Here is a 115,343-nt window from a genome sequence, read left to right on the forward strand (position 1 = left end):
GGGAGCAATGTCTCGCTGGCTGATTTCCGCGGGCGCAACGTCGTCGTCTATTTTTACCCTGCAGCGTCCACGCCAGGCTGCACCAAGGAAGCCTGCGATTTCCGCGACAACATCGCGTCTCTGCAGGGAGCCGGTTACGACGTGGTCGGTATCTCGCCCGATCCGCTTCCGAAACTCGTGAAGTTCGCGGAAAAGGAAGAACTGAACTTCCCGCTGCTCTCCGACGAAGACCATTCGGTTGCCGAATCCTACGGCGCTTGGGGTAAAAAGAAGAACTACGGCAAGACGTATGAGGGGCTGATCCGCTCCACTATTGTGGTGGACCCCGAGGGCAAGATTTCAGTGGCGCAGTACAACGTTCGGGCGACAGGACACGTAGCCAAACTGTGTCGGGACCTTGGGCTCGACTAACCCGGTTCGCCTGACCCCGGCGTCCGGCTTCAACAGACTTGGACCAGCATGCACAAGCCGGAGGCCGGGAGCAGGTACAATTGATGCTGGCTTGCGGCTACGCCGTAGAGCACTGCGCGAGTGGCGAAATTGGCAGACGCGCTGGATTTAGGTTCCAGTGTCTTCGGACGTGCGGGTTCAAGTCCCGCCTTGCGCACCAGGTGACGAAACGGTTCCCGTTCCAACGGGAACCGTTTCGTCGTTAAGAGGCACACCGCGTCGTCGTTCGCCTTGCCTTTGCCCAGCCCAGAGTGGACAGTCAATCCGAACCGCGTGACCAAATTGTGATGGTTTTGGCCCAAGCCAAAGTCTGAAAGCGATGCTTTCCTTTGAACTTGTGACTAGGCTCTCAACAAGCAGGCCCGTGTACAACACGGGAGGCCCGGGCGCGCAGACATCCGCGCTGTCCAGACATCACTCGTTGGCGAGGAGAAACTCATGTCATTCAGGGGCACGACGCCGGGCAGATGGCGACGCACACGCAGGCGTACGGCCGCGATTACAGCAGGGCTTGCCGCCGGCGCCCTCATACTGACCGGCTGTGCCGAAAGCGAGCGCGGAGCTACGGAAGGGACCGGGGAGGACACGGGCGTCAACTCCACGTTCATCTTCGCTGCCTCATCCGACCCCAAGTCCCTCGATCCTGCCTTCGCCAGTGACGGAGAGTCCTTCCGCGTGAGCCGCCAAATCTTCGAAGGCCTTGTGGGAGTGGAACCCGGCACCGCGGATCCTGCTCCCCTGCTGGCCGAGTCGTGGGAAAGTTCCGACGACGGCCTGTCCTACACCTTCCAGCTCAAGGAAGGCGTTAAGTTCCACGATGACACCGCCTTCAACGCCGAAGCGGTCTGCTTCAACTTTGACCGTTGGTACAACTTCGAGGGGCTGCAGCAGTCCGAATCGGTGAGCTATTACTACAACTCGCTGTTCCGGGGCTTCTCCGACAACCCCGACACTGCCGTTTATGATTCCTGCGAAGCAGTGAGCGAGACGGAAGTGACCGTCAATCTGGCACAGCCGTTCGCCGGCTTCATCGCAGCCCTGTCCCTCCCGGCCTTCGCGATGCAGAGTCCGACCGCCCTCGAAGAATTCAACGCCGATGACATCGGCGGCTCGGCCGAAGCCCCGGTCCTGAGCGAGTATGCCAAGGCCCACCCCGTGGGCACAGGGCCGTTCAAGTTCGACAGCTGAGACGTAGGCCAGCAGGTCGAGGTCTCCGCGTTCGACGGCTACTGGGGAGAACAGGGCCAGGTCCAGAAGGTCATCTTCCGGGTCCTGGACGATCCGCAGGCCCGCCGGCAGTCCCTCGAAGCCGGGACCATTGACGGCTATGACCTCGTGGCTCCTGCCGACACCAAGGCGCTGGCTGATGCCGGTTTCAAGATCATCAACCGCGACCCCTTCACGATTCTCTACCTTGGCATCAACCAGGAAGTAGAGGCGCTGGCAGATCCATTGGTCCGTCAGGCACTGTCGCATGCCATCGACAAGGAAGCCTTGGTGCGGCAGACCCTGCCGGAAGGGACGCAGGTTGCCAGCCAGTTCATCCCCCCGATCGTCAACGGTTACAACGAAGACGTGCCCACGTACGAATACGACCCGGAACGGGCCAAGGAGCTGTTGGCAGAAGCAGGCTATGGCGACGGCTTGACCTTGGAGTTCAACTACCCCACCGGTGTCTCCCGGCCGTACATGCCCACTCCGGAACAGGTCTTCACCAACCTCAGTGCCCAGCTTGAAGAAGTAGGAATCACCATCGAGGCGGCGCCGGATAAGTGGTCTCCCGATTATCTCGACCGGGTCCAGGGCAGTTCCGACCACGGCATCCATCTGCTGGGCTGGACCGGGGACTACAACGACACGGACAACTTTGTGGGTGTCTTCTTCGGCCGGGAGAAGCCGGAATTCGGTTTCAACAATCCAGACCTCTTCAATGCCTTGGACGAAGCGCGTCAGGTCAGCAAGTTGGAAGAGCAGACGCCGCTGTACGAAGAGATCAATGCGGACATCGCGGAGTACATCCCGGCGATCCCGCTGGCACACCCTGCCCCGTCCCTGGGCTTCGCTCCACGCGTGGAGTCCTACCCGGCCAGCCCCGTCAACGACGAGGTCTTCAACATGATCAAGCTCAGCGAATAGCGCCGGCCTAACCAGCCAGAACCCTGCTGCTCCGCGCTCGTCCGGCCCGGCATTATTGCCCGGGCCGGACTAGCGGGGCCCGTTCAGAGTCCACACCGTAGACAGCCGGGCGAAAGGACACAGTGTTAAGAGTCATCGGCAAACGTCTGGCGTTGCTCGTTCCGACCCTGCTCGGGTTATCGATCCTGTTGTTTCTCTGGGTGCGGAGCCTCCCTGGCGGACCGGCCACCGCCCTGCTCGGGGACCGTGCAACACCGGAGGCGGTCGAAAGAATCAACGAGCTCTACGGCTTCAACCGCCCGCTCATCGAGCAGTACTTCATTTACATGGGCAAGCTCCTCCAGGGAGATTTCGGTACGTCGCTGCTGACCGGCCGCCCGGTCCTGGAAGAATTCGCCACGCGTTTTCCCGCGACTTTGGAACTGACGATCGTAGCGCTCATCTTCGCCATCGGGATCGGCATTCCGCTCGGCTACCTAGCGGCGAAGCATTACGGCCGCTGGCCGGACCACGGCTCCGTTGTCCTGAGCCTGGTCGGCATCACGATCCCCGTCTTCTTCCTGGCCTTCATCCTCAAATGGCTCTTCGCCATCAAGATCCCGATCTTCCCGACAGATGGCCGGCAGAACCCCCGGATCAACGCCACCCATGTGACGGACTTCTACGTTCTCGACGGTCTCCTAACCCGGGAATGGGATGCCTCTTGGGACGCCTTCATGCACCTGGTCCTGCCCGGCATTGCTTTGGGAACCATCCCGCTGGCCATCATCGTGCGGATCACCCGCGCTTCCGTTCTGGAGGTCCAGAACGCCGATTATGTGAGAACTGCAAAGGCCAAAGGATTGCTCGAAAGAACCATCCGCAACCGGTTCATTCTGCGCAACGCGATGCTGCCGGTCACTACGACCATCGGCCTGCAGCTGGGTCTGCTGATATCCGGTGCCGTTCTGACCGAGACGGTCTTTGCTTTCAGCGGCATCGGCCGTTTCCTGCGCGATGCGATCTTCAATCTCGATTATCCGGTCCTCCAGGGGTTCATCATCTTTATCGCCATCCTCTATTCCCTGATCAACCTCATCGTCGACATTTCCTATAGCGTCATTGACCCGAGGGTGCGTGTCCAATGAGCACAACTCTTCCCCCCGCTCCGGGCGGGAACGATGCCGCCAGCAAAGATCCGGCATTACCTGACTCCGGCGGGACCAGCCTCTGGAAGGACTCGTTCTACCGGCTGCGCCGCAATCCCCAGGCCATTGCCGGGGCCATCATCGTCATGGCGTTCCTGCTCGTCGCTGCGCTGGCGCCGGTGCTGGCTCCCTACGGCGGCGAGGATTTACCGGGGCGTACCCACATCACACCGACCCATATCCCGGGGCCGGGTGAAGTGCCCGGATTTGTGCTCGGCTTGGACCGCTTCGGCGGAGACCTGCTCAGCAAGCTCATTTGGGGTGCGCAGTCGTCGTTGCTGATCGGCGTCGTTTCCACGGCCCTGGGCCTCGCCGGGGGCATGCTGCTGGGAGTGCTCGGTATTGCACCTCAGCTGGCGTTCCTGCCGGGTCTCTGCATAGCCATCACGGCCTTGGGCTTTACTCTCCTCGGCGAATCTTTGCGGGAAGCATTGGATCCCAAGTCACGCCAGAAATAAACGGCGACCGTTCAGTCGGGGCGCGGCCGGTGGCGTTGCCTGGCCATGTGCAGCATCGCCACAAATCCGGCGATGAACAACAGCTCCAAGACCGCCAGTCCGAGTACGAATCCCCACTGCCCTTCCCCGGCAAAAATCACGGCGCCGATGGCTAGCAGGACCGTGCCGAGGGCGAGGACGAAGACCGCACACCCGACTGCTACAGCCTCGCTGCGGACTCCGGTCCTGAAACCAAAACCCTCCGGACGGTGTTCGTCGTCAGGAGGCAATGCCGGCGTCGTCATCGTAGATCTCCAACTCATTGCCCGGGATGGAGGCAAGCAGCTGTCGGGTGTAAGGATGGCGCGGATTCGTAAAGACCTCCTCCGACGTGTCGGACTCGACGATCTCGCCATCCTTCATCACACAGACATAGTCCGAGATCAAGCGGACCACGGCCAGATCGTGAGAAATGAAGAGGTAGCTGAGGCCCATTTCGGCTTGCAGGTCGCCCAGCAGCTTCAGGATCTGTGCCTGAACCAGAACGTCAAGGGCCGAGACGGGTTCATCGCAAATCAACAGTTCCGGCTTCAGTGCCAAGGCACGGGCGATAGCCACACGCTGGCGTTGGCCGCCGGACAGTTCGGAGGGGTAGCGGCGAAGCATGCTGTGGGGCAGAGCTACCTGATCCATCAGCTCACGCACACGCGCCGCACGCTGTTGGGCGTTGCCTCTTTTATAGGTGCTTAAGGGCTCCTCGATGATGCGTCCAACGGTGAACATCGGGTTCAGCGAAGAATATGGGTCCTGGAACACGGGCTGCACGCGCTGCCGAAAATCACGTAGCTGCACCTTGGTTAGCCGGGCCACGTCCATCCCGTCGAACATCATGGTGCCGCTGGAGGGCTCGATCAGTTTCAGCAGCATCCGTGCCGTGGTGGTCTTCCCGGATCCCGACTCCCCCACGATGGCCACAGTCCGTCCCCGCGGCACATCCAGGGTGACGTTCCTGGCGGCGTAAAAGTCTTCCGACTTGCCCCTGATCTTGTAGATCTTAGTGAGGTCCCGCAACTGCACGATGTTGTCGGTCCGTTGCGGCTCGGCGGCGGTTCCCGCATGCTCGGAGAAAGTTTCTTCCGCATGCCGGATCCGTTCGTCGGCGCTTGCCGTGTAGGCTCCCGGCTGCAGCCGCACAGCCGCCACACTCGGTGCGGCTCGGACCAGGGACTGGGTGTACGGGTGCTGCGGGTCATTGAGCAACTGTTCCGCGGGCCCCGTCTCCACAACCCTGCCGCGGTGCATCACCACCAGATCCGAGGCCCGTTCCGCCGCCAGGCCTAAGTCGTGGGTGATCAGCAGGACGGATGTATCCAGTTCCTCGGTCATCCGGTCGATCTGGTCCAAGATGGTCCGTTGCACCGTGACATCCAGCGCCGAGGTAGGCTCGTCGGCGATCAGCAGACGCGGCCGGCAGGCCAGCCCGATGGCGATCAGGGCCCGCTGCCGCATGCCGCCGGAGAACTCGTGCGGATACTGTTTGGCGCGTTCAGCCGCGTCCGGCAAGCCGGCGGCCTGAAGCACTTCCACCACCCGGGCATCGACATTCCTGGCCGTGGCCATGCCGTGAACCAGCAGGGTTTCCGCCACCTGGGTGCCGATTTTCGTGACCGGATTAAGGTTGGACATCGGATCCTGCGGCACCAATCCGATCTGGCGGCCCCTGATCCTGCGCATTTTATCCTCGGGCAGATCCACAAGTTCCTGGCCGTCGAAGACGATGCTGCCCGCGGTGATGCGTCCGTTTTTCGGCAACAGCCCGATGACGGCCATCGCCGTGGTCGATTTACCGGAACCGGACTCGCCGACAATGGCCAGCGTCCTGCCCGCATGCAAGCGCAGACTGGCATCCTGCACGGCGGACACATCGCCATAGGTGGTCCGGAAATTGACGGCCAGATTTCTTACTTCGAGCAGCGGCGCGGCGTCGGCAGATTCGCTCATTGCTCTATCGTGCCCCATCTACGCTGGATGTGGCCTGCCTCTCGCTAAGGTTTTACGGCTTCTTTATCTCCCCTGATGTCAATTAGACTGGAAATTCCGTAAATTCGGCCCACGAGGAGCTCACGAGTGTCACACCTGCCCGCGCGCCGCAGCTTTCTAAAGGCTGGCGCGGCAGCAGCTGTTGTCATCCTCACCGGATGCACGAGCGAGCCCGGTTCGCCATCGACGGGCACGGCGACACCCACGGGAACGTCCGTACCTGCCACTAACCTGACTTTCACCATGGGTACGGCGGCCAATCCCGCCGGCCTCGATCCTGCCCTGCTCCTGGACTCCGAGTCGTTCCGGGTTACGCGGCAGATCATGGAAACGCTCATCGGCGTCGATCCCGACACGGGAGTCCCCAAGCCCCTGCTCGCTACCGAGTGGGAAGAGCTCGACGACGGCCGCGCCTACCGCTTCACGCTGCGCGAGGGCGTCGTCTTCCACGACGGCACGCCGTTCGACGCCGAAGCCGTGAAAGCCAACTTTGAACGCTGGTACAGGCTGCCCCGGGACGCCCGGCCGGCTGAAGGCGCCTTGTCCTTCGCTTCGGTGTTCGAGGCCTTCGCCGATGAAGATGAGACCTCTTTGTACAGGGACTGCGAGGTCCTGGCACCGAACGAACTGCGGCTGAACCTCAACCGCAGGTTCTCCGGGCTGGTTGCAGCCTTGTCCATGCCGGCCTTCGCCATCGCGTCGCCGGCTGCTCTCGCAGAGGGAAATGCCGACGAGCTGGATCAGGACCGCGGAGGAATCAAGCTCTCCACGTTCGCGCAGCACCCCGTTGGAACCGGCCCGTTCCGGTTCGAGGCCTGGTCCGAGGAGCGGGTCAACCTCACCACCTTCGAAAACTACTGGGGCCCGGCGGCGCAGGTCGGCTCGGTTGTGTTCCAGACATTGCCGCATCCGGCTGCCCGGCTGCGGGCGTTGCAGTCCGGCAGGATTGACGGCTATGACCTGGTCACTCCGGAAACTTATGCGGGGCTGGCACGCAGCGGGATGCAGATCCTGCAGCGGGATCCCTTCTCCGTGTCCTATCTGGGCATGAACCAGGAATTCGGCCTGCTCGCGGATCTGCGGATGCGCCAGGCGATTGCCCATGCCATTGACCGCTCCGTGCTAATCGAGGACTTCTTCCTGCAGGGGACTACCGAGGCAAAGCAGTTTGTACCTCGCAGCCTGGGCGTGACCAGCGAAGACATCCCTTACTTCGAGTACAGCCCTGAGCGTGCCAGGGAACTGTTGGAAGAAGCCGGGTACGACGGCGAGGAGATCCCTTTCTACTACCCGTTGAACGTAACGCGGGCCTATCTGCCCACGCCGGAGAAAATCTATGCCGAGCTCAGCCGCCAGCTGACCGCCGTCGGCATCAATATCCAGCCCAAGCCTCTGGCATGGGAGGACGGCTATCTGGACCGGGTGCAGACATCCTCGGACCACGCTCTCCATCTCGGCGGGTGGAGCGGCAGTTACCGGGATCCGGATAACTTCCTGGGCCCATTGTTCGGCGCGCCGAGCCCCGAGTTCGGTTTCAAGAATGCGCAGCTGTTCAACCGGATTGCCCGTGCCCGGACCCTGCCCGCCGGTGAGGAACGCAACCAGGCGTACCTGACCATCAATAACCAGGTGGCCCGGCTGGTACCGGCTGTCCCGCTGGCATTCCCGGTTTCCGCCCTTGCCATGGGGCCCAGGGTCGTCAGCTATCCGGCCAGTCCCATGCTGGACGAGGTCTACAATCTGGTCAGGCTGCGGACGGACACCTAAGAGCGGTGCGGCGCATATTAACGGTACTGCGCCGAAACGTCTGTCTAATGGGTCACAATGAGCTCGGGTAATTTTAGTCTCACCACAGGGGCGCGGTAGTCTTCTAAGCGCTGGCAAAGCTGCTATGGGAGATGGAAGTTGACTGCTAATACCCCTTCGGGATCATCCAAGAACATCGACGTTGCCCTGATCGGCGGCGGCATTATGAGCACCACGCTCGGCTCCTTGATCAAGCAGCTGCAGCCCGAGTGGAGCATCAATCTTTACGAGAACCTGGCGCAGGCCGGACTGGAGAGCTCCGACCCGTGGAACAACGCGGGAACAGGTCACGCTGCGCTCTGCGAGTTGAACTACACGCCGGCCGCTGCGGACGGCTCCGTGGCTACGGCCAAAGCGGTGGGCATCAACGAGCAGTTCCACGTTTCGCGCCAGTTCTGGTCGCACATGGTTTCCCAGGGACATATCGGCTCCCCGAAGGGATTCATCAACCCCCTGCCCCACATGAGCTTTGTTTGGGGCAACGACCACGCGGACTACCTCAAGCGCCGCTACGAAGCGCTCCGCGCCGAGCCCCTATTCCAGGAGATTGAGTTCTCCGAAGACCATGCCGAACTGGAAAAGTGGGTGCCGCTGGTCATGCAGGGCCGCGACCCGCAGCAGCGAGTGGCAGGCTCCCGCGTAGCCGGCGGCACTGACGTCGACTTCGGCGCGCTGACCCGCGAACTGGCCGGCTTCATGGACGCCCAGGGCGCTGAACTGCACTACGGACACAAGGTGCTCGATGTCTCCCGGGCCACCGACGGCCGCTGGGACGTGAAGGTCAAGAACAACTCCACCGGCGAGGTCTCCACGGTCTCCGCCCGTTTCGTCTTCGTCGGCGCCGGCGGCGGAGCGCTGCACCTGCTGCAGCGCTCCGGCATTCCCGAGGCCAAGGGCTTCGGCGGCTTCCCCGTTTCCGGGCAGTTCCTGCGCTCCACGGATGACGCCGTGATCGCCCAGCACAATGCCAAGGTCTACGGCCAGGCCTCCGTGGGTGCCCCGCCCATGTCGGTGCCGCACCTGGACACCCGCTTCGTCAACGGCAAGCGCTCCCTGTTGTTCGGCCCGTACGGCGGTTTCTCCCCGAACTTCCTGAAGTCGGGCTCGTTCCTGGACCTGCCGCTGTCCGTGCGGATGCACAACCTGATCCCCATGCTGGCCGTCGGCAAGGACAACCTGGGCCTGGTCAAGTACCTGATCACCGAGGTCCTCAAGAGCCGGCCCAAGAAGGTCGCCGCGCTGCGCGACTTCTACCCCGAGGCCAACGGCGATTCCTGGGAGCTCATCACGGCCGGCCAGCGCGTTCAGGTCATCAAGAAGGACCCCAAGAAGGGCGGCGTCCTGCAGTTCGGCACGGAAGTCATCACTTCCGCCGACGGCAGCATCAGCGGCCTGCTCGGCGCTTCGCCCGGTGCGTCCACAGCGGCACCGATCATGATCCAGGTTCTCCAGCGCTGCTTCCCCGGCGAGTTCAAGGGCTGGGAGCCGAAGCTTAAGGAAATGATTCCGGGCTACGGCGCCAAGCTGAACGAGAACCCGTCCCTGCTGGCGGATATCACCGCGGATACCAACCGGATCCTCGAACTCGGTTAAGCTTCAGCCATGCATAAGCTGGCCACGCTGTCTCTGGCCAACAGGGCCCTGATCGCTCTGATCACGGTGTTTGTGGCCGTCTTCGGTGTCATCACCATGGGTTCGCTCAAACAAGAGCTGATCCCGTCGCTGGAGTTCCCCCGGGTTACGGTAGTCACCGCCATGCCCGGGGCGTCTCCGGAGGTAGTGGACAAGCAGGTCAGCGAACCGCTGGAAAACGCGCTGAATGCGGTCGAGGGGCTTGAATCCTCGACCGCAACATCGCGCACCGGGCTCTCCACCGTGAACCTAACGTTCGTCTACGGCACCAACCTGGACCGGGCGCGCAGCCAAGTGGACCGGGCCATCTCCAACGCACAGCAGCTGCTGCCTGAGGACGTTTCCCCGCAATCCGTGGCCGGCAGCATCAACGACTTCCCGATCGTCTTTATGGCGGTCTCCTCCGACCTGCCGCTGAGCGAACTCAATACCGAACTGCAGCGGCTCACGGTCCCCCGGCTGCAGAAACTGGAGGGCGTCCGCAGCGCCGAAGTCACCGGCGGCGCCGGCCAGCACATCGCCATTCTTCCTGACGATGACGCCTTGGCCGAACGCAACATCAGCGTGTCATCGATCGTCGACAGCCTGCAGAACAGCGGTGGCCTCGTGCCCGCCGGTACGGTACAGCAAGACGAGAAGACCCTTTCCGTCCAGATCGGCAGCCCGCTGGACAGCCTGGAAACCATCGAGAACCTGCCGCTGGCGCCCGGTCAAACAACGACGGCGGAACCCGCACCGCCGTCGTCGTCTTCCGAAAACCCGGGTCGGGTTCCCGGCCAGTTCCCCGGCGAATCCCAGCCCGCCCCGCCCACACCGGTGAATCCGGCTCCGGCAGATCCGGCTCCGGCAGATCCGGCTCCGGCAGACGCCGGCCCTGAAGGCTTCGGCGCCCAGGAGCCCGGTGCCGAGGCTGCAACCGGGGATCCGGTGACCATTGGCGAGGTGGCGACGGTCCGGATTGTCGACGACGAGCGGACCTCGATTACCCGCACGAACGGCGAAGAAACCCTTGCCCTGGCCGTGACGAAGACGCCGGACGGGGACACGGTGGCCATTTCCCATGCCATCAACGACCTGCTTCCCGAGCTTGAGGCGCAGCTGGGCAGCGGGGCCGCTTTCACCACCATCTTCGACCAGGCGCCGTTCATCGAGGAGTCCATCAAGGACCTGACCACCGAGGGGCTGCTGGGACTCGGCTTCGCCGTGTTGGTCATCCTGGTCTTCCTGCTCTCGGCCCGCTCCACCCTGATCACGGCCATCTCCATTCCGCTGTCCCTGCTGGTCACGTTCATCGGCCTCAGCGCACTGGGCTATTCGCTGAACATCCTGACACTGGGCGCACTGACCATCGCCATCGGCCGCGTCGTCGACGACTCGATCGTCGTCGTCGAAAACATCAAGCGGCATCTGGGCTACGGCGAGGATAAGCGCACCGCCATCGTGACGGCCGTGCGGGAGGTGGCCGGTGCCGTGACCGCCTCCACCCTCACTACCGTCGCGGTGTTCCTGCCGATCGCGTTTGTCGCCGACCTGGCCGGCGAGCTGTTCCGGCCCTTCGCCATCACCACAGCCCTGGCCCTGCTGGCGTCCCTGGCGGTGTCGCTGACCATCGTCCCGGTGCTGGCCTACTGGTTCGTCAAGTCCCCCTCGCAGCGGCAGGATCCGGCCGAGGTGCGTGCTGCCGCGGATGCTAGGGAACGCGCCTCGCGGCTCCAGCGCGGGTACCTGCCGGTGCTCTCCTCCACGCAGCGGCACCCCGTCATCACGCTGGGTGCGGCGGCCCTGGTCTTGCTGGGCACGGTGGCGATGGTGCCGCTGATGCAGACCAACCTGCTCGGCGATACCGGTCAGAACAGCTTCAGCCTGCGGCAGGAACTGCCCGCGGGCACCAGCCTGGAAGTCACCGACGAGGCAGCGTCCCAGGTGGAGGAGCTGCTGGCCGGCACCGAAGGTATCGACGACGTCCAGGTCACCATGGGCAATTCCACCTCGGGGCTGGGCACGTTCCTTTCCGCCGGTGCCTCCGTCGCCCAGTTCACGGTCATTACCGAAGAGGGCGCCGACCAAGTGGCCTTGCGCGAACGGGTACGCAACGACGTCGAGAAGCTGCCGGATGCCGGGACCATCACGCTCAGCACGCAGGGCGGCGGCTTCGGCACCTCCAGTTCGGTGGACATCGACATCTCCGCCAGCAACTCCGGGGAACTGCAGTCGGCTTCCGACACGCTGGTGGCGGAGCTGCAGGAGCTGCCGGGATCGGCCGAGGTTTCGAGCAATCTTGCTGCCGCCGAACCGGTGGTCCAGGTTTCCATCGACCGGGCCAAGGCCGTGGCGGCCGGGCTCAACGAGGAAGAAATTGCCGGCCTGCTGGCCTCCACCATCAGCCCGCTCCCCGGCGGCACGGTCCGGATCGACACCACGGACTATCCGGTGTTCATCGGCGAAGGAACAAACTTCGCCAGCGTGGATGAACTGCGTGAAGTCGAAGTGCCCACCGCTTCCGGCCCGGTGCCGCTGACCGACGTGGCGACGGTGGAGGAAACCGAGATCCCGACGTCGATCACCAGCTCCGGCGGTGAGCGGACCGCCGTCGTCTCTATTACTCCTGCCGGGGACAATCTCGGCGCACTGAGCAGCGAGGTCCAGACGGTGCTGGACTCCGTCGAACTGCCGGCTGGCGTCACGGCATCCCTGGGCGGCGCGGCGACCCAGCAGGCCGAGTCCTTCGAGCAGCTCGGCCTGGCGCTGCTCGCCGCGGTGGCGATCGTGTACGTCATCATGGTGGCCACGTTCAAGAGCCTCATCCAGCCGCTGATTCTGCTGGTGTCCATCCCCTTCGCCGCCACCGGCGCCATCGCCCTGCTGGTCATCACCGGGATTCCGCTGGGGCTGCCCTCCCTGATCGGCATGCTAATGCTGGTGGGCATCGTCGTCACCAACGCGATTGTCCTGATAGACCTGATCAACCAGTACCGGCGGCCCCGCGGCGGCCACCCCGGCATGAACGTTGCGGATGCCATCCGGCATGGTGCACGCCAGCGGCTCCGGCCCATCCTGATGACTGCGTTGGCGACAGTCTTCGCGCTGACGCCGATGGCGCTGGGACTCACGGGTGAAGGCGGCTTCATCTCGCAGCCGCTCGCCGTCGTCGTTGTTGGCGGTCTGATTTCTTCGACCGCGCTGACGCTGGTTCTCGTGCCCGTGCTGTACCGGCTGGTGGAAGGCCGCCGCGAACGACGCGCCCTGGCCAAAGCCGAACAGCTCCAGATCCGTGAGCCGGCCGCAGTTGGGAGCTAGCGCCTCGGTCCTGCCTGCGTGTGGTGGGCCCCACGCGGACGCCGCGGAATGATTCCTGCCCGCCGGAGGTTGTGTCAGTAGATGCAAAAGCATGTAAACTGGTTCAAGACTTTGCAGCAGAGAAAGAGGCACAGCATGGAAATCGGCGTATTCAGCGTTTCTGATATCACCCAGGATCCCACCACCGGACGGACCCCGACCGAGCACGACCGGATCAAGGCGGCCGTCGCGATCGCGAAGAAGGTTGAAGAGATCGGCATGGATGTCTTCGCCATCGGCGAGCACCACAACGAGCCATTCTTTTCCAGCTCCCCCACCACCCTGCTTAGCTACATCGCAGCCCAGACGGAGCGGATCACCCTTTCCACAACGACCACGCTGATCACCACGAACGATCCGGTCAAGATCGCCGAAGACTTTGCCATGCTCCAGCAGCTGTCGGACGGCCGCGTGGACCTGGTGCTGGGCCGCGGCAACACCGCTCCGGTCTACCCGTGGTTCGGGCGCAACATCCAGGATTCGCTGGAGCTGACGGTCGAGAACTACGCGCTGCTGCGCAAGCTCTGGGACGAGGACGTGGTGAACTGGCAGGGCAAGCACCGCACCCCGCTGCAGAACTTCACCGCCACGCCTCGCCCGCTGGACGGCGTCGCGCCCTTCGTCTGGCACGGCTCCATCCGCACCCCGCAGATTGCCGAGCTGGCCGCATACTACGGTGACGGGTTCTTTGCCAACAACATTTTCTGGCCCAAGGAGCACTACATGCAGCTCATCGGCCTTTACCGTGAGCGCTACGAGCACTACGGCCACGGCACCCCAGATCAGGCGATCGTAGGCCTCGGCGGACAGTTCTTCATGCGCAAGAACTCGCAGGACGCGGTGAACGAGTTCCGCCCCTACTTCGACAATGCCCCGGTCTACGGCCACGGCCCGTCGATGGAGGACTTCACGGCGCAGACCCCGCTGACCGTGGGCAGCCCGCAGGAGGTCATCGAGAAGACCCTCAGTTTCGCCGACGCCTTCGGCGACTACCAGCGCCAGCTGTTCCTGATCGACCACGCCGGCCTGCCGCTGAAGACCGTGCTCGAACAGTTGGACCTTTTCGGTGAAGAGGTACTGCCCGTGCTCAAGCGCGAGTTCGCTGCCCGCAAGCCGGCCCATGTTCCGGACGCGCCCACGCACGCCAGCCGCAAGGCAGCACGGGATGGGGCCTTGGCACAGGAGACGGTGTCCAATGGCTGACGAGGAATCGCAGCCGCAGATCAGGACGACGTCGGAATCCTGGGAGTCGCTTTTCCGCACCCAGGTGGCGGTGATGCGCCGGATGCAGCAGCTGCCGGAGTTCAAGAAGCTGGCCATGCGCGAATACGATGTGCTGTTCAACCTCAGCCACTGCCCCACCGGGTGGACCAGGCTCAATGAGCTCAACGAGGCCCTGCTGATCAGCCAGCCGAGCCTGAGCCGGATGGTCGAGCGGCTGGAAGCCAAAGGCCTGGTGCAGCGCCGAACGGCTGAGCGGGACCAGCGTGGCATCGAGATTGCCCTGACCGAGGAAGGCCGCGCGCTGCAGCAGGAGATCGGCCGCGTGCATGTGCGCCATCTGCACGAGATGCTCGCGCCGGCCCTCAGCGAGGAGGAGTTCAAGCAGCTCCAGTTCCTCACGGACAAGCTCCGCACCGGTCTCAAAGACCGCTGATCCCGGTGGCGGCCGGCTCTCAGCGCAGCTGCACGGCCGCCGCGGGGTCCGTTTCCGGCACGAAGTCATCCACCACGGCGGTCACTTTCAGCTCCTTCAGGGACAGGCTCCCGCCCACGGTGGAGAGGAAGGCCGTGTCCGAGGCATCCCGCCCGGTGGCAATGCGCAGCAGCGTCTGCCGCGGGGCCATGCCGGTGGCGTCCACCACGTGCCAGGCGCCCTCGATATAGGCTTCGGCAACGGCGTGGAAGTCCATCGGATCCAGCCCCGGGGCGTACACCGCGGCGAGCCGCGCCGGCACATCCTTGGCCCGCAGCAGCGATACCACCAGATGGGCGAAGTCGCGGCAGACCCCGCGGCGTTCCAACAGGGTTTCCACTGCTCCGTCCGTGGGCCGGGAGGAGCCGCTGACGTAGCGCAGCTCCCGCCCTACCCAGGTGCGCACGGCGTTGAGCAGCTCCTTCCCGTGCAGCGACCCGAATTCGGCGTACGACGTCGGCAGCAGCTTGTCCGACTCGCAGTAGCGGCTGGGGCGCACGTACCGGATCAGTTCGGTCCGGTCGATGCGTTCCGGCTCCGCCAGCCCTTCCACCGCAACCGAGTAGTCCACTTCAACCGTGGACGGTTCATCCACGTGCAGGGCGTGCAGCCGCCCGGAGTGGTTATCGGCCAGTTCCTCCAGCTGTACCTCGGCGCCGTCGACCGTCACGGTGAAGGTCTCCTCGAAGGCGGTGTAGCCGGGGTTCCGGGCGGCGGCAATGGCAAACACCATGGATGTGTTGGCGGTGGTCCTGGCGACGAGACGGGCCGAGGCGGCTCGTTTCATGAACGCTCCCTTTGGCTGGATATTGCGGCGGCCTGCTCTGCGATCCGCAGGGAGGTGATCATCTCCCGCAGCTGCGCAAAGCGGTCCGTTTCCAAATACTCCAGTGCTTCCTGCACACTGTTGTAGTTCTTCAGCTCCCCGGCCGGCTCGTCGGCCGACGGAAGCCCGTGCACTGGGGTATCCGAAAATGAGTAAAGGCCCACACTATCCGGCCCCGCCACCACGTTTTGAATCGCACAGGCCTTATTGTCCACGCTGCCAACCTTATTCGTGATGCCCATCGAGGCAAAGAACTTATAGCCGCGCAGCATCCGGAACACGAACCGCGGTTCAATGTTGCCGGTTCCCTCCGCCGAGGCGACATCGAGGGGCTCGCTGGCCAGCACCACGTAGTCGGTCACGTTACCCGGGGTGCAGTGCACGTCCTCCAGGATAAGCCGGGTATGCAGCTGGGCCGCTGCCCTGCCCTCGCCGTCGCGGATGTCCAGATGAATCCCACCGTCGGATGGCTGCGTCGGTTCGGGCTGCTGCTGCACGGTCCAGTCTGCGGGCAGGTCGAAGCTGAGGGCGCCGGCGGGGTCAGTGTAGGTTTTCCAGCCTTCCCTGGCCGTTCCGGAAGGTTCGGCAGAAGGGCGCGGCATGGTCATTGACGACGGCGGCGCGGCCTGCACCGGTGGAACTGCAGCTCCTCCGGCGGCTCCGGCGTCCGGGGCAAGGTCCAGCAGGCCGCAGCCGGAGAGTGCTACGCCGGCGACGGCCAGGGCGGCAACTGACCGCAGGCGCCGGGTGGATCGTGCTGCAGGCAAGGGATCACGCTCCTTCGGTCGCGGCAAGGGGATTTCCTTCCACGGTACCGATCCCGCACCGCCAAACCGCCGTACCAGGTGGCGTGTCTGCGAACTCCGGCAGGCCGGCTAGGGCGCCAGCTTCCGGACGTCTTTCACTGCGCTGACCACCGCCCGTACGGCCAAAGCGATCTCGGCCTCCTTGACCGCTGCAGTGAAGGTCAGCCGCACCGCGGTCTGGGCCACCGCGGGATCGATTCCAATGGCCAGCAGCACCGCGGACGGTTCATCCGAACCGGCCGCGCAGGCCGAGCCGCTGGAACACACTACGCCCCGCCGCTCGAGCTCGAGGAGAACTGCTTCTCCCGAGGTGCCCGGGAAACAGAAGGAGGCGCTGGCCGGTAGCCGCCCCGTCCGGTGCCCGGTCAGCTGGGCCTCCGGCAGCGCCTTCAGCACCTGCTCGATCAGGTAGTCGCGGTACCCGGTGACCCGCGGCACCGTCTCGGCGCGCTCCTTCTCCGCCAGGGATAAGGCAGTGGCCACGGCTACAGCACCGGCGACGTTTTCCGTGCCGGACCGGCGCCCGTTTTCCTGGCCGCCGCCATGGACCAGCGGCTCCAGCGGCCGCCGGCCCGAGACATACAGCAGGCCGCAGCCCTTGGGCGCACCGAGTTTGTGCCCCGAAATACTCAGCGCGTCGACGCCAAGGCGGCTAACGTCGAGATCCAGCCAGCCGGCGGCCTGCACCGCATCCGTATGGAACGGAACCTTCGCCTCCCGGCACAGCCTGGCAATCTCTTCGACCGGCTGGATTGTGCCCACCTCATTGTTGGCGTACATCACCGTGCACAAGGTGGTCTCCGGCGTGAGCTCGGCGGCCAGGACTTCCAGATCGACGACGCCGTCCGGGTCCACCGGGACGCGGACGAGCGTAAAGCCGTGCAGCCGTTCCAGGTACTCCACGGCCTCCAGAACAGAGGGATGCTCCACGGCACTGGCCACGATGCGCTTGCCGCGCGGCGAGGCCAGCGCCAGCCCCTTGATGGCGAGGTTGTTTGCTTCGGTGCCCCCGGAGGTGAAGACGATCTCCCCGGGCCGGCAGCCGAGCACCTGCGCCGCGGTCCTGCGTGCATATTCCAGGGCCCGCCCGGCTGCTTCACCGACCGTGTGGTGGCTGGAGGGGTTGCCGAAGTCCTGCGTCAAGGCCGGCCACATCGCTTCCAGCACCTCCTGGCGCACGGGAGCAGTGGCGGCGGCATCCAGGTAAATCATGGGATCAGGTACTGCTTTCGTCAGTGGGAGATACGGATGTCCAGCCCCAGATCCAGGGACCTGACGCTGTGGGTGAGGGCACCGGACGAGATCACGTCCACGCCGGTGCGGGCAATGTCCCCCACCGTTTCCAGCCGGACATTGCCGCTGGCTTCCACCAGGGCACGTCCCGCCACCTGGGTCACGCCGGCGCGGAGCCCCTCCAGCGAGAAGTTGTCCAGCATGATCGTATCCACCCCGGCTGCCAGCACGGGTTCGATCTGCTCGGCCCGGTCCACTTCGACCTCAAAATGGACCGTGTGCGGCAGCCGCGACTTCGCTTCCCGCAGCGCCTCTGTCAGATCCTTGCGGCCGCCGTCGGTAATCACGGCGAGATGGTTGTCTTTGGCCATCATGGCATCGGAGAGCGAATAGCGGTGGTTGTGCCCGCCGCCGCACCTCACGGCGTAGCGCTCCAGCGCGCGCAGCCCGGGGGTCGTCTTTCGGGTATCGACCACCCGGGCCGCCGTTCCGGCCACCGCTGCGACGAAGGCAGCCGTCTGGGTGGCGATACCGCTCAGGCGCTGCAGCATGTTCAGTCCCACGCGTTCGGCCAGCAGGATGGAGCGGGCGTTGCCGCTGATCACCGCCAGCACCTGGCCGGCGTCGAACGTGGCCCCGTCCTGGACCTTGAACCCTACGGAAACGGACGCGTCGACCTGCCGCAGGACGGTTTCCAGCACCGGAACGCCGGCGAACACGCCCGGCTCGCGCGCGGCCAGTTCGGCGGTCGCGGTGGCCTCTGCCGGGATGAGGGCGTTCGAGGTGATGTCGCCCCACGGGGCGTCTTCGGCGAGCGCGGCGGCGACAATGCGCTCGAGCGTCGGCTGGTCGGGCGGAAGAATATGGTTCATGGCTGCTCCTGGCTGGCGCTGTGGCCGGGGACACCGGCACGAGGATTAACAAAACTGAGGCGGCCGCTGCCCGCCGGACGGTTTTCAAAATCGGTGCGGTAATGGGCTCCGATGGAGTTCTCGCGTGCACGGGCCGCGGCAACCACCAGGCGGGCGGTGGTGAGCAGGTTCGCGTCTTCGGCCCCCGCCTGGTCCGTTGGCTCCACGGCCCACTCGCCAAGCTGCTTGGCGGCGAGCTCCAGGCTTGCGCCGTCCCGTGCCACGCCCGCTGCCGAGGACATCAGGCGCTGCAGGTCGGCACGGGTGCAGGGCACGGTGCCTTCCGGAAGCTCCAGCGGGAGCGCCTCGACCACCGGGGTCCGCTCCCCGACGGCGAGCGCCCGGACAGCCCGGCGGGCGAAGACGAGCCCTTCCAGCAGCGAGTTCGATGCCAGCCGGTTGGCGCCGTGCACTCCGGTGCAGGCGGCCTCCCCCACGGCGAACAGGCCCGGCACCGAGGTCCGTCCGGCGAGGTCCGTACGGATCCCGCCCATCCAGTAATGCGAGGCGGGCACTACCGGCAGCGGCTGCGCGTTCCAGTCCAGGCCCAGCGCGGACACGGTGGTGTGGATGGTGGGGAAACGCCGGGCCAGGAAGTCCGTCCCCTTGGCCCGGCTGATACCGGTGGCGTCCAGGTAGACCTGGGGCGCTTCGCCGCGGGACTCCAGCAGCAGCCGCTGCCGGCAGATCGCGCGCGAGACAACGTCCCGGGGTGCCAGCTCGGCATCCGGGTGGTAATCCGGCATAAAGCGGTGCCCGGTGGAATCCACCAGCAGGGCGCCCTCCCCGCGGACCGCCTCGGAGATCATGAAGGCCGTTCCGTTGGCCGCGGCCGGATCCAGCAACGTGGGATGGAACTGGATGAATTCCAGGTCCGTCAGGACCGCCCCGGCCGCCCAGGCGAGCGCCACACCGTCACCGGTGGCGGTGTCCGGATTGGTGGTTGCTTCGTAGAGCTGCCCGGCCCCGCCGGTAGCGAGAACAACGACGTCGGCCGGCAGCTGCGTGCGCACCTCGCCGTCGGGTGCGCCGAAGAGTTCGACGCCGGTGACCCGGCTGGCGGTTTCCAGCAGGCGGGTCACGAAGCTGTGCTCGCGGAGCTCCAGCCGTCCGGCGCCGGCCAGGGATACTACCCGGCGGATCAGCACCTCGGCAATGGCGGCACCGGTGCGGTCCCCGCCGGCATGCAGGATCCGCGCCGCCGAATGGGCGCCCTCGAGTCCCAGCGCCAGCCGTGTCCCCTTCCGGTCGAAGGGGACTCCCCACCGGAGCAGGGTGTCGATCTCGGCGCCGGCCGCTTCGCACAGAAGCCGCACCGCGGCGTCGTCGTTCATTTCCGCACCTGCGCGGAGCGTGTCCGCCACGTGTGCGTCGATGGAATCGCCCGCGGCCTCGCCCTGTCCGGTCACGGCGGTGATCCCGCCCTGCGCGAACCAGGTGTTGCTCTGCGCAAGTGCCCCCTTGGTCACCAGCGTCACCTGGTGCCCGTCGGATTCCTCGGCGGCGAGCGCCGCCGCATAGAGGCCCGCTATGCCGGAACCGACGACGACGATCCGCCGGCTGCCTGTGCGACGCCGCGTGTTCACGGCTTGGCTGCCAGCATCCGCTCGAGGGCCACGCGCGCCGGTACCGCCACATTGTCCTCAACGGTGATCTGGTTCAGGACTTCGCCGCGCTCGGCGTAGGCCTCCAGGACCCAGGCCAGGTAGCCGGGGTGGATCCGGTACATGGTGGAGCACGGGCAGACCACCGGATCCAGGCAGAAGATGGTGTGCTGCGGGTACTCCGCGGCCAGCCGGTTCACCATGTTGATCTCGGTGCCGATGGCGAAAACGGTGGGCTCGGTAGCGGCGTCGATGGCCTTGCGGATGTAGTCGGTCGATCCGGCCTCGTCCGCTGCATCAACGACCGGCATCGGGCACTCGGGGTGCACAATCACCCGCACGCCGGGGTAGTCCGAGCGTGCCTTCTCGATCTGGTCCACCGTGAAGCGCTTGTGGACCGAGCAGAAGCCGTGCCAGAGAATGACGCGCGAATCCTGCAGGGCCTGCTCGTCGTTGCCGCCCAGCGGTTTGCGCGGGTTCCACATCGGCATCTGCTCCAGCGGCACGCCCATGGCCTTGGCGGTGTTGCGGCCCAGGTGCTGGTCCGGGAAGAACAGCACGCGCTGGCCCCGCTCGAAGGCCCATTCCAGTACGGTCGCGGCGTTCGATGAGGTGCAGACGATGCCGCCGTTTTCGCCGCAGAAGCCCTTCAGCGCGGCGGAGGAGTTCATGTAGGTGACCGGGATGACGGGCAGCCTGCCGTCTTCATCCGGCTCCGAGCCGAGCACGTCCGTGAGCTGGTCCCAGCAGGCCTGTACGGAGTCGATGTCCGCCATGTCCGCCATGGAGCAGCCGGCGGCCAGGTTCGGCAGGATAACGGACTGGTCCGCACCGGAGAGCAGGTCCGCGGTTTCGGCCATGAAGTGCACGCCGCAGAAGACGATGATTTCCGCCTCCGGCTTTTCCTTGGCGGCCCGGGCCAGCTGGAACGAATCGCCCACGAAATCCGCATACCTGACGACTTCGTCCCGCTGGTAGAAGTGGCCCAGCACCACCAGCTTTTCGCCCAGCTTTTCTTTGACGGCCATGATCTTGGCGTGCAGCTCGTCGTCGCCGGCCAGCCTGTATTCCTCGGGGATCTGGCCCTGCCGCGGGGTTGCGGCCGGGGCGATATCGGCCATGGAGGCACCCGGGCCGTACGCAGGCGTGGCGCCGCCGTCGAAATTCCACGGCGCCTTGACCAGGTCCGGACTGCAGCTGCCGGCGGCCGCCGGGCGCGTCTGGGCTTCCTCGCGGGTGATGAGCTCGATGGTGTTGGTTGATGCCATGGTCTTCTCCGATTTCTGGCGGTTGGCAAAAGTTCCGGCTGGTTAGCCGAGGGGTCCGTTGCCGGGGCTGGTGCTCCCGGTATAGCGGTAGAGCCGGGGCGGCCGGTGCCGGCCGCCCTGCAGGTATTCGTCGGTGGCCTCGATGTCCGTGGCGGCACGCAGCTGGCGGCGAAAGTTGGCCGGGTCCAGTTCCTTGCCCAGAACGGCCTCGTAGACCTCGCGGACCTGGGCAAGGGTGAACTTTTCGCCCAGGAAGGCGTAGGCAATGGAGCTGTACTCCACCTTGTTCCGCAGCCGCCACAGCGCATAGTCCACAATTTGGTTGTGGTCGAAGGCGAGCTGGCCAAGATGGTCGGCGCGGAACCACCTCACGTTTTCGGTTTCGCGCGCCAGCGCCGCGACGTCCGGCTTCACCAGCGCCCAATAGACGATGGAGACGACACGTTGGACCGGCGACCGATCCAGGCCGCCGAAGGCGTACAGCTGTTCCAGATAGCTCGGCTGCAGCGATGTGGTGTCCTGCAGATTCCGCCGGGCAGCGTCCTGCAACGACTCCTCCTGACTGAGCGGTCCGCCAGGCAGGGCCCAGAGATCACGGTAGGGCTGCCGCGTGCGGCGGACCAGCGGGAGCCAGATGGTGGGGCGCGCCGAATCCGCATCCGGGCGCAGCGCGAAGATGACGGTGGAAATGGCAAGCTCGGGCGGCTGCTGCCTGCGCTCCGAAACGTTCGCCGAGTAGACCGCCACTTCCACACCTCCTTGCCCTCATCAGTAATAGTCATTATGACCAGAACACATTCTAGCCTGTTAAAGTCGATGTGACACAATCACTTTTTGGTGACGGCAGTTTTGTGAAGCTCGCCGGAGGCCCGGGCCGGCCGCGGGCTATGCGGAAGCTGGCGGCTCCGCGGCAGCGCCTGCCGCTTGCACCAGCGGCAAAGTGCGGCCCTCGAAATGGCTGTTCAGGACAATGACCGATGACGACCGCAGCACGGTATTGGTGGCGGTCATCTCGTCGAGCACGCGTTGCAGATCGGCATTGGACCTCGCCACCACGCAGGCGAGCAGGTCGCTCTCCCCCGATACGGTGTGCAGTTCCAGCACCTCGGGAATCCTGGACAAGGCTTCGGCAACCGCGTCATGCCCGGATTCCTGCCGGATAACCAGCGAACAATACGCCTTCACCACGTAGCCCAGCTCGGCCGGCGAAAGCCGCGGGCCCCAGCCGGCGATGACCCCGTGGCGTTGCATTTTATCCAGCCGCGCCTGTATTGTGGCACGGGCCACTTTTAGCACCCGCGATGCCTCCAGCACGGACATCCGGGGGTCCTCCGTGAAGAGCGTGACGATCCGGGAATCCAGTGAGTCAATATTCACGGCGCTGCTAACCCTTCCAATCTGAGGCACCTACGGCTGCAGGAGTATACAAATTGTCAGCCGAGGCGGCGCATTGACCAAATGCTTCCACCGCTGGTCCTTGGATCCACAGTTATAAGGCCACAGCCGATGACAGGAATCCGCATGACGCGCACGAGCCCCCACCCCTCCGACGGCGGACAGATGCAGTCCAGCACTGATGAAGCAGGGACACCCCGCCAGGGTCTTGGCCAGTCCATGACCTCGCGCCAGCTGACCATGATGGGGCTCGGCAGTGCAATCGGCGCCGGCCTCTTCCTCGGCTCCGGCGCAGGCATCCAGGCCGCGGGACCGGCGGTACTGGTCTCCTACCTGCTCGCCGGAACGCTGGTCATCATCGTGATGTGGGCGCTGGGCGAAATGGCCGCGGCACACCCCAGCAGCGGCGCATTCTCCACCTATGCCGAAAAAGCCATGGGCCGCACGGCCGGGGCAACCATCGGCTGGCTGTGGTGGCTCCAGCTGGTGACCGTCATTGCGGCCGAGGCCGTGGGCGCCGCGGCACTGCTCGCCTCGGTCTGGCCCGTGCTGCCGTCATGGCTGCTGGCCTTGGTATTTATGGTCGTTTTCACCGCCATCAACCTCATGGGCGTCAAGAATTACGGTGAATTCGAGTTCTGGTTTGCCATCATCAAGGTCGCCGCCATCGTGGCGTTCCTGGCCCTCGGCGCAGCACTGATCTTCGGCTGGCTACCCCATGCCCCCTCGCCCGGACTGTCCAACCTGTTCGGCGGCGACGGTTTTGCTCCCGCCGGTCTGGGCGGCATTGCTGCAGGCCTGCTGGTAGTGATTTTTGCCTTTGGCGGTACCGAAATCGTCGCGGTGGCCGCGGCGGAAACGAAGGATCCGCAGCACAGTGTCTCCCGGGCCATCAAGACGGTGGTGTGGCGGATCCTGGTCTTCTACTTCGGCTCGGTTCTGGTCATCGCCACCGTGGTCCCGTGGGATTCGGAAGCCCTCGCCTCCCCCTTCGCCGCGGTGCTCTCCGTCGCCGCCATTCCGGGCGCGGACGTGGCCATCACGATCATCGCCGCCTTTGCCCTGCTCTCGGCCCTGAACGCCAACCTGTACGGCGCCTCCCGGATGATCTTCTCCCTCTCCCAGCGCGGTGAGGCCCCGGCCCTGCTCCAGCGGATAGGCCTGCATCGCGTGCCCATCGCGGCGGTCCTGTCCTCGGTGGCCTTCGGCTTCGTGGCGACGGTCATGGAACTCCTGTTCCCGGAGAAGGTCCTGCCCGTGCTGCTGAGCTTTGTCGGGTCGACCTGCCTGGTTGTCTGGGGCATGGTCCTGACATCGCAGCTGATCCTCCGCCGCCGCGCCGACCGCGAGGGCCAGGACCTGCCAATGAGAATGCGGGGCTTCCCTGCCATCACCTGCCTGGGCCTGGGCCTGCTGGCCGCAATCCTGGCCGTCGGGTTCTTTTCCCCCGGCACCAGCGCGCAACTGGTTTCTACCGCAGTGCTCATCGCCGGCATCGCCGTTCTGAACAAGCTCTTCGCCCGCCGACGGTCGGCAGTCCGCTAACCACCACCCGGCTATCGCCTAGCAAATTGCCAGGTCATGGCCCTGCACACCCGCATTAACTGTGCACGCTGCACGGTGTTTTTCTCCCATATTGCACACCCAGCTTGTCCGTGACTATGGTCACTTACAGGACGGCCGCCGGGCCGCCTGCGGTTCTCGGCCGCGGGCAGGGCACCGCGGCCACGCAGACGATATGGAGGAAACAGCATGGCTGATGTTCTTGCTCTGGATGGGACAGGCCGGGCCGCGCTGGCCGGTGAGGAGCTCAGGGAGCTGTACCGGCTGATGGTGGCGGTCCGCCACCTGGACGAATCGGCGATCCGCTGGCAGCGCCAGGGCCTGATCCCCGGTTACGCTCCGCAGCTGGGCCAGGAAGCGGCGCAGGTCGGCAGCGGCTACGCACTGGACATGAGCCGCGACTTTGTCTTCCCCACCTACCGCGAAATGGGCGTCGCCCGCACCGTCGGGGTGGACATGGTGGAATACATGTCCACTCATAAGGCCACCTGGCACGGCGGCCTGTACGATCCCAAGGCCTCCCGCTTCGCCCCAATCCAGGCTGTAGTGGGCGGCTCCGTGCTGCACGCAGTCGGCTGGGCGCACGGCCAGACCCTTGACAGGACCCCGGCGGGAGAACTCGGCGTGGCGATCACCTACTTTGGCGACGGCGCCAGCTCGCAGGGCGACGTCCACGAGGCCATGAACTTTGCCGCCGTCATGAAGGCACCGGTCGTCTTCTTCATCCAGAACAACGGCTGGGCCATCTCGGTCCCGACCGAGCGTCAGGTAGCCGGCGGCTCGGTGGCCGGCCGGGCCGCGGGATACGGCATGCCCTCCATCCAGGTGGACGGGAACGACGTCGTTGCCGTCACCCAGGCGACTGCCGCAGCGCTGGCGCACGCCCGTGCAGGCAAGGGACCGGCGGTAGTCGAGGCCATGACCTACCGCCGCGGGCCGCACTCCACCAGCGATGATCCGGGCCGCTACCGCACCCTCGAAGAAGAACGTACCGACGGCGGCGAAGACCCCTTGGCGCGGATGCGCGCCCGGCTGCTGGCCGACGGGATCGCCGACGAAGCCTTCTTCGACGAAGCTCTGGCTGCGGCCAAGGCCGAGGAAGAGCAGATCCGCGCAGGCATCAACGCGCTCGGCCCGCGGCCCGGCACGGAGATGTTCGACTTTGTCTACCAGGAACCCACACAAGCACTGAAGGCACAGGCCAGCGCCTGGCGGGAGGAATCGGAACATGTCTGAGCACACCACCCTGAGCGACCTCGAAGCCGCCCAGGACAACACCGCCGCCGCCGATGTCCAGCAGGAATCCGTGCAGAACTTCCCGGAGCCCGCTGACGCCAGAGCCACCGAAACCATGTCCATGCAGCAGGCCCTGAACCGGGCCCTGGCCGAAGTCATGACGGAGAATCCGCGCGCCCTCATCCTGGGCGAGGACGTCGGCCAGCTCGGCGGCGTCTTCCGCATCACCGACGGCCTGCAGAAGAAGTTCGGCGAGGCGCGGGTTTTCGACACCCCGCTGGCCGAGTCCGGCATCCTGGGCATGTCCGTGGGGCTGGCCATGGCCGGCTACCACCCCATCCCGGAAGTACAGTTCGATGGTTTTGCCTACCCTGCGGTGAACCAGATCATCTGCCAGGTCGGCCGGATGAACTACCGCAGCCGCGGCAAACTGCCGATGCCCATTACCCTGCGCGTGCCAAGCTTCGGCGGCATCCGGGCACCCGAACACCACGGCGAATCGCTGGAAGCAATGTTCGCCCACGTTCCCGGGCTGAAGGTTGTTTCCCCGTCGGGACCGAACGAGGCGTACCACCTGCTCAAGTACGCGGCCACGCGCCAGGATCCGGTCATCTTCATGGAGCCGAAGTCCCGGTACTGGCAGAAGGGCCCGGTCAACACCGGCGCCGACGCAGCAGGCTACAGCCCGACCGGTTCCCGCGTGGTCCGCGAGGGCAAGCACCTGACCCTGGTGGCCTGGGGCGCTATGGTGGCCCGCTGCCTGCAGGTTGCCGAGCTGGCGGCCGAGGACGGCATCGAGATCGAGGTCCTGGACCTGCGCTGGCTCAAGCCCATCGACGCCGAAGGCCTGGCGGCTTCCGTGGCCAAGACGCGCCGCGCCGTCGTCGTTCATGAAGCGCCCCGGACCTCCGGTCTGGGCGCCGAAGTCGCCTCGATCATTACCGAGCGTTGCTTCGGAACCTTGAAGGCACCCGTTGAGCGGGTGACCGGTTTCGACGTACCGTATCCCTCAGGAGACCTCGAGGACGAGTACATCCCCAACATTGACCGCATCCTGTACGGGATCCAGCGAGTATTGGAGTATCGCCGTGGCTGAAATTTCCTTCCCCCTCCCGGACCTGGGCGAGGGCCTGATCGAGGCCACCGTGCTTGAATGGCTGGTCACCGAGGGCGAAATGATCGAACGCAACCACCCGCTGGTGGAAGTGGAGACCACCAAATCGGCGGTGGAGCTGCCCTCGCCGCAGGCCGGCAAGGTGGTCAGGACCTACGGTGAACCCGGCGAGACCATCAAGGTGGGCGACCCGCTGATCGTCTTCGAGGTTCCAGACGACACGGCAGGCATCGTCGGCACCGTGCCGAAGGAGGAGGCGCCCAAGCGCCGCGTCCGCCTCAGCGCCAACCTGGACGAGGACTAATCCGGTGGGCAGGCACCGGGAACAGACAGTCGAGGGGGTGGATCCGCACCTGAACGTGCGGATCCACGAGGCCGCCGAGGGCACCACCGGTCCGCATCGGCCGGTGATTCTGCTGCACGGTTTCGCGTCCTCCGCCAAGCTCAACTGGGAGGACGCGGGCTGGATCACCGCCTTGACACAGGCCGGACGGCGGGTGGTCACGGTGGACCTGCCCGGCCACGGCGGCAGCCCTTCCCCGGAGGAAATGGATGCCTACTCCCCCAGCCGGATCCGCGCGGATCTGCTGCAGCTGATCTACAACGCCCATGTCCGGCCATTGAAGGACGACGACGATTCCACCGGCGTGGATCTCATCGGCTACTCGTTGGGCGCACGTCTGGCTTGGGAGTTCGGCGCCACGCAGCCGGAAATGGTGCGCCGGATGGTCCTGGGCGGACCAGGCGTCGGGGATCCGCTGGCGGACTTCGACCTGCGCGCGGCCCAGCAGTACCTGGCCGACGGGACGGAAATCGCCGACCCGACCACGGCCGAACTGCTCCGGATGGCCACACTGGTGCCCAGCAACAACGTCTTCGCGCTGCTGACCATGATCGAGGCCATCAAGATAGAGCCCTTTGTCCCGGCCGAGGCGGTGCCCCGGATGCCGGTGCTGCTGGTGGCAGGCGAGAAAGACGAACTGGCCACTACGGCACCGGAGCTGGCCAAGCTCAGCGGCAACGCGGAGCTGCTATGGCTGCCGGCCCGGACCCATGCCAACGCAGTCACCAGCCGCGCGTTCAAGAATGCTGCCATCGAGTTCCTCGCCGGCTGAACCGGCCCGTTCCGGTAAGGCTAAAACGGAAGGCACAGCCATTGTGGTGTGCCTTCCGTTTCGCGTTATGGTGCCTACTGCTCCCCCCGGGAAGGTAGACTACTTACTAGATAAAAACCTTTCATACCCGGCCCTGGAGGCTTAGTGGACTTATTCCTCGGGGGACGCTACAGGACCGGTGACCTTATCGGTACCGGTGGTGCGGCCTCGGTATACCGCGCGACGGATGAATCACTTGGACGTGAAGTTGCCGTCAAAATGTTCGCCCCCACCACCCCGGACGACGACGAATACCGGCGCCAGCACACTGAGACGCTGCTGCTGGCCACGCTGAGCCATCCTGTGCTCGTCACGCTTTTCGACGCCGGCCTCTACCAGTCGGACGACGGAGCCACCACAAGCTATCTGGTGATGGAGCTGATCGACGGTCGGGATCTGCGCAAGACGCTGGCAGCAGTCGGACGGCTGGATCCAACGACGACGGCGAACATTGGTGCTGATCTGGCGGATGCGTTGAACTACATCCACGAGAACGGCGTAGTCCACCGGGACGTCAAGCCGGCGAACATCCTGATCGCCGATACCGGCAGCCAGGATACGCGCCTGCATCCAAAACTCTCCGACTTCGGCATCGCACGCGTAGTTGACGCTTCCGTCTCCACGGTTCACGGCGCCACGATCGGAACCGCAAATTACCTGAGCCCGGAACAGGCACTGAGCCATCCGGTGACGCCCGCTTCCGACATCTACTCGCTCGGCCTGGTCTTGCTCGAATGCCTCACCGGCGAGAAAGCCTTTCCCGGGCCGATCGTCGAAGCCGCGGTCGCCCGATTGCTGCGCGATCCCGAAATCCCTGAGGATCTCGGAGCGGCCTGGGGCCAACTGCTGCGTGACATGACTGCCAGGAATCCGCAGGACCGCCCCACCGCGCACGATGTCGCCTTGACCTTGCGGTCCTGGACGGAAACGTCGCTGCCGTCCCACCTTGCTCCTGAGCTAGCCCCGTCACCGACCGCCCAGAGCGGCGTCGACACGGGCAATGTCACCACGGGCAACGTCATCATTCCGGCTCCGCCGAACCGGGCTCCCAGCGTCGGTTAGCCGGCTCGGCTACGCGGAGGTTTTCAGCGAGTCATCCCGAGAGGCTACGCCCGCCGGGTCAGACGGCGTAGAATCCGGGTAGAACCCACGACGGGCAACAGTTGGGCACGGCAATGAGTCGAGCTTTAATGCACTGCACAATGTTGGCTACTGCCATTTCCCTTGCGCTCTGTGCCAGCGGGGCGGCCGGCTTCACAGAAGGGCTCCCGGTAGCCCCGACGGCACTCCAGGTCAGCGACGCCCCGTCGGACGGCTACCCTCCCCGCGGGATTACTACGGGACGTGCCCTGCTCAACACCTTGGTCAAACGGGCACCTGAAGGTCCGGAATTCCGGGAAGCCGCCTTCGACTACCCGGTAGTCGGACCGCACGGCTGTACTACTGAGGAACACGTCCTGATTGCCAGCGCCAGTGACCCAACGATGTCCTCCCCCTGCACTGTAGTTAAGGCGCAATGGCCCGCTGTCTGGGACATGCATGTCTTCGAAGATCCGGCTGAGGTGGATGTAGCGCACCTTGTTCCGCTGGAAGAGGCCTGGCACTCCGGCGCCTGGGCTTGGACGCCTGAGCAGCGCCGCGACTTCGCCAACGATCTGACCAACAGCCTGACCCTGACCATCCTGTCAACCGGCAGCAACGAGGAGCGTGGTTCCTCCGATCCTACGCACTGGTGGCCGCCCTACTTCGGCGTGCACTGCAAATACGCCCAGGAGTGGGTGAGGATCAAGGCACGCTGGAACCTGAGTGTTGATCCTGCTGAATACGACGCGCTCATGATCCAGCTGGACGAGGCGGAGACCAACATGTGCCGGAACATCCCGATCGGTGTCCCTCCGCTCGGCCTGGACCCGGGTGTCGGACCGGCCGCGATCGTTGGGGCCGTAGTCGCAGGGCCGCCGGGCGTCCCCTTCAAGGGAATGACTGTGCAGGCGTACGACGCGGACCAGTCGCTGGTGCGGGAAACGCCGATTCTACTGGAAGGCGACTTTGAGCTGACGGGCCTGCCGCCCGGCGACTACACGGTCAAGTTCCTCGGCGGCACCACGGGCGCGGCGGACCAGTGGTACAGCGCGGCGGGTCCGGGTGGACCGGCTACGGTCATACCGCTGTCGGCCGGCCGTGTTGCCAGCGGAATCAAGGCGGGGATGACCGCCGTCGTAACTCCCTAGCCGCCGACGATTCCACATTCAGTGAACAAGCGCGGGAAAACTTCGGCCAGGGGTTGACGTGACAATCGGCACAGGCCATGATGGATCGTATACGATTTCATACATAAGCAGGAGGATGTCTTGTCTGAAGCACATGTCGCTCAGGAAACCGAAGCGGTCACGCTGCAGCCCGTCGATTCTGCCACGCTGAAAAGCACCGGCAAGGTGCTCGCAGTGCACCTCTCTTACTCTTCCCGGGCAGCCCAGCGCGGACGCGTTCCGGCCAACCCGTCCTACTTCATGAAGGCTTCGTCCTCGTTGAGCCTCAGCGGCGGCACGGTGGAACGCCCTGCTGGCACCGAGCTGCTCGCGTTCGAAGGCGAAGTGGCGCTGGTCATCGGCAAGCCCGCCCGCCGCGTCAGCGTCGAGGATGCCTGGAGCTACGTCGGCGCCGTTACCGCCAGCAACGACCTCGGTGTCTACGACATCAAGTATGCGGACAAGGGCTCCAATATCCGGTCCAAGTCCGGCGATGGCTTCACCCCGGTGGGCCCGGCCCTCATTCCGGCCGACAAGGTAGATCCGGCGGCGCTGCGCGTCCGCACCTGGGTTAACGGCGAACTGGTCCAGGATGACACCACCGAAGCACTGATCTTCCCGTTTGCCCAGATCGTGGCCGACCTGTCCCAGCTGATGACGCTGGAACCGGGCGACATGATTCTCACCGGCACCCCGGCCGGTTCCTCGGTCATCGTCCCGGGCGACGTCGTCGAGGTTGAGGTCGATTCACCCTCCACATCGCTGAGCAGCGGCCGTCTCGTAACCACCGTTACCCAGGGCGAGGTACCGTTCGCGGAATTCGGCAACACCCCCAAGGTCACCGACAAGGACCGCGAGGATGCCTTCGGTTCGGCCGAAGCCGCCGGACTGGCAGCCAAGAAGCCGGTTTTGACCGAGGATCTGAAGGCCAAACTGGCGTCCGTCGCCACCGCCACCATCTCCGCCGCGCTGCGCAAGCGCGGGCTGAACAATGTCAGCATCGATGGTCTGCAGCCGACCAAAACGGACCGCAAGGTCATCGGTACTGCCCGCACGCTGCGGTACGTGCCCAACCGCGAGGATCTGTTCAAGAGCCACGGCGGCGGTTTCAACGCCCAGAAGCGCATTATCGATGATCTGAACGAGGGCGATGTCCTGGTTATGGAGGCCCGCGGTGAAAAGGGCGCCGGCACGCTCGGCGACATCCTGGCCCTGCGCGCCCACAAGCGCGGCGCCGCCGGTGTGATTACCGACGGCGGAGTACGCGACCTCACCGCCGTCGCCGGCCTGGACATCCCGGCCTTCTACGCCTCGGCGCACCCGGCCGTGCTCGGACGCAAGCACGTTCCGTGGGACACGGACATTACCGTGGCCTGCGGCGGAACCACCGTGCAGCCGGGCGACATCATCGTGGCTGACGCCGACGGCATCCTGGTCCTGCCGCCGTCGCTTGCCGAGGAAGTCGCCGACGAGGCCGTCGAGCAGGAGCGCCGTGATGCCTTTGTCTTCCAGATGGTTCAGGAGGGTCACAAGGTTGATGGACTGTTCCCGATGAATGAGGACTGGGTGGCCAAGTACCACGAATGGGTCGCCGCCGGCGGCGGGCAGTAACGGCAAGACAATGTCCACCACCGCCATCCCCGCGCGCACCGACACCCGATCGAAGTCGGAACAGGCCTATGAGGTGCTCAAAGACCGGATCACCGGCGGCGCCCTCGTGGCCGGCTACCGCCTGGTGCTGAGCAGCATCGCCGAAGAACTCGGCTTCAGCGTGGTGCCGGTGCGCGAGGCCATCCGCCGGCTGGAGGCCGAGGGACTGGTCAAGTTCGAACGCAATGTCGGGGCCACGGTCGCCGGCGTCGATGCCACGCTCTACCTGCACACCATGCAGACCCTGAGCGTCATCGAAGGAGCCGCGACCGCCCTGGCAGCACCGCTGATCACTGCGGCGGACATCGACAACGCCCGCCGGCTCAATGCCGAACTGCGCCGGTGCCTGGAAGATTTTGAACCGCAACGCTTCACGCGGATCAACAACGAACTCCATGCCATCCTCTACGGCCATTGCCCCAACCCGCACATCCTGGACCTGGTCCACCGCGGCTGGAACCGGCTGAACGCCATGCGTGCCTCCAGCTTCGATCTGGTACCGGGACGGGCACGCAAGTCAGTTGAAGAACACGACCAGCTCATCGCCCTGATCGAATCCCGGGCCGACGTCCACGAGATCGAGATGGCCGCCCGGGCACACCGGACGGGCACGCTGAACGCCTACATGGCTCAGCACAACCAGCCAGCGTCAGCCATCTAGCCGAGCAAACGCAAGAACAACCCAGGAAAGAAAGGTACATCGTGGCTGAACACTACGTTCCCGAGGACCTGCCCACCCACATCCAGCACTTCATCAACGGCAAGTTCGTCGACTCCGTCGGCGGCCAGACGTTCGACGTGCTGGACCCGGTGACAAACAAGACCTACGCCACCGCGGCAGCCGGCCAGAAGGAAGACATCAACGCCGCTGTCGCCGCCGCGCGCGAGGCTTTCGTCAACGGCCCCTGGCCGAAGATGAAGCCGCGCGAACGCGCCCGGGTCCTGAACAAGATCGCCGACGCCGTCGAGGCCCAGGAAGCACGCCTGGCCGAAATGGAAACCTTCGACACCGGCCTGCCGATCACCCAGGCCAAGGGCCAGGCTTTGCGTGCTGCCGAAAACTTCCGCTTCTTCGCAGACCTGATTGTCGCCCAGTTCGACGATGCCATGAAGGTCCCCGGCTCGCAGATCAACTATGTCAACCGCAAGCCGATCGGCGTCGCGGGCTTGATCACGCCGTGGAACACCCCGTTCATGCTTGAGTCGTGGAAGCTTGCCCCGGCACTGGCCACGGGCAACACCGTGGTGCTCAAGCCGGCCGAGTTCACTCCCTTGTCCGCTTCGCTCTGGGCCGATATCTTCTCCGCGGCCGGCGTGCCGGCCGGCGTCTTCAACCTGGTCAACGGCCTGGGCGAAGAAGCAGGCGACGCCTTGGTCAAGCACCCGGAGGTCCCGCTGATCTCGTTCACCGGCGAGACCACTACCGGACAGACTATCTTCCGCAACGCGGCCGAGAATCTTAAGGGCTTGTCCATGGAACTAGGCGGCAAGAGCCCCTGCGTCGTCTTCGCCGACGCGGACATCGATGCCGCCATCGATTCGGCGCTGTTCGGCGTCTTCTCGCTCAACGGCGAACGTTGCACCGCCGGTTCGCGCATTCTCGTGGAGCGCCCGGTCTACGACGAGTTCCTCGAGAAGTATGCCGCCCGGGCAAAGAACATTGTGGTGGGCGACCCGCATGACCCGAAGACCCAGGTAGGTGCCTTGGTCCACCCCGAGCACTACAAAAAGGTCATGAGCTACGTGGAGATCGGCAAGTCCGAAGGCCGCCTCATCGCCGGCGGCGGCCGTCCCGAAGGCCTGGAGGAAGGCAACTACGTCTCCCCCACCGTCTTCGCCGACGTCAAGCCGGATGCCCGGATCTTCCAGGAAGAGATCTTCGGCCCGGTTGTTGCCATCACGCCGTTCGACAGCGACGAGGAAGCCCTGGAACTGGCCAACGGCGTCAAGTACGGGCTGGCCGCCTACATCTGGACGCAGAACCTGACCCGTGCGCACAACTTCTCCCAGAACGTTGAAGCCGGCATGGTCTGGCTGAACAGCCACAACGTCCGCGACCTGCGCACGCCGTTCGGCGGGGTGAAGTCATCCGGTCTCGGCCACGAGGGCGGCTACCGCTCCATCGATTTCTACACCGACCAGCAGGCCGTGCACATCACGCTCGGCAGCGTCCACACCCCGAAGTTCGGCGCCCAGGCGGCGTCCGAAATCGACTACTAAACCGCTTCAGCGACGAAGGAATGAACACCATGAGCAACGAAATTCCCAAGCCCAGCGTCCCTGCTCCGGACATTGTCCGCTGCGCGTACATGGATTTGGTCGTCACGGACCTGGCCAAGTCCCGCGAGTTCTACGTGGATGTCCTCGGCCTGCACGTGACCGAAGAGGACGAGAACACCATCTACCTGCGCTCCTTCGAGGAGTTCATCCACCACAACCTGGTGCTGCGCAAGGGCCCGGTCGCCGCCGTGGCCTCGTTTGCCTACCGGGTGAAGTCCCCGGCCGAAGTGGACGCCGCCGAGGCGTACTACAAGGAACTCGGGTGCCGCACCGAGCGCCGCAAGGACGGCTTCTCCAAGGGCATCGGCGACTCCGTCCGCGTGGAGGACCCGCTGGGCTTCCCATACGAGTTCTTCTACGACGTCGAGCACGTCGAGCGCCTCACCCAGCGCTACGACCTCTACAGCGCCGGCGAACTGGTCCGCCTGGACCACTTCAACCAGGTCACCCCGGACGTCCCGCGCGGCCGCAAGTACCTGGAGGACCTGGGCTTCCGCGTCTCCGAAGACATCAAGGACTCCGACGGCGTGACCTACGCGGCCTGGATGCACCGCAAGCAGACCGTCCACGACACCGCCCTCACCGGCGGCGACGGCCCGCGCATGCACCACGTTGCCTTCGCCACGCACGAAAAGCACAACATCATCCAGATCTGCGACAAGATGGGCGCCCTGCGCATCTCCGACCGGATCGAACGCGGCCCCGGCCGCCACGGCGTCTCCAACGCGTTCTACCTGTACATCCTGGATCCGGACGGCCACCGCATCGAGATCTACACCCAGGACTACTACACCGGCGACCCGGACAACCCCACCGTCACCTGGGACGTCCACGACAACCAGCGCCGCGACTGGTGGGGCAACCCGGTAGTCCCGTCCTGGTACACCGAGGCCTCCCTGGTCCTGGACCTGGACGGCAACCCCCAGGAAGTCATCAAGCGCACCGACGCCTCCGAAATGGCCGTGACCATCGGAGCCGACGGCTTCTCCTACACCCGCGAACCGGGCGAAGAGCGCGGCTTCAAGGTCGGCGCCCAGCTCTAACAAAGCTCTCGCAAAGATCGACGGTGGGGCGCGGCACAATGCCGCACCCCGCCGTCGTACATCTAACCGCCTAAACTGCCTTGCGTACCGGCTGGCGTTCAAGACACCACGAGGTGGCTCTTCTGGGCGATACCCGCATCTACGCGGTGCCGGCTACTTCGACCAGCCGGCGCCGGTGGTCCTTGACCGCTACGGCCAGCGCTACCAGGACCACGCAGGCGATCGCACCGAATCCCACGGTAATGGCCGTTTGCCAATCCGTTTGGGCCAGGGTAGCAAACGCGATGGCCGTCATCATCGCGATCCCCACGGAGGTTCCGATCCGTTGCCCGGTCTGCTGCACTCCCCCGGCGCTGCCCGCATAATCCAGGGGAACGTCGGCAAGTGTCAACGTCTGGTTCGGGCTGATCACTAGCCCCTGCGCAGTGCCCACGAAGGACAGCGTAAACAGCAGCCACCAAAAGTTCAGGCCGAACGCCGTCTGCCAGTGGATGACCAGCACGCTCGAACCCAGTCCGAAGAGGGCGCACAGGATGCCCCAGATCACTACCCGCCGCCCGTACTCCATCACTTTCCCGCCGGACCAGTGGGATCCGAAGGCCGCCATCACGGCTGCGGGCAAACTGATGAGGCCGGCCTCCAACGCCGTACGGCCCAGCCCGTTTTGGACATAGAGCGCAACGAGAACCCAGACGCTGGTCATGCCGAGCATGTAGAGCCCGGAAATGATGGTGCCATTGGTGAAGCCTGCGCCGCGGAACAAGTGCAGATCCACCATCGGACTGCGGCCACGGAGCTTGTAACGGTGCTCCCACCACGCCCACAGAGCCAGCACCGCCAGGCCGGCGGGCAGCATCGTCCAGGTCCAGGCCGAGCCGCGCGACTCGACGAAGGGCAGCAGCACCATAAGGACGGCAATGCCCAGCAGGAAGGCGCCGATAGGGTCCAGGTCCCGCGGTTGATAGCCGGCCGGCCGTGTTTTGGTAAACGGCAACCATGACCGGCCCAGAGGGATGGACTCGGGGTCGGCGACCTCCACGGGTGCGGCGCGTGCCGGAGGTGAACCGTTCAGCATGGGCTTCGGGAACCAGCGGAAGGCCAGAACCAAGGCCAGGATGCCCACGGGAACGTTGACCAGGAACGTCCAGCGCCAACCGTGCTCCACGCCGAAAATCTGGACCAGCGAACCTCCCAGCAAGGGCCCGATGGCAACGGAGACACCGATCACCGTGCCCATCAGACCGAAAGACCGGGCCCGCTCGCCGTCCCGGAAGTACTGCTGGATCATTCCGATTGCCTGTGGGTTGAGCAGGCCTGAGCCTAAGCCCTGGATGAACCGGGCGATGTTCAGGGTGGACGCATCGGGGGCCAAGCCGGCCGCGATGGATGAGAGGGTAAAGATCACCAACCCGGCTATGAAAATCGGCCCCCGACCGAAGATATCGCCGGCGCGTCCGGCGGCTACGAGCACAATGCCGAAGGTCAGCGCATACCCGGAGAGTACCCACTGGATATCGGATTGGCTGGCCCCCAGCCCGGTCTGGATCGAGGGCAACACGACATTGACAATGCTGACGCCCACCAGCGCCATGAAGACGGTGACCAGCAGGACCCCGAGAATGCGCCAACGGGCAGGATCCGGAACATAGTCCGGATCCTGCGACGGATTCAGCGGTGGGGTCACCCTCCATTCATACGCCCGCACCTGTCCGGGTCAAAACTTCCGCTGTTATGTCGGCGAGGCGCCGCACCGGTCTACCATTGGAGCTTCGGCCCGGCTATAGTTGAGCGTTTCCCTTCGGCGCCGGAGCCAGGTTGCCGCCAGCATCCCGGTTACGATTTCCCAGCTGATCAGCACCAGCATTCCGCCAGTTCCGGCGCCGGCTGCCGTAGCGGCGGGAGCCAAGGCCGCTGCTCCGGCATGATGTCCGTGGCTTACCCCGCCGTTCGGCGCCAGCAGGAGCACGGCGTGGAACGCCGCCATTGTCAGGGCTGCGAGCATCATCATCTTCGCCGGCCTTACGCCGGCCGCACGCCACAGGACGAGGGCGCAGGGCAGGCAGGCAACGGCCATCGCCAGCATCACCCCGGCCTGCCACCAACTGTCCCGGTGGGCCCATGCCATCCAAAAGTGGGCCGCAATCGCGACGAAGGCGGCGAGGGAGCAAAGACGGGCGTGCCATCCGGTTTCAGCCACAGCCTTCGGCCTGATCAGAGGCAACACCATGGCCCGCTACCGGTGGCAGTGCCCGCCGGCGGGCTTGCTCGGCGGCACGTCCAGGACGGGGCTGCGGTCGAAGAAACCGTCGGGGCGGAGCTTGAAGCCCGCCGTGTCGACCGGCATGATCGGCCAGTCCTCAACCCGGGGGTAGTGCGTCAAGCCGAAAGTATGCCAGACCACGATGTCCTCGCCGTCGATATTCCGGTCCTGGGCAAGATAGGCCGGCAGGCCCGCCCCGCCCGCATGCTGGTTGACGAAGTCTCCGGTGGGGTACCGCTCGGCCTCGTCGTGGCGCGTGACCCAAAGGTCCTTCGTAGCGAAAGCCGCGCGCCTGGCTACCGACGAACCTGGATCAGCTAGCAGGGTCGGCTGTCCCTCCGGGTACAGCTTGTAGGCCACCGGCTCGCCGAGCCGGTTCAGCGATTCCGGGTTGGAAATGTGCCAGGTACGACCTGCCGCCATGTTGGCTTCCCTGGCTGCCTCCGACTCCCTGGCCAGCAGCGTACGACGCCGGGTGAAGGCATTGCCGCGTTCGTTGCCTTCGCCGGTGTGCACCCTTACCGCTTCTTCTTCCTCCACCCGATTGGTAAAACCGTCCAGAGCCATGTCCAGCCGTGCGCTGAAGAGATGCTGGTGGAATGGCGCACCGAGTCCTGGCGCCATCTCGGACGCGTACTCGTACCCCTTACCTGGGTAGGCGCTGGTGAACACGATGCCGGTGGCCTTGGCCTCGAACTCGATGGTTCCATCCAAGTACAGGTACCAGTAGAAGCCGTAGTCGTAATTGCCGATGGTGGTGAAGAAGGAGACCACCATGCGGCGGTTGCGGCGGGTGTAGTTGATACCCGTCCACAGGTCGGAGTGCTTGGCGAGAATGCCTGAGTCCTCTTCATGCATGCAGATGCCGTTGCGGATCTCGCGGGGGTTGCCGAAGCCGTCGGCAATGACCGGCGAGAGGTACGTGATGTCGCCCAGACAGTCGCAGCCCAGTTCCAGCGAGTTGGCGTACTGACCCACCTGGTATTCGCCCGTATCGAAATAGTTCTGCCAGGAGCGCACAGGTGACGGATCACCGTAGGGAACGACCATCTCGGCGATGGAAGCGCGCTTGATGATGGAGCGATGGCGATCGCCGTCCTGGAACCCGATGTTGTGCAGCACCACGCCTTCGCGGGCGTCGAAACCGACATCAAAGCTCCACTTCTCCCATTCGATGTGGTTGCCGCCGGTCACGGTGAAGCTCGGCCCCTCCGGCTGGGTGATCTCGATTGGCTTCTGGGTGGTGCGCAGTTCCCCGGTCAGTTCCGGGTCCGTGTAGTTGCCGTGCTCGGCGGGGACCGGCACGGCGCCGAAGTCCAGCACCTGGTCCACGCTCTTATTGACTACGTCAACGTAGGCCACCAGCCCATCGATCGGGTGGGCCCAGGCGCTGTCCTCCGGAAACTCCTGGTAGAAGGCCAGGCCACGCAGGATCCGGCGGCCCTTCTCCTCCGGATACTCGAACACCCCCGCGGATAGCGGGGCCACGCGCACCTTGTCGACGGCGAGCCCCCGCTCCGCGAGCGCTTTTAGCCAGCGTCCGTCCTGGGCAAGAATCTGCTCAACAACTTCGAATTCTTCCTCCAGCACGGGCAGTTCACCGGTGAGCGACGTATCCAGTTCAGCCACGGACAGCACCCTGTTCTCAGTAACCGAGACAGTGACGTCCCGGGGCGCGGCACCCGAAACATCATGCAGAAAGGCGCGGAAGCGCCGGTCCTCCGCGCCCTGGGACCCGCGTGGAGGATCAGTCAACCCGAGGTAGGCGAATCTCGTCGCGTCGCCTACAAACCCGTGGTCGGCAAGGATTTCGCGGACCCGGATGATTTCATCGGCCGTAGCCAAAGCGTAGGCAGTGTTGGTGACTCCCGCTGTGGTGGTCATGGCTACCCTTTCAAGTAAGAATTTGCTGGCCGCACCGACGCCTTTATGACGGCCGCGGCTACGATTTTGTTTTTCTATGTCTGTAGAGAATAACGGCCAGTAAGATGCATCACAAGGGGTGAGACCCAAAAATTTCCGAGGGAGCAAGAAGTGCCGAAGATCGTCGACCACGACCAACGCCGGTTGGAACTGGTGAGCGCCACCTGGCGAATCATCGCCCGCCTTGGCATGGATGCTGCCACCATGCGTGAGATCGCAGCCGAAGCTGGCTTTGCCAATGGTGCACTCAAGCCCTACTTCCCCACGAAAGACGATTTGCTCGCGTTTGCGTTTGAGCACGTCTTCAATCAGACCAACCGGCGCATGGCCGCTGCCACTACAGGCAAGACCGGCCTGGCCGCGCTTCGCGCGTACTGTCAGGAAATTCTTCCGCTGGACGAAGACCGGCTCAACGAGGCCCGCATCGTGATTCCGTTTTGGCAAAAAGCCTTGACCGATCAATCCAAGGCGGAGCTGCACGATTTATCAATGGAACAGTGGCGGACGAGCCTGGTCGAGCAGTTGCAGCAGGCGCGCTCCGAAGGCGAGGTTTCAACCTCAGTCAGCGATGAGGCAATCGCCGGGCATGTCATGAATATGGTGTTGGGCGCCCAGATTACTGCGGTGCTGGATCCGGACCACTACTCCCCTAGCCAGCTGGCGGCCCAGCTGGATGGCTATCTGGAGCTGCTGGCGGCCCATCCCTGACCGTCATGTTTTTCGCCCGCTGTCGAAAAAAACATGGCGGCGGCAGATAAAAGCCGCTAGATTAGACGGAGTGTGCTTAACCACACACCCCGTAGCAAAGGGCGGGGAGGAGCAAAGGGGACGTTGTGCTAGGAACTACAGTGCGCAGCATGCGGGGAAAGCAGTCCGGTGACGTGCAGACTGCCGTCGCCGATAACTTCAGCCAGTGGCACCACCTGGTGTCCGAATCCTTCGTGCCCCTGGAAGTCCGCTCGGATAAACTCCAGGATTTCAGTGGCGTGCTGCGTTCGCGGGTGCTGGACGAACTCTCCATCGTAGAAGTGACTGCAAAAGGCCATCAGGTACTGCGCACTCCGGCGCTAATCGAGCGGTCCGACCGGCTGTTCTTCAAGTTGAACCTGCAGCTCTCCGGCCACGGCATCCTCATCCAGGACAATCGAGAAGCTGCGCTGCGTCCTGGTGACATTGCCGTCTACGACACCCACCGGCCTTACACCTTGGCGTTTGAGGAGGACTTCCGGACGCTGGTGGTCATGTTTCCCCACGAAATCCTGGACCTCTCCCCCGACGACGTGGGTCAGCTGACTGCCGTGCGGATGGCTGGAGACCAAGGTCTGGGTCGCATGATCAGCCCATTCATGATGCAACTGGCGGAAAACCTGGAAGTACTCACCGGACCGAGCGGCCATCGCCTGGCGCACAACGCCGTCGACCTGATCGCCACCATGTTCGACAACGAACTCAGCACCAGACGAAGCACCGAGGAAGGACGACATAGCGAACTGCTGGTCCGGATCAGGAAGTACATCGAAGCCAACCTCGGCGATCCGGACCTCGCTCCGGCGAACATTGCGGCTGCCCATTACATTTCCACCCGCCAGTTGCACAACATCTTCCACCAGGCCGATGCCACTGTCGCCACCTGGATCAGGGCACGGAGACTCGAACACTGCCGGCGGGATCTGCGCGATCCTATTCTTGCCGACCGGCCCGTCGGAACCATTGCCAACCGGTGGGGTTTTGTCGATGCAGCGCACTTCAGCCGCATCTTCCGCAGTGCCTACGGACAAACGCCCAGCGCCTATCGGCTGGGCTGAATAACGGGCGTCCGACCATTCCGACCCCCAACATCAGCCAGAGCCCGCCCATCACGGCAATCAGCACCTCACCGCAAGCTGTGCACGCTTAGACAAGACCGTTGCCCGCGACGACAACCCCTTGCCGAGTGATCGATGCCACAATCGGAACATCTTTTATTCTCCCGTTGGAGGTTTTAATGACACAGCAACGAGCACTGCCAACTCCACCCAGCACAGAGACCCAAGGCTTAAGCCGCCGGACTCTGGGCGTCCCTGCCCTTGTTTTCATGATCATTGCCGCGTCGGCGCCGTTGACTGTTATCGCCGGCGGCACACCCAGCAACTTCGCCGTTACCGGTGTGGTAGGAATTCCTGCGTCCTTTCTGGTCCTGGGGATCTGCTTGGCAGTGTTTGCGGTGGGCTACTCGGCAATGAGCGCCCACATCCGCAATGCCGGTGCCTTCTACGCATACATCGCCCAGGGGTTGGGGCGGGCGGCCGGGGTCGGCGCCGCGTGGGTGGCGCTGGTCGCCTACAACGCCATGCAGATCGGCATTTACGGCCTGTTCGGCTTCGCGTCCGCTTCGTTCATCGGCAGCAAGATCGGCGCCGAAGTTCCATGGTGGCTGACCGCCGCCGTCGGATTTTTGATAGTCGGCTGGCTCGGCATCAACAAGGTGGATTTGTCGGTCAAAGTGATCGCCGTTCTGGTGGGCCTGGAATTCCTTGCTGTCATTGTGTTCGACGTTGTCGCCTTGGCCGTGCAGCCGGAGGGTGTCTCGGCAGCGGGCCTGGCCCCATCGAACCTGTTCACTGCAGGAGTGGGGGCAGCTTTGGCGTTCAGCATTGCCGGATTCATGGGCTTCGAGTCGGCCGCCATCTACAGCGAGGAGGCCAAGGATCCCAAACGTTCGATCGGGCGGGCTACGTTCATCGCCATTGCCGTCATCTCACTCTTCTACGCGTTTTCGGCCTGGGCAACAACGATCGCGACAGGGCCTAGCCAGGTAGTCGCTCAATCCCAGGAATTTGGCCCCGACCTGCTCTTCGTCTTTCTGAGCGCGCATGCGGGTACTGTCGCAGCGGACATCACGCAGGTCCTGTTCATTACGAGTCTTCTAGCCGCGCTCATTGCCTTTCACAACGCCGTAGCTCGGTATGTCTTCTCGCTGGGACGGGAAGGAGTCCTCCCGAAGCGGCTGGGTTACGTCAGTCCGCAAAGCCATGCTCCCGTTGCCGGCTCGCTCGTCCAATCCGCGCTTGCCCTGGTGATGCTGTTCATTTTCGCCATCGCCGGCATCGGGTCCGAGCTCGGTCCGCTCTATCCTGTCCTGACCTTCTTTACATGGCTGACGAACACCGGCGCATTCGGTCTTGTCCTGCTGCTTGTCCTGATTTCACTGGCCGTCATCGGATACTTCCGCAGGCACGGTGACGGACACTCTGTCTGGACGCGTATCGTGGCCCCGGCACTCGCTGCAGCGCTCCTGGGCGCCGTATTCATTATGATCGTCGTCAACTTCGATGTACTCATCGGCACCGAGGGAACGTCACCGCTTTCATGGATCTTGCCCGCGGTCGCGTTGGTGCCCGGCGTACTCGGAGTGCTCTGGGGACTGTACCTGAAAAGTGCCAGGCCCCAGGTCTACAGCGGCATTGGCAGCGGCGGGAGCGGGAATGACTAGGCCGGCAACTCCCAGCCATAGCGCAAGATATTCACGGCGTTAAACAGAAGAACCGGGGCTGCAGAGGTTGGGGGGCTGTGCAGCGCCGGTTTTTCCGTCTCAGGCCTCTCGTTCAAAGACCCGGGATCAGACGAAGCGGGCTTCTTCCCAAGCCCGGCTTCCTCCCCTAGCCTATGCACTGGCACAGAAAGCCGCGATGGGGAGAACTACCCATCGCGTCGGCTTGACCTCTGGCAGGAATGCTGGCAAGACAAAGACACTGCCAGATCCAGCACCCGAGCAAGGAGTCTCCATGCCGGCTCACCAGCGACCCGGGCAGCCACGGCGCCAGACGACCGTGCTGCGCATCGCCACGATGAACGTGCTTTCCCCCTCCCACGCTCATTGGCCGGTCCGGCGTCCGCTGCTCAAGGAATGCTTATCACGACTTGAAGCCGACGTATACGCCCTGCAGGAAATCGATGCCGCCGGAACCCATGACGCAGCCGCCGAACTCATCGGCCCCGGGTACCACATCGTGCGGCATACCAGGACGGCTCCTGACGGCACAGGTGCTGTGATTGCTTCCCGCTGGCCCATCGTCGTGCTCCAGGAGCTGGACCTGGACGTTTCGTCACGAACCTCTGCTGACAGTTGGTACTCGACCGTGATTGCCGAAATCCACGCACCGGCACCTTGGGGCACGTTTCTCATGGTCCATCACAAGCCCGTTTGGCAGCTCGGCTACGAACGTGAACGTGAGCTACAGGCAGTGGCGACAGCAGGCGCGGTGGAAAGACTGCTGGACAGCGCAAACCGCCATGTCATAATCGCCGGAGACTTCGACGCCGCACCGGACTCCGCCAGCATCAGGTTCTGGACCGGTCTGCAGTCTCTGGAAGGAATCAGCGTCGCTTACCAGGACTCCTGGACCGTTAAGCATCAAGACGAACCCGGCCACACCTTCAGCCCGCACAACATTCTGGTCCGCAACGGGGATATGCCGTTGGACTCCGGCCGGCGGATCGATTACATCATGAACCGGTGCGGCATCCATGGCCCGTCCCTGGCCGTAGCCCAGTGCAGGCGGATAGCGGAACCTGACGCCGCAAGGCAGCCAAGTGACCACTACGGCCTGTGCACGGATTACCAGATTCCTGCGCGGCCCGTTGGCACTCCACCTATCTAGCAGGTTGACTCAGGTCTGCACCCGTACCGTCAGGGATGTAACACCCGCGGTGCCAGACTATAAAGGCGGGCCGGCCGCTGCGTGGAGATCCGCAACAGCCCGCCCGCCTTCATGACCCGAGGACTTCGAGTTCTAGCGAGCCTCAGGATGCTTCTGCAGGTACTCCCGGTGCGCTTCTTCCACGCGCAGATTGGTACCCCGCGTTTCCTTGACCACGGACACCGCGACCAGGGAAATCACACACAGCACGGCGATGTAGATTCCGATGGAAATGGTGGTGCCGGTCCAACCCAGCAACAGCTCAGCGATCATCGGAGCGAAAGCGCCACCCAAAATCGCGCCGATGGCGTAACCGATCGAGACACCGGAGTAGCGAACGTTGGCAGGGAACATCTCCGCATACAGTGCCGACTGGGGGCCGTAGGAGAGGCCAAGCCCGATGGTCAGCACAAAGGCGGCGACAGTGAACCAGATGATGCTGGCGGTGTCGATCAGCAGGAACATCGGAACCGCCCACAGCAGAACCCAAACGTAGCCGATCTGGAAGGTGCGGATCCGTCCGATCTTGTCGGAAAGGATGCCGCCATACATGGTGAAGGCCAGCCAGCCGAACGCAGCCAAGGTGCTCGCCAGCAGCACGGCGGAGCGGTCCATGCCCAGACCGCCATCTGCGATTTCTTTGGTTGCGTAGGAAGCGAAGAAAGCGATCAGCAGGTAGCCGGCAGCGTTGTTGGCAATGAAGATCAATGCCGTCAGAATGACTTCTTTCCAGTTGTGCTTGAACAACTGGCCTAGAGGGGCAGCAGATTCCTTCTTGCGCTCCTGCATCTCCTTGAAGACAGGGCTCTCGTCGACGGTCCGCCGGATCAGATAGCCGACAACAATCAGCACCACGGAGAACAGGAACGGAATACGCCAGCCCCAAGTCAGGAAGGCTTCCTCGGTCATGAACGTGGTCAAGAGCCACATGACACCGGTAGCAAGGATCATGCCGCAGGGAACACCGATCTGAGGGAAGGCGCCGAAGAAGCCACGCTTGTTGCGTGGAGCATGCTCCACGGACATCAGAGCGGCACCGCCCCATTCGCCACCCGCAGAGAAGCCCTGCAGGATCCGGAGGAAGACCAGGAGAATCGGAGCCCAGATACCGATCTCCGCGTAGGTCGGCAGGACACCGATGAGGGTGGTAGCCAGACCCATCAGCAGCAGGGTAAAGACCAGCATCAGCTTGCGGCCCAGCCGATCGCCCAAATGGCCGGCAACGATGGCGCCCAGCGGCCGGAAGAGGAAGCTGATGCCCAGCGAAGCCCAGGCCACAATCTGGGCCAGGCCCGCACTCTCCTGCGACAGCGGCGCGAAGTACAGGCCGGCGAGCACCATGCCAGCCGCCTGGGCATAGATAAAGAAGTCGTACCACTCGATGGTGGTGCCGACCAGCGTTCCGGCTAGAACCTTCCGCTCCTCGTGCCGTGTAGCGGGAGGAAGGTTGTCTGCCAGTTCTTCTGACGTTGACATGAGAAACTCCGATTGTCCGAACGGGAACATTACTTACAGAACGGTCGGTAATGTGACTCTGGCAATATTACACGATGGTGACATGGGGCACAGTTCGAAGCCTAACGATTAGGCAACGGTGCTTCACTGCCAGCAGTGCCGACGGGAGCTGGCAGCATCCCATGCAACGGAGCCACCGGCCTCCGAACAAAAGCGGAGGCTCAGTCCGAGGAAGAAGGCGCTCTTGGCGATCGCGTTGGCGGCAACCTGATGCGCCACTAGTCCACGGCACTGGCTTACGCCATGCCGGGCATTGCATGGCTACGGCGGGCAGGACGATGCGCTCGATCGACACAAAGAGGCCCTCGAAGACACGACACTGTCCATCTCATCGAAGCGCCCGGCCATTCATCATGGTGTCTGACGCGCAGCGACCCACTGCACCGCAATGCCCGCACACCCTGCCTTGCGTTCTATATTTGAACATCACGTCCCGATATAGAACAATGGAGGAATGTGAGTGGAGACACAATTCACTGTGTGCTGCTTCTCCCCGACGGAAAATAGGATGGTCTGATGAGTGAGGCTCGTATTTCGGCTCCAGCGGTTCCCGCTGGCGCCCCGACGCGCGCGGAGGGATCAGTCAAAGCGCCCGCCCACTCGCAGACTTTGTCCCGCGGGATTCGAGCTCTTGAGATATTGGCCGAGGCACGGTCGCCGATGACGATCGCGGAACTCTCGGAGGCTCTCGGCGTCCACCGGTCGATCGCCTACCGGATTCTACGTACGCTGGAGGACCATTCGCTGGTGCTGCGTGATTCGGCCGGGCGAGTTCAGGCCGGACCGGGTCTGGCTGCACTGGCCCGCGGAGTCTCACGTGATCTTCAATCGGCAGCGCTTCCGGAGCTGACTGCCCTGGCTAATGGACTGGCCATGACGGCGTTCCTCGCCGTATGGGACCAGCGAGACTGCGTCACGCTTATCACGGTGGAACCGCGCCATGCTTCAGCCACCTTGGCCCAGCGGCCGGGCACGCGACACTCCTTCAGCGCAGGCGGTCCAGGTATCGCCATCCAGTCCGCCCTAACCGAAGAGCAATGGGAACAACTGGCCTCGGGACAGGCGTACCGTCCCGAGGCCAGGAAAGCCCGCGAAGTCGGCTACAGCGTCAGCCACGAGGAGGTCATACCGGGAACCTCCTCGGTGGCGGCGCCTATCCGCATTCCGGGACAGTTGCCAGCTGCGGTCGCCGTCGTTTACGTCCGAACTGACAAGCCGGAGGCTGAGTTGGGTGCAGAATTGATCCGGGCAGCGGCCGCAATAGAGGACGAACTCAGCTGACTACCTCCGGCGGACCAGCATGGCACCGAGCATGCTTACCGCCAGCATGGCCACGGATGCCCCGACGGCGACCAGGAACGCACCTTGGTAGCCGTAGGTTTCGGCGATTGCCCCGGCTACTCCGGAGCCAAGGGCCGAGCCGAGCACTACTCCGCTTGCCAGCAGGGTCATGACCGTGCCCAGCCGCTCGTCCGGAGCGACCTTACCTCCGATGGTGAAGATGGTGACCATGGTGGGTCCGACGGGCAGACCCACGAGCAGCAGGACCACCAGCATCGGCACTACTTCAGTGGGCAGGAGTAACAGCAGGCTCAGGACGGCCATCGCTGCGGCACTGGCGATCCAGCGCGAGGCATGGGAAAACGTCTCCGACCAGTACGCGACAGACAACGCCGTCACAGCGGAACTCAGTCCGAGCACGGCATAGAGCAGACCTGCCGTGTCCGCCGCGCCAAAGCTACCGCCGAACGCATTCAAAGCATTCTGTGTGGCCCCGAAGAACGTCCCCATGGCAATCATCCCGGCCACAGGAATAATGACAACTCCCCAGTTCACCGGGGTCTTCCGCGCCGCGGCCGCTGCCTGCGGGTGCCGTTCAACCAGCTTCGGGGTCACTGGTTGGACGCTGCGGTAGGTCGGGTGGACGGCGAAAGCCGAAACCATCACGATGGTCAGGGTTGCTGCCAGCGCAAACGGCAGCCAGGGTGCTACCAATGCCGCCAGCAGCCCCACCAGTGCCGGTCCCAGGACGAAGGTCAGCTCGTCGGCGGTACTTTCGTAGGACAGGGCCGTATCGAGTTCCTGCTTATTGTTCCTCGTCATGGCCATCCATCGCACGCGCGCCAGCGGACCCACTTGCGGGCAAGTGGCTCCCATGAGCAGCGCAGCGCCGAGGGCGAAAAAGATTTCCGGCCCGTCGAAATCGGCGGTGAGGTAGGCGGCGGCAAGGACGAGGCCAATGCTCAGTGTGTGGGCAACAGCCGAAATCAGCAGGACCGGGCGTTGGCCTGCCCTGTCGGCGAAATAGCCGATTGCCGGGGCGCCGATGGCGGATCCGATGCCGACTGCGCCGGCGGCGAAGCCACCGATTGCGTAGGAACCGCTAACGGCGGTGAGCAGAGTCAGCGCTCCTACCGTGAGCATGGCCAAGGGAAGCCGAGCGAGGAAGGCAATAGGGAGGAAGCTTGGCCCCGCCAGGGCTGGCAGGCGGGCGTAGCGGCCGAAAATGCTGCCTGACGCTGATGCTTCCGGCACGTCGCCCGTGGCCTCAGCCGTTGGGGCGTTGGGAGTTGGAGTAGAGTCCGCACTTCGTGTCATGTCATTTTCCGATAGCAAGAACCGCGCATCGTCCCGCCTCCCGATGCGCCCAACCCGGATAACGGCACAATCCTACACCGGCTGCAGGATGGGTGATTCCGTCGTCATCCGCACGGTGGAGCCATCGCGGCCCTTGCTGATCTGCAGCTGCGCTCCGATGCGCTGCTTCATTTCGGCCACATGGCTGACCAGTCCTACGACCCTGCCGCCGTCGCGGAGGCTTTCGAGGGCGTCCATCACCTGTTCAAGCGCCTGTTCGTCGAGGCTGCCGAATCCTTCGTCCACAAAGAGGGTTTCGATATCGACTCCGCCTGCCTCAGCCTGGACCACATCTGCCAGCCCCAGGGCAAGAGCAAGCGATGCCATGAAGGATTCACCGCCGGAGAGCGTCGAGGTATCGCGGCGTTGTCCGGTCCATTCGTCACTGACGTGGAGCCCGAGACCCGACTTCTTGTTGCCCGACTTCGAGTCGTCATGGACGAGCCGGTAACGTCCGTCCGTCATGGCATTCAGGCGTTCCGAGGCCGCCGCGGCGATCTGCTCGAGCCGGGCAGCAAGGACATAGGTGGTGAGCGTCATTTTCCGTTCATTTTCGCCCAGGCCACGGACCGTGTCGGCAACGGACTGCACCAGTTCGAAGCGTGCCCGGACCGGCTCCAACGATGCGGCTGCTGCTTCCAGCCGCCGGCAATAGCCAAGCAGCTGTTCCGCGGACTCCTGCAGCACCCCATGCCGCACGGCCACGGCCTGCAGCTCTGTTTCCATAGCCCGCGCCTTGCGCCGTAGCTCCTCCAGCTGCGCTTCGTCCGGCAGCGGTTCCCCCTCAGTTTGGGCTTGCCGAGCACGCGCGACGCGGTCCGAAGCCTGCAGCAGCTCAATCCGCTGGCCAAGCGAGGCATACGCACGGTCCTGCAGCTGGGCCTGTTCCAGCTCGCGGGCAGAGAGGAGGGCGGCCAGGACATCCGCTTCCGAGCCAAATTCCGAACCGGCTATGGCGTCCTCAAGCTCACTGCTGCACCGTTCCAGGGTTGCCAGCGCGTACGTGTACTCCCCCAGTGACTGACGGCATTGCTTGAGCAGGCTGTCCATTGCGGTCAAGCCTTCCGCCAGCTCCTGCAGTGTGCCGCCCGGCGGGAGAACCGTTGCAATCTTCTGCTCCAGTTGGTCGGCCTGCCGCGCCGCCGCCTCGGCATCGGAGCGGGCACCGGCAGCAGCGACAGCCAGTTCCGATCCCTGGCTCAACAGCGCCGCGAGCTCGTCCCGGCTCTTTTCGATCAGGCCGCGTAAACGCGCACGGTTTTGTGCGGCCTCCTGTGCCTGGCCAAGGAGATCCTGCAGGTCGCGGACAGCGGTAGCAGCCGCTTCCGGTTCAGTTTCCCCGCCTTGGGCCGCCAGACCCGCCAGTTTATTCTCGAGGACAGCAAAACTTTCCTGCGATTTCGCGTAGGCGGTCTCGGCCTGTGCATGCTCCCGACGGGCAGCGGCTTCTTCCTCGCGGCTGACCATGCTGTCGCCGTCTGCTGTTGCCAGCCGCGGATGTTCGTCTGATCCGCAGACCGGGCACATTTCACCCTGTTCGAGTGTGTGGGCGAGCTCAGCGGCTGACTGCTCCAGGCGCCGCTCCAGAAGATCCAGCCAGTGCTGTTTCAACTGCAGTTGGAGTGCGTTGGCCTCATCGCGCACCCGCCTGGCGGAGTCAACGCGGGCTCGGCAGGCGCCGTAGGCGGACACCGTTTCCGCGACCGCCTCTGCCTCTTTCAGCTGCTGCCCGAGCCGCTCGACGTCCGAGTCCGTACCGTCGGCGGCCGCCAGGTCGACAGCGAATTGTTCGCCGGCAGCGCGGGTAGCTTCTGCCTCCGCATCTACCTTTTCGTAGCGGCGGTCAAACTGATCCGCAGTTTGCAGCAGCCTCTCCGCCTGGGCCCGTGCTTCTTTCAGACGGGCTTCCTCAGGTAAGAGGGCGCGTATTCTGCCCAGTTCGTGGCCGGTGCTGCCTGCAGCGGTTTCGATCAACTCCTGGGCCCGCTCGGCTCCCATAGCCGGCAGTTCCAGCTTCCCCGATGCGAAATCCGGCGCGTAAGTGCCGCAGAGCGGATGGCGCGCCACGCGTTCGAATGCTGTCTGTGCCGTTTGGAGGCTTTCCTCGGTTCTCGACGATGCCTGGTCACGGTGCCGGATGCTGGATTGCAGCAGCTCCGCGGCCCGGTGGGCGGTAAGTACCTGGGCGCGCCGCCTGGAGTCATTTGCCCCTGCCGCCTGCTCCGCTTCAAGCCCCTGCAGGAGGAGCCAGTCCGCGTGGTCGGCCAAGCGCATTTCCTGGCGCGCAATGCCGCTCTTGAGTTCTTCGAGTGTCCTCCGGCCGCTCCCGACGGCGTCCCCTGCCTCCTGCGCAAGCCGCTCGACGGACGAGTGCAGTTGCTGCAGCTTCTCGGTAGCCGGGGCGCCGTCCTCCGGCAGTTGTTCCGGCGCCAGGTGACGGTTCGCTTCTTCCTCCGCACGACGCAGCAGGTGTCCCAGCTCCGTTTCGGCGGTTGAGAAAGCAGCCCGTGCCGTGGCAGCGTCGGCCGCCAGGGAGTCCTCGATCAGCTCATAGCGGTCCGTGTCGAACAGACGCTGCAGCAGCGGACGTCGCTCTTTGGCATCCGCCCTGAGGAAAGCCGCGAATTCGCCCTGCGGCAGCATCACCACTTTGGTGAATTGGTCGAGGCTCATGCCCAGCACGTCGCCAAGTTCGACGGCGGCCTCGTCATTCCTGGCCGATTTCTCGACCCAACTGCCGTCGACGAATTCGCGCAGGAGGGTGCGCGCCTGCTCGGTAACACTGCCCTTGCTTGACCTCGTAGAGGGCCGGTCCCATTGCGGCGAGCGCGTCACTTCAAAGCGCCGGCCCCGGGCGCTGAACTCACAAACTACTTCCGGTGCCAAGGCCGGGTCCGCGTGGTCGCTGCGCAACCGTTTGCCGCCCTGCCGGGCACCGGGAACGGATCCGTACAGCGCGAAGCATACCGCGTCCAATATGCTGGTCTTGCCTGCGCCGGTCTTGCCGTTGAGCAGAAACAGACCGTGGGCACTGAGCTCATCAAAGTCCACGCTCTGGCGTTGCGCAAACGGGCCGAAGGCCTGGATCTCCAGCCGGTGCAGCCTCATGCCGACACCTCCGCGGCTTGTACTTTGGCAAGGGTTTCCATCAGCAACCCTCGTTCCGCGTCGCCCGCCGACCGGGACCGTACATGGTCAAGAAAACCGCAGCAGACGTCCAGGTCATCCTGCGCTTTGGCGATACGTTCGCTGTACGTCAGGCGGTCCGTCCGTGGGCCTCCTTCCGGCTCGAAAGCGAGGACAAGCGTATGGGCGAAACGGGCGCGAAGCCTTTCCATCGCTTTCAGCGGCCGCTCGGCATCCGTAACGGTGATCTGGCAGTAGGAGTCTTCTGCCGCGGCATGCTTCTCGGATTCCAGCAGGTCCGCCATGGTGCCCCGCAGCACGGCGAGCCGGCGCCCGGTGTCCCAACTGACGTTCTCCGCGCCCACGAGGCCGTCCCGGTCAAATTCAAGCAGGATCCCGCCCTTGTGGTGGCCGGATTCCGAAAACGAATACGGCAGGGGCGAACCGGAATAGCGCACCGATGCGCTCAGCTCCTGGCGCCCATGCAGGTGGCCCAGCGCCACATAGTCGAGGCCGTCGAAGAGGTCCAGCGGGACTGCCCCTACTCCGCCGATGCTCAGGTCCCGCTCGCTGTCCGAGGTCAATCCGCCGCTGGCGAAGGTGTGGGCCATGACCAGCGAGCGGACAGGCCCGTGTGCTCTGCGGCTCTCCAGATCCTGGTGGATGCGTTCCAGTGCCGCACGCATCACGGCGGTATGGGTAGGCGCCGCTGCCTCCAGTTCCTCCGCAGTCAGCCGCGGCTCCAAGTACGGAATGCCGTAGACGGCCAGGGTGGCGCCGTCCAGCTCAAGTTGCACCGGGGTGGCCAGTTCGGCAATCCGGGTCCTCAGGTGGACGCCGCCGTGGGCCAGGATGGCGCTGCCGAAGCCCAGGCGCGAGGCTGAGTCATGGTTGCCGCTGGTCAGGATGATCCGGGCGCCAGCCGACCGGATCCTGGACAACGCGTCCGAAAACATCGTCACGACGTCCACCCCAGGCAGGGCGCGGTCATACACATCCCCGGCGATGAGCACGACATCCACGCTGTGTACCCGGACTGTATCCACCAGCTGGTCGATGAAGTGCTGTTGTGCTCCGAGCATGCCGACGCCGTGGAACGACCGGCCGAGGTGCCAGTCCGATGTGTGCAAAAGCTTCATGGCTTCAAAGCTACCTGCCGGCTCTGACAGTTTTTCGCAGACCTGCCGTTATCCACAGGTGTCCTTTTACACAGCTGTGTCCCGCCCCTGCGGCAGGGACGGGACACAGCTGCTCAAAGCCGGCGGCGGGACGCCTTACTCGGCGGAGTCCTTACGGCCGGCGTCCTTGGGAGCCGGTTTCTGGTCGAAGAAGTCGCGGGCCTCGGCGGCACCGAGATCGTCCCGGACAGGCTTGCCGTCGGCAGTGTTCTTGTCGTCTTCGACGGTATCTACCACCGCATTGCCCCCGGCGACGCCGTCGCCGGCCGCGGTGCCCGTAGCTGTACCGGTAACGGAACCGGCAGCGGAGGTATCGGCGGCTGCCGAAGCCTGCCGTCCGGCGTCGTCCGCATTTTTGGTCTTGGCAGCAGGCACGGTTTCAGCACTGCGGTACAGCAGCCCGGCAATCACGGCGCCCAGCACCGGAGCGGCCCAGAAGAGCCACAGCTCGCCCAGGGCGGCGGGCTCGGCGAAGTAGACCGCGGCGGTGGAGCGTGCCGGGTTCATGCCTGCGTTGGAGATCGGCAGCAGGGCGGCAGTCAGCACGGCGAAGGCCAGGCCTACGGCGTAGGGGGCGCTGCGCAGCCGGTCACGCGAAGAGGTGGCACCGAGGTAAATGGCCACGAGCATCGCGGTGCCGATGGTCTCCGCGAGGAAGACGCCGGCCATCGTGAAGCCGAGGTCTTCGCCGGAAGCATACCCATTGGCAACGGAGGAGAATACCTGGGCGGCCTGGGATCCGACCGGGTGGCTGCGCATGATCACCCACAGCACGACGGCGGCCAGCGATGTCCCGACCAGCTGGGCGATGATGTACGGCAGGACGTTCTTCCAGCTGGTCCTGCCCGCGAGCGCGCTGCCCAGTGTGATCGCCGGGTTGAACTGTCCGCCGGAGATGTGGCCGAATGCCAGCATGCCGGCGATCACGGCCAGGCCGAAACCGAACGGTACGGCGAATCCGCCCTGCGGGTTGAACATACCGATGCCCAGGGCACCGAAGAACAACAGAAAGGCACCCGCAATCTCGGCGGCGATCCGCGCCGACATCCCATAGCCCTCCCCGAGCCGGGGAGGCAGCTCCCTCACAGCCGGCGGTGCGGGACGTGGCTGGGGGTTCTCAGCCTGCTCTGTCGACATCTGGTTATTACCTCCTTGGGCCGGTGCTGGACCGGCGTCCGATCACAAAACGACTACAGCGTTTCACCTGATGCTGGGAAAAAGCTGAACGTTTGCTGAACAGCCTGAACGACGCTTGCCGGGGATCGGTCGGGCCCGGCCTGCGGGCGTGGGACGCGGATAAGCTGGAGGCGTGACTACTGACTTCGCTTCCCGCGTCCGCGGCTGCCTGCTGGGCGGTGCCCTCGGCGACCAATTGGGCTATGCCGTTGAGTTTTCCCGCTGGGACCAGATCCAGGAACGTTTCGGACCGGACGGGCTGCGGGATTTCTCCCAGCTGGATTCCCCGGGCCACATCTCGGACGACACGCAGCTCACCCTTTATACAGTAGACGCTCTGGTGGAAGCGCTGGAATGGGCCAACGGCGGCACTGCCGCCGACGAGACGGCGCTCCTCTGGCTGGCCTATCTACGCTGGTACGCCGGCCAGGAAGGCGCTTTTCCCGAGTCGGCCCCGGAACCGGCCCCGCGCTGGATCGACGCCCAGCCGGTCCTCAAGCAGCGCCGCGCTCCCGGCAAAGCGTGTCTGTCGGCGCTGGCCACGGGCGACATGGGGACGCTGGCCCGGCCGCTGAATCCACAGTCCAAGGGCTGCGGATCCGTGATGCGCTCCGCTCCGTTCGGGCTGCTGCCCTTCGTCACGCCGGAGACCGTGTACACGTTTGCGGTCAATGGCTCGGCCCTGACCCACGGGCACCCGGCAGCACACCACGGCGCCGCGGCCTTCGCCTCCCTCATCCGGCTCTTGGTCCACGAGAATGCCGACCTCGCGGGCGCCGCGTCTGCCGTGCTCTCCCGCGCCGAGCAGGAAACCTCCGCCCCTGAGCTTGCCGCCAGGCTCCGCGCGGCGATCGACCTTGCCGGGCAAGGTGCGGTGGCACCGGCGGAACTCACCGCAGCACTGGGTGAGGGCTGGGTCGCCGAGGAGGCACTCGCCGTCGCGCTTTATGCGGTCCTGGTTACCGAAGGGAGTACGACGCCGGAAGAGCACTTCCGCAGCGCCCTCGCCATAGCAATTAATCACGACGGCGACAGCGACTCCACCGGGAGCATCGCGGGGAATATCCTCGGGGCGTTTTATGGGGAGGCGGCACTGCCCCCGTCCTGGATGGATGCGGCAGAAGCGCGGGAGGTGGTCCTCGGCATGGCGGCCCGCTTCCTGGCCCAGACCGAGGCCCCGGTGTAAGCAGCCGGAGCGGCCGATACGCTGGTTTCATGACTCAGGACTGGATCCCCAACGCATTGCCGCCCCTGCATGGAAAAACGGTGGTCGTCACCGGCGGAAACGCGGGCCTGGGCTATTTCACCTCGGAGCAGCTGGCCGAAGCAGGCGCCAAGGTGGTCATTGCCGCCCGGAATCCGCAGAAGGCCAAAGCCGCCATCACCGCGATCAAGGCCCGCTTCCCGGAAGCCGCCGTGACCTACCAGCATCTGGACCTGGCGAGCCTGGCCTCGGTACGGCACGCGGCCGCGCGGCTTTCGGAGCTGGAGCATATCGACAGTCTTGTGGCCAATGCCGGCGTCATCGGGTCCCCGCTGCGGCAGAACACTGCGGATGGCTTCGAGCTTCAGTTCGGCACGAACCACCTGGGCCATTTCGCGCTGGTCGCCGAGCTCATGCCCGCGCTGGCCGCCCATGGCAGCCGGATTGTTCACGTGGGCAGCGTCAGCCACCGCTGGGTGAGGCCGGACTTCACCACGGCGGCGCACCCCCGCAAATACTCGAGCTACCACTCCTATGCCCTGTCCAAACTGGCGGTCATGAGTTTCGGCTTCGAACTGGCGCACCGGCTGGAAATAGTGGGCTCCCCGGCTACGTCGGTAGTGGCCCATCCCGGCTACTCACGCAGCATGTTCACCCCGCGCCGGCCCGGCGTGGCTACCCATCGGCCCGCCTCGGCTATCCAGCGGCGGCTCAGCCGCCCCTTTGCCCAGGGCAAAGACGCCGGAGCTTGGCCGCTGGTGCGCGCCGCCGTGGATGACGACGTCCGCAACGGTGATTATTGGGGGCCGGACGGGCCGTTCCAGCTCCGGGGACAGCCCGCGCTGGTGCGGCCGCAGTCCCATGCCCTGGAACGGAACGCGGCGTCAAGGCTGATCGATCTGTCCCAGGAACTGACCGGGTTCCGCCTGGACCTTTAGTACGCCGGTTTAGTAGTACGCGGGTTTAGGCGACCCGGGTCAGGCGCTGGTTGACGGCCACTCGCCACCGAGCATCTGCAGGAACTCCCCCTCGGAGAGGACCTCGACCTGCTGGCCGCGGCCGTGCAGCGCCAGAACCTTCTGGGCCTTGGTGGTGATCCGGCCTCGCTTGAGGTCCGCCGCGACGAAACCGTCCCCCACCACCAGGACACTGGTCTTGCGCGTTACGGTGCTGGCCGGCTGGGCGCCGAGCGCGGCCGCCCGGATTTTGGCCTGCTGGCGTTCAATCCCTAGGTTGCCGGTGAACACTATGGTTTGGCCGAACAGCGGATGCGTCTCGTCTGCCTCGGGATTGGCCGGCGGATTGGCGCCTTCCTGCGGCCAGTAGGTCCACGCGGTGCTCGGCGCCGCTCCCCCGGCTGTCACGGCCAGTTCCTGGCGGTTGCGCGCGTTGACCGTTGGTTTGGAGAGGCCGTCGCGGCCCGGGACGTATTCCTGCAGCCGCGACGCCGGCAACTGCATGGCGACCAGAAGTTCGGCAATGCTGGCCGCCGAGTTCCGGGCGGCAATGTCCACCATGATGCCGGCGCAGGCCCGGGCATCGGCGACCGCGTCGTGGTGGTTCAGCAGCGGAACGCCGGCGGCTTCCGCGACGAACGGCAAAGAATAGGACACCAGCGAGTAACTGCGCCGCGAAAGAATGACGGTGCACGCGTAATCATAGGCCGGCCCGGAGAGCTCCGAGACTTCCAGCGCCGATCGAATCACGCCCATATCGAATGCCGCGTTGTGCGCCACCAGGACATCCGCACCGATAAAGCCGGCCATCTCGGGGAAGATCTCCCCGAACCGCGGACTGCCGGCGACCATGTCGGCGGTGATGCCGTGGATCTGGACGTTGCGCGGATCGAAGTGGTCGAAGCCCTCCGGCGGACGCATCAGCCAGGAGGCTTCTTCCACCACCTGCCCGTTCCGGACTTTGGTCAGACCCACAGAGCATGGAGAGCCCCTGAACCCGTTTGCTGTCTCAAAGTCTATGGCCGTGAACTCGATTCCCACGCCCTCAAGAGTACCGGCCTGCCAGGACAGTTCCTGCCATAAACACGACGTGGCTGCCGGCACCAAGGCCGGCAGCCGCCGTCGTTATTTTGGGTGTCGTTCGAGCGTAGTCCGTTCCCTACGGCTCGGCCCGGCGCAGGGTGAGGTAGGAACCCGCGGCCAGGACGGCGCAGAAGAGCGCAACCCAGCCCGAGACGCTCAGCGGCGTCTGCGCCACGAACCACGCGCCGACCGCGGGCCACCAGCCCTGCCATGTGGTCAACGCCACCAAGCCGAGCAGCACCAAGGCAATCGCGATCCACACGATCAGCATGCCCGTGGCCCGCCAACGTTTGTAGATGGTGGCAAACCAGAAACCGATCATGAACAGGGCCAGCATGGCGATGAAGTAGAACAGGATCTGGACCATGGCGTGGCTGTCGGCAATCCAGCCCAGGGCGTAGAGCTGCCCGTTCTGGCCCCAGCCGTTGGTCGCCACCTCGACCAGACCGAGGATGTAGTACAGGACGCTGATGGCCAGGGCGACGACGGCGAACAAGCCGACGGTGCCGAGATAGAACGTCCTGCGGCTGACGCTCATGGCCTGCGAGAACGGGAAGGTGAGGGTCAGCGACTGGATCCCCAGTGCCAGAAAATACCACATGACCGCTTGGGCGGCACCGGAGTACACGGTGGACTCGCTGTCCGGAATCAGCACCCAGATGGCATAGGTGACCAGGAAGGCACCACCCATGATGACCGCCGGAATGCCCAGGAAGGTCCACTTATTGATGAGCTGCATCCTGGCGACGTTGGCAATGCGGTTCATGGTGATACCTCCAGTTCGGCAGGTGCCCCGTTCAGGGACAGGTCGACGCCAGGATCCATGGTCCGGCGGACGATGAGCTGCTGCAGGGATACCGGTGCCACTTCCAGGCCGAGCTCCGCCGCCTCCGACCGCTCGGCTTCGCTTAGCCGGCCCTGGACGGTGACCGAAGCCAGCGAGGCCAAGGATTCACGGTGCAGGATTTCGCGGCCGGCGGTAAAAGCAGCCACCCTGGTGCCCGTGCCGACTACGGTGAACGCCGAGCCGCGGATGGCCTCTGCGTCGTCGTCGATCATGATCTTGCCTCTGTCGATCACGATCACATGCTCAAGCAGGTTCGCCACCTCATCGATCAGGTGCGAGGAAAGAATGATGGTGCGCTGGTGTTCCGAATAATCCTCGACCAGCCGGTCGTAGAAAATCTGCCGGGCCACCGCGTCCAGTCCCAAGTACGGCTCATCGAAGAAGGTGAGCTCCGCGCGCGACGCCAGACCGATGATGACTCCGACGGCGGACAGCTGGCCGCGCGAGAGCTTCTTGATCCGGCGCTTGAGCGGCAGCTGGAAGTCCTGGGCCAGCCGCTGTGCAAAGGCCTTGTCCCAGTTGTGGAAGAACAGCGCGGCCGAGGCGAAGGCCTGTTCGGCGGTGAAATCATCCGGGTACTTCTGCGACTCGCGGATGAAGCAGATCCGGCTCAGCACCCTGTCGTTTTCGTAGGGATGCTCGCCGAAGACCCGGATTTCGCCGGAGGTCTGGAAGCCCTGTGCGGTCAGTACCGACATCAGGGTAGTCTTGCCGGCGCCGTTCCGGCCGAGCAGCCCGTAGATCTTGCCGCCGTCGATCTTCAAGCTGACGTCGTCGAGGGCTGTGGTGTCTTTGTAGCGCTTGGTGACATTGCGGATTTCGATGATGGTCGAGTCGCCTGGGGCCGTCACTGTGCCACGCTCCTTTCACTGGTTTCTGTGTCTGTCTCGCTGCGGCTGAGCATCTGTGCCAGCTGCTCCTTGCTGATGCCGAGCTTGCGTGCCTCCCGGGCCAGCGGCTGGACATACTGGCGGAAGAATTCTTCCCTTCGCCGGTCCATCAGCTGTGCCCGCGCGCCCGTGGCTACAAACATGCCGATTCCCCGCTTCTTGTAGAGGATGCCTTCGTCTACAAGCCGGTTGACGCCTTTGGCTGCCGTAGCCGGGTTGATTCGGTAGAAGGCCGCAAATTCGTTGGTGGAAGGAACCTGCGCCTCTTCCGCCAGCGCCCCATCGACGATGTCGTTCTCGATCAGCTCGGCGATCTGCATGAAGATCGGACGTGATTCATCGATCATCTGCCCACCGGCCCTTCCGGCCTCCGCGAACCTCCACGAGGTTAGGGGGTTCATTACTCATGTAGCTAACCATACAACACCTGGTGCACCCGAGGTCAAGAGAATGGCTGGGAGGAATATGGCGGACAAGCTTAATGAAGTGGTTACACAGGAGCTCTTAGAAGCCGGCGGGCGCAGCGCTACCCTTGAGACATGGCTACTCTCACCCCCGGTCCGCAGTGGTATTTGTTCGACTACGGCATGGTGATTTCCACCGCCCCTGAAGAAGCGGACTGGCTGGCCTTGGAAGAGGCGGCAGGCCTGAATCTGCGGCAGGTGGACAGCGCCTACTGGCTTCACCGGCTGCAGTACGACGAGGGGCGGATCTCCTCCAGAGACTACTGGACACGGGTAGTCGGCTCGGCCGTCTCCGAGGGCAGGGCGATGGAACTGGATTCACTGGACGCCATCCAGTGGTCGCATCTGAATCTGGACACACTGGATGTCCTGGATCTGCTCAGTTCCCGCACCGCGCAGCTGGCAGTGCTGTCCAATATGCCGCTGGCCATGGCAGACGAATTTTCTTCCGCAGCATGGACCCGGTACTTTTCACAGTGTTTTTACAGCTCCAGGATCGGCAAGGTCAAGCCCAATCCCGGCGCTTTCCAGCACGTGCTCTCGACCTTGAACGCGGATCCGGCCGCGATCGTCTTCATCGACGACAAGGCCGAAAACATCGCGGCTGCCAAGGCGCTCGGAATGACCACGGTCCATCATGTCCCGGGCACGGACCTGCTGCGCGAGCTCGGACTTTAGCGGCCGGGAGCCAGAGTCAGGAAGCTGAATTCCGGCTGTTGCGGATCTTCACGATCTTGGAAATGAGCCAGTAGGCCGCAAAGACAACGACTGCGGCAATGACAATCTTCTGGAAGATGTCCGCGTACTGTTCCACGAAGTGCCAGTTTTCGCCCAGGTAGAACCCGGCGAAAACAAAGATGGTGTTCCAGATCAGGCTGCCGGCAGTGGACAGCAACAGGAACTTCCACACGGGCATTCGCTCTATACCCGCCGGAATGGAAATCAGGGACCGGAAGATCGGGATCATCCGGCCAAAGAAGACCGCCTTGTAACCGTGCCGGTTGAACCAGGCTTCAACCTTTTCGACATCCTCGACGTCGACCAGCGGAAGTTTGTCGGCAATGGCATACATCCGCCGACGGCCCAGCCAGGCACCAAGCCCATAGAGCAGCCAGGCTCCGAGCACCGAACCCAGTGTGGTCCAGAGCAGCGCCTCGATCAGCGTGAAATTTCCCCGGCTGGCAGTGAAGCCGGCCAGCGGCAGGATGACCTCGCTGGGCAGCGGCGGGAAGAGGTTTTCCAACGCGATGGCCAGGCCTGCTCCGGGAGCCCCGATGGTCTCCATCATATTCACGGCCCACTGGGCCACGCCCGTAAGGTTCGCGGCGGAGTCAGTGGACTGGGCGGAAACGGCAGCGGGGAATTGGATGCTCATGATGCCTTCAAGTGTGCCTTACGCTCCTCCGCTTCGCCGAACGGCACGTCTGCACCGTGACGAAGCCCACTGGCTCAGCTCAGGGCTTTGACCAGCTGCGGCAGCAGCGCCCGGAAGGCCTGCCCGCGGTGGCTGATGGCGTTCTTTTCCTCCGGCGACAGTTCGGCACAGCTGCGGTCCATGCCCTCAGGCTGAAGGATCGGGTCATAGCCGAAGCCGCCGGCGCCGCGCGGCTCGGTCAGGAGCGTCCCCCGCAGCCTGCCCTCCACCACTGCATCCATGTCCGCCGAGACAACGCTGGCCGCGCAGACGAAGGACGCCGCACGGTGTTCTAGTCCGATGTCTTCAAGCTGGGCCAGCAACAGCTTCAGGTTGGCGGCATCGTCACCATGTGAACCGGACCAGCGGGCCGAAAAGATGCCCGGGGCCCCACCGAGGACATCGACTTCGAGGCCGGAATCATCGGCGACGGCGACCAGTCCGGTCGCTTCCGCCACGGCCCGCGCCTTGAGCAGGGAGTTCTCCGCGAAGGTCACCCCGGTTTCCTTCACATCTGGCACGCCGGCGGTGGCTGCGTCGATAACCTGGGTGTCGACGTCGAGATCCGGAACCTGCCCCCGCAGCAGCTCGCGCAGTTCGCGCAGCTTGCCGGGGTTCCTGGTGGCCAGGACCAGGCGGGCCGCACCGCTGTGCTGGGTTGCGCCGCTCATGCGCTCTCCCCCAGCGTCTCGCGCTGGATCTGCGCGAGCTCGACGGTGCCGGCGAGGGCGAGATCCAGCAGGGCGTTCAGTTCATCCCGGTCAAACGGCGCGCCCTCGGCGGTGCCCTGGACTTCGACGAACTTGCCGGATCCGGTAACGACGACGTTCATGTCCGTCTCGGCGCGCACGTCTTCCACGTAGGGCAGATCGAGCATGGGCACGCCGTCGATGATCCCCACACTGACGGCTGCCACCGTATCGATCAGCGGCTGGGCGTTGCGGCCCACCAGCTTGTTTTCCTTGGCCCAGCGCAGCGCGTCGGCCAGCGCCACATACGCTCCGGTGATCGCCGCGGTACGGGTTCCGCCGTCGGCCTGCAGGACATCGCAGTCCAGCACGATCGTGTTTTCGCCCAGGGCCTTGAGGTCAATGATGGAGCGCAAGGAACGGCCGATGAGCCGCGAAATCTCGTGGGTGCGGCCGCCGATCTTGCCCTTGACGGATTCGCGGTCGGAGCGGGTGTTGGTGGCCCGGGGCAGCATGGCGTATTCGGCGGTGACCCAGCCGCGGCCCTCGCCCTTGAGCCAGCGCGGTACGCCTTGCGTCAGGGATGCGGTACACAGTACCCGGGTGTTGCCGAATTCGATCAGCGCCGAGCCTTCGGCCTGGTTGGACCAGCCCCGGGTAATGCTGATGGGCCGCAGCTGGTCCGGCGCGCGCCCATCGGCACGGACGATGGCGGCGGGCAGGGCAGAGCTCGAGTCAACTGAAGTCATGAATCCAGCTTATCCGCACGGCCGCGGCTCAGACGACGTAGCTGACTCCGGCCACGGCCACGGCCAAACCGCCCGAGTAGGTCTCACGGGCCTCTTCGACCGTACGCACGGAGTCGTTCCACACCGGCAGATGGGTCAGTAGCAGGCGGCTGACATTGGCCTTGGTCGCCGCGGCGCCGGCCCGCTTCCCCGTCAGGTGGATTCCTTCAATGGCGTCATCGCGGCCCTCATGGTAGGCCGCTTCGCAGAGAAACATATCCGAATCCTGGGCCGCTTCGACCAGCGCGTCGCAGCTGTCCGTGTCGCCGGAATAGGTCAGGACCTTCGTGACCGGACCCTTGGGGCCTGGCTCGGTGGCCTCGACGCGCATGGCGTACGCCTCGTCCACAGGATGACGCACGGCGTACGGGGTGATGGTGAAGGGCCCCAGCTTGACGCTTTCCCTATCCGTCCAGTTGTGGAAGTCGAACTCTTCGTGCATACCCGGGTCCAGCTCGAGTCCATACGCGGTTGCCATGCGGTCCGCGGTGGCAGCCGGTCCCCACACCGGGATGCGGCCCTTTGACCAGCCGTCCGGATGCCAGCGGACGGCGACATGCAGCCCGCACAGATCCATGCAGTGGTCCGGGTGCAGGTGGCTGAGGAAGACCGCATCGATGTCTTCCAGATCCATGTAACGCTGTGCCGTTCCGAGCGCACCGTTGCCCAGGTCCAGCAGGATCCGCCAGGTCCTTTCGCCGTCGTGGGCCGACACCAGGTAGCAGGAAGCAGGTGACAGCGGCCCCGGGAACGAACCGGTGCAGCCGATAATGGTCAGGTTCATATCCCCGCGTCCTCACGTCCGGCGCCAACGAAATGCGACAGCCGTGACACCTCGTTCCCGTCGTTCCCGGACTTCGCCGCGGCGATCATCTCCTCGGTAATCCGCGCCATCGCTCCGGTGGGATACTGCGCCGCCACGCGGTCCACGTGCTCCACGGTCCGGACTTCGGGCCCCAGGAAGCGCTTGGCCAGTACCTCGAACGCGGCCGCGTCGCCGGTGGCAATGAAGTGGTGCTGCGGGGGCAGGCCATCCTGGCGAAGCAGACCATGGCGCACCAGCGCACGGTAGACATCCTTCGCCGTTTCCTCGGCACTGGAGACCAGGGTGACGCTGTCCCCCATCACATAGGAGATAACACCGGTCAGCAGCGGATAGTGGGTGCAGCCGAGCACCAGGGTGTCGATGTCCGCCGTCTTCAGCGGCGCAAGGTACTCCTCGGCGGTGGACAGCAGGTGGTCCCCGGCAGTGACGCCTGCTTCCACGTATTCAACAAACCGCGGGCAGGCAACCGAGGTGACATCCAGATGCGGCGCGGCGGCGAAGGTGTCTTCGTAGGCGCGGGAGCCGACGGTTGCGGAAGTACCGATGACGCCGATCCGGCCACTGCGGGTCGAGGCAACGGCGCGGCGGACTGCCGGCTGGATGACTTCGATCACCGGAATTCCGTAGCGGGCGGTATAGCGTTCCCGCGCATCGCGCAGCACGGCCGCGGAGGCCGAATTGCAGGCAATGACCAGCAGCTTTACGCCCGAGTCCACCAGTTCATCCATGACGCCCAAGGCGTTCGCCCGAACTTCGGCGATCGGCAAGGGTCCGTAGGGGCCGTTCGCGGTATCCCCGACGTACAGCACAGACTCCTGCGGCAGCTGGTCAATCACAGCACGCGCAACGGTCAGCCCACCGACGCCCGAATCGAAAATGCCGATGGGGGCAGAGGGTTGGCTGTTCTTCAAAGTCGCACTCACGTCCGGGCTCATGATCTAACGAGGATAAGTCCTGGCCGTGCTATTGCAGAACTTCCATGCAGCGGCTGTAAGCCATCTCACAGTCTGATGACGCGGCGCGAAGCCCGCCCGCGGGCATTAATTGTTCGATTCGGTCCTGCCCAGCCCGTCCAGCAACGCCTGCATCAAGGTCTCCTGCAGCCAGGTCATGAAGTTGTAGACCAGGGCCAGATAGGTGTCCAGATCCTCGGCCTGGGACCAGTCGTCGATGCCGTGCAGGGCCTGGGCGTCTTCATCCGTTTCGATCTTGAGCCGGTCCGCCAGCACCAGCCGCACGTCATTGACCGCGCGGGCGAAGAGCCGGGCCTGCTCGGCAGTCAGCTGGACGTGGCTCTGCTCCAGCAGCAGCGAGCTGGCGCGCAGCGCCGCTACCTTGTCTTCCCGCAGGGAGCGTTCGGTCAGCCGGCGGAACTCGAGCGCCTCGCCGTCGTCGTTCTTCACCGCATCCGGCAGCAGGCGAAGCAGGGCGCTGTCCTCGGGCTTGACGGCCTTGCTATCCAGCCCGACCATCGCCGCCAGCGGGTCCTCGTCGGCGACCCCCTCGCGCTCGAGCATGCTGATGATGTCCTCGAAGAGCCGGCGGATCAGATCCCGCTCCGCCGCTTCCAGCTCGCCGGTAATGCCCTTGCGTGTGTTCCTGAATGCCTTGGCCATACTTACGCCTGGTCCGCCTTCTGGTACGTGGCCCACAGGCCGAATGAATGCATTGCTACGGTGTCCTGCTCCGCCTTTTCCCGCGTGCCGCTGGCCACCGCAGACTTGCCCTGCCGGTGTACCTCGAGCATCAGTTTGTTTGCCTTGGCTTCCGAGTAGCCGAAGTAGCTTTGGAAGACATAGCTGACATAGCTCATCAGGTTGACCGGATCATTCCAGACAATGACCACCCAGGGCACATCCGTTGCGGAGAGCTCCTCGACTTCGGCGTCCCGGGCCGTTTCAGCTTCGGCGTCGACAATGGTGCTGACCACCACCGCGGGCAGGGCGAAATCAGGGTAAATGCTCGACATCATGGATTCCATTGTAGGCTTCAGGACTCCCCGCGCCGCTTTGGCCGTGCCGGGTACTCAGACGGCGAACACCGGATTAGAGTTTGTGGTGTGAGTACCGAATCCGGCTGGGTTCCTCCCAGCACGTCCTTGTATACCGACCACTACGAGCTGACAATGCTGCAGGCCGCCCTGCGCTCCGGAGCTGCCCACCGGCGCTCCGTCTTCGAAGCGTTCGCCCGGAGGCTGCCGGACGGCCGCCGCTACGGCGTGGTTGCCGGCACCGGCCGGGTCCTTGAGGGCATCCAGAACTTCACTTTCCCCGCAGCCCAGCTCGACTTCCTGGCCCGTACCAACGTGGTCGACTCCCCCACGATCGACTGGCTGGCGGATTTCAAGTTCAGCGGGGACATCTACGGCTACGCCGAAGGCGAAGCCTACTTTCCGTACTCGCCCATCCTGATCGTCGAAGCGTCCTTCGCCGAAGCATGTGTGCTCGAAACCTTCATCCTCTCCGCACTGAACCATGACAGCGCCATCGCCTCGGCAGCCTCCCGGATGACCAGCGCGGCCGGAGCCCGGCCCTGCATCGAGATGGGGTCGCGGCGCACGCAGGAAGAATCCGCCGTGGCCGCGGCGCGCGCAGCGGTGATCGCGGGGTTCACCAGCACCTCCAACCTGGAGGCGGGCTTCCGCTACGGCATCAAGACCGTGGGCACAGCTGCCCATTCGTTTACCCTGCTCCACGACAGCGAGCGGGCTGCCTTCGAGGCCCAGCTGGCTTCCCTCGGCAAGGGCACCACGCTGCTGGTAGATACGTACGACGTCGAAAATGCCGTCCGGACGGCCGTTGAACTGGCCGGTCCGGAACTCGGCGGCGTGCGGCTGGACTCGGGCGATCTGGTCACGCAGGCCCAATGGGTCCGCAAGCTGCTGGACGATCTGGGCAACCACAACACGCACATCACCGTCACGTCCGACCTGGACGAATTCGCCATCGCGGCCCTGGCCTCCGCCCCTGTGGATTCCTATGGCGTAGGCACGGAACTAGTCACCGGTTCCGGGGCCCCGACGGCGAGCATGGTGTACAAGCTGGTCAGCCGCGAAGACGACAACGGAAACCCTGTGCCGGTGGCAAAAGCGGCCAAGAACAAAGTCTCTGTCGGCGGACGCAAATACGCCCTGCGCCGTCTGAACGAACGTGGCACCGCTACCGCCGAAATCATCGGCATCGGGCACCGGCCGAAGGACGACGGCAACGACCGCCCGCTGATCGAACAGTTCATGAAGAACGGCGAGCTGCTGCCGGGATGGACCGGCGCTGAAGGCGTCGAGCGTGCGGCCGAGCGGCACCACAAGTCAATGGCCGAACTGCCCGGCACCATCCGGCGACTGCAGCGCGGCGAAGCGGTAATCCCCACTGAGTTCGAAGAGTTTGAGGAGGAATCATGACCCGTGCACTGGTCATTGTGGATGTGCAGAACGATTTCTGCGAGGGTGGCTCGCTGGGTGTCGACGGCGGCGCCCGGGTCGCCGCGGACCTGAGCGAGCACCTGGAGGCCCACGGCATCAACTACGACTTCGTCGTGGCGACCCAGGACTGGCACATCGATCCGGGGACCCATTTCTCCGAGACGCCGGACTTCGTGGACAGCTGGCCGCCGCACTGCGTGGCCGGCACCAAGGGCGCGCAGCTGCACCCGGATCTGGACACCGACGAGATCGACGCCTACTTCCGCAAGGGCGCCTATGCGGCGGCCTACTCCGGCTTCGAAGGCCTGCTTGCCCCGGAGGACGAAGTGGCCACCGGCGATCTGGAGGCCGACGGCGACGAGGACGATGCGGAGGTACTCAGCCTGGATGACTGGCTGCGCCAGAACGAGGTGGACGAAGTGGTGGTCGCAGGCATCGCCACGGACTATTGTGTCCGTGCCACTGCCCTGGACGCCGTGCAGGCCGGCTACTCGACGTCGGTCCTGCTGGACCTGACGGCGGGTATCAATGAGGAGCGGGTGGCCGAGACCATCGCGGAGCTCGAAGATAACGGCATCGAGGTAGTGCAGGAACAGGTACAGAACTGACCCCGCCAACGGGGCCTGCCTGACGCCTACTTGCGGCCGATAAACCAGTCCTGGAGCTTCTTCAGCCGCTTGTTGAGCTGTTCCTCATTGGCCTGGGCCACTGCGGGACCGCCGCAGATCCGGCGCAGTTCGGAATGCACCATGCCGTGCGGCATGCCCGAGCGTGCGGACCAGGCTGAAACGTTCTTGGCCAGCTGGCCGCGCAGTTCCGTCAGCTGCCGGTGGTCCACCACCTGCGGCTCCGGCTCCGGGGCAGCGCCGCTGCGCAGGCGTTTGCGGGACTGCTGCTCCTGCTGGCGCTGGCGCAGCAGCGTGCCCACCTGCTCCGCATCCAGCAGGCCGGGAATGCCGAGGAAGTCCAGTTCGTCCTCGGACCCGATTTCGCCGCCGGTGCCGAATTCGCCGCCGTCGAAAAGCACCCGGTCGAACGAAGCCTGGGATTCCAGCGCTTCGTACTTGCCCTTGGTCAGCGAGTCCGAAGCCTTGTCCTCCCGGTTGGCGGCCTCCATCAGGCCTTCTTCGGGAACGAAGCCCTCGTCGTTGTCCTTGTCCGGGCGGTCCAGCGCGTGGTCGCGCTCCAGCTCCAACTGGTTGGCCAGGGCCATCAGGTTGGGTACGGAGGGCAGGAACACCGATGCGGTCTCGCCGCGCGTCCGGGCACGCACAAAGCGTCCCACGGCCTGGGCGAAAAACAGCGGCGTCGCGGTGGAGGTGGCGTACACACCCACGGAGAGGCGCGGCACGTCGACGCCTTCGGACACCATGCGCACGGCCACCATCCAGCGGGTGTCCGAGGCTGAGAACTCTTCGATCTTCTCGGAGGCCCCCGCGTCGTCGGACAGAATCACGGTGGGCGATTCGCCGGTGATCCGGCTGAGCTGTCCGGCGTAGGCGCGGGCGTCCTCGTGGTCCGTGGCGATCACCAGTCCGCCGGCATCCGGGACGGCGCGGCGGACCTCGGTCAGACGCTTGTCGGCCGCCGCCAGCACCGAGGGAATCCACTGCCCCTGCGGGTTCAGCGCGGTCCGCCAGGCCTGCGCGGTGATGTCCTTGGTGACTGCCGCCTCACCGAGGGAGGCGGCATACTCTTCGCCCGCGCTGGTGCGCCAGCGCATCTGCCCCGAATACGCCATGAAGATCACCGGGCGGACCACGTGGTCGCGCAGCGCATTGCCGTAGCCGTAGGTGTAGTCGGACTTGGAGCGGCGGATGCCGTCCTTGTCCTCGGCGTATTCGACGAAGGGGATGGCCGCCGTATCCGAGCGGAAGGGTGTACCGGTCAGGGCCAGGCGGCGGGTGGCCGGTTCGAATGCCTCGCGGATGCCGTCGCCCCAGCTGAGCGCGTCGCCGCCGTGGTGGATTTCGTCCAGGATGACCAGCGTCTTGGCGACCTCAGTCTTGGCCCGGTGCAGCATCGGCTTCATGGCCACCTGCGCATAGGTCACGGCCACTCCGATGAAGTCGCGACCGTGGGCGCCGTCGGAATTCTTGAAGTTCGGATCGATGGATAATCCCACCCGCGCCGCGGCGTCGGCCCACTGGCGCTTCAGGTGGTCCGTCGGGGCGACGACGACGATGCGGTTGATCGTCCCGCGCTCGACCAGCTCTGTCGCGACCCGGAGCGCAAACGTGGTTTTACCGGCGCCGGGAGTAGCAACCGCCAGGAAGTCCTGCGGCGCCATCGAGAAGTACTTCTCCAGCGCTTCGGCCTGCCACTGGCGCAGCTTGGGCGCGGTACCCCAGGCAGCCCGTTCGGGGTAGGCGGGGGGTAGCGCCGGTCCGGAACCGAAGAGAGTGTCCTGGCTCATACTTTGCGAAACTCCTTGCGGTTTGCAGCTAATGGATCCTGTTCAGCACTGCGCCAGCCAGTGTACATGGCGGCCGCGGCGAAGACGGCCAGTGCGAGCCAGATCACCACGTACACGCCGGTGTCCGCGGGGTTGTCCGGATTGCGCAGCAGCGCGAACAAACTCCCGGCTCCCGCGGTGCCGACCACGCCGCCGAGCTGGTCCGCCAGCTGCAGCGACGCCGAGTTCCGGCCCCGCTCGGCCGGGGCGGACATCTTCAGGATCATGACCGACGTCGTGGACAACGCCATGCCCATGGAGAAACCGGCGATTCCCCACACGAGAATCAGCAGCCAGAACGGTGCCTCCGGATTGGTCAGCAGCGACATCAGTCCCATGGCGGCGGCGAGCACGCCGGAACCGATGACCAGCAGCCAATGCCGGTCGGTGCGCACCCGCGCCTGCACGAACGAGCCGATGCTCCAGCCCACCGCGCCCGAGGTCAGCGCCAGGCCTGCGGTCGCAGGCGAGATGCCATGGGAAGCCACAAGCATCAGCGGGATGAAAGCCTCGGCGCCGAAGAAAGCAAGGTTGATGAAGCCTCGGGTGGCGACGACACTGGGCAGCCCCCGCTTCAGGCGCAGCGTGCCGGCCGGCATCAGACCCGGAAGCGCCAGCAACGCCAGCACCGTACCCACGCCCGCCACGGCATAAAGCGCAGCGGCCGTTCCTGCCTCCGGAGTCTGGACTGCCTGGTACAGCGCCCACTGGGCCAGGAACACGCCGCCGGCCAGAACCAGTCCGCGGACAGCCTGCTGCTTGCCCAGGCGCCGGTCCATGGTCGGCTCTTCCGGCGCGCCAAGATGGCGCACCGAGGGCCAGATCACGAGCACCGCCAGCAGCACGATTGGTGCCACTCCATAGAAGACCAGCCGCCAGGACAAGTACTGCGCCAGCAGTCCGGCCACGTAGGGGCCGATCAGGGACGGCACCACCCAGGCCGCCGCGAGCCAGCCGAAAATGACCGGCTGCACCTGCTGGGGGTACGCCTGCCCGATGATCACGTAGACCGCCACGATCAGGAAGCCGCCGCCGAGCCCTGCAATGGCCCGGCCAGTAGTGAAGAGCCAGAACGTATCCGCCACGCCGGAGAGCACCAGGCCCGCCACCATCAGCGCCAGGCCAGCGCCCAGCGAGGGCGTCGGGCCCCTGACGTCGCACCAGATGCCGGCGATAACGGTGGCCAGCAGCGAGGCGGTCAGGAACATGGAGAACGCCAGCCCGTAGCTGGCCTGGCCGTGCAGCTCCTGCGCGACCACCGGCATCGCCGTGGCGACGGCCATCGCTTCGAACGCGGTCAGCGTGATAATGGCCAGCAGCCCGATGGTCAGCGACCGATAGGCAGCCGACATCGCTCCCTCTGCGGCGGCGGCTGGTGGTTCGGTCATCTGTTAATCAGTACATACTTTCAGGCAGCGGGCAGCGGCCGTCGGATGTAACGTCCGACGGCCGCAGGTGGATGGAAGACAGGCTTACTTCTTGCCGGAATCGTCGTTTCCGGGACGCAGGCCTTCGTAGATTTCCTTGCACTCGGGGCAGACCGGGAACTTCTTGGGATCGCGGCCCGGCGTCCAGACCTTGCCGCACAGGGCAATCACCGGCTCGCCGGAGAGCGCGGACTCCATGATCTTCTCTTTGCGCACATAGTGGGCAAAGCGCTCCCGGTCTCCAGGCTCAAGTTCCTCGCGCTGCTCTTCGCGCTCAATGGTCGCGGTGGAACCGCCCGGCCCCGAAGGATCGCGGTACGGGTCGTTTTCGAAGGGATCAGGAGGCAAAGTCATGTGTCCATCTTACCCGCCGCTGCCCCGCACCCGAGGTACGGACGACGGCGGAACCCAGGGCCCCGCCGTCGTTATTTGGACTTTTCCGTGCAGCGGAGGCTACTTGTTGACGGCCACGGCCTGCAGCAGTTCGGGGGCCCGGCGGTCGTACCACTTCCCGCCGGCCCGCAGCCCGACAAAGAGCAGCACGGCGCCCAGCACCAGGCCGACAGCCAGCGCGGCCCAGCTCCAGATCGCGTCGCCGGTGAGCATGGCGGCCAGCAGCAGACCCGCCTCCGGGAGCACCAGCAGCAGTTGGACCGCCATGCCGCCCATCTGCACAATCATCATCCGGGTGGTTGAGCCAGGCGGAGTCTTGAAGGGGCTCTCGCCCGGTAGCGGGACGTTGTAGGTGTAGCGGGCCGACACCACGCTGGAGAGCCCGAAGCCGGTCAGCAGGGTGCCCAGCGACAGGCCCAGCACGCCGGGCAGCAGCTCCCAGCCGGCCAGCCAGAAGAAGGGTACGACGGCGAAAACCAGCGTCACCGGCAGCGCAAAGACCGCGCAGGCCAGCACGCGCCCGGCCCGGTCCGCGAGGCCGCTGACGCCGGTGGTCAGGTGCAGGGCGAAGGCGGTGTTGTCGTAGGAGATGTCGGCCGAGATGCCGAAGGCGAGCAGGAACGCCATGATCGGGCCGAGCCACATCATGAAGCCGAAATCGCCGCCCTGCGAGAAGGCGAAGAACATCACCACCGGGATCAGCGGAACGGAAATCAGCGAAGCGCCGTACCGCGGATCCTTGAACCAATAGGTGAGGGCCCGGGCGGCGACGGCACCGGTGGGCGTGGCCGGAAAGCGGGAGAAGAAGCCCAGGCGGCCAGCGGCCCGGCGGGTGACGGAGTTGTACGGGGGCGTCACCAGCGCACGGGCCAGGCTGATTTTCCACAGCCAGGCGATCAGCGCCAGGAACGCGGCACCGATGGCGAAACGGGCCGCCGCCACGCCCCAGTTCCCCAGCGCCAGGTCGCCGGGCACTGCCCAGATGCTGCCCAGCGGTGTCCACGCGAGGGTGTCGGCCAGCGACGGGAGGAAATCGCGCGAGCTCTGCAGCCCCTCGGTGACGCCGATGATGATCGGGCCCAGGAGCATCAGCGGAATGATGCCGATAATGCCGCTGAGGTCTTTGAACCGGCGGGAACTTGCCAGCGTGGTCGACGCGGACGTTGTCAGCCGGGAAAGCACAATGCAGGTCAAAACAGCGACGGCGGCGCAGGGAATGGCGGCAACCATCGCCACGGGCTGGCGCCACCACATGGCCGCCTGGCCCAAGGCCGCCAGCAGGGTGACCAGGCACGGAATACCGATGACGCCGCCGATGGCCAGTCCCAACAGCAGCTGCCGCATGGGCACGGCGAACGTGACAAAACGGGCCGGATCCAGCGTCATGTCGACGCCGGTGGCCACCATGGGGATCAGCGCCCAGCCCAGGAACGCTGCCGCACCGCCGAGGATGACGGCCATCCGTCCAATCCCGGGTTCGTGCGTGGCCAGCAGGACCAGTCCGGCGATGAGCAGCACCAGGACACCCAGCGCATAGAGGCCACCGAGGATGACACCGACCAGTTGCCAGGGGCTGCGCTTGAAGCCGTTGCGCAGCAGGGTCAGCTTGAGCCTTACGAGGTGCGCAACCACTCGAGCCCCTCCGCCTGGTTCCGGCCGCCGACCAACTGCACAAACCGGTCCTCGAGGCTGGCGCCGGCCCGGACCTCGTCCACCGTGCCGGCCGCCAGGACGTTGCCGTTGGCGATGACGGCAACGTGGTCGCACATGCGCTGCACCAGGTCCATCACATGGCTTGAGACAATCACCGTGCCGCCGGAGTCCACGTAATCGTGCAGAATGTCCCGGATGTTGGCCGCCGAGACCGGGTCCACGGCCTCGAACGGCTCATCCAGCACCAGCAGCTTGGGCGCATGGATCAGTGCGGAAGCCAGCGCGATTTTCTTGGTCATGCCCGCCGAATAATCTACTACCAGCGTGCCTGCGTCATTGGTCAGGTCCATCGCCCGCAGCAGGTCCGCCACCCGGCCGGCCACGGTCTCGCGGTCCATCCCGCGCAGCAGGCCCGCGTAGGTGACCAGCTGCTCACCGGTCAGCCGGTCAAAAAGCCGCACGCCGTCGGGCAGCACTCCCATCAGCCGCTTGGCTTCCAGCGGCTGGGCCCACACGTCGACACCGTGCACCCAGACCTGGCCGTAGTCCGGACGCAGGAGCCCCGTTGCCATGGACAACGAGGTGGTCTTGCCCGCGCCGTTGGGCCCCACCAGGCCATAGAACGATCCCGCCGGTACATCCAGGTTCACGCCGTTGACGGCGATCTTCTCGCCGAAGCGCTTCGCCAGACCGCGGACGGCAAGCGCCGGTGCGAGCGGGGGAACTGCGGCTGTCCCGGCCGGCTGGATCTGCTCGGCGTAATCAGATGGTGCAGGAGAAGCCGCGCCGGAATCGGCAGGCGGCCAGGCGTCAGGGGATGTCATGACCCCACGGTAACAACGCCGGTTCCCTGTTCACATCATCCGCAAGGACTAAAATTTCTCCTTCACGGCAGCACGCTCGTACTGCGGCGCCCAGGGCAGATCATGACCGAGTTCGACGGCGGCGCGCTGCCACCAATGCGGGTCGCGCAAAGCGGCGCGCGCGATCAGGACGGCATCGGCATCGCCGTCGGAAATAATGCGGTCGGCATGGCTTGCCGAGGAAATCAGCCCCACCGCGCCGACGGGCAGCCCTGTCCGCTGCCGGAGTTCTGCGGCGAAGGGCACCTGGTAGCCGGGAGCCAGCGGAATGCGGACACCTGGTACCGCGCCACCGCTGGAAACATCGACGAAATCCACACCGTGCTCACGCGCGGCCGCCACGATCCGCGAAACCGCCTCCGGGTCCAGCCCGCCCGGGGCCCAGTCCGAGGCCGAAACACGCAGCAGCAGCGGCATGGCATCAGGGATCACACCGCGGACTGCGTCGATGACCGCAAGCAGCAGCTTTGACCGCTTCGACTCGGATCCGCCCCAGGCATCGTCCCGGTTATTGACCAGGGGGCTGAGGAACTGGTGCAGCAGATACCCGTGGGCACCGTGGATTTCGATGGTGTCGAAACCGGCCCAGACGGCACGCGCGGCGGCATCCCTGAAGTCCGTAATGACCTGCTGGACTCCGTTTTCGTCCAGGGCCTCCGGTGCGTCCAGTCCGCCGAACGGTTCGCTGGTCGGGGCGAGAGTCTGCCAGCCGCCTTCCGAGCGCGGGACACTTCCACGCTCGACGGCGAAAGGCCAGTAGGTGGAGGCCTTGCGGCCGGCATGGGCAAGCTGAACGCCGATCTTCGCACCCGCTGCCCCATGCCGGTGGACAAAATCCGTGATCCGGCTCCAGGCATCTGCCTGCGCGTCGGTCCAGATGCCGGTGTCACGGCCGCTGATGCGTCCCGCGGCGCTTACCGCCGTGGCTTCGGTGAGGATCAGGGCTGCTCCCCCGACCGCGAACTGGCCCAGATGCATCAGATGCCAGTCGTTGGGCACGCCCGGTGCATCCGCGCCGTCCACGGAGTACTGGCACATCGGTGCCACCCATCCGCGGTGCGCCAGCTCCAGGCCCCGCAGGCTGATGGGGCTGAACAGTCGGGTTGTTGCGTCGGCAGCCACCGGGCCCGCCTTTAAAAGAGCGCCCGGGCCAAGGCCTGGCGGGCTTTGGAAACCCGCGGGTCCGTAGCTCCGACAACCTCGAACAAGTCCACTAGGCGTGCGCGTGCCGCTTCGCGGTCATCGCCGGTGTTCCGGGCGACAAACTTCACCAGCCGGGCAAATCCATCTTCGATATGGCCGCCGGATATGTCCAGGTCCGCCACGGCCAGCTGTGCCGCAAGATCATCCGGGTTTTCCGCCGCGGCGGTGCGGATGGCCGCGCCATCGGCGCCCTCCAGGCGCTGCATCAGTTCAACCTGTGCCAACCCGGTCTTGGCTTCATTATCGGCGGGCTGCTCGGCCAGCGCCTTGCGGTAGGCGGCGGCAGCGGCGGCAAAGTCGCCGGCTTCGATCGCGTCGAACGCCTCCTGATGCAGAGGCGGCAGCGGCGGCTCGGCCGGGGCTTCCTCCTGTCCGTCGGCAGAACCGGCGCGTCCGGTCACTCCGTTGGCTTCAGCCACCTTGAGCAGTTCCTCTACGAACGAGCGCAGTTCCTCTTCGCTGGCGAGGCCCTGGAACAACGGAATGGGCTGGCCCTTCAGCAAGGCCACGGCCGCTGGCACGCTCTGCAGCTGAAACGCCTGCCCGATGCCCGGGCTGGCCTCCACGTCAACCCGCGCGAGGATGAACCGGCCGGCGTATTCGTCCGCCACCTTCTTGAACACGGCGGACAGCTGCTGGGCGAGATCGCTGTATCCGGCCGTGAGTTCCACGATCACCGGAACCTGCGCGGAAAGCTGGACCAGGGAAGAGAAACTCTCCTGATCGACGTCCACAATGTAGGGCACGCGTGCGCCGTTGCCGTCCTGACCGGCGGGCGCCGCCGTACCGGGCGCGCTGCCCGCCGGCTGCTGCGGCCGCTTGAGCGCGGACAGATCCACGGCTCCGCGGAGATTAAGGGATGACGGCGCAGGGCCCTGCCCTGAAGCTGGAATGCTCATGACATCACACTAATACGGATCCTCGGGGCCTTCCGAATTCGGCGGGCGGTGCTTGGTCTTACTTCAGGCGGACATCCACCAGGTCCTGGGCCACACCGATAACGGTGATCGGCTCCTTCGATCCTGCCGGCGGAACATAGATGGCTACGGACTCACCATAAGTTACGTCCACGCCCTCCGTGGTGGACTTCTCCCCTGCCAGCGCCGCGAACTCTTCAGAGAGTCCGACGGTGGCCCCCGGCTCCGAAGGAACGCTGCTCATGACGTTTCGCATGTAGCCGTAGACCATGGCACCCCCGTCGGCGGTCTTCAATGCCCGTACGGACTTTCCGTCAACGCTGCGGCTGAAGGAGATCTCCGCGTTGTCGTTGGACGCGACCTGGTCCTTCTGGAAGGAGGTGATCTGTTCGGCGAAGGTATTCTCCGCGACGGCTTCCTTGTTCTTGCCCTCAGTCAGGTATCCGGCCAGCAGGTTCAGGGCCTCCTGCGGCGCGTGCAGCAGTCCATCCTTGCTATCGGCCAGCACCGATGGGGATCCGCCCTTTTCAGTGGAAACCTGGGGGAAGGTTGTACCGGGCAGCATCTGCACGGCGTGGACCATCTTGTAGTTCTCCCGCGGCGTTGCCTGGGAGAGGACCACTATCTGCGGAACCGGGTTGTCGTCTCCCCGCGTCACCGCCACAACGCTCCGGGGCCACTCCGGGCCGCTGTCCACCATGGAGGTCAGAACCGGATCGGCGGCGACAGGCACGGGTGCCGCCACATCGCCATTCTCTGCACGCACCTTGTAGTTGGCCTCGCGCAGTGCGAGGGCTGCGCCTCCGACCCGGGCGTTGAGTTCGCCGGCGTCGCGAGCTGCGTCACCCGACGTGACAGCTCCGGCCACTGCATCCATAATGCGGTTCAACTGCCCGTCCAGCACGACGGGGTACCCGGCCGCTGCCGCCTCAGGGGAAGCGGTCTGCCCGCCGGCATGCGCCGGCAGGACCTGCGCGGTCAGCGCCGTCCCGGCAGCGAGCACGACGGCCAAGGCCCCGGCCCCGGAGCGTCGTGCAACCGCACGCGATTCAGCCCTTCCGGCAGAGGCGCCCGAACCGCCCTGTGCTGCCACGCGGCGGCCGCCGACAACAGCGGTCTCGTCCAGGCTGCCGGTCGGCCGGTTACCAGACCCACCGGCCGGGGCAGCTCCACCACCTCGGCGGGAAATGATGGCGATGGCCAGTCCAAGCACCGACAGCAGCGCGCCAATGATGATCAGGGCAATGCTCCCGGGAGAAGAGGTGTCATTCGGCCAGCTGACCGTAACGTTCGTGGGCGCAGGCTTGGTACCGTCCGCGGCCAGCAGGATCGACCATTCGCCCTCGGCAGGTGCAATCCACCGGTGCTCGGTGCTTTGCTCAGCGGTCTCCTCGCTGACCCACAGATCCGATCCTGCTGGGTTGGGAACCTTGGCGTCTCCCTCTACCGCACTGCCCTGCAGTTGTCCGTCCACTACGGCGGAAATTGAAGTATGCGCGGCCTCGCCGACCCAGGCGTCGACGTCGCCGGCACGGCCCACTGCCAGGAAGAACTCTCCCTCGCCTTCAACCGTGATGTCTACGCGTTCATCATCCACACCCAGCACGCCGGGCTCGATCACCGTCACCGGCGCCGTCGAGTCAGCTGCTGCATAGCTCGCGGAAACTGTCTCCGGAGGTGCCCAGACGGTTCGCAGGGCGATTCCGAGCACCACGGCGAGGAGGCCGGCTGCAATCAGGGCCACTGCAATTTTTAAACGCACAAAAATACCTATCAATCGTCGCTGCGGGGCATGACGCCCGCGTCAAACCGCGGCAGGACAGGGTCAGTCCGCGGGTAGAAATGTCATCGCTCGTCATCGGCCGATCTTTTATAACCCTATGGTAACGAAAAAGACTGTTAGAGTGCCTTCTTGGTGACGGCGGCCACCCGGACACCGGCGTTCCGGCCCTGCCACCGTGGTTGCTGCTGACAACCGCTGATACTCTTCGACAAAGTCCATCCCGTCTACATTCGCGGGCTGAGGGAAACAGGTTTACACGCGTGAGGGAGCATACAGGAAACCCGGCCGATGCCGAGGGCAACGACAACTCCGGTGAGCAGGAGGCCGCACTCCCGGTCCCGGTCACGCCTGCCCGCCGGAAATCCGTCCTGACCGCCCTCGGCCGGATTGGCGCCTCCATCCCGCGCGCCCAGCCGCGTCTCCGGTTCGAAATGCCGCCGGAAGCCCGGACACCTGATGAGGCTGACGACGTCGAGCCACCGCCTCCCGCCGCAGTCTCCGGCTATACCGCTGCCCACCATCCCATCCACTTCGGTTTCATGGCGACCGTCGGTGTCGGCATGGCGCTGCTGTTGTATTTCATCCTCACCAACATCGGCGAACTGCTCGGTTGGATCACCGCGGCGCTCTTCATCGCGCTCGGTCTGGATCCGGTTGTGCGGTGGCTGGAGCGCAAAGGCTTGCCGCGTCCGGCCGGAGTTGTCACCGTCGTCCTTGCCCTCGCCGGGCTGCTGGCAGCGTTCTTCTCCACGCTTATTCCGACGATCGTCAACCAGACAACGCAGATCGTGGCCAACGGGCCTAGATACGTCAACGAATTCCTGGAGTCGCCGGTTTTCCAATCCATCGACGAACGGTTCCAAGTGCGCAACCGCGTGGATGAGGAAGTGGCGAGGTTCTTTGCCAACTCGGATGCCGTGACCGGCATTTTCGGGGGCGTGCTCGGCGTCGGCAGCAGGGTCTTCCAAGGTGCCTTCGGGGCACTCATCGTGCTGGTTCTGACACTGTATTTCCTAGCCTCATTGCCGGCGATGAAGGTCTGGGCCTACCGGCTGGCACCGAGATCGCGGCGGCAGCGTGTCCAGTTCCTCGCCGAAGAAATCACCGGCAGCGTCGGCAGTTATGTTATCGGGCAGGCTTGTGTCGCCCTCGTCAACGCGCTGGTAGCCTTCATCGCCATGTCCATCGCCGGCGTTCCGTTCAGCGTGTTGCTGGCATTCCTGGTAGCACTGCTGGCCTTCATCCCACTGGTGGGCGGCATGATCGCCGGAATCATGGTCTCGCTCGTGGCGCTCACCGTGGACTGGCAGACGGCAGTGCTCTTTGCCATCATCTACTTCGCTTACCTGCAGTTCGAGGCGTACTTCGTCTCGCCCCGGATCATGCAGCGCGCGGTCGCCGTGCCGGGTGCTGTGGCAGTCATCGCCGTCATTGCCGGCGGCCTGCTGATGGGCGTCCTCGGTGCCCTCATGGCGATTCCTGCAGCGGCGGCCGTAATGCTGCTGCTCAAGGAGGTCATCATCAGCCGGCAAGACCAGCGCTAGCCTGCCCTTGGAACTCCTCCGCTAGCGGTAACGGAAGCTTCGGGTCTTCCAGCAATGCGGGTGCCAGTGGCGCCGTTCGGCCAGGGCCGTTTCGGCGCCGAAGAGCGAGTCCTGCCGCCATGCCACGAGGTGTTCCACTCCAGGGCGGATCATCTGCCCGCACCCCGGGCACGTGTAATCCTTGGCAGCGCTGCCCGGCGTTATTCGCCGCACGTTCCACTCCCCATCCGGCGCGCTCTGCCGTTCCGGGATGCCCGCCCGGGCACGGTCCAGGTCAAGCTCGGCGCCCTGCGCCCACTTACGTGACGCCGCCCCTGTGCGGCGGCGGGGACGGTTTGAGCGGGGCATGGGTCAATTCTGCCCCACCACACAGGGGCCTGCGCAAACTAACGTAAAGTGGCCTACTGTGCGTTTAGTTATTGCCCGCTGCTCAGTTGATTACATCGGCCGTCTCCGCGCCCATCTGCCACTGGCCACACGCCTGTTGATGGTCAAGGCGGATGGCTCCGTTCTCATCCATTCCGACGGCGGCTCCTACAAGCCGCTGAACTGGATGAGCCCGCCCGCCAGACTCCGTGTCGAGGCGCCGGACGAAACAGATGCTGACGACGGAGTAGCCGAAGTCTGGCACGTCCAGCATGCCAAGAGCGACGACCGGCTGGTCATCCAGATCCACGAGCAGCTGCACGAGTTCAGCCACGAACTCGGCGTGGACCCGGGCCTCGTCAAGGACGGCGTCGAAGCAGACCTGCAGCGTTTGCTGGCAGAGCAGATCCACACCCTCGGCGAGGGCTACAGCCTGATCCGCCGGGAGTACATGACTGCCATCGGTCCAGTCGATATTCTTGCCCGCGATGCCACCGGCGCGACCGTGGCCGTGGAACTCAAACGCCGCGGCGATATCGACGGCGTGGAGCAGCTGACCCGCTATCTTGAACTGCTGAACCGCGATCCCCTGCTGGCCCCGGTGAAGGGCGTCTTCGCGGCCCAGCAGATCAAGCCCCAGGCACGGGTGCTGGCCTCGGACCGCGGCATAGACTGCCTGACCTTGGACTACGACGCCATGCGCGGCGTTGACGACAGCGAAGCACGCTTGTTCTGACCTGCGTCCGGGCCGCCTCTGAATGCGCGGACGGACGCTCCCGCGACCGCGGGAAAACATTTGCTTAACAAACGATTGAATGCGCCCACAAGCCGTTGACCTGCCCTTTTACGTATGTGATGCTTAACGCAGTCTTTGTGTATGTGTGTTTTTCATGCTCGCAGGACATGTTGCGAGTGTGAAGCTCCTCACCGCTTCGGCAACCAGCCGGACATGAGGTCTTCCACGGAGTGACCCCGGTCCGGTACGAGGTGTGCCGGGCTAAAAAGTTCCACTATGAGGAGAAATAAATGGCACAGGGGACCGTCAAGTGGTTCAACGCTGAAAAGGGCTTCGGCTTCATCACCCCGGATGATTCCGACGGCGATGTTTTTGTCCACTACTCTGAAATCCAGACGGGTGGATTCAAGACCCTGGACGAAAACCAGCGTGTGACCTTCGAGATCGGGCAGGGCGCCAAGGGACCGCAGGCCACCGGCGTAACCGTCATCTGATTTCGAATACCACCTCGCGGCGCCGCTGCGACGGACTTGCACAGAGGTCCCCGGAGGAATCCGGGGACCTCTGACGTTAACGCAATCTGCCGTCCAGCGCGCCGGGCTCCGGTTCGCTCCCCTGCCGGGCTACGGCAGCACCCAAAGTGCGCAGCTTCTCGTCGAAACGCTCATAGCCGCGGTCGATATGGTCCACGCCCCGGACCTCGGTGACGCCGTCAGCTACCAGGCCTGCAATCACCAGGGCGGCTCCTGCGCGGATGTCGTTTGCCACCACCGGCGCCCCGGATAGCTGGGGCACTCCCCTGATCAAGGCATGGTGCCCATCCAGCCGAACCACGGCGCCGAGCCGGGCCAGTTCAGAGGTGAAGCCCCACCGCGCCTCAAAAACATTTTCGGTCACCATACCGTTGCCATCCGCCACCGCGTTCAACGCAACAACGAATGGTTGGAGGTCCGTCGGGAAACCCGGATACGGCAGCGTGGAGACGTTGATCGGGGCGGGACGACCGTTGCCCTCAACGATGAATCCGTCCGCGCGGGTCGTGATTGTGCAGCCGGCCTGGGCAAGCTTGTCCAGCACTACGGAGAGATGTTCCGGAACCGCGTTGCAGACATCGACGCTTCCGCCGCTCATGGCAGCGGCAAACGCCCACGTACCCGCAACGATCCGGTCCGGAACAGTGCGGTGCGTGACAGGGCGCAAGCGTTCGACGCCGGTGATCACCAACGTCGGCGAACCGATCCCTTCGATCTGCGCTCCCATAGCCACCAGCAACTCGGCGATATCGCAGATCTCCGGCTCCCGTGCCGCGTTGTCGATGGTCGTCATGCCGTGCGCCAAGGTCGCAGCCATCATCAGGTTCTCTGTTGCCCCCACCGAAGGAAACGGGAGCCTGTGGTGGGCGCCGTGCAGGCCGTCGGGCGCCCGCGCGACAAGATAGCCGTGGTCAATGACGATTTCCGCACCCATCAACTCCAAGCCGCTGCGGTGCATGTCCAGGCCGCGGGAGCCAATGGCATCTCCACCAGGCAGCGCTACCTCTGCCTGATGGCAGCGTGCCACCAGCGGTCCCAACACCGATATTGAAGCCCGCATGGCCCGGACCAGATCATAGTCAGCCTGATGGGCCGGCTCCGCAGGCACGTCAATGTGCACGCAAGAGGCATCGACGTCGTAATCAACTGTGCAGCCGAGCCTTCGCAGCAACTCCGCCATGATCCACACGTCCTGGATATTCGGCACGTTGGTGATCGTGGACTTTCCCTCGGCCAACAGCACGGCGGCCATGAGTTTCAAGACACTATTCTTCGCCCCAGCCACCTCAACCCGCCCCGACAGGGTGCTGGGTCCGTTGACGACGATGACATCTTCCATAGTCCCCATCCTAATGAGCGGTCAGTAAAGAACAGCGGCGCGGCTCCGGTGAGGAGCCGCGCCGCGAATGCATTTTCAACGCCAGGTACCGATCCCTATCACCGGGCCGGCCTCCAACCAGGAAGACAGACCCGCGTAAACATCGAAGCTCATGGCGAGCAGCAGTTCCTGCTTGTCATGGCGAAGCATCACCACGATGGCCCCGGGCTGAATTTTCGCCCGTTCGGCCTCCGTGGGTTGGCGCCACCCCTGCAGCTCCAAGGCGCTGCGCCGGAATCTGTAGCGCGGTCTTGGGCTCAGGGAAAAGAGCCGCAGCCATTCCAGGTGTTTGTCCGCATAACGACAAACCCCCATCTGCCAGCTGCCAGGCAGCATGCAGATGGAGGCGTCAAAAGTGCCAAGGGCGCGCCGCAGTTGATAGCGGCGCACCCCGAAGGCAAGCAGCGTCAGTAGCAGCAGCAGGAACAGTGCCGCCAAAATAGCGAACGTGTAGCCGACTTCTTCCACTGGCGCCGCTAGCTGTACCTAAGCCGTGGCCAGGTCATTGACCGTGGCGTTGTCCGCCACGATGACCACGCGGTTGCTGTCGACGGAGAAGAACCCGCCGTCCACGGTCACGTTGATCCGCTCGCCGTTGACCGGGTTGATTCCCAGTTCGCCGGGAGCCAGAATAGCCAGCACCGGCGAGTGGCCGGGCAGGATTCCGATCTCGCCTTCTGCGGTACGAGCCTTGACCAAAGTTGCCGCACCGGACCACACAAAATGGTCCGCCGCCACAATCTCTACTTCCAGTTCAGCCGCTTCGTTAGCCATTGGCTTACTTGCTCTGTTCCTGGATCTTGGCCCACTGGCGCTCTACGTCGTCCAGGCCACCGATGTTGAAGAACGCCTGCTCCGCAACGTGGTCCAGATCGCCGTCGCAGATAGCCTTGAAGCCTTCAACGGTGTCCTTGATCGAAACGGTAGAACCCTCCACGCCGGTGAACTGCTTGGCGGTGTAGGTGTTCTGCGACAGGAACTGCTGGATGCGACGGGCACGCGCCACGACGATCTTGTCCTCTTCACCGAGCTCATCGATACCGAGGATCGCGATGATGTCCTGCAGCTCCTTGTTCTTCTGCAGGATCTGCTTGACGCGGACGGCAACGTCGTAATGCGCCTGGCCGATGTACTGCGGATCCAGGATTCGCGACGTCGAGGTCAGCGGATCCACAGCCGGGTACAGGCCACGGGAAGCGATTTCACGGGAAAGTTCCGTGGTGGCATCCAGGTGCGCAAAGGTGGTTGCCGGAGCCGGGTCGGTGTAGTCATCGGCCGGGACATAGATCGCCTGCATAGAGGTGATCGAGTGGCCCTTGGTCGACGTAATACGTTCCTGCAGCAGACCCATTTCATCGGCGAGGTTCGGCTGGTAACCAACGGCGGAGGGCATACGGCCCAGCAGCGTGGAGACCTCGGAACCGGCCTGGGTGAAGCGGAAGATGTTGTCGATGAAGAGCAACACGTCCTGGTTCTGCACATCGCGGAAGTATTCCGCCATGGTCAGCGCCGACAGTGCCACGCGCAGACGCGTTCCCGGCGGCTCATCCATCTGGCCGAAAACAAGGGCCGTGTCCTTCAGAACACCGGCTTCTTCCATTTCGACCCACAGGTCGTTACCTTCACGGGTACGCTCGCCGACACCGGCGAAAACCGAGGTACCACCGAAGTTACGGGCAACACGGGTGATCATTTCCTGGATCAGCACCGTCTTGCCAACACCGGCGCCACCGAACAGACCGATCTTTCCACCCTTGATGTACGGGGTGAGGAGGTCGATGACCTTGATACCGGTCTCGAGGATCTCCGTGGAGCTTTCAAGATCAGCAAAGTTGGGAGCCTTGCGGTGGATCGGCCAACGCTCGGTGATCTCCAGCTCAGAGGATTCAACATCGAGCGGCTCGCCCAGCACGTTGAAGATGTGTCCCTTGACGCCGTCGCCCACGGGAACGGAAATCGGTGAACCGGAGTCCGTGACGGTGGTGCCGCGGACGAGACCGTCCGTGGCCTGCAGGGAGATGGCACGAACGAGGTTGTCGCCGAGGTGCTGCGAGGTCTCGAAGGTGATCGTGTGCGTATCGCCGTTGAGGGTAATCTCAGCGCTCAACGCATTGTAAATTGCGGGAATTGCGTCAGCCGGGAACTCGACGTCGACAACCGGGCCGATCACACGGGCAATACGGCCAGTGGCGCCCGAGCCGACGGAACCGGTTCCGTGCTCGATAGTTTGGGCAGTCATCTCTCTCACTTCATTCAGTTAGATGGCGTGGGTTAAAGTTTACTTTTGCCTGAGGCGCTTTCGACGCCGAGGGTCAGGACGCGCTTAGAGCGTCCGCACCGCCGACGATCTCCGTCAGCTCCTGCGTGATTTCGGCCTGACGGGCGTTGTTCCGGAGCCTCGTGTACTTCTTGATGAGGTCCGAAGCGTTGTCGCCGGCAGACTTCATGGCCCGCTGACGGGCGGCAAGTTCACTGGCGGCAGACTGGAGCATGGCTGCGAAGATACGCGATTCGATGTAGCGCGGCAGCAACGCATCCAGTACCTGCTCAGGTTCCGGCTCATACTCGTACAGCGGCAGCAGATCGGATTCTGATGCAGCTTCTTCCTCCACGACCTCCAAGGGCAGCAGACGAATGACCGTCGGCTCCTGGGTGACCATGGACTTGAAGCGAGTGTAGACAACGTGAATCTCGTCGACACCGCCCTCTTCATAAGCAGTGTTGAAATCTGCGAGCACGGCGTCGCCGATCTCGCGGGCGACCTCAAAGGCCGGCGCATCTGTGCCGCCGGTCCACACCTGCTCATAAGGAAGGCTGCGGAAATCAAAGTAAGCCTGCGCCTTGCGGCCAACAAGGTAATGGCGCACTTCCTTGCCGTCTGCCCGCAGCAATTCGGTCAGAGACTGTGCCTGCTTCAAGATCGAAGCAGAGTACGCTCCTGCCAGACCGCGGTCGGAAGTCATTACCACGACGGCCGCGCGCCGGATCTGCTCCGGCTCCGTGGTCAGCGGGTGTTCGATCTCCGACTGTGACGACACAGCAGAAACGGCACGGGTGATCGCATTGGCGTAAGGCAGTGACGCAGCCACACGGGTGCGGGCCTTTCCAATGCGCGAGGCAGCGATCAGTTCCATCGCCTTGAAGATCTTCTGCATCGACGTGGTCGACGCAATCTTCTGGCGGTAGACCCGAATCTGGGCTCCCATACTTTTCCTTTCCTAATCCTCGCTGATTGAGCGAAGTCGATTCCTATGCATGACGGCGTCAGGATTTCGACCCCGCTCAATCAACGAAAATGAATTAGCGCTTCTGCCGGACGATCTTTTCCTGATCCACGGCTTCCTCGGCCAGAGCGTCATACTCTTCGTGGCCTGCACCGACAAGCTGGTTGTCGCCTTCCCCGAAGAAGCCCTTCTTGAATTCCGTGATCTGCTGATCAAGTTCCTGGACCGTGGAGTCCTCAAGCAGGTTGGTCTGCGCGATCGTGGTCAGGACCGACGAACGGTGACGCAAGTGCTGAAGGAACTCGGTCTCGAAGCGGTTGATGTCCTCGATCGGAACTTCATCCAGGTGACCGTTGGTACCGGCCCAGATGGAGACGACCTGGTCTTCGACCGGGAACGGCGAGTACTGACCCTGCTTGAGCAGCTCGGTCAGGCGGGCACCGCGGTTGAGCTGCTGCTTGGTAGCGGCATCGAGGTCGGACGCGAACATCGCGAACGCCTGCATGTCGCGGTACTGTGCCAGTTCCAGCTTCAACGTACCGGAGACCTTCTTCATGGCCTTGACCTGCGCCGAACCACCAACGCGGGACACGGAGATTCCCACGTCGACAGCAGGACGCTGGTTGGCGTTGAAGAGATCCGACTGCAGGAAGATCTGTCCGTCGGTGATCGAGATGACGTTGGTCGGAATGTATGCCGAAACGTCGTTCGCCTTGGTTTCGATGAGCGGCAGACCGGTCATCGAACCCGCACCCAGTTCGTCGGAGAGCTTCGCACAACGCTCCAGCAAACGCGAGTGCAAGTAGAAGACGTCACCCGGGTAGGCTTCACGTCCCGGCGGACGACGCAGCAGCAGCGACACGGCGCGGTAGGCTTCAGCCTGCTTGGAGAGATCATCGAACACGATCAGAACATGCTTGCCGCCGTACATCCAGTGCTGGCCGATTGCCGAACCGGCATACGGTGCCAGGTACTTGAAGCCGGCCGGGTCGGATGCCGGAGACGCCACGATGGTGGTGTACTCCATCGCGCCCTTCTCCTCCAGCGACTTGCGGACTGCAGCGATGGTGGAAGCCTTCTGGCCGATCGCAACGTAGATGCAGCGGACCTGCTTGTTGACGTCGCCGGACTCCCAGTTGGCCTTCTGGTTGATGATCGTATCGATCGCGATGGCCGACTTACCGGTCTGACGGTCGCCAATGATCAGCTGACGCTGTCCACGGCCGATCGGAATCATGGAGTCGATGGCCTTCATGCCGGTCTGCATGGGCTCGTGGACCGACTTGCGCTGGGTCACGCCTGGTGCCTGCAGTTCCAAAGCGCGGCGGCCTTCGGATTCGATGGGGCCCATGTCATCCAGGGGCTCGCCCAGCGGATCCACAACGCGGCCGAGGAAGTTGTCTCCCACGGGAACGGACAGAACTTCACCGGTACGGTGAACTTCCATGCCTTCTTCGATACCGGTGAAGTCACCGAGGATTACGACACCGATTTCGCGGGTGTCGAGGTTCTGGGCCAGGCCCAGAATGCCGTTTTCGAAACGCAACAGTTCGTTGGACATCGCTGAGGGAAGACCCTCAACACGGGCAATGCCATCGCTGGCGGTCGTTACGCGGCCAACTTCAACGCGCTCGGCGCTGCCCGGTTCGTAGGACGCCGCGAACTCGTTCAACGCATTACGGACGTCGTCGGCGTTGATGGTCAATTCGGCCATCTGCAGTCCCTGCTCTCCTAAATTGTGATCATCGCGGGGGCGACGACCTGTGTGTATATCAGTCTGTATTGAGGCTTTCGGCTCCAGCTCCTCGTTCCCCGAAGGGAAGAGTGCTAGACCGCGAGCTTCCGACGAAGTTCGGACAGGCGGGTGACGACCGAGGAATCAACCACTTCGTCGCCTACCTGCACGCGGACTCCGCCAACTAGTGATGGGTCAACGTTGACATTGATCTTCAGCTCGCGGCCGTACAACCCATTGAGCCCTGCCTGCAGACGTGAGATCTGCTCCTGGGTCAGCGGACGGGAAACGCTGACGTTGGCGATCCAACGCTGCTGGCGCTGGGCAACCAGTTCCACAAACCGCCGGACCAGAGCTGTCGGCTTGATTCCCCGCGGAGCAGTAACTGCCTGGCGGATCAAGACCTGCGCTTCGGGTCCGGCGTTCGGGACCAGCTTCAGAGCCAGAGCCGATTTAGCCTCGGCCGATGCCTGCGGTTCAACCAGCGCACGCTGCAGATCATGATCTGCCTCGACGAGCCGGATGAAATTGAACAGGTCGTTCTCCAGACCTTCGAGTCCGTCAACTCCAGCGCCCTTGCTCTCCGCAACAGCGATAGCAGTGGTAGCCGCGAGGGTTTCCAGAGCATCACCAATGTCACGTGCAGAGCCCCAGCGGGATGCGGCGAGGCCTTCGGCTACAGCCCTGGCGTCAGCCGAGACCTTGCCGCCGACCAGCTGGGCGACCAGCCGTGCCTTGTCCTCGCTGTTGCGTGCCGGGTCCGTGAGGCTCCGGCGCAGTCCGGCATTGCTGTCCAGCAGACCCAGAATTGCAAAGAGTTCCTCTGCCAGGGACAGCGGAGCGGTGGGAAGCTTTGCTTCCAGCTCCTGCTGTGCCGCTTTCAGTGACTCGCTCGATACACCTGCCATTAGTTCGAAGCACCTGCATTCTGGGATGCCGGAGCCGAAGCTTCAAGATCGGCCAGGAAACGGTCAACAACACGTGCGGAACGCGCGTCATCGTTGAGGGATTCCCCGACAATCTTGCCGGCCAGTTCGGTGGCCAACACGCCGACTTCGCTGCGCAGCGAAGTAACGGCTGCCTGACGCTCGGCTGCAATCTGCACCTGCGCCTGCTCGCTGATGCGGTTAGCTTCAGCTGCGGCCTTGTCCTTCAGCTCTGCGAGGATCTGGGCACCTTCTGCGCGCGCGTCCTCACGGATGCGGTTGGCTTCGGTGCGTGCGTCCAGCAGCTGCTGCTTGTATTCATCCAAAGCGGCGCTGGCTTCGGCCTGAGCGGCCTCCGCCTTGGCAATGCCGCCTTCAATAGCTTCGGCGCGCTCTGCATACGTCTTCTCGAACGCCGGAACGACGAACTTCGTGACGATGTACATAAGTACGGCGAAGCCAAGCAGTGTTACCGCGATTTCCCAGATATTAGGGACTAGAGGGTTGACTCCCTCTTCGGCGGCGAGGATAACTGCCTGTTTCATATCTCACCCGTCCTATCTACTCGGTTTGAAAAGTAAGCGTCGCCTACTAGAGAACGAACGCGAAAACCAGACCGAGGATGGCCAGAGCTTCAGTCAGCGCCAGGCCCAAGAAGGCGATCGGCTGCAGCACACGCTGTGCCTCCGGCTGACGTGCCACACCATTGATGTAAGCGGCGAAAACGAGGCCCACACCGATGGCACCGCCGATTGCGGAGAGACCGTAACCTACGAGGTTGATATTGCCTTCCATTATTTTCCTTTCAAGATGCCCAGTGGGCAGGTTGTTTGGTTCAGGTGCTTCCCCAGCGGGGAAATTTAGTGTTCCTCGGCCAGGGAGCCTTGGATGTAGATCGCTGTCAGCAGGACGAAGACATACGCCTGAAGGACCTGGATCAAGATTTCGAACATGTACATGCCGACTCCGCCTGCAATCGTGAGAATGCCAAGTGGCTTGAACCAGAAGTCGGCATCCATGATCAGGAATTCGGAGCCCGCGGCCGCCAGCATGATGATCAAGTGTCCGGCCAGCATGGTGGCGAAAAGACGGAGGCTGTGAGTGACGGGCCGAACCAGGAAGGTTGAGATGATCTCAATGATGACGATCAGCGGCAGAATCGCCTTCGGGACGCCTGCCGGCACAACAGCAAGTTTGAAGTAGCCGATGCCGTGCTTCTTCAGACCCAGGACGATCCAGGTGATGTAGACGATCCCGGCCAAGGCGTAGGCCGTGCCGACATGCGACGGCGTCGGGATCTGAAGCAGCGGAATCGAACCGAAAAGGTTGTTTACCAGGATAAAGAAGAATAGGGAGAACAGCAGCGGAACATACGGCCGGTAGTCCCGCTCACCGATAATGTCCTTACCTACGGAGTTGCGGACGAAGTTGTAGCTCATTTCGCCCAGGTGCTGAAGCTTGCCTGGCACCAGCTGACCGCGGCGTGACGCGGCCAGGAAGAACCAGGCAATCAGTGCAACAGAGAGCAGGACCAGCAGCATCTGCTTGCCGAAACCTGTTCCGTACTCGGCAGCCCAAGGGAGAATCTCCGGAAGGTGCATATCTTCGAGGGTCGGTGGAACGAAGCCACCTTCATTAGCGGCCGCCGGAAGCGCAAGCGCGATCAACGCGTTTCCTCTCTGCAGTGTCCATCATTGGGCGTTTCAGGGTGGATTGCCGTCTCGGCACGCCACCATATGAAGTTTTCTGACATTTAGATGTTGTTCCCTTGACCGTCCCCATGGCGGCGCTTAGCGCCGCGGGTGAGGTTGTGTTTTCGGGCCAGATAATAGCCACCACCAGCGCCTAGAACGGCACCGACGATGAACAGCCACCGGGTATTCAACAGATAGTCCAGCCCCCAGCCTATCAAACCCCAGGCTATGATCCCGCCAACTACATAGGTCAGGACCGTGTTACCGCCCTGGTAGCCGGAGTTGCTTCCATCGGAGTCTGAATTGCGGGAATTCTGGGCAGGCATTAATGAGCTTCCTTCCCGGCGGTAGAGCTTTCGCCCTCTTCCGGATCGTCGTAGATCTGGTATCGAACGCGGGAGAATGCAAAAACTTCTGCAATCTGCCACACCACAACACTGACGACGGCAGCAATGAAGAACCAAGTCGTTTCGAGCCAGTCCGGCGTGCCGATAATAAAGAGCGCAGCGCCGAAACCAACAACTTTGAGCACATAGGTGGCGATGAAGGCACCAATCGCGCCGGAGGGATTTCTCCGCCCGACGACATGGCCGATCAAAAGACTGATGGCGAAGAAGAGTACTACCAGCGCCGAACCGAGCACAGCACTAAGGGCACCCACACCCCCCGCCACAATGAATGCCAGCACAACCACCAGAAGAGTGGCTGCAGCGGCACCCAGGGAGGCAGTCTTCAGGATCTTCAGCCAAGGCGTCGCCGTGGGACCGGAGACAGGTACGGCACTGCCAGCGGCACTGTTGCCGTTGGAATGATGTGTGCTCATAGCTGTCCGATCGGGTGCACAGGCGGGGATGATGACCGGTAGACCGGCCGACAAGAATTCTACACGAGATAGAAGTCAGCCTGTGAATGCATGTCCTGCTGCTGACGCTATCCGGTCGCGGCATCGGCGGCGCGGCGGCCGAAGATGCGTGGCGAGCGAAGGTAAAAAAGTACGACGGCGGCGCAAACCAGCAGCGCTGACGCCTTGCCTGGCATGGTGCTGGCGGCAGCCGCGAGTCCGCACAAGCCGGTCAGCAGCGAGCAAACCGCTACCAACAGGGCCGACTGCACATGGCTGAGCCCAACGTCGGTCAGCCGTTGGTAGACGTGCTGGCGGTGTGCCGCGTACCACCGCTCCCCCGCACTGATCCGGCGCAGCAAGGTGGTCATCGTATCGGCAAGATAGATGGTCACCGGCCCAAGCAAATACTCCGGCTGGACTCCGCTGAGGAAACCCGCAGCCCCTAGGACGGCCAGCGAGGCACCCAGCAGATAGCTGCCGACGTCGCCAAGAAAGTTGCTGCCGGAAAGGTTCCAGGGCAGAAAAGCAGCAAACGCGGCGGCAATCACGAGCCCCGAGACCGTCAACCAGTCAAGCGACGACATCATCCCGGCCACTGAAAACAACAGTCCCACGACCAATCCGTGCAGGCCGGATATGCCGTTGACCCCGTCCATGAAGTTCGCAACATTGATGTAGCCGGCAATGGCCAGCGCGCCGACCGGAATCCACAACCAGGAGGTGTCGGTCAGGACCACGATAATGGCCGTACTGGCGGCACCAATTGCCAACTGCAGCAGAAAGCGTACGGAGATGGCCACACCGCGGAAGTCCTCCAGCCACCCCAGCAGAGCGGCGGCTGCACAAACGCCGGCCACGATCCCGACAATTGCCACACCATCGGCAGCGGCCCCGGTCAGCACTGCCGTGAGCAGCCCGCCCAGGACACCGACCGCCACGGTGATGCCCATACCCCGGACTACTACTTTTGTATGCGACGATCTCTCGTTCGGTATGTCCAGCACACCCAGCTTGAGCAGCAGTGGTTTCAAGGCCAGCGGCAGCGACAGGCTGAGGACGAGGGCAACAGCAGCTGAAAGCAAGCCGGTCACTTCGCCGACTCCGGCTCGTTACTGGCCAGTGGCAAGTGCTGTCGGTTTTTCCACTCCTCAAGACTCATCTGGTGCGGGTCCAGCGCGTCAATGGAAGCATGCGAAATCTTCGGGTGCAGCGGACGCGAATCGTCTTCACCGATACCGATCAGTTCTTCGTGCAGCTTTTCACCTGGACGCAGACCGGTGAAGACGATATCAATCTCTTTGCCGGACATCGCAATCATGCGCTGGGCGACGTCGAGTATCCGTACCGGTTCTCCCATGTCCAGAATCAGGACCTCTCCCCCGCGTCCGATGGCTCCGGCCTGAATGACAAGCTGGCATGCTTCCGGAATCGTCATGAAGAAACGGGTTGCGTCCGCATCGGTCACCGTTACCGGTCCCCCGTTGCGGATCTGCTCGTTGAACAGCGGCAGCACCGAACCGCGGCTACCCAGGACATTCCCGAAACGGACCGAGACGTACTTCAATCCGGTCTGCTGCGCGAGCCACGCCGTGATTTTCTCCGCTACGCGTTTGGAATGCCCAAGCACCGTCGTCGGATTCGCTGCCTTATCAGTAGAGATATTGACGAACGTCTGGACATCCGCCAGCCGGGCCGCCTGCAGAACGTTCAACGTGCCCATGATGTTGGTCTTCCAGGCTTCCTCGGGATACTGCTCCAGCAGGGAAACGTGTTTGAGCGCCGCTGCGTGGAACACCACCTCGGGCTTGCGATCCAAGAAGATCTCCTCCAGGGCAGCCGCGTCGCGGATGTCGGCCAGCACCGTGTCTTTGCCGTTGAGCAGGCCCTGGCCGGTGATCGATATCTGGGTGGATTGCAGTCCGGTTTCGTCTCGGTCCAACATGATCAATTCACGCGGCTCGAATTCGTTGATCTGCCGGCACAGTTCCGATCCTATGGATCCGCCGGCCCCGGTGATCAGCACCCGCTTTCCCTTGACATAATGGGCGATCTCATCAACATGGATGTCGACGGGCTGCCGTCCGATCAGATCCTCGATTGCCACCTCGCGGAAGGAAAAGTCGGACCCGCCGGTCAGCATGTCCTTCAGCGGCGGGACAACCAGCACCTTGATGTTGAGGCCTGCGACTGCGTCGGAAATCCGGCGGACTTGCTTGGCATCGATGTCCGCTATGGCGATCAACAGGACCGTGGCATTTGTCCGGGCAACGATTTCCGGCAGGTCCTCCATCCGGCCAAGCACCGGAACGCTGACAATCCGCAGGTGTTTCTTCGCCGGGTCATCGTCAATCAGGCCGACAGGCAGCCAGGGCGACTGCGGGTCGTTGCACATGCGCGTCACAATGGACTTTCCCACAAAACCGGCGCCGTAGATCAGGGTGCGGGCGGCTTCTTCACCGGGTTTGGCCTTGCTCTCCACATACATCCGCTTCAGGTAACGGATAGCCGCCATGAAAAGGCAGGCGAAGGGGAAAGCAATGATACCGGTGCCACGGGCAATACCCATGGAGATGCCAAAGAACAGCAGGGCAACCGTGGTGATGGCCGAAACCGCCACCGTCACAATCACAAGCAGCTTCGCCTCGTGGAAGCTGCCAAAACTATACCGGCCTTTATACAGAGCGAAAGCTGAACCTACTGCGAACTGTGAGGCGATCGCTATGGCGCAGAGGACAATGATGCCGGGGATTTTCGAGGGATCCAGCACCATCTCGTACCGCAGGAAGACGGCCAGGACGATCGAAACGATCCATGCGAATGAATCGAGCAGGAACTGCGACCAGAGCCAGAGGACCTTGTCACTGCTGGCGGTCTTGCCGGAGGCCGGGCCACGTCCAATGCTCATAGTTGGCTGCTCTCCCCGGGCGTCTCCGATGCGGGGTCCGGCGTCTGCTCGGCCGGTTCCTCCCCAATGCCGAGGAGGTTCGGCACGATTTCGCGCAACCTGTCTACCGGTATGGCTCCGTAACGGACCACGCGGAAGGGCTGTGACGTGCAGTCGACGATAGTCGACGGCAGGGACTGGCTGTCTTCGGTAACACCGCGCAGTCCATCTTCCAGGTAAACCTCCACGGATTCGGCGAGCTGCACGTGGGCTTCGGCTGCGGTCCGGGAGGCAGGCTGTCCGGTGCGGTTCGCCGACGAGACGGCCAGCGGTCCTGTGACAGCGAGCAGATCCAGCGCCAGGCGGTCATCGGGCATCCGCAGCGCCACGGTGCCTTTTGTGTCACCCAGATCCCAGGTCAGCGAGGGCTGTGCGTGGAAGATCAGAGTCAGTCCGCCGGGCCAGAATTCGTCCGCCAGGCGTCGAGCCTCCTCGGGGATGTCCACCGCGAGCCCGTCCATGGTCTGCGGACGGGGAATGAGGACCGGAGGGGGCATGGTGCGGCCCCGGCCCTTGGCAGCCAGCAGCGTAGCAACCGCCTGCGGCGAAAAAGCATCCGCGGCGATGCCGTAGACCGTATCCGTGGGCATGACTATGCACTGTTTTGACGCGATCGCCGTCTGCGCGGCGGCAAGGCCCTCACTGCGTTCGACGTCGTCCGTGCAGTTGAATGTGGTGGTCACAGAATCATTCTTTCATTTCGGGGCAGCGCTACCGCCGGACGGCGGCCGTGGCCCGTTCGCGTCCGGTCAAATCGTAGACTGTGGCAACATCGTCCCAGCACCCGGCGCTGTGCAGCAGGTGCGACACAGCTTCGGCCTGGACTTCCGCATGTTCCATGATGAAGTAACCGCCGGATTTCAGCAGCCGTGCAGCGGTGCTGGCCGTGGCCGCCGGCAACTGGAGACCGTCGGCGCCGCCACCGTACAGCGCAATCTGCGGGTCATATTCGGCCACTTCGGGGTCCCGCGGCACGGCTTCGGCGGGGATATACGGAGGATTGGAAACAACGACGTCGAAGGTTCCGTCGTGTCCGGCAAGCGCGGTTCGCAGGTCTTCCTGGACCAGGGTCACGCCCCACGGCTGCAGGTTGCGTCCTGCCCAGGCATGGGCGAGATCACTCAGTTCCACGGCGAAGACATCCGCCTCGGGAACTTCCTGTGCAATGGACGCCGCGATCGCGCCCGACCCGGTACCAAGATCAACGACCTTCGCACGCCTGATCTTCGCGGCGCGGTCAATGGCGTGCTGGGCAACGGTCTCCGTCTCCGGCCGCGGGATAAAAACTCCGGGTCCGACCTGCAGTTCGAGGTGGCGGAAGTACGCCTTACCCGTGATGTGCTGGAGCGGGACGCGGCGCGCCCGTTCCGCCACGAGCTCACCGAACTCCGGCGGGACCAATGCACCGGTCAGCGCCAGCGATCTGATCCTGCCCAAGGACTCCGCCATGAGGTGTGCCGCCAGAAGCTCGGCATCTACGCGTGGACTGGGCACGCCCGCCCGCTCCAATATCTGAGTTGCCTCGGCGAGAGCCTCGGCAAGCGTTTCTCCGGTCACTGGTGCCTAGTGATCCTCGCCGAGTGCCTCGAGCCGCGCCTGCTCGTCCGCCTCGATGGCCGATTGGATGACAGGTTCGAGTTCCCCGTTCATGACGGCATCCAGGTTGTAAGCCTTGTAGCCGGTGCGATGGTCCGCGATGCGGTTTTCCGGAAAATTGTATGTCCGGATGCGTTCCGAGCGGTCCATGGTCCGGATCTGCGACTTACGAGTCTCTGAGTTGGCGGCGTCGATCTGCTCCTGCTGGTGCGCCAACAGGCGGGCACGCAGCACGCGCATGCCTGCTTCACGGTTCTGCAGCTGGGACTTTTCGTTCTGCATTGCGACCACGATCCCGGTGGGGATGTGCGTGATGCGGACTGCGGAATCCGTGGTGTTGACCGACTGCCCGCCCGGCCCGGAGGAGCGGTAGACATCGATCTTCAGGTCGTTCTGGCTGATGTCGACTTCTTCCGGCTCGTCCACCTCCGGCAGGACCAGGACGCCTGCGGCGGAGGTGTGGATACGACCCTGGGACTCGGTGACCGGAACGCGCTGGACCCGGTGTACGCCGCCTTCGAACTTCATCCTGGCCCAGACGCCTTCCGCCGGGTCGTTCGACGAACCCTTGATCGCCATGGACACGTCCTTGTATCCGCCCAGATCGGACTCCGTGGCGGAGATGATCTCGGTCTTCCACCCGCGCTGCTCCGCATAGCGGGTGTACATGCGCAGCAGATCACCGGCGAACAAGGCGGCTTCGTCGCCACCTTCACCGCCCTTGACCTCGATGATGACATTTCGTGCGTCGTCCGGATCCCGCGGGATCAACAACCGGCGCAGTCTTGCCTGTGCTGTCTCGAGATCAGCTTCAAGCCCGGGGATTTCGGCTGCAAACTCGGGGTCCTCGGCCGCCATTTCCCGTGCCGCGCCCAGATCGCCCTCCAGCTGGCTCCAGCGGTTGTATGCCTCGACGATTCCGTTCAGCTGCGCCGACCGGCGGCCCAGCTTGCGAGCCAGTCCCTGATCCGCGTACACGGCCGGATCGCTCAGCCGCTTCTGCAGTTCTGCATGCTCTGCGAGCAATCCCTGTACGGACTCAAACATTTCTCAAACCTCTTTCGACTTCTTCAATAAGTCTAGATAAGACACCAACCGGCCGCTTAAACAACGAACCGCCCAGATCTCTCCGGTCCCGCATTGCGGGACCGGAGAGATCATGAGCGGTCAGGGCAGCTACTTGTCGTTGTCGGACTTCGCGCCCAGCGTCGTCTTCTGTACCTGCATCAGGAACTCGACGTTGGACTGCGTGTCCCGGATCTTGTTGGTGAGGAGCTCAAGCGCCTGCTGCGTATCGAGCCCGGAAAGAACCCGGCGCAGCTTCCACATGATCTTGACTTCCTCCGACGAGAGCAAGTTTTCCTCGCGACGGGTGCCGGAAGCGTTGACGTCCACTGCAGGGAAGATCCGCTTGTCCGCCAGATTGCGGGACAGGCGAAGTTCCATGTTGCCCGTGCCCTTGAACTCTTCGAAAATAACTTCGTCCATCTTGGAACCGGTTTCAACCAACGCGGTGGCCAGGATGGTCAGCGAACCGCCGTTTTCAATGTTGCGGGCAGCACCGAAGAAGCGCTTCGGCGGGTACAGCGCGGAGGAATCCACGCCACCGGAGAGAATACGACCGGAAGCAGGAGCGGCCAGGTTGTAGGCACGGCCCAGGCGGGTCATCGAGTCCAGCAGAACGACGACGTCCATTCCCATTTCCACCAGGCGCTTGGCGCGTTCGATGGCCAGTTCGGCAACGGTCGTGTGGTCGTCGGCGGGACGGTCGAAGGTGGAGGCAATGACCTCGCCCTTGACCGTACGCTGCATGTCGGTGACTTCTTCGGGACGCTCGTCAACCAGAACCATCATGAGGTGGACCTCAGGATTGTTGATGGTGATGGCGTTGGCAATCGACTGCAGGATCAGTGTCTTACCGGCCTTCGGCGGCGACACAATGAGACCGCGCTGACCCTTGCCGATCGGGGCGACCAAGTCGATAACGCGGGGGCCGATCTTCTTCGGTTCCGTTTCGAGGCGCAGGCGCTCCGAGGGGTAAAGCGGAACCAGCTTGGTGAAGTCGACCCGGTCCTTGTTATCTTCGGCAGGCTTGCCGTTGACGGAGGTCAGGCGCACCAGGGCGTTGAACTTCTGGCGGCTGTTCTGGTTGGCGTTCTCGCCGTCCCGCGGGGCGCGGATGGCACCAACAACGGCGTCGCCCTTGCGCAGGTTGTACTTCTTGACCTGAGCCAGCGAGACGTAGACATCGTTCGGACCGGGCAGGTAGCCGGAGGTGCGCACGAACGCGTAGTTCTCGAGGACGTCGAGGATGCCGGCCACGGGCAGCAGCACGTCATCGTCGGTAACCTCGGTATCGTCCACGTCCGGGTTCTGGCCGCGTCCGCGGCGGCGCTCGTTGCGGTCGCGGTACCGGTTGCTGGTGTCCGTGTCGCGGTCGCGGCGGTTACGGTTGCGGCGGTTGCGTCCGCGGCCGCCGTCGTCGCCGTCGTCGCTACGGTTGTCACTGCGGCTATCGCTGCGGCTGTCCCGGTTGTCGCTGCCGGCGGACTCGGTGTCGCGACCGCGGGTACGGCTGCGTTCACGGCGGTCATTACGGTCGCCACGATCGTTACGGTCGCTGCGCTCACCGCGGTCAGCGCGCTCGGTCTGGCCTTCCTTCGCACCCTCAGCAGGAGTTTCGGACGGCTCCGGCTTGTCAGCGGGCTTCTCGGCCTGCTGCTCCGGCTGGTCCTCACGACGGTTACGACCGCGGCTACGACGACCCTCGCGGCCGCCTTCGGATTCCGGCTTCGTTTCAGCGGGCTGCACATCGGCCTGCTGTGCGTCCGCGCGCTGGGCGTCTGCAGCCTTGGGAGCGGCAACTTCGCCGTCCGTTGATGTTTCGGCTGTAGCGGGCGCCTGCGCCGCTTCCGGCGTCACGTTGCCGTCGCTGGTCGCGCGACGGTTGCGGTTGCGGGTCCGGCTTACGCGTTCTGCGGCCTTGTTCAGATCACCGCTGTCTTTCGCCTCCGCTTTGTCCGCAGTATCGGCTGCAGCCGCTGCAGGGACCGCGGGCTCTTCAGCTGCGGGAGCAGCTTCTTTGGCGCTTGCACGGCCGGTGGTCTTCTTGGCAGGACGGTCAGCTACTGCGGAACCACGCTGGTGGTCCGAAATGGCCGCCACCAGGTCGCTCTTGCGCATCCTGGAACCGCCGGTGATGCCAAGCTGGCCGGCCAAGGCCTGCAGCTGGGCAAGCTTAAGTCCGGCAAGTCCTGCGCTCTTCGGCGCAGCAGAGTCTGATGATGTATCCACACCTGCAGCCAGGTCAGTGGTTTCAGTCACGAAGGATCCTTCCCCCTCGTCGGGCGGTCCGCATGTGAAGTGGACCGCGTTGTTTGCGTCCCGGCCGATGCATAAGAAACAAGGCCGGGTCGGGGTTGCCCAAGTGTGAGACCAGGCAACGCCGAGTGACATGAGAAAAACCTTGAATGGATCTCGTTCACAATGGTCTTAGGGATATGCTGCCCGCACTCTTACGCGCATTTACAGCACTCAGTAATTCCGTGACGGATCCTGGAAGGTTGCACCGATCTTTGGTTCGCTGCCGGATGTTGTATGTCCACGCGGGACTTTCGACAGATTGCCAAGCCGGTTATTTCCGGCGGTGCACTTCCACTTTAGCACCATCTGTGTCAACCGTCAGTTTAAGGACACGCCAGCCGTCCGGCATCTGTGAGGACGCCAACGTGGCGGCGATATGCCGCTCGACCTCATCCGCCTGCGCGGACCCTGCAGCCAGCGTCATAACCGTCGGGCCGGCACCGGAGACAACAGCGGCGAAACCGGACGCACGAAGAGACTGCAGCAGATCTGCGCTCGGTGCCATGGCCGGCGCCCGGTGGCTCTGGTGCAGCTCATCCACTGTCGCCGCGAGCAGCAGTTCCGGGTCACGCGTCAGCGCCTGCACCAGCAGGGCCGCCCGTCCGGCGTTGGCCGCGGCGATATGGTGTGGCACCGAGACCGGCAGCAGATTCCGGGCCATTTCGGTTGACAATTCATAGGACGGAATGGCCACGACCGGAACAATTTCCGTAGCGACATCAACGGCAGTGCTGAAGAAAGAACCCGCCGTTTCCCAGGAGATGGCCAGCTTGCCCGCCAGCGCCGGAGCCACGTTGTCCGGATGGCCTTCCTGGGCGGAACACAGCTGCAGGACTTCCTGGGCACTGAGCCGGGCAGCAACGGGCAGCAAGGAGTTGGCCAGCAGCACCGCGGAGACGATGGCCGCCGCGGAGGATCCCAGTCCCCGGCCGTGCGGAATCACGTTCTCGGCCTGCAGCCGCAAGCCTTCCGCCCGGTAACCCGCCCGTCCCAGCGTGTCCTGGATGGTGCGGATGATCAAATGGCTTTCATCCGTGGGCAGGTTGGCGGCGCCTTCACCGGAGATCTCGGCATGGAAGACGCCGTCGTCGGTGGTTTCAACGCTGACCGAGTCATACAGACTTACGGCCAGGCCGAGGCTGTCAAAACCGGGCCCGAGGTTGGCGCTGGTCGCCGGTACCCGGACGCTGACGCGCTGCCCGGGCATCACGGCGGTACGCTCTGCGGTCCTCACGGCGGTGTTATTCGAGACCAAGAGCTGCAGCCACGCTCACGACGTCGAAATCCACCTTGACGGGTGTAACCTCATGGCCGTCTTCGGTCTGCAAGGCCCACTGCGGATCCTTCAGGCCGTGGCCGGTCACCGTGATCACAATGGTCTTGCCCGCAGGAACTTCCCCGGCGGCATGCTTCTTAATGACGCCCGCAACGCCCGCCGCCGAACCCGGCTCGACGAACACGCCTTCCTTGGAGGACAGCCAGCGGTGCGCATTGAGGATTTCCTCGTCCGTCACCGAATCAATCAGCCCGCCCGACTCGTCACGGGCGGCGATGGCGGTGTCCCAGGATGCAGGGTTGCCGATCCGGATGGCGGTGGCGATGGTTTCCGGCTCGGTGACCGGGTGTCCCAGCACCAGCGGTGCCGCACCGGCGGCCTGGAAGCCCCACAGCGTGGGTGTCTTGGTGGCGACGGCTTCGAGGGTACCGGCAGTCTCGGACTCGTAAGGCTTGGCGTACTCCTGGTAGCCCTTCCAGTACGCCGTGATGTTTCCGGCGTTGCCGACGGGCATCACGTGGATGTCCGGGGCATCGCCGAGGAAGTCGACGGTCTCGAACGCAGCGGTCTTCTGGCCCTGGATCCGCGCGGGGTTGACGGAGTTAACCAGGAAAACCGGGTACGCCTCCGAAAGCTTGCGGGCAACTTCGAGGCAGTTATCGAAGTTGCCGTTGATCTGGATGATCTCGGCGCCGTGGGCGATGGCCTGGCTCATCTTGCCCATCGCGATCTTCCCTGCCGGCACCAGCACGGCGCACTTCAGTCCCGCCTGGGTGGCGTAGGCGGCAGCGGACGCCGAAGTATTGCCCGTTGAAGCGCAGACTACGGCCTTGGCTCCTGCCTCCACGGCCGCAGTGATGGCCATGGTCATGCCGCGGTCCTTGAAGGAGCCGGTGGGGTTCATCCCCTCCACCTTCAGGTACACGGTGGAGCCGGTCAGCTCGGAGAGGGCCTTGGCATGGACCAGCGGTGTTCCGCCTTCACCGAGGGTGATGATCTCGGTCCGGTCCGTGACGGGCAGACGTTCGGCGTACTCGCGGATAACGCCGCGCCATTGGTGGGCCACTTAGACTCCTTCTACTCGCAGTACGGAAGTAACTGAATTAACAATGTCGAGATCCTTGATGGCCTCCACCGTCGCGGCGAGCGATTCCTCGGTGCCGCGGTGGGTGATGATGCGCAGTTCCGCGGACGCGGTCCCGTCGGCGATCGAGACCAGATCTTCCGTGTGCATGGTCTGGCGCATGACTTCGATCGACACCCCATGGTCGGCGAAGACATGGGCAATCTTGGCCAGGACGCCGGGCTGGTCCGCTGCGTCGATGTCGATGTAGTAGCTGGTGAGGATGCTTTCTTCGCCCAGGACCGGCAGGTGCTTGCCCGTTGTTTCGGTGCGTCCACGGCCGCCGCTGACCATGCGGCGGGCGGCGCTGACAACATCGCCGAGTACGGCCGAGGCCGTGGGACGTCCGCCGGCGCCCTGGCCGTAGAACATCAGCTCGCCGGCGTTCTCCGCCTCGACGAACACAGCGTTGAACGCACCGTGGACAGCAGCCAGCGGGTGGGTACGCGGCAGCAGGGTAGGATGCACGCGCACGGACACCCCTTCGCCGCCGTCCTTTGTTGGCTGCTTCTCGGCGATCGCCAGCAGTTTGATCAGGAAACCGGTGTCCTTGGCCGCGTCGATGTCTGCGGAGGTGATGCCGGTGATGCCCTCGCACTTGACCGCGTCCAGCGGGAACGTAGTGTGGAAAGCCAGCGAGGCAAGCAAGGTGCCCTTCGCCGCTGCATCCAACCCTTCGACGTCGGCCGTTGGATCCGCCTCGGCGTAGCCGAGGGTCTGGGCGGCCTTCAGCGCGTCCTCGAAGGCTGCGCCGGTGGTGTCCATTTGGTCGAGAATGTAGTTGGTCGTGCCGTTGACAATGCCCAGCACACGCTTGATCCGGTCCCCGGAGAGGCTTTCCCGGATGGGACGCAGGATCGGGATGGCTCCGGCCACGGCCGCCTCATAGTAGAGCTCGACGCCGGCGGCAGAGGCCTTCTCGTACAGGGCGGGCCCGTCGGCCGCGAGCAGCGCTTTGTTCCCGCTGACCACGGAGGCACCGTGCTCGATGGAGCGCAGGATCAGCGAACGCGCCGGTTCCAGTCCGCCCATGAGCTCAATGACGATGTCCGCGTCCTTGACCAGCGTCTCGGCGTCGTCGGTGAACAGGTCCCGGGGCAGGTCGACGTCGCGCGGCGCGTCAACGTTTCGGACGGCGATTCCGGCCAGTTCCAGCCGGGCTCCCGAACGCGAGGCCAGGTCGGCGGCGTCGTCCAGGAGAATCCGGGCCACCTGGGATCCGACATTTCCGCATCCCAACAGTGCCACTTTCAGCGTGTTCATTGCTGTACTTACTCCCAAAGCCATTGTTGTTTCCAAGAAATCCACCGCCCCGAGCGGACTGATCGGGCCTCAGCCCAAGTCGCGGGCCAGAAGATCCTCTTCTGTTTCGCCGCGCACAATCAGCCGTGCCTGGCCGTTCCGGACCGCAACTACCGGCGGCCGTGCCACATAGTTGTAGTTGCTGGCCAGCGCCCAGCAGTAGGCACCGGTGCCCGGCACCGCCAGCAGATCTCCGGCAGCGACGTCACCAGGCAGATAAACGTCCCTGACTACAATGTCACCGCTTTCGCAATGTTTGCCAACCACGCGGGAAATAATCGGGTCTTCATCCGTCACACGGGAAGCCAGCACAGCCGAATAGTCGGCATCGTACAGTACCGGGCGGGCGTTGTCGCTCATGCCGCCGTCCACGGAAATGTAACGCCGCGGATAGGTCCGTCCGTCCTCGCTGTCCACGTTCACAGTCTTCAACGTGCCCGTTTCATACAGGGTGAACGTGCTCGGCCCCACGATGGCGCGCCCCGGTTCGATCGAGATCCGCGGAACCTTCAGTTCCAGCCTGCGGCAGGTGGAACTAACGACGGCGGCCATCGCCTCCGCGAGTTCGGCCGGCGGGCGCGGGGTATCGACCTCAGTGTAGGCGATGCCGTAGCCGCCGCCCAGATCCAGCTCCGGGAGCTCCACGCCATGTTCGTCACGGATTTGGGCGACGAAGGTCAGCAGCCGCTCCGCCGCCAGGGCGAAACCTTCGGGTTCGAAGATCTGGGAACCGATGTGGCAGTGCAGTCCCAGCAGATTGATGGACTCGGATGCCAGGGCCTCGCTGACTGCCCGTGCGGCCGGCGAGTTGCCTGCGGAAGGCGACTCCCCTCCGTCGTCCGCTGTGCCTGACTCCGTGTCCGCTGCTGCCATGGAGAGGCCGAACTTCTGGTCCTCGTGCGCAGTGGCAATGAATTCATGCGTGTGGGCGTGCACGCCGGGCGTCAGCCGAAGCATGACATTGGCCCGCTCGGACCGGGCGGCGGCAATGGCTGCCAGCCGCTGGAGTTCATCCAGGCTGTCCACCACGATCCGGCCCAGCTTCATGTCCAGGGCCCGGTTCAGTTCCGCATCGGACTTGTTGTTCCCGTGCAGGCCGAGCTTCTCACCGGGAATGCCGGCGCGGGCGGCCACGGCCAGTTCGCCGCCGGAGCAGGTATCCAGCCGCAGGCCTTCCTGCTCCACCCAGCGCGCTACCTCGATGCAGAGAAAGGACTTGCCGGCGTAGTAGACGTCCACTCCCCCGCACAGGTCGGCGAAAGCGGCGTCGAAGGACTCCTTGAAGTCCCGGGCGCGGGCGCGGAAATCCGTCTCGGACATAACGAAGAGCGGCGAGCCGAACCGGGCCTTGAGGTCGCTGACGCCCACGCCGTCGATCTCCAGTTCGCCGCTGGCACCGCGGGCCACACCGCGGGCCCACATCTTGGGCTGCAGTTCGTTGGCGTCTTCCGGATAGCTCAGCCACTGGGGAGCGAGCGGGGAGGCTTCGCGAATTGTTGAAGTCATGTGCTTACATCCGTTCCGGCGCGCTGACGCCCAGCAGGCCCAGGCCATTGGCCAGAACTTGGGTGGTCGCGTCATTGAGCCATAGTCGGGTCCGGTTCAGGTCGGTTACGTCGGCATCGCCCAACGGCGTCACGCGGCAGGAATCGTACCAGCGGTGGTAGGCGCCGGCGATGACTTCCAGATGGCGTGCCACCCGGTGCGGTTCGCGCAGCTTGGCCGCGGTGGCCACGACGGACGGGTAGGCGCCGAGGTAAGCCAGCAGTTCGTTTTCGGTGGCGTGGTCCAGCAAGGATGCGTCGAAGGCGCTGCGTTCCACCCCTGCGGCTACCGCGTTTCGGGCAACGGCACAGGTACGGGCATGGGCATACTGCACGTAGAACACCGGGTTCTCGTTGCTGCGCTTGGTCAGCAGGTCCAGATCGACGTCGATGTTGGAATCCGCGTGCGACCTCGTCAGCGCGTAGCGTGCCGCGTCCACACCGACCGCGTCCACGAGGTCCTCCATGGTAACCACCGTGCCGGCACGCTTGGACATCCTGACCGGTTTGCCGTCCTTGACCAGGTTCACCATCTGGCCGATCAGGACCTCGACGCGGTCCGCGCTGTCGCCCATGGCCGCGGCCGCAGCTTTCAGCCGCGCCACATAGCCGTGGTGGTCCGCTCCGAGCATATAGATGCACAGGTCGAAGCCGCGGTCACGCTTGTTCTTGAAGTAGGCGATGTCGCCGGCGATGTAGGCTGCATGGCCGTCCGACTTGATGACCACCCGGTCCTTGTCGTCGCCGAAGTCCGTGGATTTCAGCCACCAGGCGCCCTCGTCGAAGTAGAGGCTGCCGGAGGTCTTGAGCTGTTCCAGCAGCGTGTCGACGGCGCCGTCTTCAAAGAGCGCATTTTCGTGGAAGTAGACATCGAAATCGACGCCGAACTCATGCAGCGACTTTTTGATGGCAGCAAACATCAGCTCGACGCCCCGGCTGCGGAACTCTTCCTGCGGGTCTTCAGCGGAGAGCGCGTCCGGATTCTGGGCCAGCACGGCGTTGGCGATATCCGCGATGTAGTCGCCGCCGTAGCCGTCTTCCGGTGCGGGCTCGCCCTTGGCGCTGGCGAGCAGGGACCGGGCAAAGCGGTCGATCTGATTGCCGTGGTCATTGAAGTAGTACTCGCGCGTAACTTCCGCCCCCTGCGCCTGTAGGATACGGGCCAGCGAATCCCCCAAGGCAGCCCAGCGTGTCCCGCCCAAGTGAATAGGTCCGGTGGGATTGGCGGAGACGAACTCCAGATTGATCTTGGTGCCGGCGTACTCCGCACCGGTCCCGTAACTATCGCCGGTTTCGACGATGGTCTGCGCGAGTGAACCCGCAGCCGCGGCATCCAATGTGATGTTCAAGAACCCAGGACCGGCAATGTCAACCTTGGCAACGCCGTCGATCTTGGCCAGCCGGGCACTGAGGATTTCGGCGAACTGGCGCGGGTTCATCCCCGCCTTCTTGCCCAGCTGCATGGCCACGTTCGTGGCCCAGTCACCGTGCTCGCGGCTCTTCGGTCGCTCCACCCGCACCTCGCGGGGCATCTCAACGGTGAAGTCACCTGCGTCGACGGCATCCTGCAGGCAGGCGGTAATGGCAGCGGAAAGTTCTTCAGGAGTCACCCGTTAAGCATAAGTGCACTGCAAACCGGATTCTGCCGTCGCCTAGTGGGCTATGGCTGTCACCACGGAAGACCTGCCGGACAGATACCGTCACATGGTTTCTTCAGGGGTTATCCACCCGGGGCGTCCGCCGAATCCACCAGTGCGCCTTCCTCGGATACTGACGGTTTGTGTCTGTGGGGGTAGTTCCTGATAAGCTCATTGACGTCCCAAAAGGTGCTGGAAGATTTACCCGGCGCCGCGCCCTCGTAGCTCAGGGGATAGAGCGTCTGCCTCCGGAGCAGAAGGCCGTAGGTTCGAATCCTATCGAGGGCACCGCAGAAAGCCCCGCCGCTGGAATACCAGCTGGCGGGGCATTTTCGTTCCGGCAGGACATGGGGTGTGCAGGGAAGGCTTGCGACCGTCGCGTCAGTGAACAGCCATGGCCGCGGAGCTTCCGCGGAACGTCCGGCGGTAGCTTGCCGGCGAAATGTTGAGTGCTTTGACGAAATGATGGCGCAGCAGGACTGCCTGCCCGAAACCGGTGGCGCGCGCAATCTCGTCGATGTTCAGGTCAGAGGTTTCCAGCAGCTCCTGGGCCAGCAGCACTCGTTGGGCATTGATCCAGGCAGCGGGCGTCGCACCGGTCTCGGCGCGGAACCGCCTGGCGAAAGTCCGTTCCGACATGTGCACGCGCTGGGACAGTTCCGCGATGGAGACCTCGCGGTCAAGGTTCTCGCTGAGCCAGACCACAAGGTCCTTGAGAGTGCTGCAGCCTTCCAGCGACAAGGGGCGCGCGATGTACTGGGCCTGACCACCCTCCCGGTGCGGCGGTACCACCATGTCCCGGGCAATGGCTGCCGCCACTCCGGCGCCGAGCTCCGTCCGCACCAGATGGAGGCAGGCATCGATCCCGGCCGACGTACCGGCGCTGGTGATGATCCGGTCATCCTGGACATAGAGCACATTCTCGTCCACATGGATCTGCGGGTATTGCTGGGCAAGCTGCTGCGAGTACTGCCAGTGCGTGGTGGCGCGGCGGCCGTCCAGTAAGCCGGCTCCGGCCAGAACAAAAGCACCCGTGCACAATGACATCACCCACGCCCCACGCGCATGGGCGCGGCGCAGTGACTGCTTAACCTTTTCCGGCACGGGTGCGTCCCACTGATAGGGCGCCACGATGAGCAGATCCGCGTCCTCGGCCGCTTCCAGCCCCAGTGCGACATCAATGGAAAACCCGGTCTTGGTGTCCACCTTCCCCGGCGCAGGCGTGCAGACCCTGAAGTCGAAGGCCGGCACCCCCGTTCCACGCGCGGAACGGTCGATACCGAACACCTCGCAGGCGACCCCGAATTCGAACGGCGAAGTACCCGGAAGTATCAGCACAGCCACGTTTTTAAGCATGAGTCCATTATGGCAGTTTTTTATCGCTAGTAGTCGTTTCTGCCACTCTTTTTTGGGCCCGTACCGGCGCACCATGAAGTCATGGAACTTTTTCTAGCCCTGGCTTTTATCCTCGTCATCGTTGCCACCGTCGCCATCATCCCCAGCGATGGACACGGCCATACTCCGGAGGAGCGGTCCCTGCAGGACTGGTCCGACGGCGTCCTGCCCAGCCGCCCGTTCTCACAGCTGATGCGCTGGTAAGCGCCGGCTGCTCCCCGTTCGAAGACGGCGCTGCTGACACCCCTACTGCCGGTGGGCAAAGAGATCCCGCAGCAGCGCCACTTCGGCAAGGTGATGGACCATTTCGCGGTTGATGTGCAGTACCAGCGCACCCATGGAACGATCCGCAAACCGCCCTTCTGCCGCCCCGCACGGTTTCTCCAGGCCCGGCTCGCCCAAGGAACCCACGCCCTCGATCCAGCGGGCATAGTATTCGTCCAGCAACGCCAGCGCACCGTCTGCGGTTCCCGGATAGTCGAAGCTTTCGTAATCGACCGCCGGCCCGCCGAAGTGCGACGCATTCCTGGTTCCCAGTACTCCGACCAAAATGTGGCCGAGCCGCCAGGCGATGGTGGTCACCGGAGCCGGATAAGGCTCGGGAATGGCGAAGTCGATCGTGAAATCACCCGAGCCAACGGCCATCGGCGCATGGCTGGTCCCGCGGTGGCGGACGTTCCAGCAGCCCTCCCCGGGTTCCCAGAAATACTCCTCGTCGGTCAGCCCCTTTAGCCGAGGCCTGGCCTGGTTCTCCCAGTGCCACTGAAGCTGGTCCAGCAGTTCGAATTCAGCGTTGAACACCATTTCCCGCTCCCTTTCCCGATCAGCTCCGCCCACGGCGGTGCTGCAGCTTGTCTGGCTCCATCATGTCGTGCGGCCGCCGGTTTGCCCAGAGAATTCAGGACGGCGGCTGTCCGCATTGGGGCGTAGATTGTGTGCATGCTTGAAACGTCGGCACGGCTGCTTCAGCTACTGTCCCTGCTCCAAATGCGCCGCGAATGGACCGGTTCGGCTTTAGCTCTGCGCATGAGCGTCACGGAGCGGACCGTCAGGCGGGACATCGACAAGCTGCGCAGTCTCGGCTACCCCATCAATGCGTCGCCCGGCGTGGCCGGCGGTTATCAGCTCGGCGCCGGCGCGCAACTACCCCCACTATTGCTGGACGATGACGAAGCCCTGGCCGTTGCACTGGGGCTCAGCGCCGTCACCGCCAGCCCCGTTTCCGGTGTCGCCGAAGCTTCGGTACGGGCGCTGACCAAGCTTGAGCAGGTCCTGCCATCACGGCTCCGCCCCAAATTCGCCATGCTCAAGAACGCGGTCACTACGCTGAGCAGCCCGCGGACTGTGGTTAATCCGGAGACACTGACCAGCGTTTCCGCCGCCATCGCTGACCACCGCGTTGTGGCCTTCCGTTATGCCAAACCGGACAGCGAGTCCTCCCGGCGGCTGGCCGAGCCGTACGGCCTGGTCGACACCGGACACCGCTGGTACCTGGTGGCGTGGGATCTGGGCCGCCAGGACTGGCGGACTTTCCGCGTGGACCGGTTCGAAAGCGTTCCTTCCGCCAGGGAACGCTTCACCCCCAGGCCGCTGCCGCAAAAGGATCTGGCAATGTATGTTCAACACTCAATCACGCGCTCGCCCTACCGTTATGACGTCGTCGTACGCATTTTCGCGCCGCTTCAAACGGTGGCCGAACGGATACCGCCCCAAGTAGCGGAGCTGACCGACGACGGCGGCAGTACTGTTCTGCGTTCGGGTTTCGATTCGCTGGACTACCCTTTGATGCAGCTGGCCGCCATGGGATTCGAGTTCGAAATCCTCCAGCCCGCCGAATTCAAGGACCGCGCGCTGGAACTGGCTGGAAAACTGGCGAAGGCCGGACGCTAAAGCGCCCGGCCTCCCTCAGTTCCGCCCCAAACACAGGCCCGCAGCCCGTGTTCCCGGCAGGCTTACTGCAGCATGGTGCGGTCGTCCAGGGCTCCGCCCTTGATCTTTTCGAACTCGTGCAACAGGTCCTGCACCGTGGTTTTCCGCTTCTGCTCCTGGCCAATATCCAGGATGATCCGGCCTTCATGCATCATGATCAGCCGGCTCCCGAGGCGCAGGGCCTGCTCCATATTGTGGGTGACCATCAAGGTGGTCAGCTGGTGCCGTTCCACAACTTCCGCGGTCAAACGGCTCACGAGATCCGCCCGTTGCGGGTCCAGCGCGGCAGTGTGCTCGTCCAGCAGCAGGATTTTCGGGCTGCTGAAGGTGGCCATGAGCAGTGAGAGCGCCTGGCGCTGCCCTCCGGAGAGGAGGCCCACTTTGGCCTTGAGTCGGTTCTCCAAGCCCAGCTCCAGGGATTTGAGCTCCTCTTGGAAAAAGTCCCGCTTCTTCTTCGTGACACCGGGGGCCAGGCCTCGCGTCTTACCGCGCTCGTAAGCCATGGACATGTTCTGTTCGATGGTCATGTCCGGGGAGGTCCCGGCCATCGGATCCTGGAAGACCCGGCCAATGAATTTTGCCCGCTGGTGGTCCGCCAGCTTCGTCACGTCGTTGCCGTCGATCCTGACCGTGCCGGTGTCCGGACGGAGCTTGCCCGAAGTGATGTTCAGGACCGTCGATTTACCGGCGCCGTTGCTGCCGATCACCGTGACGAACTCGCCCGGCGTCAGCGACAGGTTGATCTCCTTCAGCGCCACCCGTTCATTGACCGTGCCCGCGAAAAAGGTCTTGTGCACATTAGTTATATCCAGCATGTCAGCCCTTAGCTCCCGCCCCGGTCAGCGACTTCCTCATGTTGGCCAGTCCGCCGATCCGCTTGAAGAGCTTCCATTGTGGCAGTACCAGGGCGATGACCACCAGCACCGCGGAAATCAGCTTCATATCATTCGGGTTCAGGCCCGCCTGCAGGGCAAGCTGGATGACCACGCGGTACAAAACGGAGCCGAGAACTACGGCCAGCGAAGCGATGATGATGAGCCTCGAGCCGAAGATCGCCTGCCCGATGATGACTGACGCAAGACCAGCCAGAATAAGACCAATGCCCATGCCGATATCGGCAAAGCCCTGGTACTGGGCAATCAGCGCTCCGCACAGGCCGACCAGTCCGTTGGAAAGCGCAAGACCCAGGATTTTCATCCGGTCGGTGCTCACGCCGAAGCTGCGGATCATTTCTTCGTTGTCACCGGTAGCCTGCATGGCCAGACCGACGTCTGTGTGCAGGAACCAGTCGATGACGAACTTGACCGCCAGCGCGAACAGCGAGAAGACCACCACGGCCATCGCAGTGCCCAGCAGACCCGCGTCGCGCAGAGGCGTGATGAGCGTGTCTTCACGCAGCAGGGGCAGGTTTGCCCTGCCCATGATGCGCAGGTTGATCGAATATAGGGCGATCATGGTCAGAATGCCGGCCAGCAGTCCATTGATCTTGCCCTTGGTGTGCAGTATTCCGGTAATCCAGCCGGCAACCAGTCCTGCGCCGAAAGCGGCGACGGTGGAAACAACCGGCGAATAGCCGTTGATAATCATGATCGAGGCGACGGCAGCCCCAGTGGTGAAGCTGCCGTCAACCGTCAGATCGGGAAAATTCAGAATGCGGAAGGTCAGGTAGACCCCCAGAGCCATGATCGCGTAGATCAGGCCCAGCTCAACCGCGACAATCATGTGTCGGTATCCTCAGGTTCTACTCGATGACGCGGTCGGCGGATTCCAGCAGGGAAGCTGGAATCTCGATGCCCATGCGCTCAGCGGCTGCGGGGTTGACAACAACTTCCAGTTCGGAGGCCGTCTGGATCGGCATTGTCGCAGGGTCAGCGCCTTCCAGGACCTCGATGGCCATAATGCCCGTCTGGTAGCCCAGGTCCTCGTAGTTGATGCCCTCGGTAGCTACGGCACCGCCTTCAACGCTGGCCGCATCCGAGGCGATTACCGGAATCTTTTTCGATTCCGCAACGCCGATGAGCGACTTCAGAGCAGAGACAACGTTGTTGTCTGTCGGCACATAGAACGCGTCGACATCCAGGGACTGCGCCGCCTGCTGGACCTCGCTGGAGTTGCTGACGGTGGCTTCCTTGATTTCCAGGCCCATCTCGGCAGCGACCTTCTTCGCCAGGTCGACCTGGACCTGTGAGTTCACCTCGCCGGAGCTGTAGACGATGCCCACGCTCTTCGCGTCCGGAACTAGTTCCTTCAGCAGTCCCAGCTGTTCCTTGACGGGATTGAGGTCGCTCGTCCCGGTGATGTTGCCGCCGGGGGCTTCCAGCGATTCGACCAGGCCGGCCTCCACGGGATCGGTGACGGCAGTGATCAGGATGGGGATGTCCTGGATGGCCTGCGCGGCCGCCTGGGCAGTCGGAGTGGCGATCGCGAGGACAAGATCCTTCTGGTCCGTGGCGAACTTGCCGGCAATCGAGGTAGCGGTAGCCTGGTCGCCCTGGGCGTTCTGCTCGTCGTAGGTGACGTTTTCACCCTCGGTGTAGCCGTTCTCGGCCAGGGCCTTCTTGAAGCCCTCCCGCGAAGCATCCAGCGAGGGGTGGGAAACAATCTGCGTGATGCCGATTTCGACCATTTCGCCGGCCGGCCCGCTCTCGCCGGAGCCGGCCTCGCCACCGCCGTTGCCGCACGCCGTCATCAGCAGCGCCGAGGCGAACAGCGAGGCGCCCAGGGTTGTGTATGTTGACCGTTTCATGCCAGTGATTCCTTTCAAATCGCAAACGTGCCGGATGCTCCCGGCCCGCTCCCCCAAGTCACAGCTGTCCATGCGTTCCACCACGTTGCTGAATGGGTGGAAAATGCGGCTTGCCGGCGGCGTCGTTACCCCGCTGCGGGCACGGACAGTCATTCCCTGCGGAAAGTCCACTTCGATAGTACCTGTGAACAGCGTCACATTGTCTAATCTTCAGCACAGGCCTAGGACAAGAGTCCACTCATGCAGGCCCAAGAATGGACAATCCGTATCGAAATGCCAGTGAGGCCACTGTTCCGTCCATGGGTGTATGAATCCTTGGGAACCGATAAACTGGTGCGCAATCATGACACTGAAAATCACTTATCCCGAGACGTTGCCGGTTTCGGAACGGCGGGATGACATCATGGCGGCCATTGCCGCCAACCAGGTCACCATCATTGCCGGCGAAACCGGTTCGGGGAAGACCACCCAGATCCCCAAAATATGCCTTGAACTTGGACTCGGGGACAAGGGCCTGATCGGCCACACCCAGCCCCGCCGGCTCGCCGCGCGCACCGTTGCCGAGCGGATCGCGGAGGAACTCGACGTCAAGCTGGGCGAGGAAGTCGGCTTCCAGGTCCGTTTCACCGGTCAAGTTGGCCGCAGCACCCGGATCAAACTAATGACGGACGGCATTCTGCTCGCCGAAATCCAGCATGACAAGTTGCTGAAGAAGTACAGCACCATCATCATCGACGAGGCGCACGAGCGAAGCCTCAACATCGATTTCATTCTGGGTTACCTCAAGCGCATTCTGCCGCAGCGCCCCGATCTGAAAGTCATCATCACCTCCGCCACCATTGATCCGGAGCGCTTCGCCAAGCATTTCGGTGACGATGAGCCCGCTCCGATCATCGAAGTCTCGGGCCGCACCTACCCCGTGGAAATCAGGTACCGTCCGCTCAACATGCCGGCCGGCACCATCGACTCGGACGACGAGCTCGAAGAGGACCGCGATCCCCTGGACGCGGTCTGCGACGCAGTGGACGAACTGGCCGGCGAAGTCCACGGGGACATCCTCGTCTTCTTCTCCGGGGAGCGGGAGATCCGCGACGCCGCGGACGCGCTGCGGGCGCGGGTGCAGACCAACCGCCGGTTGGCGGGAACCGAGATCCTGCCGCTCTATGCCCGGCTCTCCCTGGCCGAACAGCACAGGGTCTTTTCGCCCGGTGCCGGCGGCCGGCGCCGGATCGTCCTGGCCACCAACGTGGCGGAAACTTCCCTGACCGTGCCGGGCATCAAATACGTCATCGATACGGGCACGGCCCGCATCTCAAGGTATTCGCACCGGACCAAGGTCCAGCGTTTGCCCATCGAACGGATCTCCCAGGCCTCCGCCAACCAGCGCTCCGGCCGCTGCGGCCGCGTCAGCGATGGCATCGCAATCAGGCTGTATTCGGAAGAGGATTTCGAAGCCCGGCGCGAGTTCACCGATCCGGAAATCCTGCGAACCAACTTGGCCGCCGTCATCCTCCAGATGACCGCCATGGGCGTGGCCCGCAGCCCGAAGGACATCGAGAATTTCCCGTTCGTCGAGCCGCCGGAGACCCGGGCGATTAACGACGGCGTCAACCTCCTGCGCGAGCTCGGCGCACTGGCCGAGCCGGGCAAGCCTGCCGACGCGGCGCGCGAGCCGCAAGCCTCCGGCCGCGGAGGTGGCCGCGGGCTGCGCCGCGAACCCGGCCTGACCGCCGTCGGGCATCAGCTGGCCCAGTTGCCGGTAGATCCCCGTCTGGGCCGCATGATTGTCGAAGCCGGCAAACGCGGGTGCGTCCGCGAGGTCATGATTCTCGCTGCGGCGCTGACCATCCAGGATCCGCGTGAACGGCCTTCTGCAGACAGCGGCAGCAAGCAGCAGCAGGCCGCCGAACTGCACAAGCGCTTCGTGGACGAGAACTCGGACTTCACCGGCATCCTGAACCTGTGGCGCTACGTGCAGGACAAGCAGAAGGAACTGTCTTCCACCCAGTTCCGCAAGTTGTGCCGCACCGAGTTCATCAACTATCTGCGGATCCGCGAATGGCAGGATCTGTTTGCGCAGCTGCGGCAACTCGCCAAGCCGCTGGGCATTACGCTCTCTTCCGGCAGCGACGTAGATCCTGTTGGCAAGCATGACGACATCCACAAGAGCCTGCTCGCCGGCCTGCTCAGCCACATCGGCGCCTACGAGGAGCGCAAACGCGAATACGCCGGTGCCCGGGGCACCCGCTTCGCAATCTTCCCCGGCTCGGCGCTGTTCAAGAAGTCACCCGATTGGGTCATGGCGGCCGAACTGGTGGAGACGTCGCGGCTGTGGGCCCGCGTAGCTGCCCGGTTCGATCCGTTGTGGGCCGAGGAAATCGCCCCGCAGCTGCTCAAACGGACCTATTCCGAACCGCACTGGTCCCGCCGCCTGGGTTCGGTCATGGCCTATGAGAAGGTCACGCTCTACGGCGTCCCGATCATCCCGCAGCGGCGCATCCAATACGGCAGGATCGACCGCGAGCTCAGCCGGGACCTCTTCATCCGCCATGCCCTGGTTGAAGGTGACTGGCGCACCCACCACAAGTTCTTCCACCGCAACCGCGCCCTGCTGGCCGAGGTCGAGGAGCTGGAGACACGCACGCGCCGACGCGGTCTCCGTGTGGATGATGAGACGCTTTTCGAGTTCTACGATCAGCGGATCGGCGAGAACGTGGTCTCCGAGCGCCACTTCGACAAATGGTGGAAGGCCGCACGCGAGGAAAATCCCGCGCTGCTCGACTTCGACCCCGATGCGCTCCTGACCGAAGAAGCCGAAGAGCTCGATGCCGACGCCTTCCCGAAAATCTGGCGGCAAGGCTCCTTCGAGCTGCCGCTGAGCTATGAATTTTCGCCGGTGGCGCCCGGCGGGACTCCCAACCCTTCAGACGGTGTCACGGCGGAAGTGCCGGTGCTGTTCCTGAACCAGCTCGATCCCGCGCCCTTCCGCTGGCAGATTCCCGGCCTGCGGGCTGACCTGGTGACCGCTTTGATCAAGTCCCTGCCTAAGCAGGTGCGCAAGAACTTTGTGCCCGCCCCCGATGTGGCGCGTACTGCTGCCGCGGTTCTTGCAGAGGAGTTTGTTCCGGAAGAAGACGAGCTGGAACCTTCGCTGGAACTGGTGCTCCGCCGGCTCAAGGGCCACATCATCCCGCCCGGTTCCTGGAACTGGGAAGCAGTGCCGCCGCACCTGCGGGTCAGTTTCCGGGTGGTGGACGCACGCGGAAAAGTCCTGGGCGAAGACAAAGACCTGGCCCGGCTGCAGGAAGAGCTGGCGCCGCAGACCCGCCGCGCCATCGCCGATTCACTCGGTGCCACACCCAAGACGGCCAAGCCCGCGAAGCAGGCCAAGGCGTCTTCGACGCCGGCTGCTCCGGCGCCGAGCGATATCCAGGAACTGACAGGGCTGACCGAGTGGACGGGCGCCACGCTTGAACGCGAGGTCAAGCGGTTGATAGCGGGCCACACGGTCACGGGCTATCCGGCCTTCGTGGATGAAGGCCAGACTGTCGCGCGGCGGATCTATCCCACTGCCGCGGAGCAGGAGTCCGCCATGCGCTCCGGCGTCATCCGGCTGCTGGCGCTTCGTGTGCCGTCCCCGCAGCGCTACGTGCTGGACCATTTGAACAACACCGAGAAACTCACCTTTAGCCAGAACCCGCATGGTTCTGTCGCCTCGTTGATCGATGACTGTACGCTGGCGGCCATCGATAAGCTGGTGCCGCAGGAGCTGCCGTGGTCCAGGGAAGAGTTCGACCGCCTGTATGAGGTGGTCCGTGCGGAACTGATCGACACCGTCTTCTCCGTGACCGCCGTCGTCGAAAAAATCCTCTCCAGCAACCGGCGCATCCAGAAATCGCTCAAGGCCAGCACGAGCCTGGCCCTGATCAGTGCCCTGAACGACATCAAGAGCCAGCTCGAGCAGCTGGTCTACCCCGGTTTCGTCGCCCGTACGGGCTATGCCCAGCTGAGCCATCTCCCCCGCTATCTGGCGGCGATCGAGCGCAGGCTGGAGAAGCTGCCAACCAACGTGGCGCGGGACGGCCAGCAGATGGCCGCCGTGCAAAAGCTTGAAGACGAGTACGACGACGCCGTCGCGGCTTTGCGTCCCGGCTCCCGGCACCCCGGAGCGCTGCGCAAGGTGCGGTGGATGCTCGAGGAACTGAGGGTCAGCTTCTTCGCCCAGGAACTGGGAACGGCCTATTCCATTTCAGAGAAGCGCGTGCGTGCTGCCTTGAACGAGGCGCTCAGCAAGTGACGCCGGACAACGGCCCGGCGTCACTGCCTAATCCGCCGGGACGAATTCGCCGTAGCCGGCGTCACGCAGGCCCGCGCGCAGTTGCCGGGCATTGTTCTCCATCCGATCGGGATCCGGGTTCTGCTCTGCCCGCTTGAAATCGAACTCGGCTTCCGAGCTGGCCGGCCACACGTGAAGGTGGAGGTGGTCCACTTCGAAACCGGCGATAATCATGCCCGCCCGCGGCGCCCCGAACACCTCAACCTGCACCTTGCCGATGGTCTGGGCAACGGCCGTGACTTTCTGCCAAAGCTCCGCCGGCGCGTCCGTCCAGCGGTCCACCTCCGCACGCGGAACCACCAGCGTGTGGCCGTCAGCCAAGGGCCCAATGCTGAGGAAAGCAACGACGT

Annotated in this window: 102 protein-coding genes, 2 tRNA genes and 1 pseudogene (2 of these 105 only partly in view); 38 read left to right on the forward strand and 67 right to left on the reverse strand. The window is 64.1% G+C overall.

Annotated elements, in window-relative coordinates; all coding sequences use genetic code 11:
* From bcp to AC20117_RS21235, 5 genes and pseudogenes are all read left to right on the forward strand, one after another.
* Positions 1-411, forward strand: partial view of a thioredoxin-dependent thiol peroxidase gene (bcp, locus tag AC20117_RS21215; RefSeq protein ID WP_074701774.1) — the 3' portion only. Its footprint begins 60 nt before the window's first position; the window shows 411 of its 471 coding nt (coding positions 61-471); the start codon falls outside the window, past its left edge; the stop codon is at positions 409-411.
* Positions 412-525: 114 nt separating this feature from the next.
* Positions 526-610, forward strand: a tRNA-Leu gene (locus tag AC20117_RS21220).
* Between the two features lie 278 nt (positions 611-888).
* A pseudogene (locus AC20117_RS21225) lies at positions 889-2,586 on the forward strand (ABC transporter substrate-binding protein).
* A gap of 122 nt (positions 2,587-2,708) precedes the next feature.
* The gene (locus tag AC20117_RS21230; RefSeq protein ID WP_074701773.1) at positions 2,709-3,713 is read left to right on the forward strand and encodes an ABC transporter permease; all 1,005 of its coding nucleotides are present in this window, start codon (positions 2,709-2,711) and stop codon (positions 3,711-3,713) included.
* Positions 3,710-4,231: a hypothetical protein gene (locus tag AC20117_RS21235; protein ID WP_074701771.1), complete on the forward strand. Its 522-nt coding sequence runs from the start codon at positions 3,710-3,712 to the stop codon at positions 4,229-4,231. Before AC20117_RS21230 ends, AC20117_RS21235 begins: the two co-directional genes overlap by 4 nt.
* 11 nt (positions 4,232-4,242) lie before the next feature.
* On the opposite strand, the gene AC20117_RS21240 is transcribed toward AC20117_RS21235, so the two are convergent.
* On the reverse strand, positions 4,243-4,515 hold the full coding sequence (locus AC20117_RS21240) for a hypothetical protein (protein WP_074701770.1): 273 nt from the start codon (positions 4,513-4,515) through the stop codon (positions 4,243-4,245).
* On the reverse strand, positions 4,490-6,211 hold the full coding sequence (locus tag AC20117_RS21245; protein ID WP_101632669.1) for a dipeptide ABC transporter ATP-binding protein: 1,722 nt from the start codon (positions 6,209-6,211) through the stop codon (positions 4,490-4,492). The genes AC20117_RS21240 and AC20117_RS21245 overlap by 26 nt, the downstream gene beginning before the upstream one ends.
* A gap of 126 nt (positions 6,212-6,337) precedes the next feature.
* Between AC20117_RS21245 and AC20117_RS21250 the strand changes: the two genes are divergently transcribed.
* The 5 genes from AC20117_RS21250 (at position 6,338) to AC20117_RS21270 (ending at position 14,681) form a co-directional block, all read left to right on the forward strand.
* Entirely contained in the window at positions 6,338-8,017 is a 1,680-nt protein-coding gene (locus tag AC20117_RS21250) for an ABC transporter substrate-binding protein (protein WP_101632670.1), read from the forward strand.
* A gap of 138 nt (positions 8,018-8,155) precedes the next feature.
* Positions 8,156-9,649 carry a malate:quinone oxidoreductase gene (locus AC20117_RS21255; RefSeq protein ID WP_074701767.1) on the forward strand — a complete coding sequence of 498 codons (1,494 nt, stop codon included), beginning with the start codon at positions 8,156-8,158 and terminating at the stop codon, positions 9,647-9,649.
* 9 nt (positions 9,650-9,658) lie between these two features.
* Positions 9,659-12,985, forward strand: a complete 3,327-nt coding sequence (locus AC20117_RS21260; RefSeq protein ID WP_101632671.1) for an efflux RND transporter permease subunit — start codon at positions 9,659-9,661, stop codon at positions 12,983-12,985.
* Positions 12,986-13,120: 135 nt separating this feature from the next.
* Positions 13,121-14,227, forward strand: a complete 1,107-nt coding sequence (locus AC20117_RS21265; protein ID WP_074701766.1) for an LLM class flavin-dependent oxidoreductase — start codon at positions 13,121-13,123, stop codon at positions 14,225-14,227.
* Positions 14,220-14,681: a MarR family winged helix-turn-helix transcriptional regulator gene (locus AC20117_RS21270; protein ID WP_074701765.1), complete on the forward strand. Its 462-nt coding sequence runs from the start codon at positions 14,220-14,222 to the stop codon at positions 14,679-14,681. The genes AC20117_RS21265 and AC20117_RS21270 overlap by 8 nt, the downstream gene beginning before the upstream one ends.
* A 19-nt stretch (positions 14,682-14,700) precedes the next feature.
* On the opposite strand, the gene AC20117_RS21275 is transcribed toward AC20117_RS21270, so the two are convergent.
* The 8 genes from AC20117_RS21275 to AC20117_RS21310 form a co-directional block, all read right to left on the reverse strand.
* Entirely contained in the window at positions 14,701-15,507 is an 807-nt protein-coding gene (locus AC20117_RS21275; protein WP_074701763.1) for a transglutaminase-like domain-containing protein, read from the reverse strand.
* Complete coding sequence (locus AC20117_RS21280; RefSeq protein WP_074701762.1) at positions 15,504-16,313, reverse strand: hypothetical protein; 810 nt, start codon at positions 16,311-16,313, stop codon at positions 15,504-15,506. The genes AC20117_RS21275 and AC20117_RS21280 overlap by 4 nt, the downstream gene beginning before the upstream one ends.
* 108 nt (positions 16,314-16,421) lie before the next feature.
* The gene (locus tag AC20117_RS21285) at positions 16,422-17,564 is read right to left on the reverse strand and encodes a cysteine desulfurase family protein (protein WP_074701760.1); all 1,143 of its coding nucleotides are present in this window, start codon (positions 17,562-17,564) and stop codon (positions 16,422-16,424) included.
* A 20-nt stretch (positions 17,565-17,584) separates the two neighbouring features.
* Positions 17,585-18,457 (reverse strand): carboxylating nicotinate-nucleotide diphosphorylase, encoded by an 873-nt coding sequence (nadC, locus tag AC20117_RS21290; protein ID WP_074701759.1) that lies wholly within the window; start codon positions 18,455-18,457, stop codon positions 17,585-17,587.
* On the reverse strand, positions 18,454-20,082 hold the full coding sequence (gene nadB / locus AC20117_RS21295; protein WP_236777396.1) for an L-aspartate oxidase: 1,629 nt from the start codon (positions 20,080-20,082) through the stop codon (positions 18,454-18,456). Before nadB ends, nadC begins: the two co-directional genes overlap by 4 nt.
* Positions 20,079-21,368 (reverse strand): quinolinate synthase NadA, encoded by a 1,290-nt coding sequence (gene nadA, locus AC20117_RS21300; protein WP_074701758.1) that lies wholly within the window; start codon positions 21,366-21,368, stop codon positions 20,079-20,081. Before nadA ends, nadB begins: the two co-directional genes overlap by 4 nt.
* 42 nt (positions 21,369-21,410) lie before the next feature.
* A complete protein-coding gene (locus AC20117_RS21305; RefSeq protein WP_074703341.1) occupies positions 21,411-22,115 on the reverse strand; it encodes an NUDIX hydrolase in 705 nt (234 codons plus the stop codon).
* A gap of 138 nt (positions 22,116-22,253) precedes the next feature.
* Entirely contained in the window at positions 22,254-22,745 is a 492-nt protein-coding gene (locus AC20117_RS21310; RefSeq protein ID WP_074701756.1) for an Lrp/AsnC family transcriptional regulator, read from the reverse strand.
* 183 nt (positions 22,746-22,928) lie between these two features.
* Here AC20117_RS21310 and AC20117_RS21315 point away from each other — a divergent pair, with 183 nt between their 5' ends.
* The 11 genes from AC20117_RS21315 (at position 22,929) to hpaD (ending at position 35,052) form a co-directional block, all read left to right on the forward strand.
* Positions 22,929-24,308: an amino acid permease gene (locus AC20117_RS21315; protein WP_074703340.1), complete on the forward strand. Its 1,380-nt coding sequence runs from the start codon at positions 22,929-22,931 to the stop codon at positions 24,306-24,308.
* A 207-nt stretch (positions 24,309-24,515) separates the two neighbouring features.
* Entirely contained in the window at positions 24,516-25,562 is a 1,047-nt protein-coding gene (locus tag AC20117_RS21320) for a thiamine pyrophosphate-dependent enzyme (RefSeq protein WP_074701754.1), read from the forward strand.
* A gap of 115 nt (positions 25,563-25,677) precedes the next feature.
* Positions 25,678-26,658 carry an alpha-ketoacid dehydrogenase subunit beta gene (locus tag AC20117_RS21325; RefSeq protein WP_418202264.1) on the forward strand — a complete coding sequence of 327 codons (981 nt, stop codon included), beginning with the start codon at positions 25,678-25,680 and terminating at the stop codon, positions 26,656-26,658.
* Positions 26,651-26,980, forward strand: a complete 330-nt coding sequence (locus tag AC20117_RS21330; protein WP_074701752.1) for a biotin/lipoyl-containing protein — start codon at positions 26,651-26,653, stop codon at positions 26,978-26,980. The genes AC20117_RS21325 and AC20117_RS21330 overlap by 8 nt, the downstream gene beginning before the upstream one ends.
* Before the next feature lie 4 nt (positions 26,981-26,984).
* On the forward strand, positions 26,985-27,791 hold the full coding sequence (locus AC20117_RS21335) for an alpha/beta fold hydrolase (protein WP_074701751.1): 807 nt from the start codon (positions 26,985-26,987) through the stop codon (positions 27,789-27,791).
* 144 nt (positions 27,792-27,935) lie between these two features.
* Positions 27,936-28,892 (forward strand): serine/threonine-protein kinase, encoded by a 957-nt coding sequence (locus AC20117_RS21340; RefSeq protein WP_074701750.1) that lies wholly within the window; start codon positions 27,936-27,938, stop codon positions 28,890-28,892.
* 140 nt (positions 28,893-29,032) lie between these two features.
* On the forward strand, positions 29,033-30,061 hold the full coding sequence (locus AC20117_RS21345; protein ID WP_074701749.1) for a GmrSD restriction endonuclease domain-containing protein: 1,029 nt from the start codon (positions 29,033-29,035) through the stop codon (positions 30,059-30,061).
* A 162-nt stretch (positions 30,062-30,223) separates the two neighbouring features.
* Positions 30,224-31,690: a fumarylacetoacetate hydrolase family protein gene (locus AC20117_RS21350; protein WP_074703339.1), complete on the forward strand. Its 1,467-nt coding sequence runs from the start codon at positions 30,224-30,226 to the stop codon at positions 31,688-31,690.
* 10 nt (positions 31,691-31,700) lie between these two features.
* Positions 31,701-32,390 carry a GntR family transcriptional regulator gene (locus tag AC20117_RS21355; protein WP_074701747.1) on the forward strand — a complete coding sequence of 230 codons (690 nt, stop codon included), beginning with the start codon at positions 31,701-31,703 and terminating at the stop codon, positions 32,388-32,390.
* 41 nt (positions 32,391-32,431) lie between these two features.
* Positions 32,432-33,949: a 5-carboxymethyl-2-hydroxymuconate semialdehyde dehydrogenase gene (gene hpaE / locus AC20117_RS21360; RefSeq protein ID WP_074701746.1), complete on the forward strand. Its 1,518-nt coding sequence runs from the start codon at positions 32,432-32,434 to the stop codon at positions 33,947-33,949.
* A gap of 29 nt (positions 33,950-33,978) precedes the next feature.
* A complete protein-coding gene (gene hpaD / locus AC20117_RS21365; protein WP_074700748.1) occupies positions 33,979-35,052 on the forward strand; it encodes a 3,4-dihydroxyphenylacetate 2,3-dioxygenase in 1,074 nt (357 codons plus the stop codon).
* A 139-nt stretch (positions 35,053-35,191) separates the two neighbouring features.
* Here hpaD and AC20117_RS21370 read toward each other — a convergent pair whose 3' ends face one another.
* From AC20117_RS21370 to AC20117_RS21380, 3 genes are read right to left on the reverse strand one after another with little or no spacing between them, the layout of a single operon-like run.
* The gene (locus AC20117_RS21370) at positions 35,192-36,736 is read right to left on the reverse strand and encodes an MFS transporter (RefSeq protein WP_074701744.1); all 1,545 of its coding nucleotides are present in this window, start codon (positions 36,734-36,736) and stop codon (positions 35,192-35,194) included.
* A gap of 45 nt (positions 36,737-36,781) precedes the next feature.
* Positions 36,782-37,249: a hypothetical protein gene (locus AC20117_RS21375; protein WP_139186811.1), complete on the reverse strand. Its 468-nt coding sequence runs from the start codon at positions 37,247-37,249 to the stop codon at positions 36,782-36,784.
* Between the two features lie 36 nt (positions 37,250-37,285).
* Entirely contained in the window at positions 37,286-39,196 is a 1,911-nt protein-coding gene (locus AC20117_RS21380; RefSeq protein ID WP_074701741.1) for a primary-amine oxidase, read from the reverse strand.
* Between the two features lie 150 nt (positions 39,197-39,346).
* Here AC20117_RS21380 and AC20117_RS21385 point away from each other — a divergent pair, with 150 nt between their 5' ends.
* The 4 genes from AC20117_RS21385 to AC20117_RS21400 all read left to right on the forward strand — a co-directional run bounded on the left by AC20117_RS21385 (position 39,347) and on the right by AC20117_RS21400 (position 43,875).
* Positions 39,347-39,943 (forward strand): TetR/AcrR family transcriptional regulator, encoded by a 597-nt coding sequence (locus AC20117_RS21385; RefSeq protein WP_074701740.1) that lies wholly within the window; start codon positions 39,347-39,349, stop codon positions 39,941-39,943.
* Positions 39,944-40,092: 149 nt separating this feature from the next.
* A complete protein-coding gene (locus AC20117_RS21390) occupies positions 40,093-41,040 on the forward strand; it encodes an AraC-like ligand-binding domain-containing protein (protein ID WP_074703338.1) in 948 nt (315 codons plus the stop codon).
* A 269-nt stretch (positions 41,041-41,309) separates the two neighbouring features.
* Positions 41,310-42,707, forward strand: a complete 1,398-nt coding sequence (locus tag AC20117_RS21395) for an APC family permease (RefSeq protein WP_236777397.1) — start codon at positions 41,310-41,312, stop codon at positions 42,705-42,707.
* A 292-nt stretch (positions 42,708-42,999) separates the two neighbouring features.
* On the forward strand, positions 43,000-43,875 hold the full coding sequence (locus tag AC20117_RS21400; protein ID WP_074701737.1) for an endonuclease/exonuclease/phosphatase family protein: 876 nt from the start codon (positions 43,000-43,002) through the stop codon (positions 43,873-43,875).
* A gap of 132 nt (positions 43,876-44,007) precedes the next feature.
* Here the strand turns inward: AC20117_RS21400 and AC20117_RS21405 are convergent, their stop codons facing one another.
* Positions 44,008-45,390 (reverse strand): MFS transporter, encoded by a 1,383-nt coding sequence (locus AC20117_RS21405; RefSeq protein WP_074701735.1) that lies wholly within the window; start codon positions 45,388-45,390, stop codon positions 44,008-44,010.
* 555 nt (positions 45,391-45,945) lie between these two features.
* Between AC20117_RS21405 and AC20117_RS21410 the strand changes: the two genes are divergently transcribed.
* A complete protein-coding gene (locus tag AC20117_RS21410) occupies positions 45,946-46,710 on the forward strand; it encodes an IclR family transcriptional regulator (RefSeq protein WP_083339816.1) in 765 nt (254 codons plus the stop codon).
* On the opposite strand, the gene AC20117_RS21415 is transcribed toward AC20117_RS21410, so the two are convergent.
* From AC20117_RS21415 to AC20117_RS21430, 4 genes are all read right to left on the reverse strand, one after another.
* Entirely contained in the window at positions 46,711-48,027 is a 1,317-nt protein-coding gene (locus AC20117_RS21415; protein WP_083339815.1) for an MFS transporter, read from the reverse strand.
* Between the two features lie 72 nt (positions 48,028-48,099).
* Positions 48,100-51,174 (reverse strand): AAA family ATPase, encoded by a 3,075-nt coding sequence (locus AC20117_RS21420; protein WP_074701732.1) that lies wholly within the window; start codon positions 51,172-51,174, stop codon positions 48,100-48,102.
* The gene (locus tag AC20117_RS21425; protein WP_074701731.1) at positions 51,171-52,331 is read right to left on the reverse strand and encodes an exonuclease SbcCD subunit D; all 1,161 of its coding nucleotides are present in this window, start codon (positions 52,329-52,331) and stop codon (positions 51,171-51,173) included. The genes AC20117_RS21420 and AC20117_RS21425 overlap by 4 nt, the downstream gene beginning before the upstream one ends.
* Positions 52,332-52,466: 135 nt before the next feature.
* The gene (locus AC20117_RS21430; protein ID WP_083339814.1) at positions 52,467-53,507 is read right to left on the reverse strand and encodes an MIP/aquaporin family protein; all 1,041 of its coding nucleotides are present in this window, start codon (positions 53,505-53,507) and stop codon (positions 52,467-52,469) included.
* A gap of 172 nt (positions 53,508-53,679) precedes the next feature.
* Between AC20117_RS21430 and AC20117_RS21435 the strand changes: the two genes are divergently transcribed.
* Positions 53,680-54,732, forward strand: a complete 1,053-nt coding sequence (locus AC20117_RS21435) for an ADP-ribosylglycohydrolase family protein (RefSeq protein ID WP_074701729.1) — start codon at positions 53,680-53,682, stop codon at positions 54,730-54,732.
* A 29-nt stretch (positions 54,733-54,761) separates the two neighbouring features.
* On the forward strand, positions 54,762-55,688 hold the full coding sequence (locus AC20117_RS21440) for an oxidoreductase (protein WP_074701728.1): 927 nt from the start codon (positions 54,762-54,764) through the stop codon (positions 55,686-55,688).
* Positions 55,689-55,727: 39 nt separating this feature from the next.
* Here AC20117_RS21440 and AC20117_RS21445 read toward each other — a convergent pair whose 3' ends face one another.
* The 4 genes from AC20117_RS21445 to AC20117_RS21460 form a co-directional block, all read right to left on the reverse strand.
* Positions 55,728-56,747 (reverse strand): 3'-5' exonuclease, encoded by a 1,020-nt coding sequence (locus AC20117_RS21445; protein WP_074701726.1) that lies wholly within the window; start codon positions 56,745-56,747, stop codon positions 55,728-55,730.
* Positions 56,748-56,865: 118 nt separating this feature from the next.
* Positions 56,866-57,555 carry a hypothetical protein gene (locus AC20117_RS21450; RefSeq protein WP_074701725.1) on the reverse strand — a complete coding sequence of 230 codons (690 nt, stop codon included), beginning with the start codon at positions 57,553-57,555 and terminating at the stop codon, positions 56,866-56,868.
* Positions 57,552-58,487: an ABC transporter ATP-binding protein gene (locus AC20117_RS21455; RefSeq protein ID WP_074701724.1), complete on the reverse strand. Its 936-nt coding sequence runs from the start codon at positions 58,485-58,487 to the stop codon at positions 57,552-57,554. The genes AC20117_RS21450 and AC20117_RS21455 overlap by 4 nt, the downstream gene beginning before the upstream one ends.
* Positions 58,484-58,873, reverse strand: coding sequence for a GntR family transcriptional regulator (locus AC20117_RS21460; RefSeq protein WP_074701723.1), 390 nt, complete (start codon positions 58,871-58,873; stop codon positions 58,484-58,486). The genes AC20117_RS21455 and AC20117_RS21460 overlap by 4 nt, the downstream gene beginning before the upstream one ends.
* Before the next feature lie 192 nt (positions 58,874-59,065).
* Between AC20117_RS21460 and AC20117_RS21465 the strand changes: the two genes are divergently transcribed.
* Positions 59,066-59,668, forward strand: a complete 603-nt coding sequence (locus AC20117_RS21465) for an HAD family hydrolase (RefSeq protein ID WP_074701722.1) — start codon at positions 59,066-59,068, stop codon at positions 59,666-59,668.
* A gap of 16 nt (positions 59,669-59,684) precedes the next feature.
* On the opposite strand, the gene AC20117_RS21470 is transcribed toward AC20117_RS21465, so the two are convergent.
* The 7 genes from AC20117_RS21470 to clpS form a co-directional block, all read right to left on the reverse strand.
* Positions 59,685-60,365, reverse strand: coding sequence for a DedA family protein (locus AC20117_RS21470; RefSeq protein WP_074701720.1), 681 nt, complete (start codon positions 60,363-60,365; stop codon positions 59,685-59,687).
* Positions 60,366-60,439: 74 nt separating this feature from the next.
* Complete coding sequence (gene rdgB / locus AC20117_RS21475) at positions 60,440-61,075, reverse strand: RdgB/HAM1 family non-canonical purine NTP pyrophosphatase (protein WP_074701719.1); 636 nt, start codon at positions 61,073-61,075, stop codon at positions 60,440-60,442.
* A complete protein-coding gene (gene rph, locus AC20117_RS21480; RefSeq protein ID WP_074701717.1) occupies positions 61,072-61,842 on the reverse strand; it encodes a ribonuclease PH in 771 nt (256 codons plus the stop codon). Before rph ends, rdgB begins: the two co-directional genes overlap by 4 nt.
* Before the next feature lie 28 nt (positions 61,843-61,870).
* Positions 61,871-62,665, reverse strand: a complete 795-nt coding sequence (locus tag AC20117_RS21485; protein ID WP_074701716.1) for an MBL fold metallo-hydrolase — start codon at positions 62,663-62,665, stop codon at positions 61,871-61,873.
* On the reverse strand, positions 62,662-63,630 hold the full coding sequence (gene murI, locus AC20117_RS21490; protein ID WP_236777398.1) for a glutamate racemase: 969 nt from the start codon (positions 63,628-63,630) through the stop codon (positions 62,662-62,664). The genes AC20117_RS21485 and murI overlap by 4 nt, the downstream gene beginning before the upstream one ends.
* A gap of 117 nt (positions 63,631-63,747) precedes the next feature.
* A complete protein-coding gene (locus AC20117_RS21495) occupies positions 63,748-64,323 on the reverse strand; it encodes a DUF2017 domain-containing protein (protein ID WP_074701713.1) in 576 nt (191 codons plus the stop codon).
* 2 nt (positions 64,324-64,325) lie between these two features.
* Complete coding sequence (gene clpS / locus AC20117_RS21500) at positions 64,326-64,676, reverse strand: ATP-dependent Clp protease adapter ClpS (protein WP_418202265.1); 351 nt, start codon at positions 64,674-64,676, stop codon at positions 64,326-64,328.
* 90 nt (positions 64,677-64,766) lie between these two features.
* Here clpS and AC20117_RS21505 point away from each other — a divergent pair, with 90 nt between their 5' ends.
* Together AC20117_RS21505 and AC20117_RS21510 are read left to right on the forward strand one after the other, a co-directional pair.
* The gene (locus AC20117_RS21505; RefSeq protein WP_236777399.1) at positions 64,767-66,107 is read left to right on the forward strand and encodes a nicotinate phosphoribosyltransferase; all 1,341 of its coding nucleotides are present in this window, start codon (positions 64,767-64,769) and stop codon (positions 66,105-66,107) included.
* A complete protein-coding gene (locus AC20117_RS21510; protein WP_074701711.1) occupies positions 66,104-66,736 on the forward strand; it encodes a nicotinamidase in 633 nt (210 codons plus the stop codon). Before AC20117_RS21505 ends, AC20117_RS21510 begins: the two co-directional genes overlap by 4 nt.
* A gap of 26 nt (positions 66,737-66,762) precedes the next feature.
* On the opposite strand, the gene AC20117_RS21515 is transcribed toward AC20117_RS21510, so the two are convergent.
* The 8 genes from AC20117_RS21515 to AC20117_RS21550 form a co-directional block, all read right to left on the reverse strand.
* On the reverse strand, positions 66,763-68,544 hold the full coding sequence (locus tag AC20117_RS21515; protein ID WP_074701710.1) for a DEAD/DEAH box helicase: 1,782 nt from the start codon (positions 68,542-68,544) through the stop codon (positions 66,763-66,765).
* On the reverse strand, positions 68,541-69,971 hold the full coding sequence (locus tag AC20117_RS21520; RefSeq protein WP_083339813.1) for an MFS transporter: 1,431 nt from the start codon (positions 69,969-69,971) through the stop codon (positions 68,541-68,543). The genes AC20117_RS21515 and AC20117_RS21520 overlap by 4 nt, the downstream gene beginning before the upstream one ends.
* 84 nt (positions 69,972-70,055) lie before the next feature.
* Positions 70,056-70,364: a DUF3039 domain-containing protein gene (locus AC20117_RS21525; protein WP_074701707.1), complete on the reverse strand. Its 309-nt coding sequence runs from the start codon at positions 70,362-70,364 to the stop codon at positions 70,056-70,058.
* Positions 70,365-70,463: 99 nt separating this feature from the next.
* Entirely contained in the window at positions 70,464-72,035 is a 1,572-nt protein-coding gene (locus AC20117_RS21530; protein WP_074701705.1) for a transporter, read from the reverse strand.
* Complete coding sequence (locus AC20117_RS21535) at positions 72,017-72,880, reverse strand: ABC transporter ATP-binding protein (RefSeq protein WP_236777400.1); 864 nt, start codon at positions 72,878-72,880, stop codon at positions 72,017-72,019. Before AC20117_RS21535 ends, AC20117_RS21530 begins: the two co-directional genes overlap by 19 nt.
* A 48-nt stretch (positions 72,881-72,928) precedes the next feature.
* The gene (locus AC20117_RS21540; protein ID WP_074701704.1) at positions 72,929-74,041 is read right to left on the reverse strand and encodes an NADH:flavin oxidoreductase/NADH oxidase; all 1,113 of its coding nucleotides are present in this window, start codon (positions 74,039-74,041) and stop codon (positions 72,929-72,931) included.
* A gap of 11 nt (positions 74,042-74,052) precedes the next feature.
* Positions 74,053-75,021 (reverse strand): tetratricopeptide repeat protein, encoded by a 969-nt coding sequence (locus AC20117_RS21545; protein WP_074701702.1) that lies wholly within the window; start codon positions 75,019-75,021, stop codon positions 74,053-74,055.
* A 58-nt stretch (positions 75,022-75,079) separates the two neighbouring features.
* The gene (locus AC20117_RS21550) at positions 75,080-76,801 is read right to left on the reverse strand and encodes a DUF8094 domain-containing protein (RefSeq protein ID WP_074701701.1); all 1,722 of its coding nucleotides are present in this window, start codon (positions 76,799-76,801) and stop codon (positions 75,080-75,082) included.
* Between the two features lie 281 nt (positions 76,802-77,082).
* Between AC20117_RS21550 and AC20117_RS21555 the strand changes: the two genes are divergently transcribed.
* On the forward strand, positions 77,083-78,366 hold the full coding sequence (locus tag AC20117_RS21555; protein ID WP_418202231.1) for an AI-2E family transporter: 1,284 nt from the start codon (positions 77,083-77,085) through the stop codon (positions 78,364-78,366).
* A 21-nt stretch (positions 78,367-78,387) separates the two neighbouring features.
* On the opposite strand, the gene AC20117_RS21560 is transcribed toward AC20117_RS21555, so the two are convergent.
* Positions 78,388-78,714: an Rv1322 family protein gene (locus AC20117_RS21560; protein ID WP_074701700.1), complete on the reverse strand. Its 327-nt coding sequence runs from the start codon at positions 78,712-78,714 to the stop codon at positions 78,388-78,390.
* 58 nt (positions 78,715-78,772) lie between these two features.
* On the opposite strand from AC20117_RS21560, the gene nucS reads away from it, so the two are divergent.
* Positions 78,773-79,468: an endonuclease NucS gene (gene nucS / locus AC20117_RS21565; protein WP_074701699.1), complete on the forward strand. Its 696-nt coding sequence runs from the start codon at positions 78,773-78,775 to the stop codon at positions 79,466-79,468.
* 290 nt (positions 79,469-79,758) lie between these two features.
* Positions 79,759-79,962, forward strand: coding sequence for a cold-shock protein (locus tag AC20117_RS21570; RefSeq protein WP_074701697.1), 204 nt, complete (start codon positions 79,759-79,761; stop codon positions 79,960-79,962).
* Positions 79,963-80,038: 76 nt separating this feature from the next.
* On the opposite strand, the gene murA is transcribed toward AC20117_RS21570, so the two are convergent.
* From murA to argS, 23 genes are all read right to left on the reverse strand, one after another.
* Positions 80,039-81,340 carry a UDP-N-acetylglucosamine 1-carboxyvinyltransferase gene (murA, locus tag AC20117_RS21575; protein ID WP_074701696.1) on the reverse strand — a complete coding sequence of 434 codons (1,302 nt, stop codon included), beginning with the start codon at positions 81,338-81,340 and terminating at the stop codon, positions 80,039-80,041.
* Between the two features lie 75 nt (positions 81,341-81,415).
* Positions 81,416-81,847 carry a DUF2550 domain-containing protein gene (locus tag AC20117_RS21580; RefSeq protein ID WP_074701694.1) on the reverse strand — a complete coding sequence of 144 codons (432 nt, stop codon included), beginning with the start codon at positions 81,845-81,847 and terminating at the stop codon, positions 81,416-81,418.
* 18 nt (positions 81,848-81,865) lie between these two features.
* The gene (locus AC20117_RS21585) at positions 81,866-82,153 is read right to left on the reverse strand and encodes a F0F1 ATP synthase subunit epsilon (RefSeq protein WP_074701693.1); all 288 of its coding nucleotides are present in this window, start codon (positions 82,151-82,153) and stop codon (positions 81,866-81,868) included.
* Between the two features lie 4 nt (positions 82,154-82,157).
* Positions 82,158-83,618, reverse strand: a complete 1,461-nt coding sequence (gene atpD / locus AC20117_RS21590) for a F0F1 ATP synthase subunit beta (RefSeq protein ID WP_074701691.1) — start codon at positions 83,616-83,618, stop codon at positions 82,158-82,160.
* 73 nt (positions 83,619-83,691) lie between these two features.
* A complete protein-coding gene (locus AC20117_RS21595; protein ID WP_074701690.1) occupies positions 83,692-84,585 on the reverse strand; it encodes a F0F1 ATP synthase subunit gamma in 894 nt (297 codons plus the stop codon).
* Between the two features lie 94 nt (positions 84,586-84,679).
* Entirely contained in the window at positions 84,680-86,317 is a 1,638-nt protein-coding gene (gene atpA, locus AC20117_RS21600) for a F0F1 ATP synthase subunit alpha (RefSeq protein ID WP_074701688.1), read from the reverse strand.
* 113 nt (positions 86,318-86,430) lie between these two features.
* Positions 86,431-87,246: a F0F1 ATP synthase subunit delta gene (locus AC20117_RS21605; RefSeq protein ID WP_074701687.1), complete on the reverse strand. Its 816-nt coding sequence runs from the start codon at positions 87,244-87,246 to the stop codon at positions 86,431-86,433.
* The gene (locus tag AC20117_RS21610; protein ID WP_074701685.1) at positions 87,246-87,809 is read right to left on the reverse strand and encodes a F0F1 ATP synthase subunit B; all 564 of its coding nucleotides are present in this window, start codon (positions 87,807-87,809) and stop codon (positions 87,246-87,248) included. Before AC20117_RS21610 ends, AC20117_RS21605 begins: the two co-directional genes overlap by 1 nt.
* 46 nt (positions 87,810-87,855) lie before the next feature.
* Positions 87,856-88,059 (reverse strand): ATP synthase F0 subunit C, encoded by a 204-nt coding sequence (atpE, locus tag AC20117_RS21615; RefSeq protein ID WP_074701684.1) that lies wholly within the window; start codon positions 88,057-88,059, stop codon positions 87,856-87,858.
* 65 nt (positions 88,060-88,124) lie between these two features.
* Entirely contained in the window at positions 88,125-88,931 is an 807-nt protein-coding gene (gene atpB / locus AC20117_RS21620) for a F0F1 ATP synthase subunit A (protein ID WP_074701682.1), read from the reverse strand.
* Positions 88,932-89,017: 86 nt separating this feature from the next.
* Positions 89,018-89,284 carry an AtpZ/AtpI family protein gene (locus tag AC20117_RS21625; protein WP_101632672.1) on the reverse strand — a complete coding sequence of 89 codons (267 nt, stop codon included), beginning with the start codon at positions 89,282-89,284 and terminating at the stop codon, positions 89,018-89,020.
* The gene (locus AC20117_RS21630) at positions 89,284-89,781 is read right to left on the reverse strand and encodes a Cg1360 family ATP-synthase-associated protein (RefSeq protein ID WP_074701681.1); all 498 of its coding nucleotides are present in this window, start codon (positions 89,779-89,781) and stop codon (positions 89,284-89,286) included. Before AC20117_RS21630 ends, AC20117_RS21625 begins: the two co-directional genes overlap by 1 nt.
* Before the next feature lie 107 nt (positions 89,782-89,888).
* Positions 89,889-90,893 (reverse strand): MraY family glycosyltransferase, encoded by a 1,005-nt coding sequence (locus AC20117_RS21635; protein ID WP_074701680.1) that lies wholly within the window; start codon positions 90,891-90,893, stop codon positions 89,889-89,891.
* Positions 90,890-92,707: a polysaccharide biosynthesis protein gene (locus AC20117_RS21640; protein ID WP_074701679.1), complete on the reverse strand. Its 1,818-nt coding sequence runs from the start codon at positions 92,705-92,707 to the stop codon at positions 90,890-90,892. The genes AC20117_RS21635 and AC20117_RS21640 overlap by 4 nt, the downstream gene beginning before the upstream one ends.
* Positions 92,704-93,429, reverse strand: coding sequence for an L-threonylcarbamoyladenylate synthase (locus AC20117_RS21645; protein ID WP_074701678.1), 726 nt, complete (start codon positions 93,427-93,429; stop codon positions 92,704-92,706). Before AC20117_RS21645 ends, AC20117_RS21640 begins: the two co-directional genes overlap by 4 nt.
* Positions 93,430-93,457: 28 nt before the next feature.
* The gene (prmC, locus tag AC20117_RS21650; RefSeq protein WP_074701676.1) at positions 93,458-94,303 is read right to left on the reverse strand and encodes a peptide chain release factor N(5)-glutamine methyltransferase; all 846 of its coding nucleotides are present in this window, start codon (positions 94,301-94,303) and stop codon (positions 93,458-93,460) included.
* Between the two features lie 6 nt (positions 94,304-94,309).
* Positions 94,310-95,389, reverse strand: a complete 1,080-nt coding sequence (prfA, locus tag AC20117_RS21655) for a peptide chain release factor 1 (RefSeq protein ID WP_074701675.1) — start codon at positions 95,387-95,389, stop codon at positions 94,310-94,312.
* Positions 95,390-95,518: 129 nt separating this feature from the next.
* Positions 95,519-97,666 carry a transcription termination factor Rho gene (rho, locus tag AC20117_RS21660; protein ID WP_074701674.1) on the reverse strand — a complete coding sequence of 716 codons (2,148 nt, stop codon included), beginning with the start codon at positions 97,664-97,666 and terminating at the stop codon, positions 95,519-95,521.
* Positions 97,667-97,976: 310 nt separating this feature from the next.
* Complete coding sequence (gene thrB, locus AC20117_RS21665) at positions 97,977-98,912, reverse strand: homoserine kinase (protein WP_074701673.1); 936 nt, start codon at positions 98,910-98,912, stop codon at positions 97,977-97,979.
* Between the two features lie 34 nt (positions 98,913-98,946).
* Positions 98,947-100,047 carry a threonine synthase gene (thrC, locus tag AC20117_RS21670; protein ID WP_074701671.1) on the reverse strand — a complete coding sequence of 367 codons (1,101 nt, stop codon included), beginning with the start codon at positions 100,045-100,047 and terminating at the stop codon, positions 98,947-98,949.
* Positions 100,048-101,367 carry a homoserine dehydrogenase gene (locus tag AC20117_RS21675; RefSeq protein ID WP_074701669.1) on the reverse strand — a complete coding sequence of 440 codons (1,320 nt, stop codon included), beginning with the start codon at positions 101,365-101,367 and terminating at the stop codon, positions 100,048-100,050.
* Positions 101,368-101,436: 69 nt separating this feature from the next.
* Entirely contained in the window at positions 101,437-102,912 is a 1,476-nt protein-coding gene (locus AC20117_RS21680; protein ID WP_074701668.1) for a diaminopimelate decarboxylase family protein, read from the reverse strand.
* 4 nt (positions 102,913-102,916) lie between these two features.
* Entirely contained in the window at positions 102,917-104,560 is a 1,644-nt protein-coding gene (gene argS, locus AC20117_RS21685; protein WP_074701666.1) for an arginine--tRNA ligase, read from the reverse strand.
* A 242-nt stretch (positions 104,561-104,802) separates the two neighbouring features.
* Between argS and AC20117_RS21690 the strand changes: the two genes are divergently transcribed.
* A tRNA-Arg gene (locus AC20117_RS21690) sits at positions 104,803-104,875 on the forward strand.
* Positions 104,876-104,968: 93 nt separating this feature from the next.
* On the opposite strand, the gene AC20117_RS21695 is transcribed toward AC20117_RS21690, so the two are convergent.
* Positions 104,969-105,943, reverse strand: coding sequence for a GlxA family transcriptional regulator (locus AC20117_RS21695; protein WP_074701665.1), 975 nt, complete (start codon positions 105,941-105,943; stop codon positions 104,969-104,971).
* A gap of 81 nt (positions 105,944-106,024) precedes the next feature.
* On the opposite strand from AC20117_RS21695, the gene AC20117_RS23460 reads away from it, so the two are divergent.
* Complete coding sequence (locus AC20117_RS23460) at positions 106,025-106,186, forward strand: hypothetical protein (RefSeq protein WP_158300501.1); 162 nt, start codon at positions 106,025-106,027, stop codon at positions 106,184-106,186.
* Between the two features lie 42 nt (positions 106,187-106,228).
* On the opposite strand, the gene AC20117_RS21700 is transcribed toward AC20117_RS23460, so the two are convergent.
* Positions 106,229-106,786: a DinB family protein gene (locus AC20117_RS21700; protein ID WP_074701663.1), complete on the reverse strand. Its 558-nt coding sequence runs from the start codon at positions 106,784-106,786 to the stop codon at positions 106,229-106,231.
* Positions 106,787-106,921: 135 nt separating this feature from the next.
* On the opposite strand from AC20117_RS21700, the gene AC20117_RS21705 reads away from it, so the two are divergent.
* The gene (locus tag AC20117_RS21705; RefSeq protein WP_074701662.1) at positions 106,922-107,872 is read left to right on the forward strand and encodes a helix-turn-helix transcriptional regulator; all 951 of its coding nucleotides are present in this window, start codon (positions 106,922-106,924) and stop codon (positions 107,870-107,872) included.
* Between the two features lie 62 nt (positions 107,873-107,934).
* Here the strand turns inward: AC20117_RS21705 and AC20117_RS21710 are convergent, their stop codons facing one another.
* From AC20117_RS21710 to AC20117_RS21720, 3 genes are read right to left on the reverse strand one after another with little or no spacing between them, the layout of a single operon-like run.
* Positions 107,935-108,726, reverse strand: a complete 792-nt coding sequence (locus AC20117_RS21710; protein WP_074701660.1) for an ABC transporter ATP-binding protein — start codon at positions 108,724-108,726, stop codon at positions 107,935-107,937.
* Position 108,727: 1 nt separating this feature from the next.
* Positions 108,728-109,633, reverse strand: a complete 906-nt coding sequence (locus AC20117_RS21715; RefSeq protein WP_074701659.1) for an ABC transporter permease — start codon at positions 109,631-109,633, stop codon at positions 108,728-108,730.
* A gap of 19 nt (positions 109,634-109,652) precedes the next feature.
* Positions 109,653-110,657: an ABC transporter substrate-binding protein gene (locus AC20117_RS21720; RefSeq protein WP_074701657.1), complete on the reverse strand. Its 1,005-nt coding sequence runs from the start codon at positions 110,655-110,657 to the stop codon at positions 109,653-109,655.
* Positions 110,658-111,000: 343 nt separating this feature from the next.
* Here AC20117_RS21720 and hrpA point away from each other — a divergent pair, with 343 nt between their 5' ends.
* Entirely contained in the window at positions 111,001-114,954 is a 3,954-nt protein-coding gene (hrpA, locus tag AC20117_RS21725; RefSeq protein WP_074701656.1) for an ATP-dependent RNA helicase HrpA, read from the forward strand.
* A gap of 27 nt (positions 114,955-114,981) precedes the next feature.
* Here hrpA and AC20117_RS21730 read toward each other — a convergent pair whose 3' ends face one another.
* Positions 114,982-115,343, reverse strand: the 3' portion of a protein-coding gene (locus AC20117_RS21730; protein ID WP_074701654.1) for an HIT family protein. Its footprint extends 67 nt past the window's final position; 362 of the gene's 429 nt are visible here — the last part of the coding sequence; the start codon falls outside the window, past its right edge; the stop codon is at positions 114,982-114,984.

The sequence above is a fragment of the Arthrobacter crystallopoietes genome, from assembly GCF_002849715.1.
In the GTDB taxonomy this organism is placed as follows: Bacteria; Actinomycetota; Actinomycetes; order Actinomycetales; family Micrococcaceae; genus Crystallibacter; species Crystallibacter crystallopoietes.

Bases quoted from the DNA above. Each gene is read 5' to 3' on its own strand.
- AC20117_RS21595 (WP_074701690.1), bottom strand. From the start codon at position 84,585: ATGGGAGCCCAGATTCGGGTCTACCGCCAGAAGATTGCGTCGACCACG.
- AC20117_RS21260 (WP_101632671.1), top strand. From the start codon at position 9,659: ATGCATAAGCTGGCCACGCTGTCTCTGGCCAACAGGGCCCTGATCGCT.
- AC20117_RS21405 (WP_074701735.1), bottom strand. From the start codon at position 45,390: ATGTCAACGTCAGAAGAACTGGCAGACAACCTTCCTCCCGCTACACGG.
- hrpA (WP_074701656.1), top strand. From the start codon at position 111,001: ATGACACTGAAAATCACTTATCCCGAGACGTTGCCGGTTTCGGAACGG.
- thrB (WP_074701673.1), bottom strand. From the start codon at position 98,912: ATGCCCGGGCAGCGCGTCAGCGTCCGGGTACCGGCGACCAGCGCCAAC.
- AC20117_RS21510 (WP_074701711.1), top strand. From the start codon at position 66,104: ATGACCCGTGCACTGGTCATTGTGGATGTGCAGAACGATTTCTGCGAG.
- AC20117_RS21240 (WP_074701770.1), bottom strand. From the start codon at position 4,515: ATGACGACGCCGGCATTGCCTCCTGACGACGAACACCGTCCGGAGGGT.
- hpaD (WP_074700748.1), top strand. From the start codon at position 33,979: ATGAGCAACGAAATTCCCAAGCCCAGCGTCCCTGCTCCGGACATTGTC.
- atpA (WP_074701688.1), bottom strand. From the start codon at position 86,317: ATGGCCGAATTGACCATCAACGCCGACGACGTCCGTAATGCGTTGAAC.
- AC20117_RS21410 (WP_083339816.1), top strand. From the start codon at position 45,946: ATGAGTGAGGCTCGTATTTCGGCTCCAGCGGTTCCCGCTGGCGCCCCG.
- AC20117_RS21520 (WP_083339813.1), bottom strand. From the start codon at position 69,971: ATGACCGAACCACCAGCCGCCGCCGCAGAGGGAGCGATGTCGGCTGCC.
- nadA (WP_074701758.1), bottom strand. From the start codon at position 21,368: ATGGCATCAACCAACACCATCGAGCTCATCACCCGCGAGGAAGCCCAG.
- AC20117_RS21640 (WP_074701679.1), bottom strand. From the start codon at position 92,707: ATGAGCATTGGACGTGGCCCGGCCTCCGGCAAGACCGCCAGCAGTGAC.
- AC20117_RS21610 (WP_074701685.1), bottom strand. From the start codon at position 87,809: ATGAAACAGGCAGTTATCCTCGCCGCCGAAGAGGGAGTCAACCCTCTA.
- AC20117_RS21355 (WP_074701747.1), top strand. From the start codon at position 31,701: ATGTCCACCACCGCCATCCCCGCGCGCACCGACACCCGATCGAAGTCG.
- AC20117_RS21345 (WP_074701749.1), top strand. From the start codon at position 29,033: ATGTTGGCTACTGCCATTTCCCTTGCGCTCTGTGCCAGCGGGGCGGCC.
- AC20117_RS21395 (WP_236777397.1), top strand. From the start codon at position 41,310: ATGATCATTGCCGCGTCGGCGCCGTTGACTGTTATCGCCGGCGGCACA.
- AC20117_RS21285 (WP_074701760.1), bottom strand. From the start codon at position 17,564: ATGATTTACCTGGATGCCGCCGCCACTGCTCCCGTGCGCCAGGAGGTG.
- AC20117_RS21715 (WP_074701659.1), bottom strand. From the start codon at position 109,633: ATGATTGTCGCGGTTGAGCTGGGCCTGATCTACGCGATCATGGCTCTG.
- AC20117_RS21515 (WP_074701710.1), bottom strand. From the start codon at position 68,544: ATGAGCCAGGACACTCTCTTCGGTTCCGGACCGGCGCTACCCCCCGCC.
- AC20117_RS21400 (WP_074701737.1), top strand. From the start codon at position 43,000: ATGCCGGCTCACCAGCGACCCGGGCAGCCACGGCGCCAGACGACCGTG.
- AC20117_RS21245 (WP_101632669.1), bottom strand. From the start codon at position 6,211: ATGAGCGAATCTGCCGACGCCGCGCCGCTGCTCGAAGTAAGAAATCTG.
- AC20117_RS21495 (WP_074701713.1), bottom strand. From the start codon at position 64,323: ATGGCCAAGGCATTCAGGAACACACGCAAGGGCATTACCGGCGAGCTG.
- atpE (WP_074701684.1), bottom strand. From the start codon at position 88,059: ATGGAAGGCAATATCAACCTCGTAGGTTACGGTCTCTCCGCAATCGGC.
- AC20117_RS21380 (WP_074701741.1), bottom strand. From the start codon at position 39,196: ATGACCACCACAGCGGGAGTCACCAACACTGCCTACGCTTTGGCTACG.
- murA (WP_074701696.1), bottom strand. From the start codon at position 81,340: ATGGAAGATGTCATCGTCGTCAACGGACCCAGCACCCTGTCGGGGCGG.
- AC20117_RS21535 (WP_236777400.1), bottom strand. From the start codon at position 72,880: ATGACATCCCCTGACGCCTGGCCGCCTGCCGATTCCGGCGCGGCTTCT.
- AC20117_RS21425 (WP_074701731.1), bottom strand. From the start codon at position 52,331: ATGAAGCTTTTGCACACATCGGACTGGCACCTCGGCCGGTCGTTCCAC.
- AC20117_RS21585 (WP_074701693.1), bottom strand. From the start codon at position 82,153: ATGGCTAACGAAGCGGCTGAACTGGAAGTAGAGATTGTGGCGGCGGAC.
- AC20117_RS21720 (WP_074701657.1), bottom strand. From the start codon at position 110,657: ATGAAACGGTCAACATACACAACCCTGGGCGCCTCGCTGTTCGCCTCG.
- rdgB (WP_074701719.1), bottom strand. From the start codon at position 61,075: ATGAGCGGCGCAACCCAGCACAGCGGTGCGGCCCGCCTGGTCCTGGCC.
- AC20117_RS21415 (WP_083339815.1), bottom strand. From the start codon at position 48,027: ATGACACGAAGTGCGGACTCTACTCCAACTCCCAACGCCCCAACGGCT.
- AC20117_RS21325 (WP_418202264.1), top strand. From the start codon at position 25,678: ATGTCCATGCAGCAGGCCCTGAACCGGGCCCTGGCCGAAGTCATGACG.
- AC20117_RS21315 (WP_074703340.1), top strand. From the start codon at position 22,929: ATGCAGTCCAGCACTGATGAAGCAGGGACACCCCGCCAGGGTCTTGGC.
- AC20117_RS21695 (WP_074701665.1), bottom strand. From the start codon at position 105,943: ATGCTTAAAAACGTGGCTGTGCTGATACTTCCGGGTACTTCGCCGTTC.
- AC20117_RS21430 (WP_083339814.1), bottom strand. From the start codon at position 53,507: ATGTCGACAGAGCAGGCTGAGAACCCCCAGCCACGTCCCGCACCGCCG.
- AC20117_RS21470 (WP_074701720.1), bottom strand. From the start codon at position 60,365: ATGAGCATCCAATTCCCCGCTGCCGTTTCCGCCCAGTCCACTGACTCC.
- AC20117_RS21465 (WP_074701722.1), top strand. From the start codon at position 59,066: ATGGCTACTCTCACCCCCGGTCCGCAGTGGTATTTGTTCGACTACGGC.
- AC20117_RS21630 (WP_074701681.1), bottom strand. From the start codon at position 89,781: ATGAGCACACATCATTCCAACGGCAACAGTGCCGCTGGCAGTGCCGTA.
- AC20117_RS21440 (WP_074701728.1), top strand. From the start codon at position 54,762: ATGACTCAGGACTGGATCCCCAACGCATTGCCGCCCCTGCATGGAAAA.
- AC20117_RS21710 (WP_074701660.1), bottom strand. From the start codon at position 108,726: ATGCTGGATATAACTAATGTGCACAAGACCTTTTTCGCGGGCACGGTC.
- AC20117_RS23460 (WP_158300501.1), top strand. From the start codon at position 106,025: ATGGAACTTTTTCTAGCCCTGGCTTTTATCCTCGTCATCGTTGCCACC.
- AC20117_RS21700 (WP_074701663.1), bottom strand. From the start codon at position 106,786: ATGGTGTTCAACGCTGAATTCGAACTGCTGGACCAGCTTCAGTGGCAC.
- AC20117_RS21675 (WP_074701669.1), bottom strand. From the start codon at position 101,367: ATGAACACGCTGAAAGTGGCACTGTTGGGATGCGGAAATGTCGGATCC.
- AC20117_RS21545 (WP_074701702.1), bottom strand. From the start codon at position 75,021: ATGAGCATTCCAGCTTCAGGGCAGGGCCCTGCGCCGTCATCCCTTAAT.
- AC20117_RS21235 (WP_074701771.1), top strand. From the start codon at position 3,710: ATGAGCACAACTCTTCCCCCCGCTCCGGGCGGGAACGATGCCGCCAGC.
- AC20117_RS21270 (WP_074701765.1), top strand. From the start codon at position 14,220: ATGGCTGACGAGGAATCGCAGCCGCAGATCAGGACGACGTCGGAATCC.
- AC20117_RS21680 (WP_074701668.1), bottom strand. From the start codon at position 102,912: ATGACTTCAACAATTCGCGAAGCCTCCCCGCTCGCTCCCCAGTGGCTG.
- AC20117_RS21625 (WP_101632672.1), bottom strand. From the start codon at position 89,284: ATGCCTGCCCAGAATTCCCGCAATTCAGACTCCGATGGAAGCAACTCC.
- prfA (WP_074701675.1), bottom strand. From the start codon at position 95,389: ATGTTTGAGTCCGTACAGGGATTGCTCGCAGAGCATGCAGAACTGCAG.
- AC20117_RS21485 (WP_074701716.1), bottom strand. From the start codon at position 62,665: ATGAACCTGACCATTATCGGCTGCACCGGTTCGTTCCCGGGGCCGCTG.
- atpD (WP_074701691.1), bottom strand. From the start codon at position 83,618: ATGACTGCCCAAACTATCGAGCACGGAACCGGTTCCGTCGGCTCGGGC.
- rph (WP_074701717.1), bottom strand. From the start codon at position 61,842: ATGACTTCAGTTGACTCGAGCTCTGCCCTGCCCGCCGCCATCGTCCGT.
- AC20117_RS21420 (WP_074701732.1), bottom strand. From the start codon at position 51,174: ATGAGGCTGCACCGGCTGGAGATCCAGGCCTTCGGCCCGTTTGCGCAA.
- AC20117_RS21570 (WP_074701697.1), top strand. From the start codon at position 79,759: ATGGCACAGGGGACCGTCAAGTGGTTCAACGCTGAAAAGGGCTTCGGC.
- AC20117_RS21320 (WP_074701754.1), top strand. From the start codon at position 24,516: ATGGCTGATGTTCTTGCTCTGGATGGGACAGGCCGGGCCGCGCTGGCC.
- AC20117_RS21525 (WP_074701707.1), bottom strand. From the start codon at position 70,364: ATGACTTTGCCTCCTGATCCCTTCGAAAACGACCCGTACCGCGATCCT.
- AC20117_RS21450 (WP_074701725.1), bottom strand. From the start codon at position 57,555: ATGAACCGCATTGCCAACGTCGCCAGGATGCAGCTCATCAATAAGTGG.
- AC20117_RS21390 (WP_074703338.1), top strand. From the start codon at position 40,093: ATGCGGGGAAAGCAGTCCGGTGACGTGCAGACTGCCGTCGCCGATAAC.
- AC20117_RS21705 (WP_074701662.1), top strand. From the start codon at position 106,922: ATGCTTGAAACGTCGGCACGGCTGCTTCAGCTACTGTCCCTGCTCCAA.
- AC20117_RS21275 (WP_074701763.1), bottom strand. From the start codon at position 15,507: ATGAAACGAGCCGCCTCGGCCCGTCTCGTCGCCAGGACCACCGCCAAC.
- nadC (WP_074701759.1), bottom strand. From the start codon at position 18,457: ATGAACCATATTCTTCCGCCCGACCAGCCGACGCTCGAGCGCATTGTC.
- AC20117_RS21560 (WP_074701700.1), bottom strand. From the start codon at position 78,714: ATGCCCCGCTCAAACCGTCCCCGCCGCCGCACAGGGGCGGCGTCACGT.
- AC20117_RS21460 (WP_074701723.1), bottom strand. From the start codon at position 58,873: ATGATCGATGAATCACGTCCGATCTTCATGCAGATCGCCGAGCTGATC.
- AC20117_RS21265 (WP_074701766.1), top strand. From the start codon at position 13,121: ATGGAAATCGGCGTATTCAGCGTTTCTGATATCACCCAGGATCCCACC.
- AC20117_RS21605 (WP_074701687.1), bottom strand. From the start codon at position 87,246: ATGGCAGGTGTATCGAGCGAGTCACTGAAAGCGGCACAGCAGGAGCTG.
- clpS (WP_418202265.1), bottom strand. From the start codon at position 64,676: ATGTCGAGCATTTACCCTGATTTCGCCCTGCCCGCGGTGGTGGTCAGC.